Consider the following 115343-nt stretch of genomic DNA (forward strand, 5'->3'; position numbering starts at 1 on the left):
CAGAAAGCCATTCAGGCTTTGGTCGATATTTACGCAAATTGGGTTCCGAAAGACCGCATTCTGACTACCAACGTTTGGTCTTCCGAATTGTCGAAATTAACCGCCAATGCTTTTTTGGCACAACGTGTTTCATCCATCAATGCGATGAGCGAATTGTGTGAAAAAACGGGAGCCGACGTGAATGAAGTGGCCCGAGCGATTGGAATGGACAGCCGTATCGGCCCTAAGTTTTTAAAATCTTCGGTTGGTTTCGGAGGTTCTTGTTTCCAAAAAGACATACTGAATCTGGTTTACATTGCCAAATCATACGGTTTGAACGAAGTTGCCGATTATTGGGAACAGGTTATCATCATGAACGATCACCAGAAGCGTCGTTTTGCGAAAAACATCATCAGTACCTTATACAACACTGTGTCCGGAAAGAAAATCACCTTTTTGGGTTGGGCTTTCAAAAAAGACACCAACGATACCCGTGAATCGGCAGCGATTTATGTGGCAGACGATTTGTTGAGCGAACAGGCACATCTTTCTGTTTACGATCCAAAAGTGACTGAAGAGCAGATTCTTGCGGATTTGAATTACCTGGATACCCGTTCCGAAACGGAAAATACAAAAGGAATAATTGTTGAAAACAATCCATACGCCGCCTGTGAAGGAGCACATGCGATTGCGGTTTTAACCGAATGGGATGAATTTAAGGAATACGACTGGCAAAAGATTTACGACAGTATGCTGAAACCGGCGTTTGTTTTTGATGGCAGAAATTTATTGGATAAAAAAGCATTAGAGAAAATAGGATTTGTTTATCAATCCATCGGTTCTTAAGCATACAAACTAAAACTATGAGTATAAAAATAGCCGTTATCGGATTGGGTTATGTAGGTTTGCCTTTGGCACGACTGTTTGCCACAAAATATCCAGTAGTCGGGTTTGATATTAATACGAACCGAATTGCTGAATTGAATCATGGCATAGATGCCACTCTGGAAGTGGATAATGAAGTGTTGAAAGCGGTTTTGGTTGAAAAGACGTCTAACGCCAACGGACTTTACTGTTCTGCTGCTTTGGAAGATATCGCCGACTGCAATTATTACATCGTAACCGTTCCCACTCCGGTGGATAAAAACAACCGACCGGATCTGACACCGTTATACAAATCGAGTGAAACGGTTGGAAAAGTCTTGAAAAAAGGAGATACCGTTATTTACGAATCTACCGTTTATCCAGGGGTTACCGAAGAAGAATGTATTCCGGTTCTGGAAAAAATCTCCGGACTGAAATTCAATGTGGATTTCTTTGCCGGCTATTCCCCTGAGCGCATCAACCCGGGCGATAAAGAGCATACGGTGGAAAAAATATTAAAAGTAACTTCAGGCTCCACTCCGGAAATCGGACAAAAAGTGGATGCATTATATAAAAGCGTGATTACAGCAGGAACGCATCTGGCACCTAGCATAAAAGTGGCTGAAGCGGCCAAAGTAATCGAGAATTCCCAACGCGATATCAATATTGCCTTTGTGAACGAATTGGCTAAGATTTTCAATATTCTGGATATTGATACCCATGCTGTTTTGGAAGCCGCCGGTACCAAATGGAATTTCCTTCCGTTCAAACCGGGATTGGTTGGTGGACACTGCATCGGTGTGGATCCGTATTATCTGGCACAAAAAGCACAGGAACACGGTTATCATCCTGAAATCATATTGGCCGGACGTCGTTTGAACGACAGCATGGGCGATTATGTGGCTTCCCAGGTGGTGAAACTGATGATTAAAAAAAGCATCAAAGTGAACGGTTCCAAAATCTTAATGTTAGGTTTTACGTTTAAGGAAAATTGCCCGGATGTGCGCAATACCAAAATCATTGATGTGGTTACCGCGCTTAAAGATTACGAAACGGATGTTACGGTTTATGATCCTTGGGCCAATCCTGATGAGGTGATGCACGAATACGGACTAACCACAACCAATGTATTGCCAACAGATAAGTTTGACGCGATTATTTTAGGCGTAGCTCATAAAGAGTTCCTGAACATGGATTTCGGTTCACTGCAAAAAGAGAACAGTTTACTGTATGACGTGAAAGGCATTTTAGGAGCTACCGCAGACGGGAAGTTATAATTTTCGTAGTATCAGAGAATAAAAACTGAATTTATGGGTAAAAAGATTTTGGTTTTAGGCGTCGCGCAAAACAATTTTTTGTCTTTTTTATACGGAGCCTTAAAAACGGTTTATCCTGATTTCACGATAACAGTTCCGTCTTACAGGGAAGTTAAAGAGCATGTGGCGGTATCCGACTGGATGTATGACAATACCGGACTGAAAAAAAAAACAACACCATTTTACTATTGTAAAGCTGCAATCGTACTGATGTTCTCCAAACACCATTACGGGGCATTTTTTTTCATGCTTTTTTTTGAAAAAAAGGTGTCCAAAGCACTGCATTTTTTGATTGAGAGTGTAAAAGAAAAAGCCTTCTTTTTGCAGAATGATAATTTTGCGAACATCGATACGTTTCATTTTCATTACATGCAGTACAGTTATCTTAGGGAATTGTTTTTGGTCCCCGAAGGAAAAAAAATTGTCTGCTCGTTTTGGGGCTCTGATTTGATGCGAACTTCCGATACGTTTAACCATTATTTCGTTAAGAAGGCACTCCACCGAGCGGATGTTATTACCTGCCAGTCCACAGAAATGCGTGAGATCATTTTATCCAAATTCGGCAGAACGCTTTACGATAAAATTCAAATAAACAATTTCCCCATTGACGAATCGGTTTTTAACGGGATTGATACTTTTTTAATATCCGATGAGTCCGTTGTAAATTTCAAAAAGGACTATGGTTTCTCATCCACTAAACTTAATGTGGCCATAGGACATAACGGCAACCCGCAAAACAATCATCTGAAATGCATTGCGGCCCTTCGTTCTTTTCCTCATAAAGAAAAACTTCATCTGATTGTTAACCTTTGTTATGCTTTACCTCAAGACCAATACGACTCGTATAAAGAGCAACTGCATACCGCTTTTAAGGAAACGGGGATTGACTATGTCATAATCGAGAAATTTTTTACCGGCGATGAGTTGGTTTTCTCAAGACTTGCCACCGACGTTTTCATTCACGTACCGGTTTCCGACGCGTTAAGCGCAACACTTACCGAAATGATGTATGCCGGTAGTATTGCCATCACCGGAGGCTGGTTGCCTTACAATACCCTGCGACAGTTGGGTCTTTATTATCATGACATCAATGAGTTTGATCAGCTTTCCGGAAAACTGGAAGGGATTGTTGCCCATTTTGAGGATGAGAAGGCGCAGTGTAAAATCAACGCTTCTTTAATCCGGGATTATTTTTTCAGAAAACAGATTGTTGAAAAGTGGGCTAAAATCTTAAGTTAATGTCGCAAGTTTTAAAAAGTAAAGTAAAAAGCAGTTTAATTTGGTCTTTCGCGGATCAGTTTGTAACGCAATTTATCTTTATTATTTTTAGTATTTATCTGGCGCGTATTTTAGCTCCTACTGCTTTCGGAATCATCGGATTGGTTACAGTTTTTACCAATTTTGCGGTGCTTTTTATTGACATGGGATTTGGTGCTGCCCTTGTTCAGAAAAAAGAGGCCGGTAACGATTACTTTTCCACCGTTTTTTGGTTTAACATGATTGTTGGAGCGCTTCTTTATCTGCTGTTTTTTTTATTTGCGCCTTTGATCAGTACTTTTTATAATGAACCCGAACTGGTTTTGATTATCAGGGTGTTGTGTCTAACTTTTATAATAACTTCATTTACTGCCGTACAATCGAACCTCTTAGTTAAAGACCTGAATTTTAAACGGAAAGTCGTTTTTAATTGGATTGCCACACTTTTCGGATACGGTGTTGCGTTCTATCTTACCTATTTTGGCTATGGTGTTTGGGCTATAGTTTGGATGACACTGAGCACTGCTTTTGTCAATTCCATTCTCTACTGGTTTGGCGCATCGTGGAAACCGGATTTCATTTTTCATTGGAGCAAAATCAAAGAACTTTCTTCTTTCGGGTTTAATGTTTTGGGAGATACTACCATTAATTACTGGTCACGAAACTATGATAATTTTATAATCGGAAAAGTATTGGGCAGTTCCGATCTTGGAATTTACGCCCGAGCCTATTCCCTGATGATGCTTCCTTTAAGAAATATTACCTCTGTTTTTTCAAAAGTTTTGTTTCCCGCTTTTTCAAAAATTCAAAATGACATTCCGTTAATCCGAATGCAATATTTAAGAATCATTCAATACATCGCCTTAATCACGTTTCCGATGATGATTGGCATGTCTGTGGTTTCCAGAGAATTTGTGTTGTTGTTTTTTGGTGAAAAATGGTCTGAAATGATCCCGATATTGTCAATGTTAAGTGTATTGGGGGCGTTTCAGTCGCTCATATCGCTTAATGGATTGCTTTATAAATCGTTAGGGAAGGCCAATTTAGCTTTTAAAGTTTCGATCTGGGTAAACCTTATCTTAATCATTACATTTACTGTAGGTGTTCAATATGGGATTTTCGGACTCACACTGGGTTATTTAATCGTGGGTTCCCTTATTGCCATTCCGGTTTATTCCATTGCTATCAGTCTGATTGGTTTGAGTTTATTGGATGTCGTGAAAAAGCTTAAAAGCGTTATTTTCGCAGTGATTGTTATGGCAGCCGCTATTTATTGCCTTCATTTCATTACAATCGAGTCTTTATTACTTTTGTTTATCGTGAAAGTAAGTATCGGAGTGATTGTATATTTTTCAGCACTTTTCGCGGTCGATAAAAAACTTATTTATGAAACAGGCGCCATGATAACACCACTTTTCAAAAAGAAAAATAGACTGTAATAGCATTGCTGAAATTGAAACCGGTTTTGTGCTACTATCTGAGTATAAAATATTTTCAATGTTTAATCGCGGTTTTTTTACAGTGATTTGAATCAGAAGAATGCAAGCCGTCATTTCTAAAAATTAAGACCTGTCAAGTTTTTACAGATGAACTTAGTACGGAAAGTATAAAAAATCAGTTTTTTTGCCGGAATTACGAATGGATTGCTGATTTTTGTTCTCATATAATTTTTGTGAATCGAAATGTAGCTGCGACAGTTTCATATGGGAAGGGATTTTAATCCCACCGATATAAAATATGCGCTGAATGTTTGCAATTGCTGAATGCTATTTGATGCATGATTCTTCCATTTACAGACACAATAGAAACGAATTAACTAAATTTAGAATACGAGATGATTATAACTATACGCAAACTGTATGCTGCCAACATTCATCTTCTGAAACCCAAAACCCTTTTCATAAATCTCTTTACAAAGGGGAAGAGGAGCAATATGAGCCGAATATTATTATTTGGAAAATGTTCTTATTCCATTGACAAATCGGCTTCCATAGATCTTGAGAACGGACATTTGGCACTAAATCGGTTCATAACAAAACCTGATCCGTTTATTGGAAACCTGGAGCTTTATGAAAATGCGGCAATTGCGGTGAAGAATACGTTTTTTATTCACAGTGGTTGTGATGTGATGGTTTTTAAAAACGCCAAACTGAATTTAGGGAGTGGTTACATTAACCGTTATGCTAAAATTCGTTGCTATAAGGAAATCACCATTGGACATGACGTTGCCATTTCCGATAATTTCACCGCCTGGGACAGTGATGCCCACACCATTATCGGTAAGGAAGAAAGTGCCGTACTGCCCATTCGCATCGGGAATAAGGTGTGGATTGGCGCCAATGTTACGGTTTTAAAAGGAGTTACTATTGGTGACGGTGCCATTATTGCTGCAGGATCTCTGGTGAACAGGGATGTTCCTCCTTATTGCTTGGCTGCCGGGGTTCCGGCAAAAGTGATTAAAGAACAGGTGGCATGGAAATAAAAAGATCCGATACAATTCAGTTATGTTTTCAATAGTTATCCCTCTTTACAACAAAGCCGCTTTCATACGGCGTTGTCTCGATGCTGTTTTTCAGCAAACCTATCGTGATTTTGAAGTGATTGTAGTGGATGATGGTTCCACCGACGATGGTGTGGCTGTTGTTTTGCAGCAGTTTCAGGATAAAGTAAGGCTTGTTTCCCAAAAAAATCAGGGTGTTTCTGCGGCAAGAAATAGCGGAATAGCGCTTGCCACTTTTCCTTTTATTGCCTTTTTAGATGCCGATGATTGCTGGAATGCCCGCTATTTAGAAAAAATGGCTGAAGTTATTTCCAAGGAAGGAACAGAAAATGTTACGATAATCGGATGTCATTATACCCGAGACAGTGAAAAATTGGCTAAAGATGCTTTCCAATTCCATTATTATAAAATAGAGAATTATTTTAAAATAGCCATCCGAAACACGTTATTCACCTCGTCTTCTTCTGTCGTAAAAACTGATTTTTTTAAAAAGAATCCCGGTTTTAATACCAACTTAAAAAGAGGGGAAGATATTGATGTCTGGTTAAGAGCGGTTGCCAGTGGCGGTAGTGCTTACTATATTAAGAATACGCTTGTGTATTATTCTGAGGAAGATACAAATCAGGCCACAGCTACGAAACCGGATGTTGCCTTAACGCTTGTTGGGACTATCAATACATTGTATGCCCCTTTGATGGCAACCGTGAAAGATCCCGAATTTTCAAAATTCATCAGTAAATACGTGTATTTCAATTTATATCCTTATTATTTTGATGAAAATTGGCATACCAAAGCGAAAGAAAGCCTAAAGGGCAATAAGCATCGCTATTTTCTTTTGGATTTGCTCTACGGAATTCCACTTAAAATAGGAGCCCGAATGATTGCATCGAAGAAGTATAACCGATACCTTCGCCTGTACCTTAAATTTATCCTTCGTAAAATTTTAAAATAAAGAAAATGAAAATAGTCCGCATAACAACTTTGCTTGATTTTGGAGGGCAGGAGCGAAAATACCTTTCGTTTACTGAAGACAAAACCCTTCTCAAGCACGAGTATGTATTTGCGGCAATCGGTCATGGTGGGAATGCCGAAAAAATACTGCAGGAACGCGGTTTTGACGTTACGGTGTTCAATAACAATCCCGCCATTACCAATTTAAAAAACATATGGGTGCTTTACAAATGGTTTCGCAAAGTTAAACCGGATGTGGTGCATACCGCCGCCGCCGAAGCCAATTTTCACGGCGTGATTGCCGCGCGACTTGCCGGGGTAAAAATTGTAGTGGCTGAGGAAATCGGATTGCCTAATCACTCTCCTGTTGCACGGTTTGTGTTTCGGTTCGTTTATAAATTCGTTAAGAAAGTAATTTGTGTATCCAAAGCGGTTAACGATTTTCTGATTGCTATTAAAGAGCTTCCTTCCGAAAAAGGAATCGTAATTTATAATCCTGTCAGCAAACCGATGTTTTTTAAAAAACACCTGACGGATGCTTTCACCATTGTTTGTGTAGGTCGTTTGGAAACAGTGAAGAACCAACAATTGCTTATTAAAGCGTTTGCACAGCTTGAAAATAAAGAATCACGATTATTGTTGGTTGGTGACGGAAGAACCCGAACCGCACTGGAACAAATGATTAAGGAATTCAATTTGGAGCATAGGGTTGTTATTACCGGTTTTTCGGAAACACCCGAATTTTTCCTGTCCCAAGCACATTTGTTTGTGCTGCCTTCGTTGTCTGAAGGATTCGGAATCGCCGTGGTAGAAGCGATGCAACAGGGATTACCTTGTTTGTGTTCGAATGTGGGCGGTATTCCGGAATTCATAGAGGAAGGTCTTACCGGATGGCTTTTTGATCCCAATCAGGAAGGTGAATTGACAAAGAAACTTAATGTCATATCGAAGCTTTCTTTGTCGGAATTGGAAGCAGTTGGAGCGGCCGCTAAAGCATATGCGAACAATCGGTTTACCTCTGAAAAATATGTCACCCATTTGGAAAATTTTTATGAAGCATTACTATGATTAGAGTTTTGAACATATTGGATACCGTAGGGTCCGGAGGTGTGGAACGCAGAAGATTATCGATGGCCAAATTGTTGGATAAATCGCGGTTCGAACTGAAAATCATATGCACCAACACTAAAGGCGGTATCGCTGATGAAATCAGGGCACTCGGTGTTGAGGTTATTGTCATTGGTGATTTGAATTCACCATTTGATTACAAACAATTCCAGAAAGTCAACCGTATCATCACCGAATTCAAACCTCATATTATTCATGGGGCTGTTTTTGAAGGGGTTACGATGGCTGCGATTTGTGGTTTTGTAATGCGAGTGCCGGTTGTTATTATAGAGGAAACCTCAGATCCCCAAAACAGAAGTTGGAAAGGCAATATGCTCATGAAGTTTTTCGGGATGTTATCTGATAAGGCCATAGGAGTTTCACCGGCTGCAACGGAGTATCTTATCCATACCTTAAAAATTAAGGCGGAAAAAGTACAACTGATACTAAACGGGATTGCCGCTCCCAGAAAGGTAAGCACGGAAGAAATCACTTTTTTAAAAGAATCGTTAGGAATTGGAGTTTCCAATATCGTTATCGGATCTATAGGACGAATGCGAGATGATAATCATAAACGGTTTTCCGATCTTATTGCCGCTTTTGCACTACTGGTTCAGAAAAAGTTACCGGTTAAGCTAGTGCTGGTTGGCGATGGACAAGAACGTGAACGGTATGAAAAGCAAGTAGCTGATTTGCAATTGAATGACTATGTTATCTTTGCGGGGTATCAAAGTGATGTTGCACTTTATTACAGTATTTTCAATATCTTTTCCCTGGTTTCTGCCTATGAGGCTTTTGGATTGGTTTTAGCGGAAGCCATGTTAAGTAAATTACCGGTAGTTGCCACTAAAGTAGGCGGAATGCAATACATTGTTGACGATAACGTAACCGGCTATTTGGTTGAAAAATTTGATATTGATGCCATTGCAATGAAACTTGAGGTTTTATATGAAAATGAGCAGTTGCGAAATGAAATGGGTATCGCCGGATACGAGAAAGCTATTCGCAATTACACAGAAGAACGGTATGTGCAAAAAGTGGAAGAAATTTATTTCGAACTTATAAAAAAGAATAAGATAAACAATGTCTGAAAAAATATTTTTACCCGGACTGAACGGAATACGTGCCATAGCCGCCATGGCAGTTGTGTTTTCACATATCAATAACCGCTTGGATTATTATGGTCTGCCAAAAGGAGAATTGTTGGATCTGGCCTCTTTTGGCGTAACGATGTTTTTCACATTGAGTGGTTTTCTAATCACTTATCTTCTTTTAAAGGAATTCGAAAAAACCGGTGACATAGACGTTAAGAAATTTTATATGCGTCGGGTTTTACGCATTTGGCCCCTGTATTATTTTTACATTATTATTATCGTTTTAGTGAATGGCGTTTCTGAAATTCATTGGCCTATTTTGTTCTATTTATTGATGATTCCGAATTTTAAAAACTCTTTTACAGGGATAGTGAACACGGTTCTGGGAAATCAAAAAGTTACCTATATGATGGGACATTACTGGTCGTTAGGGGTAGAGGAACAATTTTATGCTTTTTGGCCATGGATTGTGAAGAAAAGCAAACACCTTTTGTTGATTTTGATTTTGATTCCTGTAGGTTATGTGCTTTTAAAACTGGGATTAAGAATTTTTAAAGCGCCATACAATATTTTGGTTTTTGTAAACTATACCCGTTTTGGCTGCTTAGCCCTTGGCGGTCTTGGCGCGTACTTGTTTTATTATCATAAAGAGAAACTTCAGGTTTTAAATCAAAAATGGGTTGAAATTGCAGCCTGGTTGTTTTTTGTGGTGGTAGCATTCAATAGATTTCATATCACTTCCATAATTGATCACGAGATTGTATCCTTTTTCACACTTGTAATAATTTTCAATCAGGTAAATAATTCGAATAAATTTGTCTCTTTAGAGAATCCGGTTTTTGATTATTTAGGAAAAATTTCATTCGGACTTTATGTATACAATCCACTGGTAATATATGCCGTATCGTTATTGTTCAGTAAAATTGTCATTGGTGATGGATTAAAGATGATTGCAATATATGCATTAGTGCCAATAGCGATAATAGGTATAGCACATCTGTCTTATTATTACTTTGAAAAGCGTTTCCTCAAAATGAAAACAAAATACACCACAGTACAAAGTGCTGCAAGTAAAGCCGAATTAAATGAGTAGCAAGTTTCCAAAGATTCTTTTCATCACTTGGGATGGCCCGCAAACCAGTTATATGGAAGGTTTGTTCCTGCCTATTTTTAACGCGGTTCAACAGCAATCCGATTATCAGTTTCATGTGATCCAATTTACATGGGGAACACCGGAGCGCCTTGCGGTTACTCAAAGAAAGGCACATGAATTGGGAATTACCTATACAGCAAAAACAATTTTACGTAAGCCCAATGCTACTTTTGGAAGTGTTTTTTCCCTGTTTAAAGGGATTCGGTTTTTAAATCGGTACGTAAAAGAGCATGAAATCGATATTGTTATGCCACGAAGTACCCTGCCGGCTTTTATGGTAAACAGAATGGGTAAAGGTAATTTTAAGATTCTCTTTGATGCTGACGGATTAGCGCTTGATGAGCGGGTGGATTTTTCCGGTTTATCCCGTGACAGCAGACAGTATCGGTTTTTGAAAAGCGAAGAGAAGAAAATGCTTCGAAAGGCCGACAGCGTAATTACCCGCTCCCAAAAGGCCATCGAAATTCATTTAAAGACCATCGGTAATGAAAATTTAGAGAAATTTTCAGTGGTTTCCAATGGAAGAAATACGGATTTTTTTAAACCAGATCTCGAGCAACGAACCATAGTAAGGTCTGGGTTTGCTTGTTCTGACACAGACAGGCTTTTTGTTTACTGTGGCTCGTTAGGGGCACAGTACGGCTGGCGCGAAATGCTGGAGATTTTTTCGCGGTATCATAACCGAAACCAAAAGGCCAAGTTTTTGATTCTCACCGGGAATCCCGAGTTTACCTACGGAAAAATACCAGAATTGTTAAACAAAAATATTTTTGTAAAGAAGGTTCCCTTTGAACAGGTTCCTAATTGTCTTTCTGCGGCGGACGTGGCTTTTGCGATTCGCGAACCCAAATACAGCATGCAAGGGGTGGCGCCCATTAAGTTAGGAGAATATCTTTTGATGGGGTTACCCACTATAGCTTCGGCAGGTATTGGTGACAGTGAAGACATCTTAACACGGGTTCCCGATTGTTTTTTATTCCGTCACGATCAGAAAAGTGCCATTGCGAATGCCGTAACATTTGTGGAACAGTTAGGCGAGGTAAAGCATCAGGTCATTAGAGAATATGGTATTCGCTATTTTTCAATGGAAAAAAGCGCCGTGAGTTATATTCAATCTTTAAATAAATTAACGGATATTTGCAGTAAATCTCCCCAAAAATGAAAGAACGTGTTTTAATTACCGGTGGAGCCGGTTTTATTGGTTCCAATCTGGCTTTGCAGCTGGTCGCTTTAGGCTATGAGGTAACGGTTTTGGATAATCTGTCGCCGCAAATTCACGGTGATGCTTCGTCTTCAAGCCTTTATCGGTCCATTCAGGGTAAAGTTGATTTTATTCAAGGCGATGTAAGAAACAAATCGGATTGGTATAAAGCATTGGAAAAAGCTACTGTTGTGGTGCATTTGGCAGCGGAAACCGGAACTGGTCAGTCGATGTATGAAGTGCAGAAATATGTGGATGTTAATGTGAACGGCACTGCTATTTTTCTGGATTATCTGGTCAATGAAAAACATACGGTCAAAAAAGTCATCATAGCTTCTTCACGAGCCATTTATGGGGAGGGAAAATACATTTGTGCCACTCACGGCGCTGTTTATCCGGAAGAGCGTGTTGAAGGTGATTTGTTACGGGGTGATTTTGAACCGAAATGCCCTTACTGTAATACAACCGTTGTTTTGGCAGCGACGGATGAGGATTCCAAAATCCATCCTTCGTCTGTTTACGGGATTACGAAACAAAATCAGGAACAAATGGTTTTGAATGTTTGTAAATCCATAGGAGTTCCTGCCGTGGCCTACCGTTATCAAAACGTGTACGGTCCAGGACAGTCACTCAAAAATCCGTATACCGGAATCCTTTCCATTTTTTCCACGCAAATCCGAAACGGAAACGATCTTACCATTTTCGAAGACGGAATGGAGAGCCGCGATTTTGTATTTGTTGCTGATGTGGTTAATGCCACTATTGCCGGTATCGAAAAATCCGAAGCCAATTATCAGGTTTTTAACGTAGGTTCCGGAGTGCCCACTACGGTACTTGAAGTTGCACAATGTTTGAAAGCATTTTATAATTCTGATATTGCCATCAATGTGTCCGGAAATTTCCGTCTTGGGGACATCCGACATAATTTTGCCGATTTGCATAAAATTGAAACCCGACTTGGGTTTTCCCCAAAATATGATTTTGCAACCGGTGTGAAGAAATTTACCGAATGGGTTATTTCTCAGGAAGTAGTTGCCGACAACTATTCGAAATCCATCGAAGAAATGCGCGCTAAAGGATTATTCAAATAAGATGCGGTTCGTGTTTTTTTCCCTGAACGACTTCACTCACGAAGGCGGCGGGACGATAAGGATGCAGGGAATTATGAATGAGCTTTCCAAAAAAGGACATGAAGTTATATTTATATCCAATACCCGTAAACAATCTCTTTTTCATGAAAAAATTAGGCATGTGGCGATTGAATTTCCGTTTTCCAGAAAAGACAAAAGAATTTTTCAGGGATTGTTAGGGATTTTACCATTGTTTGTGATTCGGATTGTCTATTCGAAATTTTTCAACCGACTGAAAGACGTTCTTGCGGGGCAATTTGATAAGGAACCGATTTATTTTTTTGAATATCTGGATAATTCTGTGGGGTACTGTCTGAAAAAATCCGGAATGATTCAGGATTATATTAACGATTTGCACGGAGTGGCCACATTGGAGTTCAAATTCCAATCCGATCACGCAAAATCGGTATCGGAGAAAATAAAGTTTTATTTGAAATACCTGATATCGGACCTTCTTGACCGCAAAGTTTTCAATGGTGCAAAAGGTTTGATTTTCGCAAGTCAGGCCATGAAAGACTATTTCTGCGGCTATTATCCGGAAATTACTGCCAAAAAAAACTACATTCTGCCTTATGTTTTAAGCTCTGATGCGGTATCGGATGTTGTGGATTATGAATTAAAAAAACAATTGGAATCCAAGTTTTCGATTTTACCCAACGAGAAAATTATTTTTTTTGCCGGCGCTTTTAAGAAAACCGGTGGGATTACCGATTTGATTGCTGCCTTTGCTAGTATTGTTTCCAAACACCATTGCCGTTTGTTTTTATTAGGTGATGGTCCTACAATGATTGAATGTAGGGCATTGACCGAAGAACTGGGGTTAACGGACAAAGTGGTTTTTATCGGAAGAACACCTTACCACCATCTTCGTACTTATCAGGATTTGGCTTCGGTTATTGTATGTCCGGACAAACAGAATGTCTATTCCGAATTGATTATACATGTGAAATACCTGGATGCTCTGCTCTCGGGGAAAATCGTTATTAACGGTAGTTTTAAAAGTGTACAAGAAGTCAATGTAAACGAATTCCTGTCGGTTAATTTCACCCCGTCGAGTGTTGAAAGTTTGAGCAGTGCCTTATCGTATTCGTTGCAAAACCATGATCTTCTGGAAGAAAAGTATAAAAACAGCAGGGTGTATGCCGCGAAAGCGTTAACTTACGCTTCACATGTGGCAGTTTTAGAGGAATAAAGATGGATTTTATAGTTGTACTCTTAATTTTAGCGGGAGGAATGGGTTTTATAAACTCGTTTGGAAAAACATTGTCCCATCAGGATATTTTGACCCTAAAAAAACTATTCTTTTATCATCTATTGTTTGGTGCCTATTATTGTTTTTTTATTAAAGGTGATGCCATTGGGTATTGGATGACGGCAAAAATGCTGTCTCCGGATGAGTTTGCCCTTTATTTTGCCGAACAAAAAGGGACTTATTTCCTGTTTGCGCTGAACTATTATCCGGCAAATATTTTAGGTTTATCCTATTTTACAGGAACAATGTTGTACTCTTTAATCGGTTTTATTGGGATGGCATTGTTTTATGTGGTAGCTGTTGAGATGGTTCCTTACAATTCCAAGTTTGGAAATTACACCCTTTTTCCCTTGGTGTTTTTTATGCCCAACCTTCATTTTTGGAGTTGCGGAGTCGGGAAAGATACCTTGCTGTTTTTTTGCATCAGTATCTTTGCTTATGGCTTATTGAAAATTCAAAGACGTTTACCGTTAGTTCTTCTGGCTCTGTTACTCTCTTACTTTGTGAGACCTCATATTACTATGTTTCTAGTGGTGGCATTTGGGCTCTCCTATGTAATGAGTTCTAAGGTTTCCACTGCACAAAGAATAATTTTTTCGGTAGTTTTAATTGGGGTTGGAATAGCCATTCTTCCTTCTGTAATGGAGTTTGCCCGAATCGAGGAAGCATCCGTCGACAGTTTTGAACAATTTTCAGATACCAAAGCAGGTTTGTTAAGCCGCGCCAGCGCCGGTTCCCGAATCGACATATCTTCCTATCCTTTCCCCCTGAAGGTGTTCACTTTTTTATATCGTCCCCTGTTCTTCGATATTAACGGAATTCCTGCCGCTATTGCTTCCATTGAAAATTTATTACTTTTAATAATTTCTTTTTCCATTTTCAGAAACCAGCCGGTTCAAACCTTTAAAGCGGCACCGTTTGTAATAAAAGGGCTCGTTATTTTTCTGATTATCGGAACATTGGCCTTTTCACAATCTCTTGGTAATTTAGGTATTATGATTCGTATGCGTAACATGTTCCTTCCCGGATTTCTTATCTTTATCCTTTGGTCGTATTCTTATAGGAAACAACTTTTACAAAAACGAAAGTGATGTTAAACAGTCTTAAAAGCCATTGGAGTTTTGGAGTCATTTTATTTGGCTATCACCTGATGTTTACTTTTATAGGCTATCATTATTTTAAAGAAAACGGAGGTGATGCCGCTTTTTACTGGCTACAACTCAAAGCTTCCGATTCCAAAGACTGGCTGGATTTTTTCAATTACGGTTCCAATTTTATGCTGTTTCTCAATTACCCTTTTGTGAAGCTGCTCCATATGGATATTGCTTTCGGTTTTTTTCTTTATAGCTGCATCGGTTTTTTAGGAATATTTCAGCTGTATCGTTTGTTGCGGTTTCACATCGGAGACCGTTTGCTGTTTTTCGGAATCAATTGGCTGCCATTACTCTTGTTTTTGCCGAACCTGCATTTCTGGACCGCCATGTTGGGGAAAGAAGCGCTTTGTTTCCTGTTTATTGCCACCGTTTTGCTGGAACTGTCCAAGGGTAAATACACTTCAATTGCCCTATTGTCATCCTTTCTTTTACTGACGGTCATCCGACCTCATGTTTCTCTCATGTTGTTCTTCAGTGTTTTTACCGGCTTTTTTTTCTTCGGAAAATGGACGCTTAAAACCAAACTTATAGCTTTCGCAATCGCTGCAGTTGTCTGTTCGGGATTGTTTTACATGTTTCTGCAATTGTCGGAAATCAAAAGCTTGGATTTCGAAAGGATTCGGCGATTCAATGTCTTTTCTCTTATGTCGTTTAAGGATTCCGGTACGTATATTCCCATTATTGAGTATTCGTATCCGTACAAGCTATTTACGTTTTATTTCCGTCCGCTCTTTACTGAAATCCCATCTCTTTACGGTATTGTTCTCGGATTGGAGAATGTTTTGGTGTTAACGGCACATCTTTTGGCCTTTGTTTTATTTCTTTTACATTACAAAAAGTTGGTTTTTCCGCTGGTTTTTAAAGTAATTCTGATTTTTGCGTTAATTTCAGGCGTGCTTATAGTACAGCGTTACTCCGGGTTTGGTATTTTTGCGCGAACCAAAGTAATGCTGCAGCCTTTTGTTATGGTTGTGGTATTGTGGATATTCGCACAGTTGAAAAATAAACCCATTGCCTCAAGCCAATGAAAAAACTCATACGTATAACAACCATACCGCTTTCTCTGGAAAAACTTCTGGAAAACCAACTGCGTTTTATGAATGCGTATTATGATGTGATTGCGGTTTCTGCTGAAGGGGAACGATTGAAAGCTTTCGGGAAAGAGCAGGGTGTGAGAACGCACGAAATCGGTTTGACGCGTCAGATTACCCCGTTACAGGATTTAAAAGCCTTGTGGCAACTTTTTTGGTTGCTGAAAAAAGAGCAGCCTTTCATCGTTCATTCGCATACGCCAAAAGCCGGAACCATCGGAATGCTGGCCGCAAAATTGGCCGGTGTGCCCCATCGGTTGCATACGGTAGCCGGATTACCGCTTTTGGAAACAACGGGAATTAAAAGAAAGGTGTTGGATTTTGTGGAGAAAATTACCTATGCCTGTGCCACAAAAGTATATCCGAATTCCAACGGTTTGAAATCCATTATCCTACAGCATAACTTCTGTTCTTCTGAAAAACTGAAAGTGATCGGTAACGGAAGCTCCAATGGCATTAATGCCGATTTTTTCAGTCCGCAATCGGTTTCTGAAACTGAAAAAGTCCGTCTGAAAAAACAATTGGGTATTGCCGATAGTGATTTTGTGTTTGTTTTCGTGGGACGACTTGTTTCCGACAAAGGTATCAATGAGTTGGTTGCCGCTTTCGTGCGCTTGTCGGCAGAAAATAAAAACTGTAAATTGTTGCTTGTCGGACCACCTGAAAAAGAACTGGATCCGTTGTTGCCGGAAACGGAGAAAACGATTTTGACTACGGAAAGCATTCTTTCGGTGGGGTATCAAAACGATGTACGTCCTTATTTTGCCTTAAGTGATTGTTTGGTGTTCCCGAGTTACCGCGAAGGATTTCCCAATGTGGTGATGCAGGCCGGCGCTATGGGATTGCCGTCAATTGTGAGTGATATTAACGGATGTAATGAAATCGTAGTTTCCGAAAAAAACGGAATTATTATTCAACCCAAGTCAACGGAAGCCCTTTACAATGCCCTGAAAAGAGTGCTTGAAGATATGGATTTGTATAGCCGATTAAAAACTGATGCCCGCGAAATGATTGTGTCCCGTTATCAGCAACAATTGGTTTGGGAGGCGATTTTGAATGAATATAGGAGTTGTGAATTATGAGTTGAAAGGGGTAAGTTGAAAGGGATAAGGGATAAGTTGAAAGGATAAAGATTGTTCAGGAGACAGTATGATGGGATTCTTCGAAAGGCTCAGAATGACAGGAGATTCCTCCTTCGTCGGAATGGCAGTGGAGATCCTTCCTTCGTCAGGATGACAGAAGGTTTAATTGTGAAATTATTTGGGGTTTGTATTATGTATAAAAGGATTTTCAAGCGTTTTTTGGATATGGTATTCTCTTTTTTGGGATTACTGTTGTTAAGTCCTGTTTTTTTACTGGTAACCATCGGATTGTTTTTTGCCAATAACGGAAAGCCTTTTTTTGTGCAACAACGTCCCGGAAAGGATGAAAGGCTTTTTAATATCATCAAGTTTAAGACGATGAACGATAAGAAAGGAGCCGACGGAAAATTACTTTCGGATGCCGAGCGGCTGACTGCCATTGGGAAGTTGGTGCGCAAAACCTCTTTGGATGAGGTTCCTCAGTTAATCAATGTGCTGAAAGGCGATATGAGTCTGATTGGCCCAAGACCTTTGTTAGTGCACTATCTTTCTTTGTATGATGTAGATCAGAAAAAACGGCATCAGGTTCGGCCGGGCATAACCGGATGGGCACAGGTGAACGGACGGAATGCTATCAGTTGGCAGCAGAAATTCGAATATGATGTTTGGTATGTAACCAATATTTCACTAAAATTGGATATTGTAATTTTTTTCAAAACCATTCAGAAAGTTTTGAAAGGGGAAGGGATATCGGGAGAAGCTGTGGCAACAGCAGAACCATTTAAAGGAAATTAATATGTATTTATACGGCGCAAGCGGTCACAGTAAAGTGATTATTGATATTTTAAAGGAACATCACATTGTGGTTACAGCCGTTTTGGACGATGCTCCGAAGGGCGATTTTATTTATGATGTTCCGGTGGTGCAGGCTTCCCAAAAGCTTTTCGATACTTCGGATGTGCTGATTGTCTCCATAGGGAATAATGCGATTCGTAAGAACATAGCCCAGAGGCTTCCGGTACAATTTTATACCGCTATTCACCCTTCGGCGGTAGTTTCTTCAAAAGCGACCATTGGAGTGGGTACCGTCGTAATGCCTAACGCGGTGATTAATGCTTTTTCCAAAATAGGAGATCACTGTATTGTAAATTCAGGTGCCGTTGTGGAGCACGATTGTGTTTTGGAAAATTACGCGCATGTTTCACCGGGAGCGGCTTTGGCCGGTGCGGTTCAGGTAGGAGAAGGCAGTCAGATAGGTATTGGTGCCTGCGTTATTCAGGGGGTTACGATAGGAAAATGGGCAACCATTGGCGCCGGTGCTGTTATCATTGACAATGTGCCTGATTATGCCGTTGTGGTAGGAAATCCGGGTAAGATCATCAAATACAACGAACCTTCCTAACTATGGCAAAACGCCTTTTTGATATCGTATTTTCACTGTCAGCACTGGTGTTTTTTGGCTGGATTATACTGTTGAGTTGGTTACTCGCCGCCTTTGATACCAAAACCAGCGGATTGTTTCTTCAGAAAAGGGTGGGGCAGTCGGGAAAACTGTTTACCATTTTCAAATTAAGAACCATTCGGAAGAATAAAGAGGGAGTTGCTTCCATTTCTAAAATCGGGGCTTTTTTGCGTAATTCCAAATTAGATGAGTTGCCCCAACTTTTAAACGTCTTATTGGGCGACATGAGTATTGTTGGTCCGCGTCCTGATATTGAAGGGTATTACGATTGTCTTGAAGGGGAAGAGCGGAAAATACTGGAACTGAAACCGGGACTTACCAGTGAGGCCTCCCTGAAGTATTTTAACGAAGAGCAACTTTTGGCAGTCCAGGATAATCCACTAGAGTACAATGACCTTGTTCTGTTCCCTGATAAAGTAAGGCTAAACCTGCAGTATTACTATGAACGCACTTTTTTCGGAGATCTGAAAATCATCGCAAAAACACTATTTCACAAAATGTTTTAATTTTAAAATTTAGTATCGAATACTTTTAAAAGTTTCTGTACATTTGTGCGTTAGTTCTCCCCAAAACTACACTTAACTGTTTGATAATGAATAAAGAAAAAATATGGCTTTCTTCGCCACATATGGGCGGAAGGGAGCAAACTTATATACAAGTCGCTTTTGATACCAACTGGATAGCTCCTTTGGGTCCTAATGTTTTGGGTATGGAGTCTGATTTGGAGCGTTATTTGGGCGAGGATGTCTTTGTTGGCGCCCTGAGTTCCGGTACCGCTGCCATTCACCTGGGCCTTATTCTTCTGGATGTTAAAGCCGGAGATGAGGTTATTTGTCAGAGCATGACTTTTTCCGCCTCCGCCAATCCGATTCTTTATCAGGGGGGTACTCCTGTTTTTATTGACAGTGAACCCGACACCTGGAACATGTGTCCGGCTGCTTTGGAAGAAGCAATCCTCGACCGTATTGCCAAAGGGAAAAAACCAAAAGCAATCATTGCCGTGCATTTGTACGGAATGCCGTTTAAAGTGGATGAAATTGTTGCCATAGCTGAAAAGTATCAGATTCCGTTGTTGGAAGACAGTGCCGAAGCGTTAGGAAGTTCCTATAAAGGCAGAAAATGCGGAACTTTCGGAGCGGTAGGTGTTTTGTCGTTTAACGGAAATAAAATCATTACGACTTCCGGTGGCGGGGCCATTGTGGTTCCCTCAAAAGCATTAAAAGACCGAGCTGTGTTTTTTGCCACGCAATCCAGAGACCTTGCACCGCATTATCAACACAGTGAAATAGGGTACAATTATAGGATGAGTAACATCTGTGCGGGTATTGGAAGAGGACAGATGGAAGTTTTGGATGCGCATGTGGCACTCCGACGTAAGGCCCATGCTTTCTATTCGGATTATTTTGCCGCCATTGAAGGAGTGACCGTTTTGAAAGAACCCACTGCGGATTGGTTTTCCAATCATTGGCTGACCGCCATTGTAATGGATGAGGCGAAAGTAGGGAAGTCCCGTGAGGATTTACGATTGGCCTTTGAGGCAGAAAATATCGAGAGCCGACCGCTTTGGAAACCCATGCATCTGCAGCCGGTTTTTGAGAAGTATCCGTATTACGGAAACGAAGTGTCTTCCCGTCTTTTTGAACAGGGATTGTGTCTTCCGTCGGGTTCCAATTTAACCGATAATGATTATTTACGACTTGAAAAGGTTTTGGATCATTTCTTTAAAAGTCAAAAATTATAGCAGTGAACACTACTTCGATGTTTAAAATAAAAACTGTTTTTGAGCAGGCAATTAAAAAGGCCAGTTTCAGTTTCAATGTCAAAAATTTAAGCTATCTGCCACGATGGATTATTTTGACCATAGATATTCTGATGGTTTTTTTATCGGGATTTTTAAGTCATTTGCTGTTAAAAGGCATCGGACTTGATTTTCTGCTGAGCGCAAAAGTATTTCCGATCACATCGGTGTATATTTTCATTACGGTATTTTTTTTCTGGCTTTTCCGGACCTATTCCGGTATTATTCGTCATTCCACTTTTATCGATGCGGTAAAATTGTTTATGGCACAGTCGTCGACTTTTCTGTTTTTACTTTTACTGAATACGTTCTGGGATATTTTCACAGGCGGAAAGTTATTTCTGAACACCCGTCTTTTTATCACGGTATTGCTTTCCTTTTGTTTTCTGTTGTTGTATCGGATTATTGTAAAAACGGTTTTTGAGAATTACATCAACGAGAGCAAGAACAATCAAATCACCAAAGTACTCATATACGGTACGGGGCCTAATGCTATCGCTGTTGCCAATGCCGTCCAGATGGAACGTCCGGCGCGATTTAAAGTGGTGGGCTTCATCGATCGGGTAAGTAAAAACACTTCGAAACGTATTTTGGATTTGCCTATTGTAGAGCAAAACAAGCCTGTTCCCGTATTGCTTCGGTACAAAGGTGCCGAATCGCTTATCATAGCGGATGATTCGTTAACCAATGAAGAGAAATTCGATATTGTAGACGATTGTCTGGAGTTTAATTTCAAAGTTTTTTCCATTCCGAAAATTACCGACTTCGAAGACAGGGAGAGTATTTCCAGAAAAATCAAAAACGTTCAGATTTCCGATTTGCTGGAACGACAGCCTATTGAACTGGACAACAAAACCATTTCCGGGCAGATAAAAGACAAAACCATTTTGATTACCGGTGCTGCCGGTTCGATTGGAAGTGAACTTGTCTGGCAGATTCATGCCTTTGGTCCCACAAAAATTATTTTGGTGGATCAGGCCGAAACCCCGCTTCATCATTTGAGTATGGAGTTGGATAAGTCCTTTTCGAGTGTCTTGGTCCGTTCGATTATTGCGGACATTCGGGATTATGCGGTCATGGAATCGATTTTCAAAACGTACCGTCCTAATTTCGTATATCATGCGGCGGCCTACAAACATGTGCCTTTAATGGAGGTTAATCCGGCACAGGCAGTTTTTACCAATGTACAAGGGACTAAAAATCTGGCCGATTTGGCCGTAGCCTACAATGTGGAACGCTTTGTAATGGTTTCTACCGATAAAGCCGTGAATCCGAGCAATGTTATGGGGGCCAGCAAGCGCATTGCCGAAAAATACGTTCAGTCTTTGTTCCTGTATCTTAACCGTTCGGAGGTGATTACCACCAAATTCATCACCACCCGCTTCGGAAACGTTTTGGGGTCCAATGGTTCCGTAGTTCCTTTGTTTACCCAACAAATTGCCAACGGCGGTCCGATAACCATCACACACCCTGAAATTATCCGTTATTTTATGACGATACCCGAAGCCTGTCAATTGGTTTTGGAAGCCGGTGCCATGGGGAACGGTGGGGAAATTTTCATTTTTGACATGGGAAAACCCGTAAAGATTATTGATCTGGCCACCAAAATGATCCGTTTGGCAGGGCTGCGTCCGGATAAGGATATCAAGATTCAGATTATCGGTTTGCGTCCGGGCGAAAAATTATATGAAGAGTTACTGAACGATTCGGCACTAACCCTGCCTACGCACCATGAGAAAATAATGATTGCACAGGATGTTTTCGATGAGTATGAGATTATTGAAGAAAAAGTGAATCAACTGGTTCAGATTGCAAAAGGATTCCTGGTAGAAGACATCGTACTTAAAATGAAAGAAATCGTTCCCGAATTCCGCAGTATGAATTCCACTTACGAAACGTTGGATTCCTAAGCGGGATTCGGCAGCCCCTCTTTTTTAAAAGGTATTCCGAAGAAATAAATTATCTTTGAAAAAAAATGTATTTATGAGCAGTAAGCAAGCAGTAAGAAGTTTAATGATGGTAATGCTATTGGGAGTTTTGTCGTGTGGCTCTCCTAAAAAAATCGTTTATCTTCAAAACGCATCCGCCAATGCGGGTAAAAATGCTACGTCTTATGAATTGCTGATACAACCGGATGATATGTTGCAGATTATCGTTTCGGCCGAAAATCCGGAAGTTGCCGTTCCTTATAATCTGAAATCGACTTCGGTGGATGAAGCCATGGGAGGCCAAAGTTTGGGCGATGTGTATCTTGTGGATAAAAACGGGGAAATCGAATTTCCGCAACTCGGAAAAATAAAACTATCGGAACTTTCCTGCGCTGAAGCAAAAGAAAAAATCAAAACAATACTTAAAGACCACATTCATAATCCATCCATTCAGCTAAAGATAACCAATTTTAAAATTTCAGTGCTGGGAGAAGTATCAACTCCCGGAGTTTATAAGGTTTCCGGAGAACGTATAACGCTTTTGGAAGCATTGAGTTTGTCTGGGGATTTGACCATTTACGGCAAAAGAAAAAATATCATGGTGGTACGTGAAAAAGAAGGTGTGAAATCCATCGAAAAAGTTGATATCACCAATACGGATTTCATTAATTCCCCTTATTATTATCTGACTCAAAATGATGTTGTTTATGTGGAACCTAACAAAACCCAAATCAACAATTCGGTAATCGGTTCCGACATTCGAACATTACTCACGGTTTTGTCTTTTGCCATGGGTGTTATTTTAATTTTTACAAGGTAAACGGATGGAAAACGAGTTTAGCCCTCAAGACAGTAACGGATTCAATTCGGGGTTCAGCATAAAGGAACAGCTTGATTATTATCTCAACAACTGGAAGTGGTTTGTGTTGGGTGTTGTAGTTTTTTTTACCGGTGCTTATATTTACCTGAGATACACCACCCCACAATATAGCGCAGTTACCACGCTGATGCTTCGAGATGAGAAAAAAGGCGGTGCTGATACCCAAATGAATGCTTTTTCCGATTTGGCTATTTTGTCTAATATAAAGAGCAATCTCGATAATGAAATTGAGGTCCTCAAATCCAGAACCCTGATCAAAACAGCCGTAAAATCCTTGGGGTTAAATGTCTCTTATGTTAATGAAGGCCGTGTCAAATCAGAAGAATTATATAAAAAATCACCGATTCAGTTCCGTTTTTTACGACTTAATGATGGATTTGAACAAAGAAATATTATTTACAAAGTAATCAGTTCCGGATCTAACCGCTACACACTATACGACAGGAGTGAAAACAGATTGGGCGTGTATCAGTACGGGCAATCCGTGCCACTGAGAGAAGGTGAAGCCATAGTTTTTGAGACCGATAAAAGAAAGTCTTTTAAAGAGAATCCTTTCAAGGTTATGGTTCAAATCCGTCCGGTTTCTGCTGTAGCAGGGAGTTATAAAGGGCGTCTTTCGGTTAGGAAATCAGGTGACCGCACCACAATTGTGGAACTTTCCGTTACCGATCCGGTAGGCGAACGCGCCGAAGATTTTTTGAACGGACTTATCGCGGTATACAATCAGGATGTTGTTTCTGATAAGAATCTTGTTTTTGAAAACACCTCAAAATTTATAGATGACCGTCTTAAAATCATTGCTGACGAACTGGATGGGGTTGAGAAAAGCACCGAGGCCTTTAAAATCAGGAATCATGTGACGGATATCACTTCGGAAACGAGTTTGTTTCTTAACAGTGCCAGTGATTTTGAAAAAAAGGAAATCGACACGGAGACCAAACTAAAGATAGTGGGAGTTATGGAAAACTATCTTAAGAATGCAGGCGAAAACGACTTGATTCCGGCTAATATATTGACCAGTGATGCCAATGCTGTCGGATTAATTGACCAATACAATCAGTTAGTGCTGGAACGTAACAGGATGTTGAAAAACGGAGGCCCGAAAAACGCGGTTATTTTAACCTTGAACAAAAAAATTGAAGCTTTGCGCATGGATATTGGTGAAGTACTTGCCCGATTGCGCGGGCAACTTGAGATTTTAAAAAAGGATTTGGCCTATCAAAGTACTGTTTTTAGCGGAAAAATTTCAAAGATTCCGACGCTTGAGCGAGAAGCGCGGGCGCTAGGCCGTCAGCAGCAAATTAAAGAAGCGTTGTATCTGTACCTTTTGCAGAAAAGGGAAGAAACAGCTATTTCACTGGCCGTTACATCGCCTAATGCGAAGGTTGTTGATGCAGCCATTGCTTCGAAATCACCGGTATCACCACAAAAAAGATCTATTTATATGATGGCTTTGGCCTTAGGGGCATTACTTCCCTTTGGGGTACTTTATTTGCTGAACATGTTGGATAATAAAGTAAAAGGCCGATCGGATGTTGAAAAGAAATTATCCATTCCGATTTTAGGAGATGTTCCCACCTCTTTTTCGAACGAGGAAATTATAGCCGCCAACAGCAATACCAGTGCCGCCGAAGCCATTCGAATCGCAAGAACCAATTTGGAGTTTATGCTCAATCAGGTTCCGGATGGAAAAGCCAAGACCATTTTTGTAACGTCGACACTGCCTAAGGAAGGAAAAACCTTTATTGCCGTAAATATGGCGGGAGCCATTGCCTTGTCCGGAAAAAAAGTGTTATTAATCGGTATGGATATCCGGAATCCAAAACTGGAAGACTACCTTCATTTACCTAAAGAAGGGGTCACCAATTATCTTTCCACCAAAGATCTTGATATTCACTCGCTAATCCATCAAATTCCTAATTATGAGGCTTTTTATGTTTTGCCTTCCGGAGTGATTCCTCCCAATCCGGCCGAATTGCTCATGAGTAATAAAGTAGATGTCTTGTTCGATCAATTAAAATCCGATTACGATTACATTGTAGTGGATACCTCCCCCGTCCATCTTGTAACGGATACGCTGCTGATTGCCCGACATGCCGATTCCTTTGTGTATGTAATTCGTGCCAATTATCTGGATAAGGGATTGCTTTATGTGCCTTATAAGTTTTACCAGGAAAAGAAACTTCCTAATATGGCGCTGCTTATTAATGATACTACTGTCCGAAAAGGGTACGGTTACGGTTATGGCGCATACGGTTACGGTTATGGTGTGGAAGTGGAGAAAAAAAGCAGGTTCCGTCAGTTTTTGGATAAATTTAAAAAAGAGGTGTAAAAGCCTCTTTTTATTTGGTCTCAAAATACGTGAAACTATCTGTTTTATTACATTTCGCTTTTAGCTTCAAAAAAATTTACCGCAGATTCGCAGATTGAAATATATTGTATCCGTGTTAAAAAATCTGCGAATCGGTGTTCTTTAACCTTACAGGCTTTTAGTCTGCTAAATAGATACCGTGAACTTCCCGCGGCTTTATGTTGTGGCGGTTTATATATTCTCTAACCATTGAATAACCACAGAAATATATGAAATAATCTTTAAATTTAGCCTTAAAGCCCCAATTTCATGAGACCTCTGTTAGCAGCAGCCAATTTATTTTTTGAATATTTTTTTCATGTCACTTTTTAAAATAATTTGAGAAATTAGTACAGGAATGTTCAATCTGAAATTGTCTTTAATAATTGTAAAATAGACATCATTGTTATCTAGTAAAAAAATTCTACTTGTATGATAACTATTACTTAGAGTATATGGATTTTCTTCGATATAAATTAGTATGTTGTTTGAGTTTCTTTGTTTTTGATAACCTTTTTGTTTACAATAATTATTTATAATCTCTCTATTAATTTCAAGACTATTAAAAGTTTCTATTTTGTTAAGATTCTTTTCAGTTGCTTTTCTATAAACCACATAAAGACAGAATAAAGACAGTAAAGAAGAAATGAAATAATAAATATTTTGATTATCCTTTGAAAAATCAGCGTATAGATAAGGCATAATTCCAAAATATGTAAAAAAAAGATAAATCGTAATTCGGTCAAGTTTGTCGCCAAAGTTTTCCTCAAAAATTAAACTCTTTGTATTTATACTTTTATGGACATTTAGATTTTTAAGTTGTCTCATGTATGGTTGCTGCTAACTTTCAATTATCAGTGGTTTATCTGAAAATGCCATTGTTTTTCATGGCTTCCGTAACGGGAAGGAAATCTTTAATCCTTATTTTTTTGGAAAAAGCTTCAATGTGTGTTTTGTGGTGCGCATCCGATCCTGTAAAATCAATCATTCCTTTTTTTAATAATTTTTCGGCTGCTTCCGTTACATCAGGCCCATAATACCCCATCGTGGATAAAAGGTTCAGCTGAAAAAGACAGCCTGCTTTTTTTAGTTTTTTATACTCGGGAAAATTGTGATGAAAAAAAGCATAGCGCTCCGGATGTGCCAGTACAGGAGTATAACCCGCCAGCTGTAATTTGAAAAGGATATCGTATAGTTGTATCGGGGGATTGAGATAGGACATCTCCACCAAAACATAGTTGCCTTTTAATGTTAACAGTGGTTCGGATTGGAAAAGTGTCACAAAACTTTCATTCATCATGTATTCCGAAGCCACTTGTAAACCGATCTTTTCACTCAAATCAGGGGAAATTGCGCTTACTTCCCGGTGTTTTTCCAAAATGCTTGCCCTTGAGTTGTCCCAAACATGTTCAATGGTGTGTGGGGTGGTAATGCATTTGGAAAAACGCATGTCCAGCATGGATTGCATGAGAAAATTGGAGTCTTCGATTGTTTTTGCCCCGTCATCGATTCCGAATAAAACATGGGAGTGAATGTCGACATACTCGTCGGGAATCAGGTCTTTTAAGACGGGTTTGGCTTTTAAAAATGATAACATGGTGCAAAGGTACGCTTTTTTGGAACTTCATAAAGGCACGAATTGCGTAATCCTTCGAGGAAAATACGAATCGTCAGACCAATAATGTACAAAAGGTTCGTTAAAAAAGAGGTAAAGAAATCGGTGATGCGCAACGGTGCATTAAAGCGAGGTGTCTAACATTAATTTTCGGTCAGGCTTTGCAGAAATTCCACCGTTATCGGTTTGCTTGTAAATAATCGAATGCTTTCGTCAATTTTGGCTTTGTGGATGTAATAATCATCCACAGTGGTTGAAACGATGCACAATTCGCAATGATTAACCACCGCTTCAGGTAAAAGTCTGAACATGTTTATGAAATCGAAACCATCCATCAGCGGCATGTAAATATCCAGAAAAATAAGTTCCGGTAACATGTGTAAATCGTTTTGGTTTTCCACTAAATATTGTAAGGCTAATTCGGCTGAATTAAATTCGAGTACTTCGGTTGCCAAGTTAGTATTGCCGATTAGTTTGGCTGTAATGTAACAGTCAAATTCATTGTCGTCAATAACCATCACTTTTTTAAATCGTGGTGCCATAAATTTGTTTTATTTAATGTTGTAAAAGTATGGTAATCTTGCGAAAATCATTAAAAAACTTTACAATTTAATAAATTTGATGAACTCTTCCTGTCTTCTTTTCGCGATAGGAAGTGTCATACCATTGGTAAACTCACAATAAAAGCCTTCTTTCTTAGAAATTTTCACAACATGCTTGATGTTTATGATATAAGAATGATGGATTCTAAAGAAAAAATTCTCACTTAGGATGCCGTTATATTCCCCTAGATTACGACTAGACAGTACTTTCGTACCGCTGGTTAACATGAATTCGGTATATTTTCCTTCCGCTTTGCAGAAAATAATATCTTCGATTTTTAACAATTCTATCTTATCAATAGAGGCTACCGCAATATATTCGTTGTTTTTGTGCTGGGCATTTATGGAATCAATTTGTTGTAATTTCTGATTCTGAAAGCTGATTTCCATTTCTATAGTCTTAATCACTTTATAGATAGAAATGATAATTGTATTGAAATCTAAGGGTTTTAAAAGGAAATCAACCGCATTGCATTTAAAGGCATCATATGCTTTTTGAGGGTCTTCGGACATTAAAATGAATTTCGGAGTATTAAAATCCAAGTCGGTTATCCGTTTTAGGTTGCTTAGATTTTCGGAATTGGCATTTAAAAATAGCAATTCGGGTTTGTGAAGCTTTATTAGTTCCAAACCGGAGGCAATATCTTCTACCGTTTTAATAATGTTTAGGATTAAAGAATTGTCTTCACCAAATTTATTTAAAATTTGTGCAGTTTCTATATCGTTTTCAATTACGATGGCGTTTACTATTCTCATGTTCGTTTTTCCAAGCCGTTACGCTTTTGTGATGTTCTCAAATTTACAAAAAGAAATTTGTGTTTTGTGTAATTTTTTAAGGAACACATTTTTCTTTCCGTAAAGGAATGAGACATAATCGGGTAGGCTGAGGCTGAGAAAATCTTATTGTGGAACTGATTTCTTTTTTGTTCCTTATGACCGAGTGGATTAGCAGTTTCCGTTGCGGTTCATCAAGTGGCTTGTTTTTCCAAAAAGAGAATTGCTTACAGTTTAGGGAGAAGTTTCTCTATTTTTTCTTTTGTAAGCGGTTTTTCGATAAAATCATGAACGTACTTGGACTTCAAGGCCTTGTTTATATCGTAGGGATCGATGGAAGAGCTCAGCATGTAAATTGTGCTCAAAACCTTTACGGAAGGAGGGAATTTTTCAAAACGCTCTAAAAATTCAAAGCCGTCTACTTTAGGCATTTTTATATCGAGCAGAATGATGTCGGGGATTGCAGACGGATTATCCATTGAGCTAAAAATGTACTCCAAACCTTCCTCTGCAGATTCCAAAGCAATAATGGTATTTACAGGCATGTGGTTTTTAACTACCTCAGAGGCAATTAAACGGTCAAACATTGAGTCGTCTATAATTAATATTGTTTTCAGTACAGTGAATTTTTAGTTCGTTATGTTGAGTGCCTTCTTTTTTCATCGTTTCGGATTTTAAAGGCTTGAGTTCTTGGTTATTTTAATTACAATTTCGTCTAATTTTAATGCCAGTTCCTCAATTCCCTCCAAAAGTTTATTTTTTGAAAGATCTTCCGCAGGTCTTTCTTTTAAAAGCGCTGTTAGTCCCAATATACTTGCAATTGGTCCACGAATATCGTGCGATTGTATTTGCTTTATTTCAGACAAAATTTGGTTGTGTTTTTTCTGTTTTTGGAGAAAACTCCGAATAACAAATGCAAAAGTAATCACTAAAATGGAAATAATCAACGAATAGAACAACGTTTTCTTCTCCGACTTCAGGCGTATGATTTCGAGCTCTTTGTTTTTAATGACCAGATCTTTTTCCTTAAGGGATTTTGCCCGTTCCGTTTCCAGTATGGAGAGTTTCTGGTTGGCTTCCACCGTTTTTAAGGAATCGGAAAGATCGGTTTTTTCCTGTAAGGCTTCAAAAGCTTTTTTGTAATCTCTCTGAAGGGAATAGGCTTCGGTAAGGATTTGCGAAAATTCCATTTTTGGCGCAATAAAGCCAATACTGTCACAAATACGTATGGCTTCTTCGGTGTTTTTTATCGCGTTTTGTAATAAAGTCAGATCTGATTGATCGGATTCTTTGTATAATTCCAAATAAATACTGCCAATATTTCCCCTGTTTACCGCAATAGAATTTTTCATGTTGAGTTTTTCACTCATTTCGAGCGATCTCTTCATGTAAGTCAGGGCCTTTTTGTTTTGTTTTTGTTTCGAATATACGTTTCCGATATTGGTAAGGTTGATGAGTTCGGAATTCTTATTGCCCAATTCCTGATTGATTTCAAGAGCTTTTTTGAGGTATTCCAAAGCTTTCGGATAATTTTCTATATCCATTTCCACGCGAGACATATTACCCATGCAGCGTGCCAAATCGGTTTTTAAACCGTATGATTTAAAAATTTCCAAGACCTGCATATAATACGTTTTGGCTTTTTTTAAATTCTTGAGTTCATAGTGAATGTTTGCTATATTTTCCAGTACGATACCTTTGTTTCGGTATTCTTTACTTTGGTCGTATACCGTTAGGGCACTGAAGCTGTACTCTAATGCCGCATCATAGTTTCCTTGTCGCAGATAAATTTGCGAAAGATTGGAATATACGGCCGCCAGTGATTTTTTGTTATTTAACGTTTTGTATATTTCGATTGCTTTTTTATTGTATTCGATTCCTTTTTCGGCATTCGACGCGGCTAAATGGTTTACCGCCATCATGGCCATAGCGGCCGCCTGCCGATTTTTTAAATTCAAATCGGTCGCTAATTTGTATGCTTTGTCGGCGTATTCAAGTCCTTTGGCAGGGTCGTGGTTTGCATACGCAAGGCTGATTTTTTCCAGTAAGATTACGCGGCTGCTGTCTTTAGGGGATTTTTTAAACAAGTTATTTAAAGAATCGATGTATTTTGTTTGGGGATTGGTCTGTGAAAAAACCATCATCTGAAACAATGTCAGCATTAACGTTGCCGTTATCTTTAATTTGCATAGATTCATAGTTTTTCATTTTAGGTGGAATGTTACTAACGGCAAAATACCAAATTATTGCTAATTATTAACCTTGGTTATTAAAAATTAACATTAATTTTATTTTATTAACACAATAGATGATTGAATATCAGTAACAAAGCTATTTTGGTATCGTGAAGGTAAAGACACTGCCTTTGTTTTTTTCTGATGTAACCCGGATGGTTCCTTTCAGTGTTTCAATTATTTTTTTACAAGCCGCCAGACCTAAACCACTGCCGCTGAATTCGGATTGATTGTGAAGGCGTTTAAAAGGTTCAAAAATGATAGCAAGGTTTTCTTGTTCAATTCCAATTCCGTTGTCTTTTATTTCAAATATCCACTCAGTATCATTCCCTTTACAGCTGAGTTCTATTTTTGGAGTTTTCTCTCCTGATTGGTATTTTAAAGCATTGGCAATCAGATTTTGGAAAATTATGGTTAATGCTATTGCTGATGATGTGACTGTTGGCAATTCCGAAAGCAGTAATTCGGGTCGATTGGAGGTGTATCCTTTGGTTAACCCATAAAAAATATCACTTACCAGTTCTTCCGTGTTAACCGTTTCGTTGTGGGCATGCGTCATATAACTTTTGGCATAATCGAGTAAATCGAGAACGAGTTTATCCATGCGTTGCACGTTCTCGAAAATGAAATCAAAATATTGCCTGTCTTTTTCATCCCATAATGTATCATTTTTACTTTCCAGGAGTTTTAAAAAGGAGTTAACGCCTCTTAACGGAGAACGTAAATCATGCGCCGCTATAAAGGCGAATTCTTCCATAACTTTGGAATGGCCTTCCAGTTTTCTTCGGTAGGCTTCCAGTAAAAAATTCTTTTTCCGTAATTCAAGCAAATAAACGACTTGCTTGGCTAAGCTTTTCATAGCTGCTCTTTGCATGTCGGTTAACTCCTGAATTTCGGTATTGATAATACTTAAGGAGCCAAATGGAATGCCGTCTTCGGATATCAGCGGAACACCAAAATAGAATACTATTTTCCGACCTTCCATTACCATTGGATGATCTTTAAAACGAGCATCGGCACGAAGGTCTTTGATTTCAAAAAATGCTTCACCCGAGTTAATGGTATGTTTACAGATGGATTGCTCAATCGGTGTCTGATCGACGTCGATTCCGTAATGCGATTTGAAAAATTGACGGTGCTTATCGACCAGTGTTATCAATGCTATTGGGGCGTTGCAAATGGATGCGGCCATAGCAGTTATGTCGTCATACATTTGTTCCGGTAAAGTGTCGAAAATTTTATATTCCTCCAGAAGTTTTAAACGTAAAATTTCATTTTCTTTCCACATGGTTTGTCTAAATGTAAGGGATAGTTTTTATGCAGAAACATTTTTAAGCTATCCGTTTTTCTGCAAGATAGTAAAAAAATAGGCCTTCTCAAAAGCAAAAAAGTATGCTAATAATCTTATTGTTTGAAAAAATGATGGTTTTGATTATTGTTTTTTTGTTTGATTTGTTCAAATTCGTTTTGAGTTATCGCACGTGTTTCTTTTTGTTTCACCTTGTTAAAGAGCCTGATTTATCCCTGCTTTTTGAAACGTTTCCCTGTATGGCCACCGTATTGAAAATCGAACACGTTTAGTCGCTGCATTTACTGTATATCCGGTGCTTAAAAGGTTTTCATAAGTATGAGACTGATATTTTCTAGTTAGACAGTATGATGAATTCACTTCTACGGTTAACCCGGTGTTCTTCTTCACTGCATACTGTTCCGTCTTTACATTGGTTTAGGGGTTGTGTTTCGCCTAGTCCTTTGTAACGGAGTCTTTTTTCGGGGATTCCTTTGTTTATCAGCCATTCCATTGTTGCTTTGGCTCTTTTTTCGGATAAAGTCAGATTGTAATTTTTTGAAGCGCGACTGTCTGTGTGGGATCGGATTTCAAGACTTAAGGAAGGAAACTCCTGAAGGATAACGAACAATAGCGCTAATTTTTCTTCGGCCTTGCGGGTTATTTCCCATTTGTCCAAATCGAAATGGATGTCTTCGATTTCGAATGCTTTTGCGAGATCTTTTCCGGTTTTAATACTGTGCTGTTGTTTGGTTAAAGAAGAATTGTGAACAAAAGATGCCGAAACCTTGTCGATGTTTATGTGCTGTTCCTGCGTTTGGTATTTTTGAGCTTCTGCGCGTATGAAAATGTCTTTATGTTGGGATGTGGCCTGCCATTTATAGTTTCCAAGAGTATCCGTTATGATGGATTTTATTTTTATGTATTCATCGTTGAATACGGATACGATAGCCTGAGAAATACCAACGCCTGTTTCTCTGTCGGTTATCTGCCCGGAGAGCTGCACCAAGGTATCGTTAGTGCTATTGTCTTTTTTTGTGAATTTGTAAATGTCGTCGTGTCCTTTGCCACCCGGTCGGTTTGACGAAATGAAACCGTAGTTTCCGCCCGGCGCTTCCGTATAGGCAAAGTCATCGTCATTGCTGTTAAAAGGTGTGCCTAAATTTTCAACATTGGCGAAGAAGCCGTCCAAAGAGTTTTGTGTGGCTTTGAACAGGTCCAGTCCCCCTATGCCCGGATGTCCGTCTGAAGCGAAAAAGAGTTGGCCTTTTTGAGTGATGTATGGAAAGGATTCACGTCCTTCGGTATTTACTGATTTTCCTAAATTAACGGGTGTGCCATAGCTTCCGTCTTCTTTTATGGCTACCATAAAAATATCCGATTGGCCTAAGGTACCCGGTCTGTCTGATACAAAGTACAGTGTTTTTTCATCGTTGCTTAAAGCCGGATGCGCGCAATTGAATTCGGAACTGTTAAAGGGCAACTCGGTTATGTTGTCCCAACGGCCCTTGTTAAGGGTGGCTTTGTAAATTTTCAGCAAAATGCCATTCGTTTTGTTTCCGCCTTTTCTTTTGTCGTCCGAATTGTTACGCGTAAAATAGATTGTTGTGCCGTCTTTCGTGAAAACCGCTGTTGACTCATTGTGTTTTGAGTTTATCAACGCATCAAAATTCCGGATATTTTCCCCTAATTGATTTTCTGAAACCATAGTTGCGCTGTATAAGTCGGAGAATGGCTGTTTTGTCCATTGGTGTATTTGAGTTGTCTGATTTTGATTTTTCCGACTACTTGTAAAAATCAACTCTCCGTTAAAGAACGTGGTGCCATATTCGCTGTATTCGGTGTTAATACCCGCATCTGTCATTACATATTCGTTATGGTTTTTAACGGACGCATCTGTGGAAGCCTGTTCTCGGAATCGGATGGCTCTGGAGTCGTTGTTTTTTATTTCCGAAAACTTCGAAAGATATTCATTTGCTTTTTGTTGTTCGCCAACGGATTTCAGGGATTGTGCATATCTGAAATAGTATTCAGGATCAATAGGAGTTGTTGCTTCCAAAGCTTTTGCATACCATTTATTAGCCATCGGATACACCGCATTAAAATAGTAGGCATCTCCCAATTTTTGATAAATTTCATTGGAGCCATATCCTTTCAGAACCGCTTTTTCGTATATTTTCACTACATCCATGTAAGCAAGGTTCTCAAAAGCACCATCGGTTTTTTTTAATAGTGTTTGTTGTGAGATTGCTACTGCTGATGTCAGTAAAAGAATAAAGAGATAGTTTTTTTTCATGTGTAAAGGATTAGAAGAATCGTGGGGCATAAATTTTTTCCTGCTTTGGAAGCAATTCAAACCTCAGGAAAATTTCGTGCGAACCGGAATTGTAATTTGACAAGCGGGTTGATTCCGCATCGTAGCTATATCCTATAAAGAATTTTTCGGTCAGCTGAAATCCCGTCAGTATGCTAACTGCGGCATCCCATCGGTAGGCTCCTCCAATTGTGAATTTGTCATACATCATGAAGTTTGCTGTGGCATCTAACTGTAACGGGGCACCTTGAACTAATTTGGTTAAGAGTGCAGGTTTGAATTTCAGGTTGTCATTCAGATTAAAAACATAGCCTCCCATAAGATAATAGTGCATCCGTTCTTTTGCTAAAGAAGCAGCATTGTCGTCATAATGTTTGGTTTCCAGAAACGACGGAACCGATAACCCCACGTAATGATTGTCTGAGTACCAATACAGTCCGGCTCCGATATTTGGTGAAAATTGGTTGTCGACATTGTTTTGGAATTTCGGATCGGAGATATCATGAATGTCCAGTTTGCGATAATCGACATTCAACAAATTAGCACTGCCTTTAATTCCGAAGGACAAGGTGTTTAAGCCCATTGGAATCCTGTAAGCAAAATCTACCGCAATATTATTTTCTACAGACGGACCGATTTGATCGTTAACAAAGGAAATTCCCAACCCTGTGCTAAGACCTATGGGAGTGTGTGCTGTAAAGGCGCTTGTTACAGGGGCTCCGTCGAGTCCAACCCATTGGGCTCTGTGTAATCCAAACAAACTTAAGGCTTCCCGAGTTCCGGCATATGCAGGATTAATCGTTGACGTATTGTACATGTAATTCGTGTATTGTGCGTCTTGTTGCGAAAAGCAAGGAAGCGAATACCCTATGAATAAACCAAGGGTTGCGATGCCGAATATTTTTTTTAAAATCATTTTCATTGTTCTATTTGTTTACAACGTATAAATACCCTGTTTTTTCAATTTTTTCAGTTTGATTTCCGTCTGAACTAAAGTCATAATGTAAAACATAAAAGTAAGTGCCTGTTGGTAACTCTTCGTTTTTTGAGATGGTGTTACGTCCTTCGGATCTGCCTCTGAAAACATTTGAAGTGTTATCATATCCCTGAGTTTCGAATACTTTTGCACCCCATCGGTTGAATATTTCAACAGAATTGTTGGGGAAGCATTCAATTCCTTCGAGATAGAAAATATCATTGCTACCGTCCCCATCAGGTGACACGGCGTTGAATACCTTAACATGGCAATTCAGGTTTAAGGTTTGAGTATGTGTTGTCGTATTTCCGCAGGAATCCGTAGCGGTCCATGTTCTTATAAGTTCGTATTTGCTCTTACAGTCTCCTTCCACTTCGTTTTCTTCAAAAGTGATGGTTACCTCCCCACAGCTGTCTGTAGCGGTAAGGGTTTGGGCTACAGGGATACTGCCGCATTCCACGGAGAGGTTTTGAGGGAGTATGCCTTCAAATACCGGAGGTGTTGTGTCGATAACCGTAATGGTTTGGATATGAACATTTTCATTTCCACAGGCATCCATAGTTCTCCATGTTCTTATGATTTCAGCATTTCCGGGGCAACTTCCGTTTATTGTTTCTTCGTCAAACTGTACCGAGGCAGCACCACAATTGTCTGTCGCTGTCAGTGTAGTTGGAGCCGGAATAATCGAATTGCATTCCACGGTAATATCCGCAGGAAGCACTTCGTTGAATACGGGTGCCGTAGTATCTTCCACAGTGATGGTTTGTGTGTGGGCAACAGTGTTTCCGCAACTGTCGGAAGATGTCCAGGTTCTTGTAATGCTATAGTTGTTTGGACAACCTCCATCAACACGGGTTTCGTTGAAGGTAACCGTTGCCGTACCACAGTTGTCTGTGGCTGTCAGCATTATTGCCGGTCGAATCGCATTACAGTTCACGGTACTGTCTAAAGGAAGCGTTTCATTGAATACTGGTGCTGTAGTATCTTGTACATTAATGGTTTGTGTATGGATGACAGCGTTTCCGCAACTATCAGAAGCTGTCCAGGTTCGTGTAATGACATAATTGTTGGGACAGTCTCCGTCAACACGAGTTTCGTTGAAGGTAACTGTTGCCGTTCCACAGTTATCTGTAGCCGTTAGGACAGCTGCTGTTGAAAGATCGCTACATTCTACAGTACTATCTGAAGGAAGTATTCCGTTGAAAACAGGTGCTGTAGTATCTTCCACATTGATGGTTTGCGTGTGGGTAACTGTGTTTCCGCAACTATCGGAAGCTACCCATGTTCGGGTAATAACGTAGTTGTTGGGACAGCCACCGTCAACACGAGTTTCGTTGAAGGTAACTGTTGCCGTTCCGCAGTTGTCTGTTGCGGTAAGTGTGATTGCCGGTCGAATCGCATTACAGTTCACGGTGCTGTCTAAAGGAAGCGTTTCGTTGAATACTGGCGCCGTAGTGTCTTGCACATTAATGGTTTGCGTGTGGGTAACAGTATTTCCGCAACTATCGGAAGCGGTCCAGGTTCGTGTAATAACGTAGTTGTTGGGACAGCCACCGTCAACACGAGTTTCGTTGAAGGTAACTGTTGCCGTTCCGCAGTTGTCTGTTGCGGTAAGCGTTATTGCCGGTCGAATCGCATTACAGGTCACAGTGCTGTCTAAAGGAAGCGTTTCGTTGAATACCGGCGCCGTAGTGTCTTGCACATTAATGGTTTGCGTGTGAGTAACAGTGTTTCCACAGCTATCGGAAGCTGTCCAGGTTCGTGTAATGACATAATTGTTGGGACAGCCATCGTCAACACGAGTTTCGTTGAGGGTAACCGTTGCCGTTCCACAGTTATCTGTTGCTGTTAGGATGGCTGCTGCCGGTACCGTGTTGCATTGTACGGTGATGTTGGCAGGAAGCATTTCATTAAATGCAGGGGGGATTACGTCGTTTACAGTAATGATTTGACTGCAAATGGCAGAATTAAGAATTGTATTTTCCCCTATATCTCTCATGCCATTTGCATTTGTGTCCTGAAATTCGGTAATCCAATAGGTTCTTTTAACATCACTATTACAGCTTGTAAAAGGCGAGTTTGAAGCCGTAATTTTAATGATGCCACAAGGCGAATTTCCGATACTTCCGTTTGCGTTGCCCAGCATTTCAAATTCCGTTTCGGTAAGTTCTGTAGCAGTGGGGATGTCATCATAACAAGCCACTACAGTGTTTGGGAAAGTAGGACAGGTAACCTGGAATGAGCAGTTTCGCATTAGGCGGATAAAAGCGATATTGGAAAGATTCCCATCAAAGTCTCTCACACGGTATTGTTGCGTTGTAGGTACTCCGGTAAATCCCGGTAGCGGGGTAAATGTTGCGGTACCCAAAGTGTTATCAATGGACCATGTCCCTTCATTGATAATTGAAAGATGGGTCAATTGAGCAGCAGTGTCCGGAGTACTTTGGCTTGGATTTTCAGAAAGTAACAGGCTGATTGTAGCCGGATTAACACGGTCTCCCAAATTGTCATTTATTACAATGTTTATTGTTATGGGAGTTCCCTGTGTGTAATAGGACACATCATCTACGGCTATAGGCATGAAATCTACGGTTACGGATGCATTATTACTTGTATTGCCATAGAAATCCTGTACGTTGTATTCTATGACGGAAGGCGTTCCGGTAAATGAAGGAAGCGGATGAAACGAAAGTTGTCCTGTTACAGGATCTACTGTCCAAGACCCCTCATTAGGAATATCCATGCCTATAATGAAACCATTACTGTTTTGGATGTTTGCGCTGTTGTTTTGAGCCACCAAACTCACGGTAGCTGGATTTACTACTGCGCCAGTGGTATCATTTAGTATGACGTTTACAGTAAAAGTAGTTCCTGAGGTATAAATACCGAAATCGTTTGATGCCACAGGACAAATCGGCACCGAATTGATTGTCACATTTAAGGATTGGTTTTCTGTGCACGTAGTGATATTATCCCGTACAGAAAAAGTGTAATTGCCCGGTGTTAAATTGTTAATAGTAAACGATGCCGTAGTATTATGAAAGACCACATTTCCGGGATTCATCGTGATGGTCCAATCGGAAGGAAGGTTGTTTATTGTAACGCTTCCCCAAGTGGATTGGCAGCCCGGATGAATAATCTCATCTAAAGTTGCAATCGGAAGCGGAAAAACTTCAAATTGTTGCGTAAATTCTCTACCGCAAGCATCGATGGCTTTTGCGGTGTAAATTCTACCGGTAATCAAGCCGGAAAATGATGCGGAACTCTGGTTTGGAAACAATTGGGTATTACCCGATTGATCCAGTACAGCGAATGTGTATGGAGCAGTTCCTCCGGATGCCGTCATGCTAACCGAAGTGCCGCAGGCTTCAATCGCCTGAAATCGGAATGGTGTTAATTCCGTTTTAAAATAGTATTCGTATAAATAACCTCCCTGTATCCTTTGGAGCGCACCATTACCTCCAAGTTGTGTTGGCTCCATCAGATTTCCAGTTTCGGTCACTCCCCCGTATCTGAAAAAGTACTCCGTATTGTTCGGTAAATTAAGTGTTAATGTACCCAATGACGAAGAGGCAACATAATAGAAAGGGCTACCGGAGTTTATAATACCCGTAACAGCGATACTCCCATCAGCTTTGTAAATTGTAGCCTTTGTTCCTGCAAGCCCTTTTGGGATGTATAGTTTGACCCCAATGCTTCCTTCGGTCACCATTTCGCAAGTTTGTAAGGAATGTGTTATGTCGGAATTTCTGCTGCAACTTACGTTTTGGTTGAATGTACTGCTTTTTCCGCAAGCATCTGTAATTGTTATGTTGTAAGTGCCAGGAGGAAAGTATCGAGTGCCGCTTTTTGAGATGAAATCGACTAAAAAAGGAGAACTAATTGTTGTGGAATAAGGGTATTGAAGAGTTCCTGATGTTACTGTGTTTCCGCTTCCTGAAGAAGTCGTGAAATTGGAAGGACCCGAGTTTACAGTAAGAGTTAATGGTCCAACAGCATTGCTGGAAATGGCAACACCGTTAAACTTTAGAAGTGCTACATCATCGAAATATCCTGTGGTGTCTGCGATTGAAGAATCTGTTATACAACTAATGGTAGGATTGTAAGGGGTAACCGTTTGTCCCATTGTTTTGGTAACCGTTAAGCCACAAGCATCGGTAAAAGTAATGTTATAATGGGTGTTGTATTTTAATCCCAATGGAATAACGGTAGCCATACCCATAGGAACCGAATTAAGGTGCAATAGGTTTATCACCTGCGGAACCATCGGTTCGCCTATGAAATTTAATGGTGTAACTCCGGGATTTCCCGCTTCTTCCACAGTTATGGTTATTGGATTTGTCATAAAATTTCTAAAAACTTTTATGTCATATCCAATGAGGCATCTGTTTTGGGGATCTGAAGTGTCCATAATACTTGGTATACCATACACTATATCGTTTGTTACCGGCAAAACCAAAGTACCGCCTGATAATGGGCCACACTGGTTGGACACGGAGTATGTGATATTTTGACCGTTGAAGAAAGCTATTGGGATTACTATATCCAGGAATTCTATTTTGCTCACCGGTTGTGATGTACGGTTGACGGCCTTTGTAAATGAAAGTGTGTTCCCTTCGTTATTTGTAAAAATGCAAGTAACATCACCGGCTGTCCCAGTTGTGGTAATGGTCATTCGATACTTGAGCATGTTACCACATACACTGTACTCGGGATTGTTGGTTTTGTCTTTAAGAATGTAGGTTGTTGGTGCTAAAGTTGTGTTAAGCGGAGGGTTTACAAGTGTTATCGTTTTGTCTGCACTGTTACCGCCACATTGGTCTATAATGTCCAGGACATAAGTTCCTGAAGCCAGGCCTGATAAGGTAAAAGTAGCCGAATTAGCAGTAATCGGATAGGTTGTGGAGGCGTTCGGTCCTGACAATATCCGAATCGCATAGTTTTGATTGGTGAAATCACCCTGACCCACCGTACTTGCAATATGTGTTATCTTAATTTCTCCATCCGTTCCATTGTGACATCTTGGTGACCATCCTTGCAGTTGAAAACTGTCTGAAGGTCGGGTAAAGTAGTCTGAACATTGAGCTTCCAAATTCTGACACATCAGTAAAACCATAGTCAGAAGAAGAGATTGCCATAGCATAAAGTGTAATTTTGATTTCATAGGCGGCGCATTTGTTCTTGTTTTTAATGATTTGTTTTTCAAAACTTTAAACAAATGTCGCGAACCCTTTACAAGGGGGAGGTTACAGCTTAATAACTGGTGCGAAAGACTTAATAAGTGTATTGTTTTAAGGAATAACCATAAAATGCGATGCTTTGTGAATTTTAATGTTAAAAAAATATGTAATTGTTATTTTTATGTTTAATTTATTGTGTTTTATCATTGATTTGTATGTTGTTGGTCTTTTTTGATGTGAATTGTTTAATTTTTTATCAATTTTTAAAATTTACATAATGAGTAAATCGGTTGTTATTTCTTGTTAAATAATACCCTTTAGTGCAGGGAATAAAGCGGTTGGGTTTTTAACTCTGAAAAAAAATTGATATATTTACACTATAGCTTTTACGGGTCGAATGCTTTTTTATGAAATGGTTTTCCTGTTAATGTCATTTAATCAGAGGATGTTTGTTGATGATGGAAATGATACCCTTCGGGTAGCTAAAAAAATCATGGGTGTGGTTTTAATAAAAATGATTTTCTGAAAAATTCTTCATGCAGAAAAAAAATAAAATAGCCAATAATCACGAAAAGGACACCAGTAGAACGGCATTTTTGCTGCGTCAAACAGAAGCCATTGCCAAAACCGGCAGTTGGGAACTTGATTTGCAAACCCAAGAGCTTTACTGGTCTGATGGGGTTTATATGATTTTAGAATTTGAACCCCAGTCGTTTACGGTGGATTATGATAAAGGGATTGAGGTTATTCATCCTGATGACAGGGATATGGCTATTCGGGAAATGAATGAGGCTATCAGTAGAGGCAAAGAATACAGTATCCAAAAGCGATTTGTAACGTCAACCGGAACCATTAAATTCATTCGTTCTTCCGGAAAAGTTTTGTTCGATGCAACGGGTCAACCCCATAAATTGATAGGGGTTTTTCAGGATATAACCGATTTTGTAAAAGCCCATCAGGAGTTGCAATCCGTTAAATCACTGGTGGAAGTCGTTGCTACCAGTGTTGAGGGAATTATTTGGGAAGCCAACGCGACTACATTTGAGTTTACCTATATCAGTAAGCAAGTAGAGCGCATTTTGGGTTATTCCCCTTCGGATTGGCTTACGAAACCCTATTTTTGGAAAGACCACATCCATCCGGAGGATCGGGAGGCGGCGATTCATTTTTGCCATGAGCAGACACTTATGGGCAAGGACCATACTTTTGAATATCGTATGTTAACCAAAGCGGGGGATTATGTTTGGTTACAGGATCGGGTAACCGTAATTTCCGAAAACGGTAAACCTGTTATTTTACGTGGGCTTCTTATCGATGTGTCTGCAAGTAAAGAAATTCGTAAAAGACTCGAGGATGAACGTAATTTGAACCAACAGCTCATACAGTACCTTCCCAACGTAATCTTTTTGTTTAATGAGGAAGGGGAATTTCTTTTGTGGAATGATAAATTACTGGAGATGAGTGGTTATGTGGATGCGGATATGGAGCATCTCACTCCTTGGAATTTCTTTGATTCTTCACAAACGGAGACTTTAATAGAACATCTTCAAACGGTAATTCATAAAGGATACACAGAGATTGAAACCGAGTTTGTTTCCAAATCAGGAGAGCGAAAGCCAATGCTTTTCATCGCTTCAAAGTTTACCTATAAAGGGCAAAAATGCATTTATGGTGTGGGTGTTGACGTGTCCCAGCGTAACCAACTGATAAAGGAACAGAAAAGACTGTTAAAAACCATTGAGAGTATTCTTCAATTTGCGCCTGACAGTATGTTGGTGCTTACCAGTAAATTGAATTTGTTTAAAGAGAATTCATCTTTTGAGAAGTTGGTGGAGGAGTATGCGGCTAAACTTCATTATGAGGAAGATGAACTGAAAAAACTTATAGTCAATCAAGTGATTGCTTCGATGTCGAATGAAGGAAAGACAGAAATCACGATTCCCAAAAAGAATAAGTAGCATAAATTTTAGTGTTGTGAAGGATTTGCAGCGACAGTAAATAACGTTAGTAAAAAAATAACAAGTCATAATTTAATATGCCAAAAAGGAACGATAATACGGAGATTGAAAAACTCATCCTTGAATGTGAAACAGCGAAAATGTTTTTTGCTGGGGAAAAGGCTTCCAGTTATGTGGTCTCATTAAAGGATGTTACGGAACAGGTAGACATACAACAACGATTGGCATTCAGTGAAAAGCGATTTAAGGCTTTGGTGCAAGAAGGAGCCGATATGACGGCCGTTGTGGATCAGGAAGGGGTGTACCACTATATCAGTCCCAATTACCCGGATATTGTTGGTTATTCGGAGGAAGATCTGTTGGGGAAAAACGCTTTCGATTTCATTCACCCGGACGATGTGGTACAGATTAAAGAGGAATTCGTTAGGTTGTTTACCGAAAGAAGAGTAAAATCATCCATCTACCGCTTCCAGCATAAAAACGGGAGCTGGTCTTTTTTTCAAAGTACAGGCTCTAATCTTCTTAACGAGGAAACGATTCAGGGGATTGTAATCAACACGGTGGATATCACCACTTTAGTTCATACCCGTGATGCACTTAACCGCAGTAACGAACGGTTTGAAATATTGATGAAAGCCGGTTCCGAAAGTATTTGGGATTATGATCTGGTTCGCAATGAGTTTTTTTTGAGCAACGGTTTCAAAGAAAATTTCGGAATTGAAAGTAAAGCACTCGGCGAGAATCATGAACTTATTATTAACCATATTCATCCGTCGGATTCCGAGAGGGTTCTTGCCTGTTTTCGTGATGTGCTCGAAGAAACCGATCAGGAAAAGTGGTTTTGTGAGTACCGTTTGATAAAAGCGAATGGTGAAGTCGCTTACGTAAAAGATCAAGCGGTTATTATGAGAGGTGAAAACGGTGTTGCTTATCGGGTTGTGGGGGCCCTTAAAGACACTACATCAGAGTATTTTTATCATCAGTTCGATTTGTTGGAGAAGGAGATTATGGAGAACAGTATGTCTACTGATACCGACCTCAGAAGCATATTAACAACGTATATTCAAAAATTGGAAGACTTCTTCCCGGATATTAAAGCTTCCGTAATGCGTATAAAAGACGATACGCTTCAAAATCTGGCATCCCCTTCCTTACCGTCGGAATATATTCAAAACATTGAGGGTGCTATGATTGGGGATAATGTAGGATCCTGCGGCACTTCGGCTTATTTAAAAGAACAAATTGTTGTGACTGACGTTTTTAACGATGTGCGGTGGGATAAATTTAAAAGTATAGCGAAAAAATACGGTATTAAAGCCTGTTGGTCCTATCCGATACTTAATGCCAACGGAGCCGTAATCGCAACATTTGCCAATTATCCTTCAACAAACAGAATGCCCAATGCCCTCGAGGAGCACGTTATAGAGCGCTCCCGACGATTAATATCGATTTTTATAGAGAAATTCGAATACCTCAAAAACATTCAAAAGAGTAATGAGCGGTATGAACTTATCAATAAGGCTTCCAGAGATGCTATTTACGAATGGGATATTCTTTCCGATATTTTTTATTGGAATGAAAGCTTTTACACTGTTTTTGGATATTCGAAAGATACGGGTGTTTTCCGTATAGCCGATTGGGCCAATTTAATGCATCCTTCCGACGATCAGAAACTTAAGGAAAAATGGATCGCTTTTTTAAATGACTCCGGTCAAAACCGATGGACAAAAGAATTCCGATTCCGAAAAGCTGATGGTACTTATGCTTATGTGGAAGAAATTGGGCATCTGATTCGCGACAAATACGGAAAGCCATTGCGAATGATCGGTGTGTTGCGGGATGTTTCTTCCGTTAAACTTATTGAAAAGCAGAAGCAGTTGCAGTATCAAGTGTCCCAGTTTTTCAAAACCGAGAACAATTTGAGTGAAACGTTATCAGAAGTTTTAAAGTTCCTCACGATTCAAGGCGAATTGCAAACCGCCGAAATCTGGCTTACGAGTATCGATGAAAAACACTTAAATGTAATGTCGGCCTCACGATATGCACAAACGCCTGATGCTGCTCTTTTTTTTAACGAAAGTGAAGATGTAATCAGGTTCCAGAGCGGAGAAGGGTTGCCAGGACATGTCTGGAAAAAAGGGCAGGTTGTGATTTGGGACAATATCGATGAAAACGATTTGTTTGCCCGCCGCACATCCGCTAAAAAAGCAGGATTGAAAAGTGCCATGGGATTACCGCTTTTTCATAAAGATAAAGTGGCAGGTGTTTTACTTGTATGTGCCGGTTCGAAAAACTTTTTCACCTCCTCTTTGGTAGAACAATATGAACCCTTACAGTACAATCTGGGTGATGAAATAAAACGAAAACAGCAAGAAGAGGAAATGTTTCTCTTATTCCACAGTGCGCCGGAAATCATGGCAATAGTTTCACCCGACCGGTATTTTGTTAAGGTAAACCCGGCATTTTGTAATTTGTTGGGCTATACCGAAAAAGAATTATTGGAACAGCCTTTCGACAGTTTTGTGCATCCCAATGATTTGCAGAAAACCAATTCAGATTACTCGGATGCCATTGCTGCCCAAAAAAGAATTTACGGTTCCCTGAACCGATATCGAACCAAATCCGGCAATTACCGATGGATTTCCTGGACTTCCTCGGATACTTTTGGTGATGAAAAATTCATTTTTGCTTACGGTAGGGACATGACGGAAATTGTAGAGTTGCAAGGGTTACTCGAAAATGCCTCGAAATTGTCGCGTGTAGGCGGTTGGGAAATGGATGTGGTAAATGATGTTCAGTATTGGTCTCCGATGACCAGGGTTATTCATGAGGTGCCGGATGATTTTCAACCAAATTTGTCCACTTCGATTAATTTTTATCGCGAGGATGTAAGGGATAAAGTAATGGCTTATGTAGCCAACACCATTGCAACCGGAGAGCCGTTTGATTTTGAGGTTCCGATAATTACGGCAAAGGGTAAGGAGCGTTGGGTTCGCGCAATAGGGAATGCTGAATTTTTCGAAGGCAAGTGTATTCGTCTTTACGGCAGTTTTCAGGACATTCATGAGCGCAAGGTTACCGAATTGCGTTTTAAAAACATTTCCGATAATGTGCCCGGAATTCTGTTTCAATATCATTTGTATCCCGACGGAACCGACAATCTTTTTTATGTGAGCGGAGGAGCCGAAGAAGTTTGGGGTTGTACTGCTGAAGAAAGTATGAAGGATGTCGCAAAAATATGGGAAGGAATTATACAAGGAGGCGATTTTGAGTCCGTTCGCCAGTCCATAACGGAGTCCGGGGAACAACTTACCCGTTGGCATTCCCGCTGGAAATATGTAAAACCAGACGGTAGTGTTCGATTTCATGAAGGGTATGGAAACCCTCAAAAAATGACAGACGGCTCTATTGTTTGGGATTCTATCGTGATGGATATTACCGAAAAGCACGACCTGGAAGAATTGGCCGAGCGTATTTCAGTAATGGCACGAATAGGAAGCTGGGAGTTGGATATGGTCGATGGGGATACGAATGAGATGTATTGGTCGTTCATGACGCGTGAAATTCTGGAAGTTGCCCCTTCTTTTGAAACAACTCTTATACACGGATTTGATTTTTTTAAGGGAGATTACCGCGCTCAAATCGAAACTGCTGTCGCAAGACTGATAGCGACCGGAGAGCCGTTTGATTTACAGTTGTTATTAACTACGGCAAAAGGGAATCCGCGATGGGTTCGCTGCATTGGCAAATCGGATCGCGTTGGGGATCGATGCCTTAAAATTTTCGGAAGTTTGCAGGATATTCACAGTCAGAAAATTACCGAACTCGAATTGCAAAAATCGTTTGAAGAGCGCAATAACATTCTTGAAAGTATCGGTGATGCTTTTTTTGCGGTTGACAAGAACTGGACAGTTACCTATTGGAATAAAGAGGCGGAAAATGTTTTGAGCAGAAGACGAAAAGACGTATTGGGCAAATCGCTCTGGGATAGTTTTCCGGACGCAGTAGGACTTAAATTTTATACCGAGTATCATACCGCAATGCAAACCGGAGAAGTTTTGCATTTCGAGGAGCACTATCCTACCAGTAATCAATGGTTTGAAGTAAGTGTTTATCCTTCAGACGAAGGATTGTCGGTTTATTTCAAAGACGTAAGTATCCGAAAAACAGCAGAAGAGGAGATTCGTCAAACGAATGAACGTTTTGAAAAAGTAACCGAGGCTACAAATGATGCCATTTGGGACTGGGACATCCAAAATAATACCTATTACCGCAGTGAAGGTTTCGACAGGCTGTTTGGTTACAAGATAGAAAAAGACATCTCTTCCGATGAATTTTGGGAGCGTCATTTTTTGACTGATGACATGAGCAGAATCGCAGGCAGCATCGATGAGGCCATAAATGACCCTAAAACCAGTCGTTGGGAAGCGGAATACAAGATTATAAAAAAGGATAAAAGTTCGGCTTATGTGATAGACAGAGGGGTTATTATCCGGAACAATAAGGGGAAAGCCCTACGAATGATAGGCGCTATGACGGACATAACGTATCGGAAAGAATATGAAGAATCCTTAAAAAGATTGAATACCCAGTTGGAGAAACAAACGAAAGAACTGATGATTTCCAATAAAGAATTAGAGCAGTTTGCTTATATCGCCTCACATGATTTACAGGAACCGCTTCGCATGGTAACCAGTTTTTTAAATCAGTTGAAAAGGAAATACAATAATCAGCTGGATGAAAAAGCACATCAGTACATCCATTTTGCAGTTGACGGTTCTTTACGAATGCGACAGATTATTCTGGACATTTTAGAGTTTTCAAGAGTTGGGAAACACGAAGAAAATAAAGAAGTGATTGATTTGAATCAAATTGTTGACGAAGTTTGCCAATTGCAGCATAGGCTAATCGAGGAAAAAGTAGCCCTGGTGCATTATGAGCATCTTCCAAGAATCACCTCTTACCGTTCTCCAATTTTGCAGGTATTCCAAAACCTGATTGGCAACGCGTTGAAATATTCCAAACCCAATGTGTCGGTAACCATTGAAGTGACCGCGAAAGAAACTAAAGATGAATGGGAGATTGCCATAATGGATAACGGTATCGGAATCAGTAAAGAGTATCACGAGAAAATTTTTATACTCTTTCAACGGCTTCATGTTGATGAGGAATACCGTGGAACAGGTATCGGTTTGGCTATTGTGAAGAAAATTTTAGATAATTTGGGAGGACGCATCTGGGTAGAATCAGAAGAAGGAGCAGGCAGTACTTTTTATTTTACGATTCCTAAATAATTGTGCCTATGAAATCATTTGTAATCTTAAGTGACCTTGTCCGGACGCGACCCAACCGAAATGCGTGGTTGGTTTTTATAGTGTCTTTACTAATTACACAAGGGATTGCCTATCGTATTTATACGGTTGAAAAAGAAAATGAATTCCTTCAGGTAAAACAGGAAGCCGGTCATATTAAGAATAAATTTGAGAGTGCCCTTTATCAGAGTACCAATGCTTCCAGGATTATTGCGTTTCTCATTGAACGCAATCTCATCGATACTTATTTTGAAACCGTGTCGGAGGAACTGATCAGTCAGAACAATCTTGTTGATGCGCTTCAGTTAGTTAAAGACAATAAAATCATCAAAACATACCCGTTAAAGGGAAATGAGGTAACCATAGGGTATTCGGTTCTCCGGGATTCTTTTCATCGTAAAGAGGCGCTTAAGGCCTTAAAGCGAAGGGAACTTTATTTTGAAGGTCCGATTAAACTAAAGCAAGGTGGTGTGGGCATCGTAGGAAGATTGCCGGTTTACCGGAATAAGGTGTTTTGGGGCTTTTCGGCTGTGATTATCCGAAAGGAAACTTTGCTTCACGCTATTGGGATCGACAGTACGGGAAAGAACGATACTTACAGCTATCAGCTTGTGAAATCGGAAAGAGAAAGTAGCAACTCGGATTTCATGTTTAACGATCTGTATGATTACAAAAGCGGAATTTTTTACAAAGAACATGTGAAAATTGGCGACTGGGAGGTTTATGCCAAATTAAACAACCCGCATTACCTGGATCGGGCCTTACAGTTTTCCTTCCTGGGCCTATTATTTTCATTTCTGTTTACTCTTTTTATGTGGCATCTTTCTGTGCAGCCTCAAAAGCTGAAACTGCTTGTAGAGAAAAAAACCAAAGCCCTCGATCGGCTTAACCGTGAATTAGAAGACAGGGCCCATGAACTTACCGCGTCCAATAAGGAATTGGAGCAATTTGCCTACATTGCTTCACACGATCTTCAGGAGCCCCTTCGTATGGTGTCGGCGTATTTAACACAAATCGAACGAAAATACTTTCATGTTTTGGATGAAAATGGAAAAAAATACATTTATTTTGCTGTAGAAGGCGCAAAGCGTATGCGTTCCATAATATTGGATGTGTTGGAATTTTCAAGGGTTGGTAAATATGTTGAAAAGCAGGAGAAAATCGATTTGAATCAATTGCTGGATGAGGTTTGTATGGGACTTCAAAAAACAATTGAAGAAAAACGAGCGGTTATTTCCTATGGCGTATTACCGGAGATTGTTTCCCATCGTTACCCTATGTTGCAGGTATTTCAGAATTTGATTGGCAATTCGCTTAAATATTGTGAAGGAGGCAGATCTCCTGTAATTCGGGTTTCAGTGGTTCGACATCATGATGAATGGCTTTTTTCCGTAAAAGATAACGGCATCGGTATCGATAAGGAATATGCCGAAAAAATATTTGTGATTTTTCAACGCCTGCATTCCAAAGATCAGTATTCGGGTTCGGGATTGGGCTTAGCAATCGTTAAGAAAATAATAAACAACCTTGGTGGAGCTGTGTGGCTGGAGTCTGAAGTTGGTTTTGGAAGTACTTTTTACTTTACGTTGCCTTATAAAAATGATATACAGAACAAATCCGTTATAGCATGAGAATAAAACCTGAAATGAAAATAACACTGATTTATTTAGTATCGGGTGTTTTGTGGATTTTGATCAGCGATCGGTTTCTGCTTCTTTTTTTTAGCAATTATGAGCTCAAAAAGCTCACCTATCTCCAAACCATTAAAGGATTTTTTTATGTCACTTCAACAGCCTTACTCCTTTACATGCTGTTAAAGCGGCAATACAAAATCATTAATGCAAAGGTAGCGCAGCTGGAACAATATACACAAGAACTGGAATTTTCCAATAAGGAACTCGAACAGTTTGCGTATGTTGCTTCCCACGATCTCCAGGAACCATTACGGATGGTTATCAGCTTTATTTCTAAACTGGAAGCCGAGTACAAGGAAAAATTTGATGAAAAAGGGAAGCAGTATATTGGTTTTGCCGTGTCGGGCGCCAAACGAATGCGAACCTTGATTCTTGATTTGCTCGAGTATTCCAAAATCGGGAAAGAGAACCAAAAAAACGAAACCATAGATGTGAGTCAAATTGCGAAAGAGGTTTTTTTGCTTCATCACGAATCGATTACCCGTAAAAATGCCCAAATGCGTTTGCAGGAACTCCCAATAATTTATTCTGATTCTTCAGCGGTGTTTCAAATATTCTATCAGCTTATAGGGAATGCGCTTAAATATACCAAGGATACCGTTTTGCCATCCATAACCATTGCAGCGGAAGAGACAAATCAGGAATGGGTTTTTTCTGTTGCTGATAATGGGATTGGAATAGAGAAGCAGTATTTTAAGAAAATTTTCCTTCTTTTTCAACGGCTGCACAGTAGTGAAGAATTCAATGGAAACGGAATAGGATTGGCTATCGTTAAAAAAAATGTAGACAAACTTAAGGGGCGAATATGGTTGGTTTCTGAAAAAGACAAAGGGACTACTTTTTATTTTTCATTAAAAAAGAAGCTTTTGCCATAATTGGATTTATGAAAAAAGAGAAGTGAAACCTTTCGGAGATTTAATTTCAGCAGAATTAAATTTGTGCTAAATTTGTTACTTGCAGTATTGTTTTGCGTAAAAAAAAGGTTTATTAACCGAATTCGTCAAAATTAAAAAATAGAGGAATGAAATCAGTAAATATTTTATTAGTGGAAGACAATGAAGGGGATATCGTTCTAACCATAGAAGCTTTAGAGGAAAGTAAAATCATAAACAACATTAATGTAGTACGCAACGGAAAAGAGGCTATCGATTATGTCTTTAACGAAGGAAAGTATAAGGAAGTCTCTCCGCCGGATCTTATATTGTTAGATGTGAATTTGCCTCTCAAAAGCGGTCACGAAGTACTCACGGTAATTAAAGGGGATGAGAGAACCAAACACATTCCGGTTATCATGCTTACCACTTCGTCTTCTGAACGAGATATTAATCTTTCATATAAGCATTATGTGAATTGTTATATTACCAAACCCGTAGATTTAACAGATTTTTTCGAAGCTGTTACCAGTATTGAGCAATTTTGGTTTAATATTGTAAAATTACCTGTCAGAAAATAGGACTAATGCATAAGGATAGAAAAAAGTATACCATAATTGTAGTTGAAGATAATGCCGGTGATTTCTTTCTCCTGCAGGACTATTTGGATGAAATGATACTTACTCCGGAAATCATTCATGTGGCATCCTTTAAGGAATTGGATTCCTATCTAGCTTCGAATTCTAAAGAAATTGATATTGTACTTCTGGATTTAAGTCTTCCGGATAAAAGAGGCGAAGAGCTTATCAAAGAGACCCTGAAAATCGTGGGTACCACACCTACGGTTGTGCTTACCGGCTATCCTGATTTTTCTTTCGCGGTAAAGTCCCTTGGTTTGGGTATTTCTGATTATCTCCTCAAAGATGATTTAAGCGCCGCCACATTGTATAAAAGCATTCTTTACAATATTGAGCGGAATAAAAATCTGGTCAAATTGAAAGAATCGGAGCACCGTTATTCGGATTTGTTCCACCTGAGTCCGCAACCCATGTGGGTATGTGATGCTGAAAATTTCCAATTCCTTGATGTGAATCTGTCGGCAGTAAATCATTATGGTTATACTACAGAGGAGTTTCAGAACATGGTCGTAGGGGATATTGAATTTGATGACACCGAAACGGATTTGTCTTCCGATCCGATTCCCGGAAATTTCGAAGATGTTTACAAGCATAAGAAAAAGAACGGTGAAGTCGTATATGTGGCTATCCGGAGTAATACCATTCCTTATAAAGGGCGTGAGGCTAAGGTGGTTTTGGTGAACGACATAACTGAAAGTTTAAGGCATCTGAAAGCTATCGAACAACAAAACGAACGGCTTATGGAAATTGCATGGACCCAATCCCATGAGGTTCGCGCCCCATTAGCGCGAATAATGGGACTTATTCAGTTGATTTCCGATGCGCAAACCCCTGTTGAGGAAAAATTGGAAATGCTTTCACATGTTATGGATTCGGCTAACGAATTAGATGGAATCATCCGAAAAATTGTTAAACAGTCTAAGTCAATCTTTCCATAATATACATTGCCTATGTCAAAACAACATGTCTTTTTCGTTGATGATGACCTTATCGCTATTATGATTTTAAAAAAGGTATTGGAAAAGTGTGATCTGCATGCTTCATCTTTATCTTTTAAAAATGGTAAAGAAGCGTTGGATTATTTTCAAAGCAACTATTCTTCAACCGATCATTATGTGATTTTCTTGGATATCAACATGCCGGTAATGAATGGATGGGAATTTTTAGACGCTCTTAGTGCGTTTACTGTTCCCGAAAAGACAACCGTTTTTTTGGTAACTTCTTCCGTTGATGAAGCGGATATAATACGCGCAAAGCAATATCCTTTTGTGTCGCGTTTTTTGTCGAAACCGGTTTCGGTTGCTACTGTAAATGAGTTGAAAGTGATGTTTAACGATTAAAGGAAAATACAAACACTTGTTGTTGCCCCTTTGCTTTTTTTTTATGCTTTGAAGCAGGTAATAATGGTAATTGTGTTGTTTTTTCGGTGCAATGGCTTTAGTTTTCTTCGTTCCTGAATTGCAAACCCAATAAATAAGAAGCTGATTTTCCAGTTGTTTCCGTTAGGGATTTCCGTTTGGAGTGTTACGGTGCCGTTATGACACTTTTTAAATGTTACCTCTTCGCTATAGTTTGTAGTGAAACCTTCGTTTACCGGGTCCCAATCGGCCGTAGCCATTTGCAACTGAACATGGGTGGCTTCATCTGAGGGCCATTTTATATGGTTTTCGGGCTTGAAATCCTTAATCCGAATGGTGTTCTTATCCGGCAAGTATTCAAAAACCGTTTTCAGTGTTTGGTGTAAGGGGCAGTTTTTGTTCCCTTCGAATCCGATGAGAATTTCGGGAATGTGTTCCGATTTGAGTCCTTCTTCGAGAGTTCTGGCACCTTTTGGGTTTACGGTATCTTCTTCAAGTATTTCCGAAAGCAATTTAATGCTTCTTCCGGCAAAACTTCCGTCTTTGGCTTTTCTAAAAAGTTGTGCTGCCACTTGCCGGAAACTTTGGGATTTTTTGGAGCAATAACCCCATTCCTTCCCGTGGTTGCGGATTCGGTCGAATATGGGGTTGTTTTTGAATTCTTCTTTGGTAACTCCGGTTTTACCTTTTAAGCGAGCGTAGTTGTTGCCGTCTTCGGTTACTACGAAATTGATGTCGTCCAAGGTTCCTGATATTTTAAAAGGCGCGAGTACTTTTGCCATTTTTCTTTTTTGTAGTAAAAGTAGTAAAAATATGATTGTTTTTGAAGTGGGTGGGATTTGTGGATTCGGTTATTTGGAATTGCAGTTCCAAGTGAATTTGTTGCCGGTTTTACATCGAAATCGGTATTATCGTTTACGGAAATGAATTAAAGGTTATTTTACAAGGCTTAAATTTGGTCTGTTCCTAAAATAGTTTAATTTTGAAAGCTTATTAGATACGGATTGATATTGATGGAAAAGAAAAGCTTTGCTGAAGGAGAATGGCTTTATGAGATAGGCCCAAAAAACAATTTTTTTTCCCTGAACCTGAGTGAGGTTTGGCGTTATCGGGATTTACTTATGCTTTTTGTAAAGCGTGATGTGGTGACTGTTTATAAGCAAACCATATTAGGTCCGCTTTGGTATTTGATACAGCCGTTGTTTACTTCGATTATCTTTACAATCATCTTCAATAACGTGGCCGGTATTGATACCGGTAACGTCCCTTCCTTTCTGTTTAATCTTTCTGGGATTATTGTTTGGAATTATTTTACTTCCTGTTTAAATGAAACTTCAGACACCTTTAAAAAGAATGCTGCAATTTTTGGAAAAGTTTATTTTCCCAGAATAATATTGCCGATGTCAATTGTCATTACCAATTTGGTTAAATTAGGAATACAGTTATTCATATTTGTTTGTTTTTATATTTTTTATTTATTTAAAGGTATGAATAGCGAACTGAACTGGACACTTTTGTTTTTTCCTTTTTTAGTTTTGGTTATGGGGCTTTTGGGATTAGGATTGGGTATGATTATTTCTTCCATGGTAACAAAGTACAGAGATTTGACTTTTCTGGTTTCGTTTGGAGTACAGCTGTTAATGTATGTTTCTGCAGTAATGTATCCAATGTCATTACTTAAGGAAAAACTTCCCGAATTAGGTTGGTTAATAGAATATAATCCTTTGGCCTATGTGGTAGAGACTTCCCGTTATTTACTTTTGGGTGAAGGTTCAATTTCAACAGGAGGATTGCTTTATACAATCATAGTTTCAATACTTCTGTTTTTCTTAGGATTGGTTGTTTTTAATAAAACAGAGAAGAATTTTATTGATACGGTTTAAGAGGCGCAAGAATTCGGATTGTTGAGGATGTAAAAGATTAAGAAGTAAGAATGGTACTTACGCAATACTACTAAAAATGCACGATAAGGATATCATATTAAAAGTTGAAAATATTTCCAAGCAGTACCGGTTGGGAACTATAGGCACCGGAACATTGAGTCACGATTTAAATCGTTGGTGGCATGCGGTTCGCGGTAAAGAGAATCCTTATTTAAAAGTTGGTGAAGCTAATGATCGTTCCTCTAAAGGTAACAGTGACTATGTTTGGGCCTTACAGGATATTAATTTTGAAGTGCAGCGTGGAGAGGTTTTAGGAATTATTGGAAAGAATGGTGCCGGAAAGTCAACCCTTCTGAAAATATTATCCAAAGTTACCGCTCCCACAACCGGAGTGATAAAATCCCGAGGACGAATTGCGTCCTTATTGGAAGTTGGAACCGGGTTTAATCCTGAACTGACCGGTAGGGAAAATATTTATCTTAACGGAGCCATTCTTGGCATGACCAAAAAAGAGATTGCTTCCAAATTAGACGATATCATAGAATTCAGTGGATGTGAACGCTATATTGACACGCCTACTAAACGTTACAGCAGTGGGATGACCGTGCGTCTGGCGTTTGCGGTTGCCGCTTTTTTAGAGCCTGAGATTTTAGTGGTTGATGAGGTATTGGCTGTTGGTGATGCCGAATTTCAAAAGAAAGCCATCGGAAAGATGCAGGATATTTCACGAAGCGAAGGCCGTACCGTTTTGTTTGTGAGTCATAATATGGCAGCAGTTAAGAGTTTGTGTACGAAAGGAATCGTATTGGAACACGGGAAGGTAATTTTTAACGGGGATTCGGAAGAAGCGGTGAATTTTTACCTAACCAATGAAAGTCGTAAAATAAAAGAGGATTTACTGGAAAGAGAAGACCGAAGAGGAAGTGGGGAATTACGGTTTTCGAGTGTAGAGCTTTTAAACTATGAAGGACAAAACGTTAAAGAACTGCTTTCTGGGCACTATGCGAAATTTAGATTCTATTTTGAAACCATAAAAGAAATATCTGCTGAAAATCTCGTTTTTGGAGTAGTTTTCAGGGATACCAATGAAACGAAGATTGCCGATTTCTATTCGGATGAAATGGGGGTTCAATTCCATAATGTTATCCATAACGGATTTGTGGATCTGGAAATTCCAAGACTTATGTTGAGAGGTGGGGAATACACTTTGGATATTGTGGTTCAAAACGGAAAAATTGCGGTAAACCAAATTGATTTGCTTCACAATGTTTTTGTATTCAATGTTTTTGCAGGCAATTTATGGAATTCGAGTAAGATTAACAGAGCCACCAATGTAGCACTTATTGAAGGAATGTTTACGGAATAATTTATAATGAAAGTACTGCTGACTAAAATAAAAAACAGGCTGAAAAGCTATTTTTCATCGCCTAATGTACATAAGGAAAATGAAGAATTCAAAACGAAATTCGGCAATTATAAACAGGCTGTAATTTTAGGTTCAGGGCCTTCCATTAACAGTTTGGATGTTACGGTTTTTAAGAATGATTTTGTGATTACCATGGGCAATTTCTTCGAACATCCCGATATAGAAAAAATCAATCCTAAGATGCACATTTTTGCGGCTACGCATCTCCCCATTACTAAAAAAGTACTAACAGATTGGTGGTGCCGATGCCAGGAGGTGTTGCCGAAACAAACGCCGATTTTAGTAGAAGAAAAAGACAAAATAAAGGCTCTTGAGATTTTCAAAGGGCGAAAAATTTATACGTACTCTTATGGCGGAACATTGCCCGTGGATTTTACCAAGAAAATCCTATCGCCTTGGAGTGTGACCATTGTAGGATTACAATTGGCGGTGTATTGCAAAATTCCAAAAATCATTTTGTTAGGGATTAATCACGACTGGCAGTGTATTCAGCCCTATACCCATTTTTACGATCATGATAAGCCATCCTTGGAATATTACCTTAAAAAGGAAGGGATAAAAATCAGTTATGAGGAACAAAAACAGCCGTTCCCTAAAGAACGGTTGTACCGCGAATATGAATTGTACCAGCAGTATGAAAGTTTAAAGAAAGAAGCGGCTGCCTTAGGATTGCAAATTGTAAACAGTGATCCTTTTTCCCATTTCGATGTGTTCCCTTTTGAAAAGCGTACCGATTTAATCCTCAACCAAAATTAATAAACCCATTGGAAAATATACTCTTATCGGTAATTACCATTAATTATAACGATGCCAAAGGGCTGAAAAAAACCATGGACAGTGTGGTGAACCAAACCTGGAAAGGATTTGAATACCTTGTTATTGATGGTGGTTCTGCCGACGAAAGTCCGGCACTTATGGAAGCTTATAAACAGAATATTACTTATTCGGTAAGTGAAAAAGACAGCGGTATTTATAATGCCATGAATAAAGGGATTAAAGCCGCCAAAGGAAAATACCTGTTGTTTCTGAATTCGGGTGATTATCTGGTCAATCCTACAGTTTTTGAAAACGTGTTCAGCAATTTTACGTCTGATGCCGATTTTATCTGCGGTCATCTGTATTATGAGCAGTCCGGAAAAGCCGTTGTGAAAGAACATCCCGAACAAATGACTTTCAGTTATCTGGTTTCGAAGACCGTTTACCATCCCAGCACTTTTATAAAAAGAACGCTGTTTGAGCGCTACGGCTTGTACAATGAAAACAATAAAATCGTTTCGGATTGGGAGTTTTTTTTCAAAGCTTTGGGTTTGAACGGCGCGAGTTATCAAAAGTTGCAACACACCATTACCCATTTTGATATGAATGGCATATCTTCTGTTCATGGGGATAAGGTAAACGAAGAAAAGCTTCAGGTTTTTAAAAACTATTTGCCCTATGTTTTCAATAATGAAAACGATCGCTATATTTTTGATAAGTTCAGGGAAACGAACAAACGGTTTCGATTGCTCCGTGAGATAGACGAGCATCCGTTTTTCAGAAAAATCACTACCTTTCAACTTTCAGCAACTGCAATGCTGATGAAACTATTTGAAAAGAGAAAATAATACAAGCTATGAAAGTTGCATTTATAACAGGAGTAACAGGACAGGACGGTGCCTATTTAAGCGAGTTTTTATTAAGAAAAGGATATATTGTTCACGGTTTAAAAAGACGTTCGTCGCAATTCAATACCGACCGAATAGACCATTTGTACCAGGATCCTCATATAGAAAACCGTAATTTCTTTTTGCATTACGGAGACATGACCGACAGTACCAACCTGATTCGTCTGATTAAAGAAATTCAGCCTGATGAGATTTACAATCTGGCCGCTATGAGCCATGTACATGTGTCTTTTGAAGTGCCTGAGTATACCGCTAATGCGGACGCTTTGGGGACACTTCGTGTTTTGGAAGCGGTTCGCTTTTTGGGTTTGGAAAATAAAACCCGTGTTTATCAGGCTTCCACTTCCGAATTATACGGAAAGGTTCAGGAAGTGCCACAAACTGAAACGACTCCGTTTTATCCGCGTTCTCCTTATGCCGTTGCTAAGATGTATGCCTATTGGATAACCGTGAACTACAGGGAAGCTTACGGCGTGTATGCCTGTAACGGTATCTTGTTCAATCACGAATCGCCCATTAGAGGGGAAACATTTGTAACCCGAAAAATAACCCGTGCCGCATCCCGTATCGCTTTAGGCTTACAGGATAAAGTGTATTTAGGCAATCTGGACGCGCAACGCGATTGGGGCCATGCAAAAGACTACGTACGGATGATGTGGATGATTTTACAGGCCGAACAACCGGAAGACTGGGTAATTGCCACCGGAAAAACAACACCTGTTCGTGAATTTGTGAAGATGGCGTTTGCCGAAGTTGGTATAACATTGGAGTTTAAAGGTTCCGGTGCGGACGAGAAAGGTTATGTTGTTACCTGTACCGACGACCGTTTTCAACTGGCTTCGGGAACCGAAGTGGTAGCTGTTGATCCGAAGTATTTCCGCCCTACCGAAGTGGATTTGTTAATAGGCGATGCAAGCAAAGCCAAAAACAAGCTGGGTTGGGTTCCGGAATATGATTTACAGGATTTGGTTACTGACATGATGCAAAGCGACATTAGACTGATGCAAAAAGAAGTGTATCTGAAAGAAGGCGGTTTTGAAACCAAGAATTATTTTGAATAATGGATAAGCATTCCAAAATATATGTAGCAGGACATCGCGGACTGGTAGGCAGTGCCATAAAGAAAAATCTGGAAGGCAGAGGATTTACCAATATTGTGGTGCGCACGCATGCCGAACTCGATTTGACCGATGCCAAAGCAACCGCCGCTTTTTTCGCTGAAGAGCAGCCGGAGTATGTATTTTTGGCTGCGGCCAAAGTAGGCGGTATCGTGGCGAATAACACCTACCGTGCCGATTTCATTTATGAAAACCTGATGATTCAAAACAATGTGATTCATCAGAGTTATGTGCATGGGGTGAAAAAACTGCTGTTTTTGGGCAGTACCTGTATTTACCCGAAAAACGCCCCACAACCTTTAAAAGAAGACTACCTGCTAACAGGAACATTGGAATATACCAATGAGCCTTATGCCATTGCCAAAATAGCGGGAATCAAAACCTGCGAGAGTTATAACCTGCAATATGGGACTAATTTCATGTCGGTGATGCCCACTAATTTATACGGTCCCAATGATAATTTTGATTTGGAAAAATCCCATGTGCTTCCGGCATTAATCCGAAAAATCCATTTGGGAAAAGCGTTGGAAAATAACGATTGGCAAACGATTCAGTCGGATTTGAATCATCTGCCGATAAAAGGGATTGACGGGCAGGCTTCGCAAGAGGCTGTTTTAGAGGTGTTGCGTTCTTTTGGTGTTTCCAAAAGCAATGGTGCTGTTGCCGTGGAAATCTGGGGTTCCGGTAAACCCATGCGGGAATTTTTATGGTCGGAAGATATGGCCGATGCCTGTGTATTTCTGATGGAAAACCGTGATTTTTCCGATTGTATTACTTCGCAAGAAGAAATCCGGAATACGCACATTAACATTGGTACCGGAAGTGATATTTCCATTGCGGATTTAACGCAACTTATCAAGGCAACTGTTGGATTTAAAGGGGATTTTGTTTTTAACTCGGCAAAACCCGACGGTACATTACGTAAACTTACCGATGTAAGTAAACTAAATGCTTTGGGATGGAAACATAAAGTTGCTATTGAAGAAGGAGTTAAAAATATATATGATTGGTATTTAACAAAACGGAATGCATGAAAAAAATAATAAAAAAAGTTGTCAATCAATTGCCGTATGTAAGAGGGTTATATATTCAAAACGAGAGATATAAAAACAATGCTTGTTTTCCTCCGGGTCATTTTTATTCAACAATTGTTGATGTTAAAGAAATAAAACGTAATGAAGATAAGATTTGGGAAGAACTTTCCAATGATGGGTTGAATGATATTGAATTAAACACTCAAAATCAAATTAAATTATTGGAGGACATTTCAAAATATTATTCTGAAATTCCTTTTGAAGAGGAAAATAAGGAAAATATACGATACAAATTCAAAAACGGGATGTATTCCTATACTGATGGTATTGTACTTTATTCGATGATTAGACATGTGAAACCCAAAAGAATTATTGAAATCGGATCGGGGCATTCCTCTGCGCTTATGTTGGATGTTAATAATTTGTTTTTTGATAATTCAATTGAGTTAACTTTTATTGAACCTTTTCCCAGACGTTTACATTCGTTAATTACCGATACAGACAGAAAGACTGCTAAAGTCATTGAAAGAATAGTACAAGATGTTGATTTGTCTATATTTAGTACGCTTGAAAAAGGAGACATATTGTTTATAGACAGTACACATGTTTCTAAGTGTGGCAGCGATTTGAATTTTATTATGTTTAAAATCCTACCCTTGTTGAAGGAAGGTGTTTTTATTCATTTTCACGATATATTTTATCCTTTTGAATATCCTAAAGAATGGGTATATAAAGGATATAACTGGAATGAAAATTATATTTTAAGAGCTTTTCTAATGAATAACGACAGGTATCAGATACAATTGTTTTCACATTATATGCATTTACATCATAAAGAGGCTTTCAGTGCTATGCCTCTTGCCTACCTAAATTTTGGAGGAAATTTATGGCTTAAAAAAGAGTAAGTTTATGCTAAAAAAAACAGTCTCTAAAATTTTACTACGGCTTGTACCTCAATTAGCCCCCATAATAAAGGGGAAAGTGGCTTTGCATTGGATTGAGAATATCGAACAGGATGTGGAAAGAGGCAATTTAACAAAATTGCATCCGCCTTACACAATACTGCATTCTAAAATTGGGAAGGGAACCTATATTTCGGCAAATTCAAAAATGGCAAATACCACCATCGGTAAATTTTGCTCAATTGGTCCCAATTTAGTTTGCGGTTGGGGCATTCATCCTACAAACGGCATTTCCACCAGTCCTTATTTTTACAGTATAGCAAAACAAAACGGGAGCACTATCGCCACAAAAAATTTAACTGAAGAACGAAAACCTATCGTTATTGGCAATGATGTGTTTATTGGAGCCAATGTAACTATATTAGATGGAGTTACTATAGGAGATGGCGCTGTTATAGGTGCCGGAGCAGTGGTTTCCAAAAATATTCCGGATTATGCTATCGCAGTTGGTTGTCCGATTCAGGTTAAGAAGTATCGTTTTACCAAAGAACAGATTGTAAAATTAAAAGATATGGCCTGGTGGGATTTTGACGATGAAAAGTTAAAAGAAATCAATACTTTGTTTTTTGATGTTGACACTTTTATTAGTCGAAACCAATAAATCATGATGAAAAAGAAAATACTCATTGTAGGCCCTATTGGTGATTTTGGAGGTCGTGACGTCGAGGTAAATATCATTGCCCGTGCCCTGGAAACAGCGTACGACACCACGATATTATCAACGATACCTATGACTGCGGCTTCTTTTTCCCTGCAAGAGTTAACAAACACCAAATGGAAATCGGTTCCCGAATCACTGTTTAAGAATAACAGGTTAATCCGATTTCTAAGCCGTATTTCCAAAAAAAGGAATAAGGGGAATAAGGGGAATAAGGAGGTTTATGACTATGTGAGTAATTCGTTAAGTAAAAAACTAATGAATCTGGATGCTCTTTCTTGGGAGATTATCCGAAACGAGCTTGCACAAACCCATTTGGTTGTATTGCCAGTACAGCTTACAACGAAGTTTTTGCCAGAAATTGTCAATTATTGTCATGAAGCTAAAATTCCATGTTTGTTGCGAACTACGGGCACCATTCGTGAAGTGTCTTCAAAAGATTTTGATTTTCTTAAAAAAGTTACGCTGTTTTTGCATCATTCGGAAGCCAATGCGGCCAATTTGAACCGACAATTGGCATTGCCCTACACTATTATTGATCAATGCGCCCTAACTGAAACCGGTTTGTTGGCGTTGGATACGGTTAAAAAGAAACCGCTTCGTTTTGGGTATCTCGGAAGGTTAAGTGAAGAAAAAGGCATACTGCCAGTAGCGCGGTTTTTTGCCCAAACGGAGTATCCTTTTTTTATGGCAGGAGATGGTTCTCAAAAAGAAGCCTTATTGCAGATTATAAAAAATAAAACCAACTGTATTTATGCGGGATTGTTGAGTAATGCAGCCATCACCGACTTTTTCCGTCAGATAGATGTTTTGGTTATTCCTTCATTTGAAGAGTCCGGTCCTTTGGTTGGATTGGAAGCCATGGCCGCCGGAAAAATCATTATTTCCACAAAAGTGGGTGCTATGCCGGAACGGTTGGAGGGAATAAAATCTTTTTGGTTTGAAATTGAAAACGTATCTTCGCTGCAAACTGTGTTAGCCGAAATTGAAAATAGCACGGACTCCGAGCTTAGTAATTATGCAGAGGAAGTAAGGAAAAAATACATCGAAAAATACAGTTTTGATGCAGTTGCCCTGCAGTACAAAGAAACAGTCCAACAATTTTTGCCCTGAAATGAGAATAGGATTTAATCCGCAAAAAGACAAACAACTTGCACCCAGTGAATTTTTTCACCAGGTTGTGATTCCTGTTTATATACCTCATCAGGAGGGATACTTTAAAGACAGTTTTACAATTTTAAAGTATTGTTTGGAATCCCTGTTTAAAACCTGTCACGATAAAACGTATGTAACGGTTGTCAATAACGGAAGTTGTAAAGAAGTTGTGGATTATCTGAATGCACTTTATTATCAGAAAAAAATTCACGAATTGGTCCATACCACTAATATCGGTAAACTTAATGCTGTTTTAAAAGGATTATCGGGGCAAAATTTCCCGTTGCTTACCATCACCGATGCCGATGTGTTGTTTCTGAATGGTTGGCAAGAGGCTACCTATAACGTTTACACTGCTTTTCCAAAAGCAGGAGTTGTTGGTCCGGTACCCAATTCCAAAATGTTACGGTATTTCTCCGGAAATATTTATTTTGATCAGCTATTTTCAAAATCACTTCAATTTTCCAAGGTTATTAATCCCAAAGCTATGAAAGAATTTGCCATAAGTGTCGGGACACCTGAATTGTTTAATTCCTCACATTTAGATAAATATCTAACACTTAGTTCAAATACTGTAAAAGTGGTAGTAGGGTCTGGTCATTTTGTTGCAACCTATAACAGGAGAATTTTTGACAGGAATATTGAAAATCATTCAATTTTTAAAATGGGAAGTGAATTGTCAAAATTTTTAGACATTAAAGCTTTAAAACTGGATTTATGGCGATTGTCAACAGAGGAAAACTTTGCCTTTCATATGGGCAACGTTAAGGAAGAATGGATGACTGCAACATTACAGGGATTGCATGATAACAAAGAAAGTGTTTCCGCTCCGCAATTAAAACCGATTACGAATTCTAAATTAGGCACTTGGTTCAAAACCGAAGTTTTCTCAAGAATTATTTTCAGAGCACCGATTTGGCGCTTATTTTTACGTTATAAAGGATTGTCAAAAGAAGAAGCAAATACGTATTAATTATGAAAACCATTGCCATCATTCCGGCCCGTGGCGGATCGAAACGACTTCCGGGTAAAAACATCCGGCTTTTGGGAGGGATTCCATTAATAGCGCACAGTATCCGTTATGCACAGCAGTGTCCTTTTATTGATGTGGTTTATGTTTCTACGGATGATGCTGAAATAAAAGCGGTGGCTTTAGCTTACGGTGCCAAAGTTGTGGATCGTCCCGAAACGATTTCAGGCGATTTGGAGCCTACAGTTTCGGCTTTAAAACATGTTTTGGAAAATATGGAAGGGGTAACCGATGTTGTATTGCTTCAGGCTACCAATCCGCTTCGACCGGGTGAATTACTTAATGAAGCCTTCCGGAAATATGAAGAAGGCAATTACGACAGCTTATTTACCGTGACTCGTAACCATCAGAAGTTGGGTAAAATAATCGAGGATAAATTCGTGCCTTTTAACTATGAAATAGGGCAGCGCAGTCAGGATTTAGAACCGTTGTATTTTGAAAACGGTTTGTTGTATATCAGTAAAGCCGAATTAATTTTAAAAGATGTGATAATAAGTGAAAATGCTTGCCCAATGATTGTTAACCACCCTTTTGCGAATGTGGATATCGATACGCAGGAAGATTTTGACTATGCGGAGTACTTGTTTAAGAAAGATATAGAGAATTGAATATAGAGAATAACTGAGGTCCTTCGACAGGCTCAGGATGACAGTTAGTCCTTCGATAGGCTCAGGATGACAATCGACAGGCATGGGATGACAAAAAAATGACAGCTAATTAATATTATTATATTTATTATGAATCCATATATAGAAATTGCCGGAAGAAAAATCGGTCCGGATTATCCGCCTTTAGTGATTGCCGAAATCGGAATTAACCACGAAGGGTCGTTGCAGGTGGCCAAGGAAATGGTAGATGCAGCCAAACGTGCCGGTGTTGAGGTGGTAAAACATCAAACCCATATTGTGGAAGACGAAATGAGCGGGGCGGCCAAAAAAGTGATTCCGGGCAATGCCGATGTGTCCATTTATGAAATCATGGAGCGTTGCGCACTGAATGAAACAGAGGAACTTGAATTGAAAAACTATGTGGAAAGCAAAGGAATGATTTTCATTTCCACCCCTTTTTCCCGTGCGGCTGCCGAACGTTTGAAAAAATTTGACATTCCGGCCTATAAAATCGGTTCGGGAGAATGTAATAATTATCCGTTATTGGAACATATTGCCTCTTTCGGAAAGCCGGTTATTTTAAGCACCGGGATGAATACGATAGAAAGCATTCAAAAAGCGGTGGCTATTTTCGATAAACACAATGTTCCTGTGGCTTTACTGCATACCACAAATTTATACCCAACACCCATTCACCTGGTACGTTTCGGAGCAATGATGGAAATGCACCACGCGTTTCCGGATAAGGTTTTCGGATTGTCCGATCATACGTTAAATAACAATGCCTGTTTGGGAGCTGTGGCTTTGGGCGCTTCCATATTGGAACGTCATTTTACAGACCACATGAACCGCACCGGACCGGACATCGTTTGCAGTATGGATGAACAGGCTACTAGAGAGTTGATTGTAAACAGTGCCGAAATGGCCTTAATGCGCGGCGGAACTAAAAAGCCGGCCGATGAAGAACAAGTGACCATTGATTTTGCTTTTGCTACGGTTTGTACCATTGCCCCAATTAAAAAAGGGGATATTTTTACCAAAGAAAATATTTGGGTAAAACGTCCGGGAACCGGAAAAATTTTAGCAGAACATTTCGATAGTTTGTTGGGAAAAACGGCTACCAGAGATATTGAAAACGATGAACAATTGGTTTGGGAAGACATAAAGTAATGAAAGATTTCACAGCATTTTTATTAACAAAAGTATATCTGTCCAAGCCGATTGATGAGAAGTATATAGACAATGCATTTGAGTTGACTTTTAAGGATGTGGTTTATCATTTTCCCGATCTGACACCGGAAGAGATTAAGAACAGGATAATTTCAAATTCCAACGAATTGGCCGTTTTTTTATTTCGTCTGGGAAGCGAATTGCATCAGAATAATCAGGAAGATTTAAAACCCCAAATACATTGGTTGTTAAGAGAACTGTGTTCTTGTGAGATCTATTTCAACAATAAAATTGATGAAGGTTTTTATGTTGTTCACGGACAGGGAACCGTTATCGGAAGCAGAAATGTAATCGGCAAAGGTTTTAAAATTCACCAGGGTTGTACCATCGGACATAAAAAAACGGAGGTGGGGAAGGAAATGTAATCGGGGATAACGTAACAATGTACTGTAATTCATCGATTATCGGGGAATTGAATATTGGTGATGATGTAATAATTGGAGCCCATGTGATGGTTACGAAAGATTGCGATGCCAAGAAAATAATCATATCCACAAATATGCTTAATGAAAAGGAGTTAAGATAAATGAAAAAAATAGTATTTCTAACCGGTACCCGAGCCGATTTCGGTAAAATAAAATCGCTGATACAGATTCTTGAAAGCCATTGCGGTTTTGAGGTATTTGTGTTTGTAACCGGCATGCATCTGCAAAAGGAGTACGGTTATACTTTGTTGGAGATCGAACGTTGCGGTTTTTCCAATGTGCATACTTTTGAAAATCATACGCACGAAACCACAATGGATTTAACGCTGGCGAAAACCATCGAAGGCTTATCAGCTTATGTGAAAGAGTGTCAGCCGGACATGATCGTAATTCACGGAGACAGGGTAGAAGCATTGGCTGGTGCTATAGTAGGTTCGTTGAATAATATTTTAGTGTCCCATATCGAAGGAGGGGAGATTTCCGGGACGATTGATGAATTGATTCGTCACTCCACCAGTAAAATGAGCCATGTGCATTTCGTTTCCAACCAGCAGGCCAAAAAGCGACTCATCCAGATGGGTGAGTTGTCGGAATCGGTATTTACCATTGGTTCCCCTGATGTGGATATCATGTTTTCGGATTCGCTCCCCGATTTGGAAACGGCCAAAAAATACTATGAAATTGCTTTTGAGAACTATGCCGTGGTGATGTTTCATCCGGTAACCACCGAAGCAAAATACATGCAACAGTATGCCGATGCTTTTGTCGAAGCGCTTTTAGAAGATACTCATAATTATGTGGTGATTTTTCCCAATAACGATTTGGGAAGCAATACTATTTTAAAAGCTTATGAAAAACTGAGCGGTAATCCCCGTTTTCGTATTTTCCCTTCGTTGCGGTTTGAATATTTTTTAACCTTGCTTAAAAAAGCACAGTTTATTATAGGGAACAGCAGTGCCGGAATTCGTGAAGCACCCTATTACGGTTTACCGATTATTAATATCGGAACCCGTCAGCAAAACCGTGCGCTTCATGCCGACATTATCAATGTGAATTACGACAAAGAGAGCATCAGAAAAGCACTTGGAATTATCGATACCCATAAAGTACAGAAAACCGATGGTGATTTTGGTAAAGGAAACAGTGCGCAATTGTTTTTGCAATCGTTGGAAAAAAACGATATTTGGCAATTGAACCACCAAAAACAGTTTAGGGATTACTAATTTCATAACTTGTAAGCATGTTTTTTTACTTAAAGAAGGATTTTTTATACTTTTAAGAACTGTCATTGCACTATAATAGTAATATAAATGGATAAAAATCCGGTTATATCCTTTGTAAGTCCGGTTTACAAAGCCGAAAAGATTCTCGACAAATTGGTTGCTGAGATTGCTGCAACAATGTTGGAAATCGGTGTCTCTTTTGAGATTATTCTGGTGGATGACCGGAGTCCGGATACCAGCTGGGCGGTGATGCAACAGATTTCCGAAAGATATCCACAGGTGAAAAGTATTCGTCTGAGCCGTAATTTGGTCAGCACCCGGCTATTATGGCGGGACTGGCGCAAGCCAAAGGCGAGTGGGTGGTGGTTATGGATTGCGACTTGAAGGACCAGCCCAAAGAAGTTGTTAAGTTATATGAAAAAGCGATGGAAGGCTATGATGTGGTTTTAGCCAACCGAATGAACAGACAGGATGGCTTTTTTAAGAAACTTTCTTCCAGGATGTTCTCCGCTCTTTACAGCTATTTGACCGATACCCAATTCGATTCCTCAGCTGCCAATTTTGGCATTTATAACCGAAAGGTAATTAGGGAAGTGCTTCAGATGAATGATTATATCAAATCGTTTCCTTTATTTATCCATTGGGTGGGTTTCAACAGTACGATCGTGGCCGTGGAACATTCTCAACGCTATTCGGGTGATTCGACCTATACTTTTTCCAAATTAATAAGCCTGGCTTTTAATACCATACTTTCCTTTTCCAACAAACCACTGAAGCTTTTCGTAAAATTCGGATTGTTGATATCCCTTATTGCTGTACTGTCAGGATTTTACACTTTATACCGGTACAGTGTCGGCGAAATCAAAGTGATGGGCTATAGTTCTCTTATTGTGTCGATTTGGTTTTTATCCGGAACGATAATTACAGTTATAGGTGTGGTTGGCATCTATGTAGGGAAGCTATTCGATCAGTCCAAGAACAGACCTTCTTATATTATTGATACCATTTATGACAAAAAAAAAGCTTGTACAGACGAGTGAAGTTTATGTCTATAATGTAATCTGGAATTTATGAACGATTATTTCTGACAAATTGATACAATTTGGAAAAATCATATTGGTAAATTAAGAAATAAAAGTTCTGAAAAATAGAAATGATTTCAAATTACGGTGAATAATCTTTATTAAATAATTTCAATTAGAATTGAATAAATGTACTTTCAAACTATTTCAATTAATTCTAACAATTACCAAATATAAATTTTATATCAAATATGATTTTCAAACTATTTAGTATTGCTTAAAAAAAGCGATATTTGGCAATTCAAACATCAAAAACAGTTTAGCGATTTATAATGCTTTTTAATTCCCTACAGTATCTGATTTTTTTACCGTTGGTTTTTGCCCTTTATTGGGGAATGAACCACAGATCCCTGAAGCTCCAAAACCTATTGCTTTTGGCGGCCAGTTATTACTTTTATGCCTGTTGGGACTGGCGCTTTCTGTTTTTACTGGTGTTTTCCACAGGATTGGATTATTATACCGGATTGAAAATGAAGGATGCCCATTCTGTACGAATGAAAAAATTCTGGTTTTGGCTGAGTATCGGTATCAATGTCGGATTTCTTGGCATATTTAAATATTACAATTTCTTTGCCGAATCGTTTGCCGAGTTACTCTCCGGTTTTGGATTTCAGGCTAATTTATGGACCCTGCAGGTAATCCTTCCGGTAGGAATTTCCTTTTACACGTTTCACGGTTTGTCTTATGTGATTGACATCTATAAAAACCGCATCGAACCCGAACGCAATATTGTGGATTATTCCCTTTTTGTGAGTTATTTCCCTTTGTTGGTTGCCGGACCTATCGAAAGAGCCACGCATTTGTTGCCACAGATAAAAAAGCGCCGGAATTTTGATTATACTAAGGCAGTTGACGGATTGCGACAAATTTTATGGGGTTTGTTCAAAAAAGTGGTTATTGCTGATAATTGTGCTAATTACGCCAATGTGATTTTTGAGAACCCTGAAGCACACTCCGGAAGTACTTTGGCGTTAGGAGCCGTATTTTTTGCATTCCAGATTTACGGTGATTTTAGCGGGTATTCAGATATTGCTTTGGGTACCTCACGACTGTTTGGGATAGAATTATTGAAAAACTTTAATTATCCTTATTTTTCAAGAGATATTGCCGAGTTTTGGCGTCGTTGGCACATTTCGTTATCCACTTGGTTTAGAGATTATCTTTATATTCCATTAGGAGGAAGTCAAGGGGGAACGTTAATGAAAGTGAGAAATACATTCATCATTTTTTTAGTTAGCGGTTTTTGGCATGGCGCGAATTGGACTTTTATTGTGTGGGGACTGTTGAATGCATTGTTTATCATGCCTTCCATCATTTTAAATACTAACAGAAATAATTTAGATATTGTTGCAAAGGGAAAAAATTTTCCAACAATTAAGGAATTGATTCAAATAATCCTAACATTTGGAATTACATGTTTTGCCTGGATATTTTTCAGAGCCAAGGATTTGGATGCTGCTTTTAATTATGTCAAAGGGATTTTTTCAGATACATTTTTCAATTTACCTCATTTTGCAGGTAAGTATTATTCATTCGGTACAATGTTTTTTATTTTTTTATTAATTGTAATAGAGTGGCTTGATAGAGAAAATAATTATGGTTTGCAGAAATTTTTATCAAAAAAAACTAAAATGGCTAGATGGTTTTTTTATTTATTTTTAATTGTGTTTATATTTATATATTCTGGTCAAGAACAATCATTTATTTACTTTCAATTTTAGTTTATGAGAAAGTTTGTAATTAAGGTGCTTTTCATTTTAATATTGTCGATTATAGCAATACTATTAACTATTTTCTTATTAAATAAAATTACTTCTGAAAGAGCAAAATTTAAAATTAAAAGTAGTGTTACTGAAAATTTGATTTTAGGTCATTCACAACCAGAATGTGCATATAATGATTCACTTATATCTGGTTTTTTAAATCTTTCGAAATCAGCAGAATCTTACTTTTATAATTATATAAAGCTAAGGAAAATATTAGAGCAAAATAAAGGAGTAAAAAGGGTCTTTATCGAGTTTTCAAACAATCAGATAGAAAAAGGGATGAATAATTGGATATGGGGCGATGAACTCCTTTCAGAGCGTTATTCACGTTACGCACCCTTTATGTCGTTTAATGAGCATTTGCTAATTTGTAGTAATAATAGAATCGGATTTTTAAAAAATCAACCCATTATTTCAAAACGAAATTTTGAGTATATTATTAAAAATGATTATGATTTTACAACCAAAATTGGAGGGTATAATAGATTGTCAAGATGTAAAACAGACTCAATTTTAAAATTTTCAAACAAAGCAAACAAAGTAAAAGCTAAGTTTGAATTGTCCAGAACTAATATCGAATATTTGATTAAAATAATAGATTTGTGTGAAAAAAATAAAATAAAGGTATTTCTAATAAGAACTCCGATGCATCCAAAAAATGAAATACTTAACAACGAAATATCCTATCAAAAAATTTTAAAAGAAAAATTCAAAGATGTCGATTATCTTGACTTTATTGACTTTCCTCTTGATAATTCTGAATTTGGAGATTTAGCACATTTAAATTTTAGAGGAGCTGAAAAGTATTCACTTTTTTTTAATAATCTTATTAAGGACAGTCTGTTGTTTAAAAATGATAAACAAAAAATGATAAATTCAAAGATTGCTGAGTTTAGACAGAATTTAATAAAGTAAATTATTGTTTCTGTAAAATTTTGAAAAATAACATTTGATAACAAAACCAATAAAACAGTTTAGCGATTTATAATGCTTTTTAATTCCCTGCAATATCTGATTTTTTTACCGTTGGTATTTGCCATTTATTGGGGAATGAACCACAGATCCCTGAAGCTCCAAAACCTATTGCTTTTGGCGGCCAGTTATTACTTTTATGCCTGTTGGGACTGGCGCTTTCTGTTTTTATTGGTGTTTTCCACAGGATTGGATTATTATACCGGATTGAAAATGAAGGATGCCCCTTCTGTACGAATGAAGAAATTCTGGTTTTGGCTCAGTATCGGTATCAATGTCGGATTTCTCGGCATATTTAAATATTACAATTTCTTTGCCGAATCGTTTGCCGATTTACTATCCAATTTTGGTTTCCAGGCGAATTTCTGGACATTACAGGTTATTCTCCCCGTAGGGATTTCTTTTTATACCTTTCACGGTTTATCCTATGTAATTGATATTTATAAAAACCGTATCGAACCGGAACGCAATATTGTGGATTACTCCCTTTTTGTGAGTTACTTTCCTTTGTTGGTTGCCGGACCTATCGAAAGAGCCACGCATTTGTTGCCGCAAATTAAGAAGAAAAGAATTTTTAACAGTGATAAGGCTATTGACGGTCTGCATCAGATTATCTGGGGATTATTCAAGAAAATTGTAATTGCGGATAGTTGTGCGACTTATGCAAATCAGATTTTTGATAATTACGAGAATGCCAATTCATTAACCTTGTTGCTTGGTGCACTGTATTTTACATTCCAGATTTACGGAGATTTTAGTGGCTATTCCGATATTGCTTTGGGGACTTCCAAATTATTCGGAATCGATTTGCTTCGGAATTTTAATTATCCTTATTTTTCAAGGGATATTGCCGAATTTTGGCGAAGGTGGCATATATCACTATCCTCGTGGTTTAAGGATTATCTTTATATCCCGCTCGGAGGCAGTCAGGGAGGGACGTTGATGAAAGTACGAAATACTTTTATCATTTTTTTGGTGAGCGGTTTTTGGCATGGCGCCAATTGGACTTTTATTGTTTGGGGATTGCTTAATGCCGTTTATTTCATGCCGTTATTGTTATCGAACACAAACCGATACCATATTGATATCGTTGCAAAAGGGAAAAAATGGCCTACTGTTAAAGAATTTTTTAGTATGTCGCTGACATTTTGCCTAGCCATGTTTGCCTGGATTTTTTTCAGAGCCGAAACCGTTGCGATGGCGATTCAATATATAAAAAATATTTTTCTGTTTAACTTCAAAGGAGGGGTAGCTTATTTATCGATTGATCGTTATTCCATTGAATTGGTAGGACTGTTGGGTATATTTATTGTTTTCGAATGGGTATCCCGTGAAAAAGAGCATCCTTTTTTCGGTAGGTTTCTTTATATTCGATTAGTATTGGTACTTTTGGGATTATTATTGTTTGGTGCATTTACAAATGCTGCGGATTTTATCTATTTTCAGTTTTAATGAAAAAGTTTTTGTATTCTTTAACGATGGTTTTAGGTAGTGTTATTGTGTTATTATATGCAATGGACTACTTGTTCACTTGTGTGTATGAAACCTCTCAGCCCAGAAATAAGTTCCAATATATCCTTAAACTTAAGCCTCAAACCATTGACTATGTTTTTTTAGGGTCTTCCCGGGTTGCTAACCATATTGCTACAAAAGAAGTGGAGCAATTAACCGGGAGGAAAGCCATTAATTTGGGTATGGAAGGGGCACATTTGGAAGACAATCTGTTGCAGTTGAAGTTGTTATTGCATCAAGGGGTTAAGATAAAAAAACTTTTTTTGCAGGTAGATTATCAGTTTGAAGATGAAGGAAGGTCGCCTATTGCCCTTTCAGATGCCATGCCTTTTATCAAACATCCTGTTGTTAAAGAGCATATGCAATCCATCAATACTCCTGATTTTGAAGCCAATTATTATGTTCCTTTCTACAGGTACATGATGGCAGCTCCTAAAATAGGGTTTCGCGAATTTTTCTTTGCATCGATAAATAAGCAACCTAAAATAGATCCCGGCGAGGGGTTTACGCCGAAAACAGGGAACCATTCTTTCGGGAAATATGCGCTGCCCTCATCCATTTCCGAAACCAATGCCGCATTGGAAGGCATTAAAAAAATCTGTAAAGACCATCAAATCGAGGTAGTTTTCTTTTGTGCTCCTTTCTGTTCGGTAACTGAAAATAAAGAGTATATTCGGGAATTAAAAACAAAATTGCCGGAATTAAAAGATTATTCGGCGGGCTATGAAGATGAATTATTTTACGATTGTGCACATTTAAACGAAAAAGGAGCGCTTTTCTTTACAAGACAATTGGTTACAAATGAATTACTAAATGAGGAACAATAAAATTTTACTTTTATTCCCAGACGGTGTAGGAATCCGGAATTATCTCTATTCGGATGTTTTTAAAAATACCGAAGCGGAATTGATGCTGTTTCACAATTTTGATGATGAAACAGCAGCCGATGTAAAAAACCTAACCGGGCTTTCTCAGGCATTTAAAATTCCGAAATATAAAGAAACGCTTAAAGAAAAATTTTTAAGGGAGTTGATTTGTTTGTCGCGTTTGTACAGCAATTCCAAAAAAACAGGAAATCCATCCATCCTCGCCAATTGGAACAGGAAGCATAAAAGTTTTTCTAAAAAAGTTGTTTACAAGGCGATTGAAATTATCGCTCCTTTTATAAAAAAATACACTACTATTCTGTCTTTAGAGTCGGTTTATCAAAAAGCCATACGCGCAACCCACTTTTATAATGAGGTAAGAAGCATACTCGAAAACGTACAGCCGGACATGTTGTTCTGCTCCCATCAAAGAGGGTTGCAATGTGCTACGATTTTTGCTGCAGCATCTGATTTGGGTATTGCAACTTCCACGGTGATTTATTCCTGGGACAATCTTCCGAAAGCCCGAATGGCATTGCGCGCCGATAGCTATCTGGTTTGGTCTGATTATATGAAACAGGAAATGGCATTGTATTATCCTGAAATCAATCAAGCGCAGGTTTATGTTACCGGAACCCCCCAATTTGAATGTTATGAATCAAATCATTTGATTATTCCAAAAGACATTTTTTATGATAAATACGGATTGGATCCTAATAAAAAAATAATTTGCTACTCCGGTGATGATATTAAGACATCTCCCGATGATCCGCAATACCTTGATGATATCGCCGAAGCATTGATTAAAGCAGGATTGGAAAACGAGTATCAGATTCTTTTACGACGTTGTCCGGTTGATTTGTCGGGTCGATTTGGCGCTGTCGTAAAAAAACACCATGGGTTAATAAAAGAAGCCCCACCGCTCTGGCTTTTTAAGAATTCGACAGAATGGAGTATGGTGTATCCGTCACGTGACGACGTTTCACTTTTGGTAAGTACCGCCTACTATTCTGAAGTTGTTGTTAATGTGGGTTCCACTATGGCTTTTGATTTTGCCATGTTCAATAAACCGTGTGTTTTTATCAATTATGATCAGGAACACAAAAAAACAAGGAATTGGTCTGTAAAAACAATTTATCAGTACCAGCATTTCAGAAGTATGCCTGATAAAGAAGCAGTGATTTGGCTCAATCATCCTAATGAGATTGTTGCTAAACTCGTTCAGCCGTTCAACCGTAACGCGATGAAGCAGTGGGAAGCGGTTATTCTTGCCGACTATCAAAACGCATCGGCTGCCATCCGAAAACAATTGAAATTAAACTAACCGTTATGCACATCTGCTTTATTACTCACGAATATCCCAAATCCGGCTTTCCGCATGGCGGATTGGGCAGTTTTGTCAAGACTATCGGGGAAGCTTTGGTAACAAAAGGTATTCGGGTTAGTGTTGTAGGGATGAATTACACTTCCTGTTATGAGGAAACAACAGCATCAGGTGTTAGCGTTTACCGATTAAAACGAAGTACAGTCAAAGGCTTGTCGTGGTGGTTGAATTTCAAAGCGGTAACTGCTAAAATCAATGAAATTCATAAACTGCATCCTATTGATATTGTGGAAACCGCCGAATTGGGTTTGGCATTTCTCCCTAAAATAAAAGAGATTAAATACGTTATCCGTCTGCACGGAGGGCATCATTTTTTTGCCGAAGCCGAAAACAGGGGGGTCAACTGGTGGAAAGGATTTCAGGAGCGACGTTCTTTTGCCAAAGCTGATGCTTTTATAGCCGTTTCAAAGTATGTGAAAACCCATACCGAAAAGTACCTTTCCTACCGAAATAAACCTTTAGGGTATATTTTCAATCCCATAAATACCGATTTGTTTCATCCTATTGCGGTACCAACTGTTCCTTTTCAAATTGTATTTGCAGGTACTGTTTGCGAAAAAAAAGGAGTACGTCAATTATTACAGGCTTTTCCTTTGGTAAAAGAACAATTTCCCGCTGCAACTTTAGACATTTATGGCAGGGATTGGTTGTTCCCGGATGGGAGTTCTTACCGGCAAATGTTAATGGAAAAAGAGTTGCCTAAACTTGGAGACTTTGCGACTTCGGTTCATTTTCATGGTGCGATAGCCTTTGAATCTCTCCCTTCTAAATATGCACAAGCGAATGTGTGTGTGTTTCCTTCTCATATGGAAACTCTTGGTTTGGTGGCTCCGGAAGCTATGGCAATGGGGAAACCCGTGATTTTTACTGATAGAGGTCCCGGTCCTGAAATCATTACGGATACCGTTACCGGGTTGTTGTGCAATCCCTTGGATTCTCAGGATATCGCTGAAAAAATCCTTTGGGTGTTTGAACATGAAGCCTTGGCTTCGGAAATGGGTGAAAAAGCCTCTCGTGAGATAAGTTCCCGTTTTGCGGTGGATGCCGTATTAAATAAGAATATTGATTTTTTTAAATCATTGATAGGTAAAAAAATATAACTTTAGCGACAAATAACAGAATTTATGAAGACGGAAGCGGAAATTATTGAAATCAACAAAAAACAAAAAGAGTTTTACAACCATAAAAAGAAGAACTTACCCACCCGTATGTGGTCGTTTGTTAGAGAGAAAACCTTAAAGCAAATCCGCAGGGATATTGGGGTTTTGAATCAATCCTATGATTTACACAAGGAATGGTTTGGGGATCTGACTCATAAAAAAGTATTGGATCTTGGTTGTTTTTCAGGAAATAATCTGAGTCTTTATCTGGCTGAAAACAGTAAGGAGTATATTGGATTGGATTTGAGTGATCTGGCTATTGCCAAACTGAACGAGCGTTTAAAGAACATCCCGACAGCGAAAGCCATCGCTGCCGATTTCCTGTCCGAAACGGATTTTCCAGATAAGGATTTTGACGTGATTTATGCTTATGGGGTATTGCATCATTTCCAAAACCCCGATGTGTTAATCAATAAATTAAACGAAAAACTGGCTTCCGGAGGCATCATCGTTAGTTACGATCCTTTGGAAACCAGCCTGCCTATCAAAATCTTAAGAATGCTTTACCGTCCTTTCCAATCTGATAAGGATTGGGAATGGCCTTTTACCAAAAAAACCTATTACAAGTTTCACAACACGTTTAAGGTTATCGAGCGTCATGGAGTTTTAGGTCAGGCAAAATGGTATTTTTTAATCAATCTGCTGCCGCTGTCTGACGCCAAAAAACAGGAAATCGGAAAGAAATGGCATAAAAAAGACTGGGAGTTATCTGTGAATTCTGACAGTCATCTGTTTAGTTGCATGCAGTTAACCATGGTCATGCAGAAAAAATAACAATAATCGGAATGACTTTTTTAGCATTAATAGCGTCTGATTATAAAAAATATAAAAAATACGGGGGTAATTTTATTACAATCGTATTTTTTACACAGGGTTTTTGGGCATTGTTTCAATACCGTATAGCCCACGGTATTTTTTCAAGCATAACTATTCCTTTACTTAGGCAGTTATTGCTTTTCGTTTGCTTGTTATGGCAAAAAGGAATTGAAGTGACCACCGGTATTTCGATTCCTGCTTCAGCCAAAATCGGACATTCTTTTTATATAGGGCACTTTGGCGGTATTATTTTGAATTCGAATGCGGTTATAGGCAACAATTGTAATATTTCACAAGGGGTAACTATTGGGGTTTCCGGAATTGGCGAGAGGAGAGGCGTTCCGCTTATCGGTAACAATGTTTATGTTGGCGCCAACAGTGTTGTGGCCGGTAAAATAATCATAGAAGATAATGTACTCGTGGGAGCCTGTTCCTTGGTTACATCCGACATTAAGACTAACAGTGTGGTGTTGGGTGTTCCGGCAATAGTGGTTTCCGATAAAAGTTCGGAGGGTTATATATAATGAAATTATTGATTGTTTCAGGCGCACCATTAATTCCTTCTTCCGCCGGATGGAAAGCTTATGGCCCTTACGTAAAGGAAATGGAGCTTTGGGCTAAATATGCGGATGAGATGCAATTCTGTTGTCCTGTTTGGGAAACCGATAGGGGATTGCTCATTTCTGAAATTCCATTTGACACACTAAAGCCGATTCCGTTACGGGAATTTGATATTAAATCGGTTAAACAGGGAATAAAGGCTGTTTATGCGGCGCTATTGAATTTTTGGATTATCATAAAAGCAATGCGTAATGCCAATCATATTCATCTTCGCTGCCCGGGCAATATCGGATTGTTGGGCTGTCTGGTTCAGATTTTATTTCCCAATACACCCAAAACCGCTAAATATGCCGGAAACTGGGATCCCAATGCCAAACAACCGTTGAGTTATCGCATTCAGAAGTGGATTTTAAGCAACACGTTTCTGACCCGCAACATGCAGGTTTTGGTCTATGGGGAATGGGAGGGAAGTTCGAAAAATATTAAGCCTTTTTTTACGGCTTCGTATAAGGAAAGCGATAAGCACGGTGTTGTGATAAGAAAAATGCAGGAGACCATTCGTTTTCTGTTTGTAGGAACATTAACGGAAGGGAAACGTCCTTTGTATGCGGTCCAGCTCGTTGAACAATTATTACATTTAGGATATTTGGTGCATTTGGATTTGTATGGTGAAGGAAAAGAAAGGTCTGTCTTAGTCGATTATATACAAAATAACGAATTACGGGACTTTATACTTTTACACGGCAATCAACCCGCGGAAACTGTTCAGAAAGCTTATCAGGAAAGTCATTTTTTATTATTGCCCTCTAAAAGCGAAGGTTGGCCGAAAGTGGTGGCGGAAGCTATGTTTTGGGGCTGTGTACCTGTTGCCAGTTCCGTTTCCTGTGTGCCTACCATGTTGGATAAAGGGAATCGGGGTGTCGTGTTGGCGATGGTTATTAATGAAGATTGTGCTAAGCTAAAAGATTTCATAGACGATAATGAAAAGTATCAAATTGTTGCTGAAAAAGGTATGCAATGGTCACGTAAATATACTTTGGACTATTTTGAAACTGAAATAAAAGCGTTGTTGAAACGTTGATGTTTTTAATAAGCCATCGAAATAATTTAATAATAAAGTAAGACAGTGCGAATTCTTCAATTAATAGACAGTCTGGAAGCGGGCGGAGCGGAACGTATGGCCGTAAACTATGCTAATGCACTAGTTTCACGTACAGAAATTTCCGCATTGGTTGTATCGCGAAAAGAAGGGGCTTTACGGGAAAGTCTTTTCGAAGCGGTTCCGTATCTTTTTTTGAACCGTACAAAGGTAATCGATCTTAAAGCCTTGTGGAAGCTCCGGAAATTTGTTGTGCAAAATAACATCGAATGGCTTCATGCGCACGGGACCTCTTTTTTTATGGCGGTGTTACTCAAATTGGTTTATCCGAAACTCAAAATCGTATGGCACGATCATAATGGAAACAGGGTCAAAATGAAAGGGCATGACAACAGGATGCTTATTGTGTGTTCTTACTTTTTTAATCGTGTCCTTGTAGTTAATGAAGAATTGAAAGTTTGGGCAACCCGGCATTTGAAATGCAATCAAGTGCTCTATCTTCCCAATTTTACGGTGGTAAACAATAAAGAGCGCGGACAAACCTTATTGAAAGGGATCTCGGGAAAAAGAATCGTCTGCCTTGCAAACCTTCGTCATCCAAAGAATCACATCACGCTGTTAGAGGCATTTCATACTTCCGGTCTTGCGGCAAGCGGATGGACTCTCCACCTGATTGGCAAAGATAGTCTGGATGCTTATTCTGAGGAACTGAAAGTTTATATCAAGGAGAATTCGCTTCCGGAAAGTGTGTTTGTATATGGAGGACGCAACGATATTTTTCCCATACTTCAACAGGCCACCATAGGCGTATTGGTCTCCACTTATGAGGGGTTCCCGGTAACGTTACTGGAATACGGCCTTTCCGGACTGGCTGTTATTGCTTCGGATGTTGGGTATTGTTCCGAAATAATCAACGGTACTGAAAACGGATTGCTTTTCGATCCTAAAGAAACGGCACAGTTACGCGAAAAATTAGTAGTTTTGGCGGAGAATGAAGGTTTGCGAAAGGAATTTGGAGCGGCATTGGCTGCTACGATAGCAAAACGGTTTTCGGAACAGACTGTGATCGCAGATTTTCTGCATTTTATACATTGATTTTGGGAAAAGGGAAATTAACATATACCGCACTGATACTCATCCACATCGGCATTGGACTGGTTGTCTATTTGCTTCCTTTTTTATCCAAAATATACAGTCTCCTGATGTTGGCCGTAGGGTTGGTCTATGTCGTAAAAACCAGAAATAAAAATAATGAGGTTTTGTTTGTGTCGGCTTACCTGGTTGGCAGTGAGGTTTTTTTAAGGATGACTGAAGGAAATCCCTTTCACGAGCTAACTAAATATTCCGTGATAATTTTTATGATACTCGGAATGTTTTACAGCGGTATTTCTAAAGGCGGTTTGCCCTTTTGGGTGTATTTGATTTTTTTGATTCCCGGAGTTTTTGTAGCCACCGAAACACTTAATTTTCATACCGATATCCGTAAGGCTATTATGTTTAATCTTTCGGGACCGCTTTGTTTGGGATTTGCCGCCATTTATTGTCACCGGCGCCGATTTACTTTAGAAGCGTTGAATAATCTGCTGTTAGTCATTGCACTTCCAATTGTGTCCACGCTAACCTATATTTTTCTATATACGCCTAGTATCAAAGAGGTGGTTACTGATACCCAGTCGAATCATGAAACCTCGGGCGGATTTGGTCCCAATCAGGTAGCTACCATATTGGGGTTAGGTGTTTTTATATTTTTTACCCGAATTGTACTTAAATCAAAGAGTAAATGGCTGCTTTTCTTTAATGTAGTGCTTTGTGTTTTAATGACTTTCAGGGGAATCGTAACCTTTTCGAGAGGAGGGATGATGACAGCAGGACTTATGGTAGTCCTCTTTCTTGGGGTGCTCTATTTTTTTATGGGTAACCAAAGCAGGTTTAAAATACTGCAAACGGTTTCTTTCGGATTCCTGTTACTTATGGGTGTATGGCTGTACAGTTCGTCGCAGACCAGCGGGCTAATCGAACGACGTTATGCCAATGAAGGGGTGCACGGGAATAAAAAGGAAAGTCAGTTGTCCGGAAGGGAAGATTTGATTTCTTCGGAGTTAAAAATGTTTCTCGACAATCCGATTCTTGGTATCGGGGTGGGAAAGAACAAAGAATTTCGTGAGGAAACCACCGGTATTCAGGCGGCATCTCACAATGAAATTACCCGTATGCTTGCCGAACACGGTAGTTTCGGTTTGATAGGGTTTATTATTTTGCTCATCGTTCCCTTTGTCTTGTATCTGGACAATAAGATGCATATTTACATGCTTTCTTTTTATGTTTTCTGGTTACTGACGCTTAATCACGCGGCGATGCGAACGGCGGCTCCGGCTTTTATTTATGCCTTAACCCTTTTAAAAATTTATGCCCTTGAAAAACCTGTTGTACATAGGGAATAAGCTTTCCGGGAAAGACATAAACGTTACAACGATTGAAACTTTAGGAGCGTCGCTTACCCATGAAGGTTATAGTGTGTTTTATGCATCTGAAAAGCGAAATCCACTGCTTCGAATGACCGACATGCTTTGGATGACCTTTCGTTTGCGAAAGCAAACGGATTATGTACTGATTGACACCTACAGTACTTCCGGTTTCTGGTTTGCTTTTTTGGTGAGTCAATTGTGCCGGGTTTTAAATAAGCACTATATTCCTATTTTGCACGGCGGTAATCTTCCTAATCGATTGCAAAACAATCCAACACTTTGCAGGATGGTGTTTGGACATGCATACCGAAATGTGGCTCCGTCCCATTATCTGTTGGAAGCTTTCAGAAGATTTGGTTTCACCAATCTGGTTTTCATACCCAATACCATAGAAATAGACCGTTATCCTTATTTGGAACGCAAAGAATTCCGACCTAAACTTTTATGGGTGCGCGCCTTTGATCAGATTTATAATCCGAAAATGGCAGTTACGGTTTTAAACGAACTTCAAAAAAGGTATCCCGATGCCCAACTTTGTATGGTGGGGCCGGATAGGGATGGGAGTATGGAGCACTGTAAAGACTATGCTTTGGAAAATAAAGTGACTGTTCGTTTTACGGGCCGACTCCCCAAAGAAGCATGGATTGCCTTGGCAGCGGAATATGATATTTTTATCAATACCACCCATTTTGACAATACCCCGGTAAGTGTTATGGAAGCCATGGCTTTGGGTTTGCCGGTAGTTACAACTAATGTGGGCGGGATTCCTTTTTTACTTAAAGACAGGGAAGAAGCTCTGTTAGTGGATGACGGCGATGGGGAAGGGATGGTTAAAGCAATTTGTACATTGATGGAAAACCCAGTGTTGACTCAAAGGTTAGTTCAGAATGCCAGAAGGAAAGCCGAGTCTTGGGACTGGGAAGTTGTGAAAGGGTTGTGGGCTGATTTGTTTCGATAGCAGATAGCAGATAGCAGATGGCAGATGGCAGATGGCAGTGTTAAGTAGTCAGCGTTAAGTTCTGGATGAATGTTTTTTGGAGTGAATCGTTTGTTTTTTTTGTTTGAGATCCTTCCTTCGTCAGGATGACATTAGATTCTTCGACAGGCTCTGGATGACAGGTGTCCGATTGCAGGTCAGGTGTCCGATTGCATAAGTCGGTGTTAGACGCACATTTTCAGTATGTTGAGGATGTAGAATTCAACTTTTTTTATTATTTTGTTATTTCTTTTTTGCTAGTGTGTTTTTCTGTAATAATTTGTTATTTTGCACAATAATGATTTATTGATGACGAACAGGAAAAAAATACATTTTGAAATCTCGGAACGCAAGATTCTGCTTCGTGTTTTTGACGTGTTGTTGGTGCTGGCCGCGCTTTACTTTCTCAGTAATTGCTTTCAGTTCGATTATTTTCGTTTTTCCATTCACAATTATTACTGGACATTTGTTTTGGCTTTTTATCTGCTTTTGTTCGGTACTGTTTTTGAAATGTACAATCTGCAGGTAGCCGGAAATCAGTTTCAAATCATTAAAAGCATCATTCTTACGACCACCACTACGGTTTCAGTTTATCTTTTAACCCCTATACTTACCCCTTCGTTGCCTAAAAACCGTTTGCAGATCGTATTCTTTTATGTTACAATCCTTGGGATTCTTTTTTTATGGCGAATGGTTTATCAGAAGTTTCTGGCTTCGCACCGTTTTTATAAGAAAGTACTTTTTCTGGCCGATGATAAAACGGTGGACAGTTTGGTGGCCGAACTTGAAAAAGCAGATCCCAATTACAAAGTGATGGGGTATCTGAGTACGAAAGAGTCACTTAAGAAAAAAGTACAACTTACCAAAGTAACCCTCGATTCCCTTGAGGATTTTATAAGGAAGCATTCGGTTTCCGAAATCGTAATTGCCAACAAATCCACCGATGAGGTTCCTGTTGAGGTATACGATAAGCTTTTGTCTTTTCTGGAAAAAGGAATTATAATCCGTGAATATTCTCAGGTATACGAAACCAGTACGTATCGTCTTGCGGTACAATTTTCTGAAAAAGATTTCTACAAGTATTTTCCTTTCAGCCGAAGCAACCAGAATAAATTGTATCTGTATGCCATTCGTCTTTTCGACATTGTCGTTTCTGTAATCGGTTTGTTGGTAGGTGTTTTGTTTTTACCATTGCTTTTTATCGGAAACCTGTTGGGCAATAAGGGGCCGTTATTTTACACACAGGAACGTGTGGGGAAAAACGGTATTCCATTTAAAATCTATAAATTCCGCTCGATGGTAACCAACGCAGAAGCCAATGGCGCTGTTTTTGCCGCTGCCAATGACAGCAGGGTCACTCCTTTCGGTAAGTTCCTCAGGAAATCCAGAATCGATGAATTTCCACAGTTCATTAATATTCTGAAAGGGGATATGGCAGTAATCGGACCTCGACCGGAGCGTCCTGTTTTTGTGCAGCAAATTGCGGAAATCATGCCTTTTTACCAAACCCGCCATGTGATTAAACCCGGACTTACCGGTTGGGCACAGGTAAAGCACGCTTACGGCGAAACCATTGACGATAGTTTGATTAAACTGCAGTACGACTTGTACTATATCAAACACCGAAGCTTGTTTCTGGATGTGAATATCATCGTAAAGACACTTAGTACAGTGTTGTTTTTTAGGGGACAGTAGTGTTTAGGTAGCAGTCCCGATAGCTATCGGGAGCAGATAGCAGAAAGCTGTAATCGGGGTTAGTGTTCAGTAATCAGTTTCAGGGATTTTTTGGAGCGTCCCGGTAGGTTCGGCTATTTTTGATTGTGATTCTTCGATTGGTTCAAGATGACAGAGTAGGTCCTTCGACAGGCGCAGGATGACAGTGGCGGTTCGGAATTACCTTAATCAACTGTTGGTTAGTTCTTAAGCGCTTCTTTGCGTACTTTCCATAGTGCCGTAAGACAGGTTGCTACAAACGGTACCATCATTATCAAGTGGGCTTTGTTTAGCATGTACATCGTGTAAACGGCTATCAGTCCGAAACTCAACATCACTAAACGGTTTGTCCAAAGCGTATTTTTTCTTAAAGCCAAGAAAACCAAAGCAAGGTAAAGTGGACTCAAAACCAACACATTGTAGTTCCATAATACTTCCTGATGGAACGAATACAATCCGACCAATGTAAAGAAAAGCCCCAATAACCCTATGATTGTTAAGTAAGTCAAAGCTATGACACGTTTCTTAAAAGCAAGGAAAGCAATACTGAGCATGACAAGTGCAAAGGTGTAATAGTTGTTCCAAAGGGATTTCTCGGTTTTTACATTCTGACTTTTGAATACCGTAATGGTACTGTCAGATAATGGTTTTCCGTTTATTTTTGTTTTTTCAATTCCCTGCAACAGTTCTATGGGAAGGAATAATTGGTCGGATTGGCGGTCTGTCTTTGCGCCGAAAATTAAATTGATTCCGAGATTTTCATAAAATTTATCGGTTTGGTAATCGTATAAAATCTGACGGTAATTTTTCTGCGTATCAGGTACTTCTGTAGAAATAGGTTGGGTCAAAACGTTATTAATCACATCCCGAACCATAGTGGTACAATTCCGGTCGATGAATTTATAAGTGTAAAAACGTTTTTCTGAGGCAAGTACGCTGTTTAATTCGGTAAAAATCTTTTGTTTTTGTTCGTGGGTCAGGTTCAGTTTTTGTTCAAAAATATCCCGGTTGTCATACACGTAGCTGTAGTTGAATTCTTGAAAGCTGCTGGTGCTCACGAAGTATTCCAAATCGCCTTTGACAAATTTTCCGTAAAAATTGGGCGTACTGAAATCGAATGCGCCATAATTGTAAACCACATCGATTTGGTTGATTGGGTCGTTAATGCGTAAGGCCGTATGCCCGTATAAGGAGTACAGTTCTTCTCCTGTTCCGCAGGTGAGCAGACTGATTTGTGCTTTTTCGGACAGGCTTTGTGTTTGTGATTGCGCTGTATTTCCGATGCAAATCGCAATCAGCAGCAGTAATGATTGTAGGAAAGCAAAACGTGGTGTCATTATCTGAAAATGCCTAAATCGACTTTAAGAGAAAAAATATTTGAGTACAAAGCGGCACTCTGGTCACCAATATCGGTAAGTGCATAATCTACCTGAATGCCTTTGTATTTGAATCCGATACCGATGTTGGGCTGGAAACTTAAGCTTTTGGAGTTGTCGATTTCCGTGATGTTCTGAAAATTCCCCACTCCGGCACGCAGAAAAACCAGGTCGATGTACCCGGCTTCAAAACCGATGGCCGGATCGATACTCACCACGTCTGTGGAAATGATGTCGTTGGTTTTTGCGAACTGCATGTTTAAGTTGGCCGCTGTTACAAGGCTGTAATCGTGGCGAATAAGGAACTTTTTGGACATTCCGAATTGGGCTTTTGGCAACGTGATTTCCGAAGTTTCGGGTGCTTCCTGGTTTTCGCCCGGAACGGCATCTTTAATTTTTTGATATTCATCTTCATCAATGGCCCAAACGTTATAGGTTGTGGTGATGTCGCGAAGCATTACGCCGAATTTCCATTCGTCTTTGGTTTCGTACTGCAGACCCAAATCAAACCCAAAACCCCAGGAACTGGCAAATTTACCGATGACCCGACGGATGATTTTTGCATTTACCCCATAATTGAAGCCCTGGACCGGTAAGGCTCTGGCATACGAAACGGTCAGGCCGTAATCGGCAGCGGAAAACAAACTGATTCTGTTATAATCGACATTTCCCTGACTGTCTATAAGTTGGGTAGTGTTCAGGATGTCATCCACTCCAAAGCGAATTAAGGAAACTCCCATTGCGCTTCGGTCGTCTATCGGCATCGCAAAAGCGGCGTAATCGTATTGGGCAATATTGGCAAAATAGCTGGCATGCATCAGTGCGATTTGCTTGTCTTCCAGTTTTAAAAGACCTGCCGGATTCCAATACCCTGAATTTACATCAGCGGTATGCGACACCACAGCGTTAGACATCCCCAGTGCCGCTGCGTCCACACCAATACTCATAAACTCATTGGAGTATTTTCTAACGGCTTGAGCGTTAGCAAATAAAGTGGTGAATAAAAGTAGTACTAAGTAGGTCTTCTTCAAAGCCATTTTTTTTACGAATATGAAACGAGTATATGTAAAACTCACAGAAGACAGTCATTTGCATCCGGGTTCTGTTCTATACCTTTGACAAATATAGTACAATAAGATGAAATGCTCATTAAAAAACATTCTTCCCGACACTGTCAAAAAGCTTTGCTTTGCAGTGCCTGACGGTGAACTACTTTTCAGTAAGAAATAAAAACTCAATTAGTAAACTCCATTTTGTATTAACTTATTGTATAACTTTGTGTCAGTTTAAAAAGAAACCGTATGTCATTTAAAAAACAGATTCCTAATTTTATTACTTTCTTAAATCTTATTGCAGGACTTTTAGCGTTAATACATGCGTTTAACGGTAATTATAATGAAGCCTTTTCATTGGTGTGTCTTGGTATCTTTTTCGATTTTTGGGATGGTTTTTTTGCCCGGATATTCAATGCGCAGAGTCCTTTGGGTGTTCAGTTGGATTCCTTAGCCGATATGGTTACCAGTGGTGTGGTTCCGGGTGTGGTGATGTACAAGATGTTGTCTGATATTCAGGAAAATCAAGATATTTACACTTTAACACCGGATACGTATTACATGGCGGTGGTGCCTTATATTGGGTTTATCATAACGGTGGCTTCCTGCTATCGTTTGGCTAAATTTAATATTGATACCCGTCAGACGGATTCTTTCATCGGGTTACCAACACCGGCCAATGCCTTGTTAATCATGAGCATTCCTATGATTTTGTTCGCCAATCAGTACGAATGGCTTTCCAATATTTTAAGCAATCCGTATTTCCTTGTAGGATTGTCCTTTTTGAGCGCTTATTTGTTAAACGCTGAAATTCCTTTGTTCTCATTGAAAGTGAAGTATTTCAGTTGGGATAAGAACAAGCTTCAGGTTTTGTTTTTAGCGGTTTCGGCGGTTTTGGTGGTACTGTTACAGTATTTGGCGATTCCGATAATTATCCTGTTTTACGTGCTGCTTTCGGTGATAAACAATTCGTTTTTAAAAAATAAGACCGCTTAGTTTCATGAAGCGCGCTGCTGCGAAGAAAAACACGCCGTTAAAAAGAACCTCCCGCCCGAAATCCAAAAAGACAACCCAAACTCCTTTCGGGAAGCTGTTGTTGTATACTTTGGGTATTCTCTTTATTGTGATGCTAATCGGGGGGGTGTACAATTACCGCCACGGTTTGTTGTATTATCTCGGATTTAAAAGCTATAAAAACACTGCGGAACTTACCGAAGAGGAACGCAAAATTGAAGACATCCGTATTTTTGAAGTCCTGAGTCGCCATGATGCCCAATTGGTTGGTTTTGATGTTTCGGAATATCAGGAAAAAATAGAATGGGGCAATATCAATACCATTGAAGAGGAGTTTCCGCTGACTTTTGTTTTTATCCGTGCCACTGCCGGAAGTAATAAAACGGATTCCCGCTACAAAGAAAACTGGAAAGCGGCTAAAGAACATTATTTTGTTCGCGGGGCTTATCATTACTACCGTCCGAATGAAAATTCCATTGCTCAGGCAGAAAATTTCATCAGAAATGTAAAGCTGCGAAAAGGCGATTTGCCACCGGTGTTGGATATTGAAAAGTTACCTAAAAACCAATCGATTGACAGTTTGAAGATAGGTTTACGACGTTGGTTGAAACACGTGGAAAAACATTATAAGGTAAAACCCATCATTTATTCCGGGCAAAGTTACTATACCGATTTCCTGAAGGATGAATTCAAAGGCTATCCGTTATGGATTGCCAATTACAATTTTTTTGTGGAACGAATCCGTAAAGACTGGCTGTTTTGGCAGTTTACCGAGAAAGCACAAATCCATGGTATAAAGGGTATGGTGGATGTGAATGTGTTTAACGGGAATATGGAGGATTTGAAGGCATTGATGATTCAGTGATCAGGTTGCAGAAAGCAGATGAGATTCCTCCTTTGTCAGGATGATAGGAATTCTTGAAAATGGTTACTTTTTGGAAATAAGTGTTGTTACAAATACAAAGAAAAGAGCCATTCCAAAGAATAGTAAAACCGCTTTGGTATTGGCAAAATTGATGGTCCAGCCCATCCATTCTATTTTTTTGGGAACCATGCCGCGCGGATCTTCCGGGTTGTAATAGAAAATGCCCCATTTCCAGTTGTTGGGGTCTTTCTGCCATTTATCCAACGTTTCTTTATCAGGAGTTTCAGAATCTTTCATAGCTTTTCGCTTATTGCTTACAGCCTTTAGCTTCCGGCACTATTAAAACTCCAGTTTCTTTTTACGCAATTCGAAATTCTGACCCAAATACACACGACGTACCATTTCGTCCTGTACTAATTCTTCCGGTACTCCGGCTTTCAGGATACCTCCTTCAAACATTAGGTACGTTTTGTCGGTAATGGCTAGGGTTTCCTGCACGTTATGGTCGGTAATAAGGATTCCGATGTTTTTGTTTTTCAACTGTGCTACGATACGCTGAATGTCTTCCACGGCCACCGGATCCACTCCGGCAAACGGTTCGTCCAATAAAATGAATTTCGGATCGGTAGCCAAACAACGGGCGATCTCCGTACGACGACGTTCGCCTCCGGAAAGTAAATCCCCGCGATTCGTACGAATGTGTTGTAGGCTGAATTCGTCAATCAGCGATTCCATTTTAGCTTCCTGTTCGGCTTTGGATAGGCTGGTAAGTTGCAATACACTTAAAATGTTGTCCTCAATACTCAACTTTCTGAACACCGACGCTTCCTGAGCCAAATAACCAATTCCGTTTTGTGCGCGTTTGTACATCGGGAAGTCGGTTATGTTCATGTCGTCCAGGTAGATGTTTCCGGCATTGGGTTTTACCAGGCCTACAATCATGTAAAACGAGGTGGTTTTCCCGGCACCGTTTGGTCCCAGCAATCCCACAATTTCTCCCTGATTCACTTCTACCGAAACGCCTTTTACCACGCTTCTTCCTTTGTAGGTTTTAACTATATTTTCGGCTCTTAATTTCATTCTTTTTGAGGTGCTTAGTCGCTAAGTTTCTTAGTTACTGAGTATTTTAGTATTACAAATAAACGAATTACAGTTTATTGCATCAACAAATTAACAAATAATTATTCTTGGTTTTCGAGTGCTTCCCAAAACTCATATGCTCTTCTTAAATGCGGAATTACTATGGTTCCGCCCACTAATGTGGCAATTCCCATGGCTTCCATCATTTCTTCTTTGGTGATTCCGTTTTTGTAGGCCGTTTCCAGATGGTATTTGATACAGTCGTCGCAACGCAAAACGGCCGAAGCCACCAATCCTAACAATTCTTTGGTTTTTACATCCAAAGCGCCTTCCATGTAGGCATTCGTGTCCAGATTGAAAATGCGTTTTACGATTTTGTTGTTATCGTTTAGTAACTTTTCGTTCATTTTGGAACGGTAGTCGTTGAATTCTTTTACGATGTCTGACATAATTAGGTGGTTTTCAGTTCTTCTTTTTTGATTACGAAACGCGATATGAAAATACTGATTTCATATAAAATGACCAACGGAATGGTTACAATCGTCTGGCTGATAACATCCGGAGGGGTAACAATGGCCGCGATAATCAGAATGATTACATACGAATATTTTCGGTAATCGCTCAGGAATTTCGGGGTTACCAAGCCCAGTCGGGAAAGGAAATAAATCACAATCGGCAATTCAAACACGAGTCCGGTTGCCAGGGAAGTGGTTTTTACCAATCCGATATAGGAGTCAATGTCAATCGAATTTTTTACGTGATCACTGATGGTCAGATTCGCAAGGAAGTTGATGGAAAGCGGCGTCAATACAAAGTATCCGAACGCGACTCCGATGAAAAAAAGCAGGGAAGCGATGAAAATGAACAATTTGATGTTTTTTCGTTCCTTGTCGTATAGGGCAGGGCTTACGAATTTCCATAATTCCCATAAAATAAAAGGAAAGGCAACCACAAAGCCCACCGTGATGGATGTCCAGATTAACATGGAAAACTGTCCTTCCATGGTTCGGTTCTGTAATTCAAACGGCAATTCCTGAATGCAGAAACTTTTGTCCAAATCATACTGATTGGCTAAATCACAAAAGAAGCGATAGGTGATGAAACTTCCGTCTTTCGGACCAAATATTATCGTGTCGAAAATAAAATCACTGAAGTAATACGCCACACAGGCGCCTACTAAAATGGCTATGGTGCTTCTCACTAACAACCATCGGAATTCTTCCAAATGGTCTAAAAACGACATTTCTTTTCCGGCTTTATTCGTTGCCATTATATAATTCCTTCTTTTAAAATATCATGAATGTGGAGTACGCCTTTGTATTCTCCATTGTCTACAACAACCATTTGGGTGATGGAATGGTTTTCCATGGTGTTGAAAGCGTCCACCACCATGTCGGAAAGTTGTACGGTTTTCGGTTTTTGGGTCATAATGTCTTTAGCGGTAAGATCGCTGAACGTGTCTCTTTTTTCCAGCATTCTTCGGATATCCCCATCGGTTATGATGCCTACAAGATGCTTGTTTTCGATTACGGCGGTGACTCCCAAACGTTTTTCGGAAATCTCCATAATCACGGTTTTGATGCTCGCATCCGGACTGACTTGCGGACGATGGGTTTGGTCTAACATATCTACCACACGAAGCAATAATTTTTTACCCAAAGCGCCTCCCGGATGGTATTTGGCGAAATCCTCGCTTTTGAAATTGCGCATTTCCATCAAACAAACGGCTAACGCATCGCCTAAAACCAATTGCGCTGTGGTACTGTTGGTGGGTGCTAAATTGTTCGGACAGGCTTCCATATCCACATGGGCATTCAGTACGAAATCGGATTCTTTGCCTAAAAACGACGATTTGTTAGCCGTCATTCCGATTAACATATTGCCGAAACGTTTCAATAAAGGAACCAAAACTTTTATTTCCGGACTGTTGCCGCTTTTTGAAATGCAGATGAGCACATCGCCGGGTTGCACCATGCCTAAATCACCATGAATGGCCTCGGCGGCGTGTAAAAACATCGACGGCGTTCCGGTTGAATTAAAAGTGGCGACCATTTTCGTGGCAATAATGGCGCTTTTCCCTATTCCGGTTACAATCAAACGGCCTTTGCAATTGTAAATCAGTTCCACCGATTTTGCAAAATCATCATCAATGAGGTTTATAAGATTGGCAATGCTTTCGCTTTCCGATAGTATCGTTTTTTTTGCCGTAGCTAAAATGGTTTCCCTGACTGTCAAAATAGAAATTTTATTAGTTTGTGAATATTAAAGATTTTTGTATCTTTATTCTCTGCAAATTTATGTAAAAATACCTATTAATAAATAATGAAGCCAAGCGAAATTGACTTACATAAAGAGTTAAAAAAATATTTTGGTTTTAACCAATTCAAAGGTTTACAGGAAGGTGTTGTTAAAAGTATTATTACGGGTAACAACACTTTTGTGATTATGCCTACAGGTGGTGGTAAGTCATTGTGTTATCAATTGCCGGCTTTGGTGCTGGATGGTACCGCTATAGTGGTTTCCCCGTTGATTGCCTTGATGAAAAATCAGGTGGATGCCATTCGGAGTTTGTCTTCAGAATACGGTATTGCCCACGTTTTAAACTCCTCGCTTACCAAAACCGAAGTCAATCAGGTGAAGAAAGACATCACTTCCGGATTGACTAAGTTGTTATACGTCGCCCCCGAATCGTTAACAAAAGAAGAATATATCGACTTTTTAAAAAGCGTGCCCATTTCTTTCGTTGCCATTGATGAAGCGCACTGTATTTCCGAATGGGGACACGATTTCCGTCCGGAATACCGTAACCTGAGAAGTATCATTAAGCAATTGGGAGATATCCCGGTTATCGGATTAACGGCAACGGCGACACCCAAAGTGCAGGAAGACATTCTGAAAAATCTGGACATGACGGATGCTAACACGTTCAAAGCCTCGTTCAACCGTCCGAATCTGTACTATGAAGTACGTACCAAAACCAAAAACATTGAAGCGGATATCATTCGTTTTATCAAACAGCATAAAGGGAAATCGGGGGTAATTTACTGTCTGAGTCGTAAGAAAGTAGAGGAAATTGCCCAGGTGTTACAGGTGAACGGCATTAGTGCCGTACCTTATCATGCCGGATTGGATGCCAAAACACGCGCCAAACATCAGGACATGTTTCTGATGGAAGATGTGGATGTGGTGGTGGCCACTATCGCTTTCGGAATGGGAATTGACAAGCCGGACGTTCGTTTTGTGATTCACCATGATATTCCGAAATCACTTGAAAGTTACTATCAGGAAACGGGTAGAGCCGGTCGTGATGGCGGAGAAGGCCATTGTTTGGCCTATTACTCGTATAAAGATATAGAGAAGCTGGAGAAATTCATGGCCGGAAAACCGGTAGCCGAGCAGGAAATCGGATATGCGTTGTTGCAGGAAGTGGTGGCGTATGCGGAAACTTCCATGTCGCGTCGTAAATTTTTACTGCATTATTTCGGTGAGGAATTTGATGAAGTGAATGGCGAAGGTGCCGATATGGATGACAATGTTCGCAATCCGAAGAAAAAAGTGGAAGCCCAGAATCAGGTTGTCACCCTTTTGGAAACGGTTCGGGATACCAATGAAATGTACAAATCCAAAGAAGTGATTTATACGCTGATCGGAAAAATCAATGCAACCATTAAAGCGCACAGAACCGATGCCCAGAAGTTTTTCGGAAAAGGAAAAGAGCATGAGGAGAAATACTGGATGGCACTAACCCGTCAGGTGTTGGTGGATGGTTTGCTTTCGAAAGATATTGAAACCTACGGTATTCTGAAACTGACCAAAAAAGGATTGGAGTTCATTAAGAAGCCTCATTCTTTTATGATGTCGGAAGACCATGAATACAACGAAACCGAAGACGAAGCTATTGTAACGGCGGCAAAATCTTCCGGTACTGCTGATGAAGCCCTGATGACCATGTTGATTGACTTGCGTAAAAAAGTGGCCAAAAAACTGGGCGTACCGCCGTTTGTGGTTTTTCAGGAGCCTTCTTTGGAGGACATGGCGTTAAAATACCCGATTTCTATCGATGAATTAAGTAACGTTCATGGGGTAGGAGAAGGAAAAGCCAAAAAATACGGAAAGGAATTCGTAGAATTAATTGCCCGTTATGTAGAAGATAATGACATCATGCGTCCGGATGACTTGGTGGTGAAATCCACCGGAGCGAATTCGGCATTGAAATTGTACATTATTCAGAATATCGACCGAAAACTGCCGTTGGATGATATTGCCAAAGCGAAAGGATTGGATATGGATGCGCTGTTGAAAGAAATGGAGCAGATTGTGTATTCCGGTACCAAGCTGAACATCAAATACTGGGTCGATGACATTTTGGATGAAGACCAACAGGAAGAAATTCACGATTACTTCATGGAATCGCATTCGGATAAAATTCAGGATGCCTTAGACGAATTTGAAGGCGATTATGATACGGAAGAATTGCGACTGATGCGGATCAAGTTTATCAGCGAAGTGGCGAATTAGTGGTCAGGATACAGAAGGCAGAAGGCAGAAGGCAGAAGGCAGAAGGCAGAAGAGGAGCTAGACAGCTTAAAAACAGATAATAAAAACCCCGATTGATTTTCAGTCGGGTTTTTTTTATGGTATCTGTTGAAAATACAAGATTCATGATTGCATTAAACTATCTGAATACCGAACACTGCTTACTGATAAATCTCTCCACGATGTGGTTTCAGGGCATCTCTCATCGGAATCATGTATTCATCGGTGACTACAATATAAGCGATGGCATACATGTCGCTGATGATTTCAAATCCGGTAATGGTTATGGGCAGTTTCTCGATTTCAATATATTCTTTCAGATGAATTTCGTGATGTTCTGCGGTTTTGGCGGCTCCCGGTCCCCGGAAATCCCAAATGAGTTTGATTTGTCGTTGCATGATGTTAGTGCGATAATACAGAAACAAAGATAGTAAGGTTGGCTTTGAATTTGTATTTTTGCGTCTGAAATAGTTGTAAAATAAAAATTTACCTTCCATTCGTATGCCTAAAGAATTACTGATACAGGTCGCTCCCGAAGTGGCAGCCAATGCACAATTGTTAAACGAACATTTAGCCAAGTTACTACATGTAAATAGGTCTGAAATCCAACATGTTTCGATTCTCAAACGTTCCATTGATGCCCGTCAGAAAGCGATTAAGATTAATCTGAAAATCACCGTTTTTTTTCAGGACGAACCTTTTGTTGAAGATAAAATCGAATTACCGGACTATAAAAATGTGGCCAATGCGCAGGAAGTTATTGTGGTTGGGGCAGGTCCGGCAGGTTTATTCGCGGCCTTGCAATTGATAGAACTCGGTGTGAAACCCATTGTAATCGAAAGGGGAAAAGATGTTCGTGGTCGCCGTCGTGATTTGAAAGCGATTAATGTCGATCATGTGGTGAACGAAGACTCCAATTATTGCTTCGGGGAAGGAGGAGCCGGAACGTATTCCGACGGGAAATTGTACACCCGTTCCAAAAAACGCGGGGATGTCGACCGGATATTGACTTTGTTTGTTGCTTTTGGTGCCACGCCGGATATTATGGTAGATGCCCATCCGCACATCGGAACCAATAAACTACCTCAGATTATTCAGGATATCCGCGAAAAAATCATCGAATGCGGCGGAAAGGTTTTGTTCGAAACCCGTGTAACCGACATTCTCATAAAAAATAACGAAGTACAGGGTGTTGTTACCCAAAACGGCGATACTATTGAAGCAAAGAAAATCATTCTGGCTACCGGACATTCCGCCCGTGATATTTTCGAATTGTTAGACAGAAAAAAGGTGTTCATTGAAGCCAAGCCGTTTGCTCTAGGCGTTCGTGCCGAGCATCCGCAAAGTTTAATTGACAGTATTCAATATTCCTGCGATTTTAGAGGCGACTTTTTACCACCGGCGCCGTATTCCATCGTGAAACAGGTGAACGGACGGGGTATGTATTCATTCTGCATGTGTCCGGGTGGTGTGATTGCGCCTTGTGCTACGAGTCCGGGTGAAGTGGTAACCAACGGTTGGTCGCCCTCCAAAAGAGATCAGGCTACGGCCAATTCGGGTATCGTGGTCGAATTGAAGTTGGAAGATTTTAAGCCATTTGCCAAATTCGGCGCACTTGCCGGAATGGAATTTCAGAAAAGCATCGAACAAAAAGCATGGTATCTGGCGGGGCAAACCCAAAAAGTGCCGGCACAACGTATGATTGATTTTACGCAAGGCAAGGTTTCCAAGGATATTCCCAAAACATCGTATGTTCCGGGAACGACTTCGGTGGAACTCGGACAAGTGTTTCCCGGTTTTCTGACCCAAATCATGCGGGAAGGTTTCGTACAGTTCGGAAAATCCATGCGCGGGTATCTTACCAACGAAGCGATTTTGCACGCTCCGGAAAGCCGTACTTCCTCACCGGTTCGAATCCCGAGAGATAACGAAACCTTAGTACACCTGCAGATAAAAGGGTTGTATCCTTGCGGAGAAGGCGCGGGGTATGCGGGCGGGATTATTTCGGCCGCCATCGATGGTGAGAAGTGTGCTTTAAAAATAGCTGAAGCTTTGGGACTTGCTGTAAGTTAATAAAAACAGCGCTGCATGCTACTGTCTGCAATTCATTGTTAATATTAACATATATCGCGTTAACCGGGTGTTGAATAAGTAACACAGATTTTGCGGATTTCGCAGATTTACACGGAGTAATCGGTGTGAATTTGTGGAATCTGAGTTTTAAAATTTTATTTCGTATTCGTTTAACACCTTATTTTTGAAGCGTCCCGATAGCTATCGGGAGGTTCGGGTTTTGTCGGTTGTCCTTGTTCCCGCTTTCCGCTGCAATTACCTTTGTCAAAGTTCAAAACTTTTACAAAGGTAATTTACACTGCAATCGGGGCTAAGCGGGATTTCTTTTTTCCATTTGTTGTGTTTTGATTGCTGAATGCAGTAGTTCGGTTCCTGTTTTTCCGTTTCCGGCTGTAAAGGGATTATTTTTTCAGAATCAGTACAAAGCCTTTTAAACCATTTCTTTTTTCGTATTTTTGACATGTAATAACCAATTATGACAGAAGAAAACGTAATATTAGTCAACGAAAAAGACGAACAGATTGGTTTGATGCCAAAATTGGAAGCGCATGAGAAAGCGGTGTTACATCGTGCTTTTTCAGTGTTTGTTCTGAATGAGAAAAACGAAATCATGCTCCAGCAAAGAGCGCATCATAAGTACCATTCCCCGTTATTGTGGACCAATACCTGCTGCAGTCACCAACGCGAAGGTGAAAGTAATATTCAGGCCGGAACACGAAGATTGCGGGAAGAAATGGGTTTTACCACCGAGTTGAAAGAACTGTTTTCGTTTATCTACAAAGCACCTTTTGATAATGGTTTGACCGAACACGAACTCGATCACGTAATGATTGGTTATTATAATGAGGCGCCGAAAATTAATGACGATGAGGTGGAAAGCTGGAAATGGATGGCTGTGGACGCCGTAAAATTGGATATGGAACAGAATCCGGACATTTATACGGTATGGTTCAAAATCATATTTGATGAATTTTATCATTTCCTTGAAGATCATAAACTTTAAAATTCTGATTTCTGAATTCTAATTTCAAAATTAAATGAGAGTAACTGTCAGTAGAAAAGCCCATTTTAATGCGGCACATCGTTTGTATCGCAAGGATTGGTCTGTGGAGCAAAATGAGACTGTTTTCGGAAAATGCAACAATCCGAATTTTCACGGACACAATTATGAACTGATTGTGAGTGTTACCGGAAAAATCAATCCGGAAACAGGGTATGTAATGGATATCAAGGATTTGGCAGATATTATTTATGAAGAAGTCGAAACCCAGTTTGATCATAAAAATTTGAATCTGGACGTACCCGAATTTCAGGATTTGAATCCCACAGCTGAAAACATAGTGGTTGTTATCTGGAATAAAATCAGAAAAAGAATAGTGGCCGGAAATGATCTGGAAGTGGTGTTGTATGAGACGCCGCGTAATTTCGTAACCTATAAAGGCGAATAATGGGAGAGATTAAAGTAGGGGATAAGTTGCCCTTGTTTGGCGCTAAAGACCAAAACGGAGATGATTTTTACATTGCTTCGGTATTGCATAAAAAAGTGTTGGTGATTTATTTTTACCCCAAAGACGATACACCGGGCTGTACCAAGCAGGCCTGTTTTTTTCGGGACCAATTTGAGGAATTTAAGGATGTAGGAGCTGAAGTTATCGGAATCAGCGGTGACAGTGTGAAATCCCATAAAAAATTTGCGGAACAGTATAAGTTGCCGTTTACCTTACTTTCCGATCAAGATAAGAGCCTGAGAAAGCTATTTGGCGTACCAACGAATCTTTTAGGGTTGCTTCCCGGAAGAGTTACTTATGTTGTGGATAAACAAGGGATTGTTCGTTTGGTTTTTGACAGTATGAATGCAGAAAGCCATTTTCCAAAAGTGGTGGAAGCAGTGAAAAAGTTAGTGTAAATGAATTTCGAGAGCTATCCACTGGTTTTTAAGCCAATCGTAAAAGACCGAATTTGGGGGGGAGAAAAACTCCGGACACTTTTAAATAAAGATATTCTAACGCCAACAACGGGTGAAAGTTGGGAAATATCGACTGTTCCCGGAGATGTAAGCGTAGTGGCTAACGGAAATTTTGCCGGGATTTCCTTAAACGAATTGCTTCAGAACTATCCGAAAGAAATTCTCGGATCAACCGTTTATGAACGTTTTGGAAGCGAATTTCCCTTGTTGTTTAAGTTTCTGGATGCCCGAGAAGATTTGTCGATTCAGCTCCATCCGAATGATGCCTTGGCAAAAGAACGTCATAATTCTTTCGGAAAGACTGAAATGTGGTATGTGATGCAGGCCGATGAAGGTGCTGAAATTATAGTAGGTTTTAAGAAAAAGTCTTCCGCTTCCGAATATTTACAGCATTTGGAACAAAAATCACTGGTGTCGATTTTAAATAAAATACCCGTGCAGCAAGGAGATGTTTTCTTTTTGGAAACCGGAACCATTCACGCAATAGGGGCAGGAGTGATGTTAGCTGAAATTCAGCAGACTTCGGATATTACCTATCGCATTTACGACTGGGATCGGGTTGATGCTCAGGGGAATTCACGCGAGTTGCACATCGAACAGGCTTTGGATGCCATAACCTATGATGAGGTAGCCGCACAAAGAAAGTACGAATCCAAACCGAACACAAGAAACCAAGTCGTTCATTGTTCTTATTTTACCACGAATATCATTCCGTTGGACGGAAAAATGAATTTTAATAAAGACGGCGAATCGTTTACGGTTTTGGTATGTACGGAAGGGGAATTTTATGTGGTAACCGATTCATTCCTAAAGTATTCCTTTAAAAAAGGCGATACGGTTTTACTTCCGGCGGCTTTAACTGATTTTGAATTGGTTGGTAAAGGCACTTTGTTAGAAATATTTATTTCTTAACTTATTATCTAAAGATTAATTGTAATTTTGCAAACGAAATTTTAAACAAAATAAAATGGCAAGCGTAAAAAACTTAAAAAAAGACATCAACTTCGTATTGGGTGATATTATTGAAGCAGTTTATATCTATGAGATGACTACAACAGGGAAACCATCTGCTGAATCTGATGCATTGATTGATGAAGCTATCGCCTCTTTTGATGGTTTGATCACTAAAGTGAACCAAAAGAAAGTGGAGAATAAAAAAGCACATTACAAACAAATTAATAAAGATTTAGAAGTTGTTGCTACTCAGTTGGTTGAAAAAATCAACAAATTGTAGTCTGAAAAAAACTTAAAAAAGTGCAAATAAGAATTTGGAAGTTTGAAAAACTCCATTATATTTGCACCCGAAAAGTAATTCACGAGCCCCTATAAACAGAAGTGTTTGTGAATAATTGAGACGCCGGTGTAGCTCAGCTGGCTAGAGCAGCTGATTTGTAATCAGCAGGTCGTGGGTTCGAGTCCCTCTATCGGCTCAATTTTTTCTAACACGCGCAGCGTGGTTTCTTACTGAAACAAAAGCAACAGTACAAGTTGCCGGTGTAGCTCAGCTGGCTAGAGCAGCTGATTTGTAATCAGCAGGTCGTGGGTTCGAGTCCCTCTATCGGCTCAAAAGGTTTCCAATTTTGGAAACCTTTTTTGTTTTTGAACCTTTTTGTGAAAAGCATCAATAAAAAAAAGCGACCGTTAACGGTCGCTTTTTTTATTATTCCATCCCTTTACATTATTCGGATGTTTTTCGTCTTGCAATAAATTCGGTTAACTGTTTTCCGTATTTGGATTTGGCAACCTCAGGAGACATTGCTTTTTGGATGGTGTCTAAATATTTGATGTTCGCATCATAAATTTCTGTCAGGGCAATGTAAGGCGCCACTTCGTGATTTCCGTTGTTAACCGCAAAGTTAATGGCGTCCAGATACCTTCTCATGGTTAGTTTGTCAGCACGCTGGTTTAAACTGTCTAATTTTTGGACATTATTGATTTTTCGTGCCAATATTGTAAAGCTTAACGTTTTATTCTGCTCGTCATTGTAACGCATTTTAATTTTCTTAAAATCATTGTACAGATCGTTGTTTTTTGAACCGGTTACTTTTGCTTTGGCATAAAACTCTTTTAAAGAGGTTTCAATGGTCATATTGCCCGGTTCGGCAAAGAAAGGTAAGATGTTGTCTAAGGAGTTGGAATTTCCTCTGTCCAGGGATAAATACAACATTTCCGGTTCCGAAATTTGTAAATCGCTTTTGAAATTGGCATCGCCTTCCACCATAATACTGTCCAAGGTTACTAAACTTGTATCAACAATGTGCTGGATGTATAATTTGCCCTTTTTTAAACCTTCAATTTTTCCGGTTAAGTGCAGGTTTTTATCGCTTTCTTTTTTATCGCAGGCCACTAAAGCAGAAAAGGCTAAAGCGGCAATCAGTAATTTTTTCATTCTTTTTGGTTTAATGGTTGCAAAGTAAAGAAAATTAATTGAAATGCCTGTAAAGAAACTTTGCATGGCGCTTGTGAATCGAAAGGAAATAAAAATCCCCGACCTACATTGTAAATCGGGGATAGTTGTATTAAAAAGAAATACTAGCCTTTTAACCAGCCTTCTTTTAATTTCGCTTTGCTGCTGTCCGTGGCATGGAAACCTTCCACTTCCTCCATTGGTAAGGTGACTTTTCCTTTCAGAAGTTGCTCTTTTCCGTTGCGTTTGATTTTAACGGTAATCGGATCGCCTTCTTTCCATCCCATGCTTAACATAATTAAATCATAGATGTTGTCTAAATTGTAGTTGGTGTCGTTAACCGCTGCAATGACATCGTCATTTTTAATGCCAAGGGATTTCATGAACGTATTCAGTTCGATTTCCGGAAGAATTTTGATTTCTTTCGTGGCGGGATCTACCGTAATGTATGGGGTAGACTGGTCTTTTAAGAATGGATTGCCCGCTTTTTTGACTTTTGCCTGAGTCACGCCCATTTTTGCAAAGTACTGATCGTAAGGAATCGGCGTTTCTCCCGCAACATAGGTTTTTAGGAATTCCCCAACGGCCGGATAAGATAAGGATGTTATTTTCGCAAACAATTCGGCATCGTTAAACGCTTTTTTGGTTCCGTATTCTGCAGATAATGCGTGCATTAGATCTAAAATTCCTTTTTCGCCATTACTGCTCTCTCTCATTTGAATGTCGATACACATGGCAATCAAAGCTCCTTTTAAGTAAACATTATAATAGGAATCTTTGTATTGTTTGTCCAAAATGTTTTTACTCATCGTGGTGAACGGCATTTTTTCATCAAAACGTTTGGACTGGTCAATTTTATCCACCATTCTGTTGTAGAAGTCTTCTTCGGATATTAAACCTTGGTTTACCTGGAAAAGATTCGCGAAATATTCCGTTACCCCTTCATACATCCATAGGTGTTCCGACATTTTCGGATTGTTGAAATCGAAATATTGGATTTCCGTAGAGTGTACCGTTAAAGGTGTTACGATATGGAAGAATTCGTGGGAAACCACATCTTTCAATTGTTCCAATAAGGCTGCTTTCGGCATCATTTCCGGCATCACTACCGTAGTGGATGTGGTGTGTTCCAAAGCGCCGAAACCTTTAGCATCGGCTTTTTTCATATCGGATAAATACAATAAAACGCTGTATTTTTTGGTGGCATTTACCGGGCCTAAGAATTTTTTCTGAGCGCGCATCATCGTTTCCATCGCTGGCGTGATGTCTGCTGCTTTGTAGGTTCCGTTTGGCGAATACACGCTGATTAAAATATCCATATCGTCTACTTTAAACGCCGTATAATCCGGTTTGGAATACATGATCGGGTGGTCTACCAATTCGGCATAACGGGATGTCATGAATACATCTTTATCGGCGCTGGCATCTGTGTCTGTCAATGAAGTGGCGCCCCATAAAGCTGCCGGGTGCGCAATGGTTACTTTGTATGGAAGCTCCGATTTTCCTTCGAAATACCCCACAAAACCATGTGTATTTATCATGAAATTCTCGCCTGCTGCAATGTTTGTTCCGGCCGGAGAGAAAACATCTTTTCCGCCCATGCCTCCTGAAACTTCCACGTCAAATGAGTCGTTTACCAAATAGGTTACTTTGCTGATTTTTTTAGCATCGGCAATCGTCCATGAATTCTCGTCTTTTTTTGTGACAGCCAAAAGGTTTCCTTGGGCATCGTATGCTTTTACATCCTCGATGAATCTTCCGTAATTGTCTTCGGAATACGTTCCGGGAACGGTTTTCGGAATGTGGAATGTAATTGTTTCTGTGGTGAAAGTTGGTGGTGTGATGGTTACCATAACCTTATCGTCGGTTACGTTTACCAAATCAATAGCAACATTTACGTCGTTTATTGTCGGCGTGTTATTTTGTGCCGTTTTGCAGCTTACTAACACTGCGGCCAATGCCAATGTGCAAATTAGTTTTTTCATTATTTCGTTTTTGATATATCAATAAGTAGCACAGTTGTGTTTTTTGTTACAATCTGTTGTTTAAGAATTTTAGTATGGTTTCTGAAAGTTCCGGATTGTTCTTTACTTCTGGCTTTGAATAAGTTTCCATATTCTCCTTTTCGTCTCCCGTAACGGTTTTGAAAACGTGGTTCATGTCTTTGATGATGACCAGTGTGCTTTTTTGTTGCGCCTCGTTTAACAGTCGGGCATCTTTTGGGGTTACCTGTAGGTCTTTATCACCATTAATAATTAGCGTCGGACAGTTTACTTTCTTGATTTCCTGCTGCGGATTGTATTTTAACCACGAAATCATATAAGGCTGAACGCTTTCCCGGAACAGTGAATTTAAAACCGGAGTATCATTCTTAAATGTTTCTCCCTTTTTTAGCAGGTTCAGGTAGGCAATGGTTTTCTCTTTAAGCGAAGGTATTTGCTTTTCAAGTTGTTCCACCAGAACTTCATCAATGCTTCTTCCGGCTCCTGCAAGCGAAATATAGGCGTCTGCTTTGGTTTGTTGGGCGGCAATCATTCCTACTAATGATCCTTCGCTGTGTCCGGCAAAAATGAATTTGTTGTATTGGTTCGTTTTCTTAAAATAATCGGCTACGCTTGTCGCATCGGAAATCAAATCGTCAAATCTTGCTTCCGATTCATTTACGGTACCGGCTATAATCTGAGCGATGATTCTTTTATCGAAAGTAAACACGCTGTAGCCGCCGTTGGTCAATTCTTCCGCAAGGTATTTCAGGGAATTGTTCTGCATTCCGATTTGATTCCCGTTGCGGTTGGTTGGTCCCGATCCGGCCAAAAGAATAATCAGGCTTTTTTGTGATTTTCCGTTCTTGGGCGTGTACAGGTCGCCTTTAATTAAAGTCGAAACGGCGATTTCTTCTTTCGAAAAATTTTCGGTTTGAGAAAATGCCATTGTCGTGAAAAGCAACAATAGGAGGTTGAGGGTTTGCTTCATGTTTGTGTAAAAAAAATCTCCCAAATATAGGAGATTTCTGTTTTAATCCATTTTATTTTTAAAATAGTATTTGCTGTCTAACTCGTCATCCTCAATTTCATTGAATTTTAGAGGTTTTGGTTTCGGTTTGCTTGCTGTAACCTTCTTTTTCCAAAGTTCGAAATTGTCTTTAGACAATTTTTTCCGCATCAGTTCAGTAACATCGTTTTCTGAAATACCAAATTCTTCTTTTAATACTTCAAAAGGCTTTTTTTCCTCCTGAGCCATTGTGACAACACGTTCTAGCGTTTCGTTGTCCATTTCTGAAATTTTTCTTTTTTTCATTAGATGAAAAATTAATACAATAAACTGGTTTTAGTACTATTTATAAATCGTTACTCAATATTACTAAAAAAACGGATTTAGAAATACGTGAGTTTTATTTTTTATGAATTTACAAAAATCAGACCAAAAAGGAAATCACCTTTGCATTTTGTTTTATAAAATTGTACGAAACGTAAGATTTATTCGTTGATTTATTGGTTTTGTTGTTTTCGGAATCTGATGTTTCCAATAGTGTTGTGTGGTTCCCTTCATTAAAAGTAGGCTTCCGTTTTCCAGAACGATACTTTGTTTGGCCTCTTTTATGGTATTGTGTTTTAACTGAAAGGTTCTTTTTTCTCCGAAACTTACCGAAGCGATTATTGGATTTTGTCCCAGTTCTTTTTCGTTATCGGCGTGCCAGCCGTTACTGTCTTTTCCATCGCGGTATAAATTGAGTAATACCGAAGTGAACGTGTGTCCGGTTGTCTTTTCGACTTTCAGTTTAATTTTTGTCAGTAATTCGTTCCAGGGATGTGGATGCATACTTATGTTGGAATAGGAATACGGTTTTCCTTCCTTTCCGAATAGAGCAGTTAGTCTGGGTTGTTGATGTGTTTTTCCGAAAACGGTGATGTTGTCCTGCTGCCACGGAATTTCATCAAGGAGTTTGTGAAATAACGAAAGGGCTTCCGTTTCCGAAACGAAATCCGGATAGTATTCGATGTCAGCATCGGGTAAATCGAACGTGATTTTATCTTTCGGAAACAAATTCATAATTCAAAATTAAAAAAAAAGCGATGAATGCTTTCACCGCTTTTGATTTGTATGCAGCAATTTATTCCGAATCGTTTTTCTGGAGCAGGTTTTTATAAATAATTCCCGCAACGATCGCCCCTAAAATTGGAGCCAGCCAAAATAGCCATAACTGAAGTAAGGGTTCGCCCTGAGTAAATAATGCCTGTGACGTGGAACGGGCCGGATTTACAGAGGTATTGGTGATTGGGATGCTGATCAGATGAATTAAGGTGAGTGCTAAACCAATGGCTACTCCGGCAAATTTTCCGTTAGCCAATTTATCGGTAGCGCCAAGGATGATTAACAGGAAAAACATCGTGAGAACAAATTCGACCGTAAAAGCGGATGCCATGGAAAAACCGTCGGGTGAGAAACTGCCATAACCGTTGGAAGCAAAAGCACCTGCTTTCGTGTTGTCGATGGCAAATCCGGCTTTCCCCGATGCGATAAAAAACAGCGTGGCGGCAGCCGTAATGGCGCCTGAACATTGCGCAATGACATAAGGAATCAAATCTTTAATGTCAAAACGACCGCCGGCCCACAATCCGAAAGAAACTGCGGGATTAAAGTGTCCGCCCGATATGTGTCCAACCGCATACGCCATGGTTAAAACGGTTAACCCGAAAGCTAAAGAAACACCGGTAAAACCAATACCTAACTCAGGGATACCTGCCGCAAAAAGGGCGCTCCCACAACCTCCAAATACTAACCAATAGGTTCCGAAAAATTCTGCGAATAGTTTTTTCATACTGCTGATGTTTTTATTATGTGTGGATTAAAATTGATTCAGGTGTAGCAAAAGGCCCAATACAATAATACCAGTTGAAATGGTAAACGAATAAACCGTAACCAGGACGGAATGCCTAAGCCGGCATCATCGTGCAGATACATATAAATATTAGCCGGAAAAACAGCAATGAGTAAGGCAATAATGCCCCAGGCGGCGAATTTTGAAACCACGGGAATGCAAAGCGCAATCCCCAGAATCACTTCAGAAAAACCGCAAATCAGGTTGAGTGTCTTAGGATTGGGGAAATAAGGCGGAATGATTTTGAGATAGAGTCTTGGCGTTCTGAAATGATTTAACCCTGCAATAATGTAGAGCGAAGCCATCAGGTATAAGTGCCAAGGTAAACTCATAATAAGGTATATTTATTACGAATTTACTTAAAAAAATATAAAAATGTTAAAAAATTACGATTTATTTTTAAAATTTACATTCATAATAACAATAGCGAGAATTATTAATAAAATCCCTATCCATTGTGTGAAAACCACCGTTTCGTTCAGGATGAAGAAAGCCATTGTAACGGAAACCGGCAATTCCAGAGAGGAAACAATACTTCCCAATCCGATTCCGGTGTTTGGAAACCCGGCATTCATCAACATAGGAGGTATTATCGTTCCGAAAACCGCTAAAACGATGCCCCATTTCATGAAAATGTCAAAATTGAAAGGCGCGGTTTGGGTGTATAAACTAAATCCAAATACGATAACGGCACCACCTAAAAGCATGTACAAACTTCTTTGTGCCGAAGAAATGCCCACGGCTACTTTGTTAGCGGTGAACATGGTGGTTGTAAAGGAGGCCGCCGCTAAAATTCCCCAGAAAATTCCGGTTGTCCAATCTATTTCGGGGTCATTGAAGTCGATTTTAAAAATGTTTATGGCCAAAGCAGTTCCAATCAAAACAATAATAACCGAAATGATTTTTTGTATGGAAGGCGCTTTTTTATCCAGAAACCACTCCAGTAATACTCCCATCCAAACCGTTTGCATTAACAAAACGATTCCAATCGAAACCGGAATGTATTTTACGGCCAAATAATAGAAAATGCTGGTCATGCCTAGCGAGGTTCCGGCCAGCATCAAATGAAAAACATTTCTTCCGGTAGCCTTAATTACACCGTTTCCTTTTTTTATTTTCTGAAAAGCATTGATTAATAAAATTCCAATAATTCCCAATATGAATTGTGATGACGTTACTTCTGCCGTGGTGTATTTTTCCTCATACGCCAATTTTACAAAAGTGGCCAACATCCCATAACTGGTAGCACCTAAACCTACCAGGAAAACTCCCTTTAATACTCTGTTCCCAAACATATTTTCAATTTTAAAAAGCCGGCAAAGATAAGGGTTTTGTTTAAATTATGTTGTTTGCAGACAGAAAGTTGTGGTTTTTGGTTTGGGTATAGACGGGCGGATTAAAATTAGTTCAGGTAAATCATACTAAAATTAAAAGAGTGGTGTTTAAACAGTATCTCTGAAATTTTAATGCGCCATGAAAAGAAAGCTCCTTCTGATTATCGTTTCTTTTATCAGCTGTAATTCCTCAAACGGGGCCAAAGCAACCTATGCCGATTGCCATTTGGAAGCTAAAAAATTTTGCAAGGAAAACAACTTCAATGAGGAGTATTATTTTCTGATTGATTTGAGCGTGCATTCCGGAAAAAACCGGTTTTATGTCTATGATTTTACAAAATCAAAAATTACCGATAAAAATCTGGTAACACATGGTGCCTGTGATCATTTCGAAGTCAATACCGCCAAATACAGTAAGGTGAGATTCAGCACGGAAACCGACAGTCATTGTTCCATGAAAGGGAAATACAGGATTGGAAAGCGCGATTACAGTACGTGGGGCATTAAGGTGAAATACTGGCTGGAAGGTTTGGAAACCACGAATAAAACCGCTGTGGAACGCATTGTGGTGTTGCATTCCTGGGAAAAAGTCGCCAATAAGGAGATATTTCCTCTTTATTCTCCTCTAAGTTGGGGCTGTCCTGCGGTTTCGGATGCGTTTATGAGAAAATTGGATAAGAAACTGAAAACTACCAACAAACCCGTTTTGCTTTGGATTATCGAATAAAAAAACCTGCAAGTGATTTTCCTGCAGGTTTTGTTTAATGATAATGACTTTTAAGAAGCTTACTTAATCAATTCAAAACTACGTTTCACAAAAGCGGTCAATTCTTCGCCTTTCAATAAACCTTGTGACAGTTTGGCTAAATCCAGAGCTTGTTTTACCAGGTTTTCCTGAGCGGTTTTGTCTTTTTCGTTTACGATGGAAGTCGCCAAATCCGAATTGGTATTTACCACCAGATTGTACATTTCCGGGAAGTTGCCCATGCCGAACATTCCTCCGCCGCTTGTTTTGCTCATTTCTTTCATACGACGCATGAATTCCGGTTGTGTAATCATAAACGGCGCGGCTTTGCTGTCCATCGCTTCCAGTTGTACCGTGTATGTGGTTGTAGGAACAATGGATTCCAGAGTGGTTTTCAGCGTTTCTTTTTCTTCATCGGACAATTTCGAAATCTGATTGTCGTCTTTCTTGATCAAATTGTCAATATGATCCGAATCCACGCGAACAAACTGCAGGTTTTCGTTATCGGATTCCAGTTTCTGAATCAGATGCGATACGATTGGCGAATCCAATAACAAGACTTCGTATCCTTTGGCTTCGGCAGCTTCCACATAACTGTGTTGTGCATCGTTGTCGGAAGCATACAGAATCACTAATTTTCCGTCTTTATCGGTTTGCTTGTCTTTAATCGTTTCTTTCAATTCCTCCAGCGTGTAGTATTTTTTGTTTACTGTTGGATATAATGTAAAGGCGCCTGCTTTTTCATAGAATTTCGGTTCGGATAGCATTCCGTATTCCAAAACGATTTTTATGTCGTTCCATTTTTGTTCGAAATCTTCGCGGTTTTCGTTGAATAACGCTTTCAGTTTATCGGCAACTTTACGCGTAATGTAATTTGAAATTTTCTTCACCGCGCCATCCGCTTGTAAGTAGGAACGCGACACGTTTAACGGAATGTCCGGAGAATCGATTACCCCTTTCAGCATCGTAAGAAATTCAGGCACAATGCCTTCCACGTTATCAGTTACATACACCTGATTTTGGTACAATTGGATTTTATCTTTCTGAATCTGTAAATCGGCCGACATTTTCGGGAAATACAGGATTCCGGTTAGGTTGAACGGGTAATCCACGTTCAGGTGAATGTTGAATAACGGTTCTTCAAACTGCATCGGATACAATTCGCGATAGAAGTTTTTGTAGTCGTCCTCATCTAAATCCACCGGTTGTTTTGTCCATGCCGGCGTTGGATTGTTGATGATGTTGTCCACCTCAATTTCCTCCATTTTTTCTTCTTCGCCTATGCCAAACGCTTTTTTCTCCTTACGGGTTCCGAATTTAATCGGCACCGGCATGAATTTGTTGTATTTGGTTAACAATTCACGGATTTTGAAGTCTTCCAGAAACTCCAGGGAATCTTCGGCAATATGAAGGATGATTTCGGTTCCGCGTTCGGTTTTGTCTGATGGAGTTAATGTGAATTCCGGACTGCCGTCACACGTCCAATGTGCCGCCGGTTCGTCTTTATAGGATTTGGTGATGATTTCGACTTTTTCCGCTACCATGAAGGCAGAATAGAAGCCCAAACCGAAATGCCCGATGATGCCGCTGTCTTTAGCCGAATCTTTGTATTTCTCCAAAAATTCTTCCGCACCCGAAAAGGCGACCTGATTGATGTATTTTTCGACTTCTTCCGCCGTCATCCCCAAGCCCTGATCGATAATGTGAAGCTTTTTGCCTTCTTTGTCGATTTTCACTTCGATAACCGGATTGCCGTATTCCACTTTTGCTTCACCAATGCTGGTGAGGTGTTTTAACTTTAAAGTAGCGTCGGTGGCATTGGAAACCAACTCACGAAGGAAAATCTCGTGATCGCTGTATAAAAATTTCTTGATTAACGGAAAGATGTTCTCTACCGAAACATTAATTTTTCCTGTTGTCATATACTGTGAATTTTAATTAAAAGTTATGCTGGCTTTTCGTCAAATTAAATACCAAATGCGATGGAAGTGACAAATTGACATAAGTGTTAAAAAAAAAACAATTTGCCGTTTAATGGGTAATAATTCGTTAAATTAGTACGTTTTTAATTACTAAAATTATTTACGTAAAATCAAAATATATTTTTATGAGAAAGTTATTGCTTTTAAGTTTTTTTGCCTTGTTCCTGTTTTCGTGCAAACCTACTATCGATACCAAATCACAAATCGGATTAAAAGGAAAATGGACCATCACTAACGTAAGTTATGCCGGTTCGGAGTATTTTAAAGCCACTTCGTTTCAAATTGCCGATTCCAAGTGTTTTGTAGGCAGTAAGTGGCAGTTTGTGTCCAATAATAATACGGGAACGGTCGAATTAACCCAATGTACCGATTTCAATAGCGATATCGTGTGGTCCATTACCCCGGAAAAAGAGTTTACCCTGAAGTTTATCGGAGAAGATGCCAAAGCAAGAAAAGTCACTCAGGGTTACCGTTTACGAATTGCCAACCAATCGGAGAATTCTTTTCAATTGGTTGACAAAATCAATGTTGGCGGAAATAATGCGGATATTGTGTATCAATTTCAAAAAGTTAATTAAATAAACAAGAATAATATGAAAAAGGTAAGTATTTATATTTTGGCGTTGACCCTTACAATGGGAGCTGCTTTTACAAGTTGTAAATCAGTTAAAAATGCCAACAATACTCAAAAAGGAGCCGTAATAGGTGCTGTGGGAGGTGCTGTTATCGGTGGTGTTTTGGGAAATAATCTTGGTAAAGGAGGAAAAGGGGCTTTGGGTGCCGTTCTTGGAGGTGTAATCGGAGGAACTGCCGGCGCCATAATCGGAAGACAAATGGATAAACAGGCACGTGAAATCAAGGAAGCGTTGCCGGGCGTTGAAGTGGAAAGGGTAGGAGAAGGAATCCGTTTGATTTTGGGTGAAAACTCCGTGAATTTTGATTTTAACAAATCGACATTAACGGCTACAGCCAAACAAAATTTAGACAAATTGGTTCCGGTATTTAAAGAATATCCGGATACTAATATTCAGATTTACGGATATACCGACAGTAAAGGTTCGGATGAATACAATTTGAATTTATCAGAGCAACGTGCTGCGGCTGTTCGAAGTTATATGGCCGGAAAAGGTTTGGTTTCTGCTCGATTCACTACTGTTGGAATGGGAGAGGCCGATCCGATTGCAGATAACGACACTGATGCAGGAAGGGCTAAAAACCGCCGAGTTGAGTTTGCCATTACGGCTAACGAAAAAATGGTGGAGGAAGCGAAAAAAGAATCCGGAAATTAAGTTTTAAGGATTTTCCATAAAATAAAACCCCCCGATGTCTTCGGGGGTTTTTGTTTTATTATTTTCCGCCAAAAGTATAGGTTAGTCCCAGACTTAAGTTGTAAGTGTATGTTGTAGTAGCATTGTCGGCAGCTCTGGAAACACGCGTTCCGTCAAATTTAACGTGCTGCGCCAAATTCATAATCGCTGTGGCATCAATACCTACCGAAAAACCTTCGGCAAAAGTGTATTGCGGATTAAGTCCTATCATCATGTGCGGAATTTCATCAATTCCAGGCCCCCCCCATTCGGGGTAAGATACCGACTTCTGCCAGGCATAGCCACCACCTGCATGTGCTAAAATGCAAAAGTATTCGTTGTAAAAATAACTTCGGTCGTCCAGAATGTTATTCAGGTTTCCAACCGCCTGAACAGAAATCCGCTGATAATCCGTTCCCATTTCATTTGGCGATTTTTGGGTTCTGAATTTATCGGTTCCGTAATCCAATTTAATTCCCCATTTTTCACCAAACATGTAGCGAAATCCGAAATCGATATGCGATAACTCTGTTATGGAAGGAGCATATGCACCTGATAGACCGTAGTTTACATCAATGGAGTAGTTATCATACACACGTTGTCCAAACGAGAAATAGGATAAAAACAAAAAAAAGAATGTCAGTTTTTTGGCTGAAAAATTCATGCAACTAGTAGGTTATAATTTCTGCAATATTAGACATAAACTTTCAAATAGTAACGAATTTGGATTTAAAAAAATGTTATAAAGGATGCATATTAAGATTATTAGCGGTTAAATTTGCAGCTTCTATTTGATAACAATGCTACAGGTTAAAACGATTTCCTTCGGATATACGGATAAAAAGATCATTCATAACTGCAACTTTACGGTTGCTAAAGGGACGAATTTGGCTGTCTTGGGAGAAAGCGGTTGCGGTAAAAGCACACTCCTTAAACTCATTTACGGTTTGTATGATTTGGATCAGGGACAGATTTTTTGGGCAGACACGGAAGTAACCGGACCGAAATTCCATTTGGTTCCCGGAATGCCGTTTATGAAATATCTGGCGCAGGATTTTGATCTGATGCCCTATGTTACCGTAGCCGAAAACGTGGGAAAGTTTCTTTCTAATTTTTATCCCGAACAGAAAAAGCAACGGGTTGAAGAATTGTTGGAAATTGTGGAAATGACAGAATTTGCCAATGTGAAAGCACAGTTCTTGAGCGGAGGACAACAGCAGCGTGTGGCTTTGGCAAGGGTTTTAGCGCTTGAACCGGAAGTTTTGTTACTGGATGAACCTTTCAGTCATATTGATAATTTCAGGAAAAACGCACTGCGAAGAAATTTATTTGCCTATCTGAAATCCAAAGGGATTACGGTAATTATTGCCACCCATGACAGTGTGGATGCGCTTTCTTTTTCCGATGAGACCCTGGTTTTGCGAAAAGGGGAAATCGTGGAGAAAGGTGTTTCGGCAACGATTTATAATAATCCGAGTAACAAGTATGTGGCCTCTCTTTTTGGGGAAGTGAACGAATTATTGCTTTCGCAGCTTGTATTCACGGAAGGCGAAGACGAAACGCTTTTGTTGTATCCGCACCAATTGAAAGTGGTCGAAAACGGTCTTTTAAGAGTAACGGTAAAACAATCCTATTTTAAAGGAAGCCATTATCTGGTGAAAGCGGTGTTTGACCGAAAAGTGATTTTCTTCGAGCATGAAACCGAATTGACTTCCAATTCGGAAGTAACCTTAATGATCAGTTAGTTATGGCAAAAGAGGATTTCCTGTCCAAACAGATAGCGCAGTTGGGATTTGTATTGAAAAGAATGTTTGAAAAACTTATCGGAAGCACATCGGATGCTGATTTTAGTACTGCCGTTTCACAGATTAATGTCGCACTAAAGAAAGAATTGGGTTTTGATTTGGATACCATTGAGGGAATTCCAAAGGACGAACTAGTATCTTTTTTGATTCAAAATCAGTGTTTTACTCCTGAAAATATCGAAATTTTTGCAGATATTCTGGCGCATATCGGTAAATCAGATTTTAATGAAAAAGCCTTGCTGCTTTACGAGTACGTAAATGCAAAAACGGCCACTTTTTCCATGGAAAGGAATCTGAAAATTCAAAACATAAAAAAGAGGCTATTGTAAAAAGAAACCCCGAATACTAACATTCGGGGTTTGATTTATAAATTAGTTTTTCAGATATTTTTCCAGGAACTGATCTTGTTCCCAAAGCAGGTGGAAAATATTTTCCTTAGCGGCATATCCGTGTGATTCTTTCGGTAAAATAACCATTCTTGCCGGCGCTCCCAAACCTTTCAAAGCCTGGAAGTAACGCTCGGTTTGTAGGGTGAACGTCCCCGGATTGTTATCCGCTTCTCCATGAACCAATAGCAAAGGGGTTTTCATTTTTTCCGCATTCATGAACGGTGACATTCCGTTGTAAATGTTCGGAACTTCCCAGTAATTGCGTTGTTCGCTCTGGAAACCGAAAGGCGTTAGGGTTCTGTTGTACGCCCCGCTTCGGGCAATCCCACAGGCAAATAAGTTGGAGTGGCTTAATAAATTTGCCGTCATGAAAGCACCATACGAATGTCCGCCCACAGCTACTTTTTTACGATTAATGTAGCCTAAATTATCCACCGCGTCAATGGCCGCTTCTCCGTTAGCTACCAATTGCGTAATGAACGTGTCGTTGGGTTCTGTTTTTCCTTCTCCGATAATCGGGAACGAAGCGTCATCCAATACCGCATAGCCTTTGGTTACCCAATATACAAACGAACCGTAATTAGGGAAGGTGAATTCGTTCGGGTTCTGATTGGATTGTCCTGCCGAATTCTTGTCTTTAAATTCGGTTGGGTAGGCCCAAATTAGTAACGGAAGTTTTTCTTTTTTCGCTTTGCGGTCGTAATTTGCCGGAAGGTATAATGTTCCCGATAATTCCACGCCGTCCTTACGTTTGTATTTGATGACTTCTTTATACACGTTCTTAATGCTTTCAAATGGGTTTTTGAAGGCGGTTATCGGTGTGATTTTGTCTTTCGATTTGATGTTTCGGAAATAATAATTCGGGAATTCGGTTGGTGATTGGATTTGAACCAGAACCTCTCCTTTTTTATAATCTTCAATCGACAGGATGTCTTCTTTTTTGTTTTTGAAAGCCGATTGGTACAAACGTTTGGCTTTTAAGGTTTTGGTGTTGAACTCATCAATGAAAGGGAATTGCCCTTCTTTGGTGAATCCGTTTCCAATCAGATAGGCATTGTCGTTCTCCATTGCTAGCACCTGTCTGCCATATGCGTTTTTCTTCGTTTCAAAGTTTCCGGGATCGGAATAGATGTCCTGCGAATTTCGGTCAGAAATCACTTTGGGCGCTTCTGATGGATTGGATGGATTGATCAGGTAGGTTTTGGTGTTTCGGGTATCGTACCAGCTGTCATAAACCACAGCAATTTTATCATTACCCCAGGTGATGCCGGCATAGCGTTGCGGCGTTTTTACCAATGAAGTGGGTGCCGAAGCGAAAGGGGCATTCCATAGGAAAACTTCATCTCGGAATTCCACTTTGTTGGCAGGGTCGCCACCGTCTAAAGCCTCCACATAACACAACGTTGCCGGAGTGTCATTTCTCCAACTCATGTTTCTTTTTCCTTTACGGACGGCCATGAAACCTTTGGGCATAATTTCATTCAGCGGCACTTCATTCACCACTTTGATTTCGTTTCCGGATTTCTCATAAACGATTGTTTTTTGCGGGAAACGGCTTAACGGTACGATGTAGGAAAACGGCTTTTGTAATGTCGAAATCATAATGTAATTTCCGTCCGGAGAGAAGGATTCACCCGCATACATGTCGGCTTTTTTGAATAATTCGGCTTTTCCGTTCAAATCGATTTTGTACAATTCGGAGGTTACCAGATTTTCAAAATTGGTTTCATCGGTTTTGTTTTTCAGTAAATCCTGATACGTTCTGTTTTGGGATACTTTTCCTTCGCTGTTGGAAACGATAGGTCCGGCAGGCAAATCCTTTTTGGCATCAATCAAAGCGGAACGGTTTGTTAATAATGTCTTTACCAGAAGATGCTGTCCGTCTCTGAACCAACTGATTGGGTTGCCCATGTTGGCATTCAGATTGTCGGATGATAATTTGGAAGCTTTCGCCGATGCAATATCCAAAACCCAAAGTTCTACGCCCGAAGTGGTAGTGTGGGTGAATGCTATTTTCTTTTCATCGGGTGACCACGATAAGTTGGCAATTTTCGGATTGTTCGGTAAACCCTGAACCTGAAGTTCGTTTTTGTCTTTTATACGACGAACTTTCAGGTTATTGATGTAGGTAACCGTACTGGAAATATTGGTAATCGGATTGATTCGCAACCCGCCCAAACGCATTTCCTCCTGATTCAAATCGTCTAAGTTCTTGTAAGTGTTGCGGTAGCTCAACAGCATCCATTCTTTTTTGGTGTCCATTGTTACCGATGGTGCTCTTTCGTATTCTGCCAATGCCAAAATTTCTTTGGAAGGCTTTTGGTAGGTTAGGTTTTCCTGTGCAAAAAGCGAACTGCTTAAGAATAAGAAGAATACAGATTTATAAAGTAGTTTCATGTAGTAAATGGTTTTTTGAAAAATGAAAGCCTCTAAAATACTATTTTTAAGTAAGAAATGAAGTATGGAATTGTTAAAAATCACCAATTTATCGGATAAGAATTGCTGTAATCGAAAAAAAAAGTGCTAATATTAATTATAATTTCAATTATGCTTAAATTTGTAGCCCGATTTTTAACAAAAAAACAAAGATGATGTATCATTCAAAAATCTCTGGACTAGGCTTTTACGTTCCGGAAAATATTGTTACCAACGACGATTTGTCGAAAAAAATGGATACCAACGATGCATGGATTCAGGAACGGACCGGAATTCAGGAGCGTCGTCATATTATAAGAGGTGAAGACACGACAACTTCTATGGGCGTAAAAGCGGCTGAAATAGCTATCGAACGCTCCGGAGTGGCTAAAGAGGCTATTGATTTTGTGGTTTTTGCCACGCTGAGTCCGGATTACTATTTCCCGGGTCCTGGAGTTTTGGTACAACGCGATTTGGGTTTGAGAACCGTTGGTGCTTTGGACGTCCGTAACCAGTGTTCCGGATTTGTGTATGCGTTATCGGTTGCCGATCAGTTCATTAAAACCGGAATGTATAAAAACATTCTGGTAATCGGTTCGGAAGTACATTCCACCGGTTTGGACATGACCGATCGCGGCCGTGGTGTTTCCGTAATTTTCGGAGATGGTGCCGGTGCAGCCGTTTTAAGCCGAACGGAAGATACCACAAAAGGGATTTTATCCACGCATTTGCATTCGGAAGGCCAACACGCCGAAGAATTGGTGTTGATTGCGCCGGGTATGGGAAAACGCTGGGTAACCGATATTTTATCCGATAACGACCCGGACGATGAAAGTTACTATCCACACATGAACGGACAATTCGTATTCAAAAATGCGGTGGTTCGTTTCAGTGAGGTGATTAATGAAGGGTTAGAGGCGAACAACCTGCAGGTTTCAGATATTGATATGCTGATTCCGCATCAGG

102 protein-coding genes, 2 tRNA genes and 1 pseudogene (2 of these 105 only partly in view) are annotated in these 115343 nt (G+C 39.6%); 75 read left to right on the top strand and 30 right to left on the bottom strand.

The genetic code is table 11. The annotated features are described in order from the left end of the window. The 22 genes from BLQ05_RS06870 to BLQ05_RS06975 form a co-directional block, all read left to right on the top strand. On the top strand, positions 1–825 hold the 3' portion of the coding sequence (locus BLQ05_RS06870; RefSeq protein WP_023577275.1) for a UDP-glucose 6-dehydrogenase. The gene continues 567 nt to the left of window position 1, outside the view; only the last 825 of its 1392 coding nucleotides appear in the window; its start codon lies beyond the left edge, outside the window; the stop codon is at positions 823–825. Positions 826–842: 17 nt separating this feature from the next. Next, positions 843–2120, top strand: a complete 1278-nt coding sequence (locus tag BLQ05_RS06875; RefSeq protein ID WP_023577274.1) for a nucleotide sugar dehydrogenase — start codon at positions 843–845, stop codon at positions 2118–2120. Positions 2121–2153: 33 nt separating this feature from the next. Then, complete coding sequence (locus BLQ05_RS06880; protein ID WP_023577273.1) at positions 2154–3398, top strand: glycosyltransferase family protein; 1245 nt, start codon at positions 2154–2156, stop codon at positions 3396–3398. After that, positions 3398–4855, top strand: a complete 1458-nt coding sequence (locus tag BLQ05_RS06885; protein ID WP_035654841.1) for an MOP flippase family protein — start codon at positions 3398–3400, stop codon at positions 4853–4855. The genes BLQ05_RS06880 and BLQ05_RS06885 overlap by 1 nt, the downstream gene beginning before the upstream one ends. A 494-nt stretch (positions 4856–5349) precedes the next feature. Continuing rightward, a complete protein-coding gene (locus BLQ05_RS13905; RefSeq protein WP_023577271.1) occupies positions 5350–5898 on the top strand; it encodes an acyltransferase in 549 nt (182 codons plus the stop codon). 22 nt (positions 5899–5920) lie between these two features. Next, positions 5921–6868 (top strand): glycosyltransferase family 2 protein, encoded by a 948-nt coding sequence (locus BLQ05_RS06895; protein WP_023577270.1) that lies wholly within the window; start codon positions 5921–5923, stop codon positions 6866–6868. 5 nt (positions 6869–6873) lie between these two features. Continuing rightward, complete coding sequence (locus tag BLQ05_RS06900; protein WP_023577269.1) at positions 6874–7935, top strand: glycosyltransferase; 1062 nt, start codon at positions 6874–6876, stop codon at positions 7933–7935. Beyond that, entirely contained in the window at positions 7932–9065 is a 1134-nt protein-coding gene (locus BLQ05_RS06905; RefSeq protein ID WP_051365780.1) for a glycosyltransferase, read from the top strand. The genes BLQ05_RS06900 and BLQ05_RS06905 overlap by 4 nt, the downstream gene beginning before the upstream one ends. Further along, entirely contained in the window at positions 9058–10161 is a 1104-nt protein-coding gene (locus BLQ05_RS06910; protein WP_035654839.1) for an acyltransferase family protein, read from the top strand. The genes BLQ05_RS06905 and BLQ05_RS06910 overlap by 8 nt, the downstream gene beginning before the upstream one ends. After that, positions 10154–11383, top strand: a complete 1230-nt coding sequence (locus BLQ05_RS06915) for a glycosyltransferase (RefSeq protein WP_074460102.1) — start codon at positions 10154–10156, stop codon at positions 11381–11383. Before BLQ05_RS06910 ends, BLQ05_RS06915 begins: the two co-directional genes overlap by 8 nt. After that, on the top strand, positions 11380–12513 hold the full coding sequence (locus BLQ05_RS06920; RefSeq protein ID WP_035654837.1) for an NAD-dependent epimerase/dehydratase family protein: 1134 nt from the start codon (positions 11380–11382) through the stop codon (positions 12511–12513). Before BLQ05_RS06915 ends, BLQ05_RS06920 begins: the two co-directional genes overlap by 4 nt. Positions 12514–12523: 10 nt before the next feature. Then, positions 12524–13744: a glycosyltransferase family 4 protein gene (locus tag BLQ05_RS06925; RefSeq protein WP_162147786.1), complete on the top strand. Its 1221-nt coding sequence runs from the start codon at positions 12524–12526 to the stop codon at positions 13742–13744. A 2-nt stretch (positions 13745–13746) separates the two neighbouring features. Then, positions 13747–14895, top strand: a complete 1149-nt coding sequence (locus BLQ05_RS06930) for a hypothetical protein (protein WP_023577263.1) — start codon at positions 13747–13749, stop codon at positions 14893–14895. After that, positions 14895–15986, top strand: a complete 1092-nt coding sequence (locus BLQ05_RS06935) for a hypothetical protein (protein WP_035654832.1) — start codon at positions 14895–14897, stop codon at positions 15984–15986. The genes BLQ05_RS06930 and BLQ05_RS06935 overlap by 1 nt, the downstream gene beginning before the upstream one ends. Next, entirely contained in the window at positions 15983–17131 is a 1149-nt protein-coding gene (locus BLQ05_RS06940) for a glycosyltransferase family 4 protein (protein WP_023577262.1), read from the top strand. The genes BLQ05_RS06935 and BLQ05_RS06940 overlap by 4 nt, the downstream gene beginning before the upstream one ends. Before the next feature lie 192 nt (positions 17132–17323). Next, positions 17324–17926 carry a sugar transferase gene (locus BLQ05_RS06945; protein ID WP_035654830.1) on the top strand — a complete coding sequence of 201 codons (603 nt, stop codon included), beginning with the start codon at positions 17324–17326 and terminating at the stop codon, positions 17924–17926. Position 17927: 1 nt separating this feature from the next. After that, positions 17928–18533: an acetyltransferase gene (locus tag BLQ05_RS06950; protein WP_023577260.1), complete on the top strand. Its 606-nt coding sequence runs from the start codon at positions 17928–17930 to the stop codon at positions 18531–18533. A gap of 2 nt (positions 18534–18535) precedes the next feature. After that, complete coding sequence (locus BLQ05_RS06955; protein ID WP_023577259.1) at positions 18536–19099, top strand: sugar transferase; 564 nt, start codon at positions 18536–18538, stop codon at positions 19097–19099. Positions 19100–19185: 86 nt separating this feature from the next. Then, positions 19186–20334, top strand: a complete 1149-nt coding sequence (locus BLQ05_RS06960; protein WP_023577258.1) for a DegT/DnrJ/EryC1/StrS family aminotransferase — start codon at positions 19186–19188, stop codon at positions 20332–20334. 17 nt (positions 20335–20351) lie between these two features. Next, positions 20352–22301, top strand: coding sequence for a polysaccharide biosynthesis protein (locus BLQ05_RS06965; protein WP_035654883.1), 1950 nt, complete (start codon positions 20352–20354; stop codon positions 22299–22301). A 73-nt stretch (positions 22302–22374) separates the two neighbouring features. Then, complete coding sequence (locus BLQ05_RS06970; protein ID WP_023577256.1) at positions 22375–23139, top strand: polysaccharide biosynthesis/export family protein; 765 nt, start codon at positions 22375–22377, stop codon at positions 23137–23139. A gap of 4 nt (positions 23140–23143) precedes the next feature. Continuing rightward, complete coding sequence (locus tag BLQ05_RS06975) at positions 23144–25531, top strand: GumC family protein (protein WP_023577255.1); 2388 nt, start codon at positions 23144–23146, stop codon at positions 25529–25531. Positions 25532–25846: 315 nt separating this feature from the next. Here the strand turns inward: BLQ05_RS06975 and BLQ05_RS06980 are convergent, their stop codons facing one another. The 10 genes from BLQ05_RS06980 to BLQ05_RS07025 form a co-directional block, all read right to left on the bottom strand. After that, a complete protein-coding gene (locus BLQ05_RS06980; RefSeq protein WP_023577254.1) occupies positions 25847–26377 on the bottom strand; it encodes a hypothetical protein in 531 nt (176 codons plus the stop codon). Positions 26378–26411: 34 nt separating this feature from the next. Continuing rightward, positions 26412–27146, bottom strand: a complete 735-nt coding sequence (locus tag BLQ05_RS06985) for a tyrosine-protein phosphatase (protein ID WP_023577253.1) — start codon at positions 27144–27146, stop codon at positions 26412–26414. Positions 27147–27307: 161 nt separating this feature from the next. Beyond that, positions 27308–27706: a response regulator gene (locus BLQ05_RS06990; RefSeq protein ID WP_023577252.1), complete on the bottom strand. Its 399-nt coding sequence runs from the start codon at positions 27704–27706 to the stop codon at positions 27308–27310. Positions 27707–27766: 60 nt separating this feature from the next. Further along, on the bottom strand, positions 27767–28522 hold the full coding sequence (locus tag BLQ05_RS06995) for a LytR/AlgR family response regulator transcription factor (RefSeq protein WP_023577251.1): 756 nt from the start codon (positions 28520–28522) through the stop codon (positions 27767–27769). Positions 28523–28767: 245 nt separating this feature from the next. Further along, entirely contained in the window at positions 28768–29157 is a 390-nt protein-coding gene (locus BLQ05_RS07000) for a response regulator (RefSeq protein ID WP_035654828.1), read from the bottom strand. A gap of 57 nt (positions 29158–29214) precedes the next feature. Continuing rightward, the gene (locus BLQ05_RS07005) at positions 29215–30738 is read right to left on the bottom strand and encodes a tetratricopeptide repeat protein (protein ID WP_035654825.1); all 1524 of its coding nucleotides are present in this window, start codon (positions 30736–30738) and stop codon (positions 29215–29217) included. A 133-nt stretch (positions 30739–30871) separates the two neighbouring features. Beyond that, positions 30872–32062 (bottom strand): sensor histidine kinase, encoded by a 1191-nt coding sequence (locus BLQ05_RS07010; RefSeq protein WP_023577248.1) that lies wholly within the window; start codon positions 32060–32062, stop codon positions 30872–30874. Between the two features lie 355 nt (positions 32063–32417). Next, positions 32418–34358 carry an OmpA family protein gene (locus BLQ05_RS07015; protein WP_035654882.1) on the bottom strand — a complete coding sequence of 647 codons (1941 nt, stop codon included), beginning with the start codon at positions 34356–34358 and terminating at the stop codon, positions 32418–32420. A gap of 10 nt (positions 34359–34368) precedes the next feature. Next, positions 34369–35292, bottom strand: coding sequence for a PorP/SprF family type IX secretion system membrane protein (locus BLQ05_RS07020; protein ID WP_035654881.1), 924 nt, complete (start codon positions 35290–35292; stop codon positions 34369–34371). A 10-nt stretch (positions 35293–35302) separates the two neighbouring features. Next, positions 35303–40516, bottom strand: coding sequence for an HYR-like domain-containing protein (locus BLQ05_RS07025; RefSeq protein ID WP_143000920.1), 5214 nt, complete (start codon positions 40514–40516; stop codon positions 35303–35305). A 552-nt stretch (positions 40517–41068) separates the two neighbouring features. On the opposite strand from BLQ05_RS07025, the gene BLQ05_RS07030 reads away from it, so the two are divergent. The 7 genes from BLQ05_RS07030 (at position 41069) to BLQ05_RS07060 (ending at position 52346) form a co-directional block, all read left to right on the top strand. Then, positions 41069–42490, top strand: coding sequence for a PAS domain-containing protein (locus tag BLQ05_RS07030; RefSeq protein WP_023577243.1), 1422 nt, complete (start codon positions 41069–41071; stop codon positions 42488–42490). Positions 42491–42567: 77 nt separating this feature from the next. After that, positions 42568–47784 (top strand): PAS domain-containing protein, encoded by a 5217-nt coding sequence (locus tag BLQ05_RS07035; RefSeq protein ID WP_023577242.1) that lies wholly within the window; start codon positions 42568–42570, stop codon positions 47782–47784. A gap of 8 nt (positions 47785–47792) precedes the next feature. Then, positions 47793–49433, top strand: coding sequence for an ATP-binding protein (locus BLQ05_RS07040; protein ID WP_051365778.1), 1641 nt, complete (start codon positions 47793–47795; stop codon positions 49431–49433). Next, entirely contained in the window at positions 49430–50371 is a 942-nt protein-coding gene (locus BLQ05_RS07045; protein ID WP_051365777.1) for a sensor histidine kinase, read from the top strand. Before BLQ05_RS07040 ends, BLQ05_RS07045 begins: the two co-directional genes overlap by 4 nt. A gap of 146 nt (positions 50372–50517) precedes the next feature. Further along, on the top strand, positions 50518–50949 hold the full coding sequence (locus BLQ05_RS07050) for a response regulator (RefSeq protein WP_023577239.1): 432 nt from the start codon (positions 50518–50520) through the stop codon (positions 50947–50949). A gap of 5 nt (positions 50950–50954) precedes the next feature. Then, the gene (locus BLQ05_RS07055) at positions 50955–51944 is read left to right on the top strand and encodes a response regulator (protein ID WP_023577238.1); all 990 of its coding nucleotides are present in this window, start codon (positions 50955–50957) and stop codon (positions 51942–51944) included. A 12-nt stretch (positions 51945–51956) separates the two neighbouring features. Continuing rightward, on the top strand, positions 51957–52346 hold the full coding sequence (locus BLQ05_RS07060; RefSeq protein WP_035654781.1) for a response regulator: 390 nt from the start codon (positions 51957–51959) through the stop codon (positions 52344–52346). A gap of 41 nt (positions 52347–52387) precedes the next feature. On the opposite strand, the gene BLQ05_RS07065 is transcribed toward BLQ05_RS07060, so the two are convergent. After that, positions 52388–53146, bottom strand: a complete 759-nt coding sequence (locus BLQ05_RS07065) for a hypothetical protein (protein WP_023577236.1) — start codon at positions 53144–53146, stop codon at positions 52388–52390. Positions 53147–53377: 231 nt separating this feature from the next. Between BLQ05_RS07065 and BLQ05_RS07070 the strand changes: the two genes are divergently transcribed. From BLQ05_RS07070 to BLQ05_RS07205, 29 genes and pseudogenes are all read left to right on the top strand, one after another. After that, entirely contained in the window at positions 53378–54247 is an 870-nt protein-coding gene (locus tag BLQ05_RS07070) for an ABC transporter permease (protein ID WP_023577234.1), read from the top strand. Between the two features lie 76 nt (positions 54248–54323). Beyond that, on the top strand, positions 54324–55613 hold the full coding sequence (locus BLQ05_RS07075; RefSeq protein ID WP_023577233.1) for an ABC transporter ATP-binding protein: 1290 nt from the start codon (positions 54324–54326) through the stop codon (positions 55611–55613). A gap of 6 nt (positions 55614–55619) precedes the next feature. Next, positions 55620–56429, top strand: a complete 810-nt coding sequence (locus BLQ05_RS07080; protein WP_023577232.1) for a motility associated factor glycosyltransferase family protein — start codon at positions 55620–55622, stop codon at positions 56427–56429. Positions 56430–56437: 8 nt separating this feature from the next. Continuing rightward, positions 56438–57277, top strand: a complete 840-nt coding sequence (locus BLQ05_RS07085) for a glycosyltransferase family 2 protein (RefSeq protein WP_023577231.1) — start codon at positions 56438–56440, stop codon at positions 57275–57277. Between the two features lie 8 nt (positions 57278–57285). After that, a complete protein-coding gene (gene gmd, locus BLQ05_RS07090; RefSeq protein ID WP_023577230.1) occupies positions 57286–58398 on the top strand; it encodes a GDP-mannose 4,6-dehydratase in 1113 nt (370 codons plus the stop codon). Next, entirely contained in the window at positions 58398–59489 is a 1092-nt protein-coding gene (locus tag BLQ05_RS07095) for a GDP-L-fucose synthase family protein (protein ID WP_051365776.1), read from the top strand. Before gmd ends, BLQ05_RS07095 begins: the two co-directional genes overlap by 1 nt. Continuing rightward, positions 59486–60394 carry a class I SAM-dependent methyltransferase gene (locus tag BLQ05_RS07100; protein ID WP_035654778.1) on the top strand — a complete coding sequence of 303 codons (909 nt, stop codon included), beginning with the start codon at positions 59486–59488 and terminating at the stop codon, positions 60392–60394. Before BLQ05_RS07095 ends, BLQ05_RS07100 begins: the two co-directional genes overlap by 4 nt. Positions 60395–60398: 4 nt before the next feature. After that, entirely contained in the window at positions 60399–61052 is a 654-nt protein-coding gene (locus BLQ05_RS07105; RefSeq protein WP_035654776.1) for a CatB-related O-acetyltransferase, read from the top strand. 3 nt (positions 61053–61055) lie between these two features. Continuing rightward, positions 61056–62222 carry a glycosyltransferase family 4 protein gene (locus BLQ05_RS07110; RefSeq protein ID WP_035654774.1) on the top strand — a complete coding sequence of 389 codons (1167 nt, stop codon included), beginning with the start codon at positions 61056–61058 and terminating at the stop codon, positions 62220–62222. A gap of 1 nt (position 62223) precedes the next feature. Continuing rightward, a complete protein-coding gene (locus BLQ05_RS07115) occupies positions 62224–63237 on the top strand; it encodes a glycosyltransferase family A protein (RefSeq protein WP_023577225.1) in 1014 nt (337 codons plus the stop codon). Between the two features lie 2 nt (positions 63238–63239). After that, the gene (locus tag BLQ05_RS07120) at positions 63240–63902 is read left to right on the top strand and encodes an acylneuraminate cytidylyltransferase family protein (protein WP_023577224.1); all 663 of its coding nucleotides are present in this window, start codon (positions 63240–63242) and stop codon (positions 63900–63902) included. A gap of 129 nt (positions 63903–64031) precedes the next feature. After that, complete coding sequence (gene neuB / locus BLQ05_RS07125) at positions 64032–65072, top strand: N-acetylneuraminate synthase (RefSeq protein ID WP_023577223.1); 1041 nt, start codon at positions 64032–64034, stop codon at positions 65070–65072. Next, positions 65072–65497, top strand: a complete 426-nt coding sequence (locus BLQ05_RS07130; RefSeq protein WP_035654771.1) for an LbetaH domain-containing protein — start codon at positions 65072–65074, stop codon at positions 65495–65497. Before neuB ends, BLQ05_RS07130 begins: the two co-directional genes overlap by 1 nt. Before the next feature lie 17 nt (positions 65498–65514). Further along, complete coding sequence (locus BLQ05_RS13655) at positions 65515–65658, top strand: LbetaH domain-containing protein (RefSeq protein ID WP_081711863.1); 144 nt, start codon at positions 65515–65517, stop codon at positions 65656–65658. After that, positions 65659–66780, top strand: coding sequence for a UDP-N-acetylglucosamine 2-epimerase (neuC, locus tag BLQ05_RS07135; protein ID WP_023577221.1), 1122 nt, complete (start codon positions 65659–65661; stop codon positions 66778–66780). It abuts the gene before it with no gap. Positions 66781–66867: 87 nt separating this feature from the next. Next, positions 66868–67820 (top strand): annotated as a pseudogene (locus tag BLQ05_RS07140) (glycosyltransferase family 2 protein). A gap of 314 nt (positions 67821–68134) precedes the next feature. Further along, positions 68135–69583, top strand: a complete 1449-nt coding sequence (locus tag BLQ05_RS07145; RefSeq protein ID WP_023577219.1) for an MBOAT family O-acyltransferase — start codon at positions 68135–68137, stop codon at positions 69581–69583. 3 nt (positions 69584–69586) lie between these two features. Continuing rightward, a complete protein-coding gene (locus tag BLQ05_RS07150) occupies positions 69587–70543 on the top strand; it encodes a hypothetical protein (RefSeq protein ID WP_023577218.1) in 957 nt (318 codons plus the stop codon). Positions 70544–70615: 72 nt separating this feature from the next. Further along, positions 70616–72052 (top strand): MBOAT family O-acyltransferase, encoded by a 1437-nt coding sequence (locus BLQ05_RS07155; RefSeq protein WP_023577217.1) that lies wholly within the window; start codon positions 70616–70618, stop codon positions 72050–72052. Then, entirely contained in the window at positions 72052–72939 is an 888-nt protein-coding gene (locus BLQ05_RS07160) for a hypothetical protein (RefSeq protein WP_035654769.1), read from the top strand. Before BLQ05_RS07155 ends, BLQ05_RS07160 begins: the two co-directional genes overlap by 1 nt. Then, positions 72926–74302 carry a glycosyltransferase family protein gene (locus BLQ05_RS07165; protein WP_023577216.1) on the top strand — a complete coding sequence of 459 codons (1377 nt, stop codon included), beginning with the start codon at positions 72926–72928 and terminating at the stop codon, positions 74300–74302. The genes BLQ05_RS07160 and BLQ05_RS07165 overlap by 14 nt, the downstream gene beginning before the upstream one ends. A 5-nt stretch (positions 74303–74307) precedes the next feature. Continuing rightward, positions 74308–75462, top strand: coding sequence for a glycosyltransferase family 4 protein (locus BLQ05_RS07170; protein WP_023577215.1), 1155 nt, complete (start codon positions 74308–74310; stop codon positions 75460–75462). 24 nt (positions 75463–75486) lie between these two features. Then, positions 75487–76296: a class I SAM-dependent methyltransferase gene (locus BLQ05_RS07175; protein ID WP_023577214.1), complete on the top strand. Its 810-nt coding sequence runs from the start codon at positions 75487–75489 to the stop codon at positions 76294–76296. A gap of 11 nt (positions 76297–76307) precedes the next feature. Further along, positions 76308–76862 carry a serine O-acetyltransferase gene (locus tag BLQ05_RS07180; RefSeq protein WP_023577213.1) on the top strand — a complete coding sequence of 185 codons (555 nt, stop codon included), beginning with the start codon at positions 76308–76310 and terminating at the stop codon, positions 76860–76862. After that, positions 76862–77980: a glycosyltransferase family 4 protein gene (locus BLQ05_RS07185; protein WP_035654765.1), complete on the top strand. Its 1119-nt coding sequence runs from the start codon at positions 76862–76864 to the stop codon at positions 77978–77980. The genes BLQ05_RS07180 and BLQ05_RS07185 overlap by 1 nt, the downstream gene beginning before the upstream one ends. A 45-nt stretch (positions 77981–78025) precedes the next feature. Then, positions 78026–79093 (top strand): glycosyltransferase, encoded by a 1068-nt coding sequence (locus BLQ05_RS07190; protein ID WP_023577211.1) that lies wholly within the window; start codon positions 78026–78028, stop codon positions 79091–79093. 2 nt (positions 79094–79095) lie between these two features. Continuing rightward, positions 79096–80439, top strand: coding sequence for an O-antigen ligase family protein (locus BLQ05_RS07195; RefSeq protein WP_035654807.1), 1344 nt, complete (start codon positions 79096–79098; stop codon positions 80437–80439). Continuing rightward, entirely contained in the window at positions 80405–81421 is a 1017-nt protein-coding gene (locus tag BLQ05_RS07200) for a glycosyltransferase family 4 protein (RefSeq protein WP_023577210.1), read from the top strand. Before BLQ05_RS07195 ends, BLQ05_RS07200 begins: the two co-directional genes overlap by 35 nt. 327 nt (positions 81422–81748) lie before the next feature. Further along, positions 81749–83134, top strand: coding sequence for a sugar transferase (locus tag BLQ05_RS07205; protein WP_023577209.1), 1386 nt, complete (start codon positions 81749–81751; stop codon positions 83132–83134). Between the two features lie 218 nt (positions 83135–83352). On the opposite strand, the gene BLQ05_RS07210 is transcribed toward BLQ05_RS07205, so the two are convergent. Both BLQ05_RS07210 and BLQ05_RS07215 read right to left on the bottom strand, forming a co-directional pair. Next, positions 83353–84489 (bottom strand): lipoprotein N-acyltransferase Lnb domain-containing protein, encoded by a 1137-nt coding sequence (locus BLQ05_RS07210; protein ID WP_035654763.1) that lies wholly within the window; start codon positions 84487–84489, stop codon positions 83353–83355. After that, a complete protein-coding gene (locus tag BLQ05_RS07215; protein ID WP_455423154.1) occupies positions 84489–85559 on the bottom strand; it encodes a putative type IX sorting system protein PorV2 in 1071 nt (356 codons plus the stop codon). The genes BLQ05_RS07210 and BLQ05_RS07215 overlap by 1 nt, the downstream gene beginning before the upstream one ends. A gap of 270 nt (positions 85560–85829) precedes the next feature. On the opposite strand from BLQ05_RS07215, the gene BLQ05_RS07220 reads away from it, so the two are divergent. After that, the gene (locus BLQ05_RS07220) at positions 85830–86576 is read left to right on the top strand and encodes a CDP-alcohol phosphatidyltransferase family protein (protein ID WP_023577207.1); all 747 of its coding nucleotides are present in this window, start codon (positions 85830–85832) and stop codon (positions 86574–86576) included. Positions 86577–86580: 4 nt separating this feature from the next. Beyond that, positions 86581–87459, top strand: coding sequence for a glycoside hydrolase family 25 protein (locus BLQ05_RS07225; RefSeq protein ID WP_023577206.1), 879 nt, complete (start codon positions 86581–86583; stop codon positions 87457–87459). Between the two features lie 63 nt (positions 87460–87522). Here the strand turns inward: BLQ05_RS07225 and BLQ05_RS07230 are convergent, their stop codons facing one another. The 5 genes from BLQ05_RS07230 to BLQ05_RS07250 form a co-directional block, all read right to left on the bottom strand. Further along, positions 87523–87756 (bottom strand): DUF5808 domain-containing protein, encoded by a 234-nt coding sequence (locus tag BLQ05_RS07230; RefSeq protein WP_023577205.1) that lies wholly within the window; start codon positions 87754–87756, stop codon positions 87523–87525. A gap of 42 nt (positions 87757–87798) precedes the next feature. After that, a complete protein-coding gene (lptB, locus tag BLQ05_RS07235; protein WP_023577204.1) occupies positions 87799–88539 on the bottom strand; it encodes an LPS export ABC transporter ATP-binding protein in 741 nt (246 codons plus the stop codon). 101 nt (positions 88540–88640) lie between these two features. Continuing rightward, entirely contained in the window at positions 88641–88988 is a 348-nt protein-coding gene (locus BLQ05_RS07240) for a carboxymuconolactone decarboxylase family protein (RefSeq protein WP_023577203.1), read from the bottom strand. A gap of 2 nt (positions 88989–88990) precedes the next feature. Next, positions 88991–89809 (bottom strand): twin-arginine translocase subunit TatC, encoded by an 819-nt coding sequence (gene tatC / locus BLQ05_RS07245; protein WP_238321149.1) that lies wholly within the window; start codon positions 89807–89809, stop codon positions 88991–88993. Then, complete coding sequence (locus BLQ05_RS07250) at positions 89809–90774, bottom strand: KpsF/GutQ family sugar-phosphate isomerase (RefSeq protein ID WP_023577201.1); 966 nt, start codon at positions 90772–90774, stop codon at positions 89809–89811. The genes tatC and BLQ05_RS07250 overlap by 1 nt, the downstream gene beginning before the upstream one ends. A gap of 87 nt (positions 90775–90861) precedes the next feature. On the opposite strand from BLQ05_RS07250, the gene recQ reads away from it, so the two are divergent. Further along, positions 90862–93057, top strand: coding sequence for a DNA helicase RecQ (gene recQ, locus BLQ05_RS07255; RefSeq protein WP_023577200.1), 2196 nt, complete (start codon positions 90862–90864; stop codon positions 93055–93057). 179 nt (positions 93058–93236) lie between these two features. Here the strand turns inward: recQ and BLQ05_RS07260 are convergent, their stop codons facing one another. Continuing rightward, a complete protein-coding gene (locus BLQ05_RS07260; protein ID WP_023577199.1) occupies positions 93237–93473 on the bottom strand; it encodes a hypothetical protein in 237 nt (78 codons plus the stop codon). Between the two features lie 103 nt (positions 93474–93576). Between BLQ05_RS07260 and BLQ05_RS07265 the strand changes: the two genes are divergently transcribed. The 8 genes from BLQ05_RS07265 (at position 93577) to BLQ05_RS07305 (ending at position 98678) form a co-directional block, all read left to right on the top strand. Further along, positions 93577–95148, top strand: coding sequence for an NAD(P)/FAD-dependent oxidoreductase (locus tag BLQ05_RS07265; RefSeq protein ID WP_023577198.1), 1572 nt, complete (start codon positions 93577–93579; stop codon positions 95146–95148). Between the two features lie 475 nt (positions 95149–95623). After that, positions 95624–96151 (top strand): isopentenyl-diphosphate Delta-isomerase, encoded by a 528-nt coding sequence (gene idi / locus BLQ05_RS07275; protein ID WP_023577196.1) that lies wholly within the window; start codon positions 95624–95626, stop codon positions 96149–96151. Between the two features lie 34 nt (positions 96152–96185). Beyond that, entirely contained in the window at positions 96186–96596 is a 411-nt protein-coding gene (locus BLQ05_RS07280) for a 6-pyruvoyl trahydropterin synthase family protein (RefSeq protein ID WP_023577195.1), read from the top strand. Then, positions 96596–97054, top strand: coding sequence for a peroxiredoxin (locus tag BLQ05_RS07285; protein ID WP_035654760.1), 459 nt, complete (start codon positions 96596–96598; stop codon positions 97052–97054). The genes BLQ05_RS07280 and BLQ05_RS07285 overlap by 1 nt, the downstream gene beginning before the upstream one ends. Continuing rightward, the gene (locus tag BLQ05_RS07290; RefSeq protein ID WP_023577193.1) at positions 97055–98026 is read left to right on the top strand and encodes a type I phosphomannose isomerase catalytic subunit; all 972 of its coding nucleotides are present in this window, start codon (positions 97055–97057) and stop codon (positions 98024–98026) included. Between the two features lie 55 nt (positions 98027–98081). After that, positions 98082–98348 (top strand): hypothetical protein, encoded by a 267-nt coding sequence (locus BLQ05_RS07295; RefSeq protein WP_023577192.1) that lies wholly within the window; start codon positions 98082–98084, stop codon positions 98346–98348. 122 nt (positions 98349–98470) lie between these two features. After that, a tRNA-Thr gene (locus BLQ05_RS07300) sits at positions 98471–98544 on the top strand. 60 nt (positions 98545–98604) lie between these two features. Then, a tRNA-Thr gene (locus tag BLQ05_RS07305) sits at positions 98605–98678 on the top strand. Positions 98679–98792: 114 nt separating this feature from the next. Here BLQ05_RS07305 and BLQ05_RS07310 read toward each other — a convergent pair. The 8 genes from BLQ05_RS07310 to BLQ05_RS07345 all read right to left on the bottom strand — a co-directional run bounded on the left by BLQ05_RS07310 (position 98793) and on the right by BLQ05_RS07345 (position 105695). After that, positions 98793–99503, bottom strand: a complete 711-nt coding sequence (locus tag BLQ05_RS07310) for a DUF4369 domain-containing protein (protein WP_035654804.1) — start codon at positions 99501–99503, stop codon at positions 98793–98795. Between the two features lie 143 nt (positions 99504–99646). Continuing rightward, the gene (locus tag BLQ05_RS07315) at positions 99647–101506 is read right to left on the bottom strand and encodes a M61 family metallopeptidase (RefSeq protein ID WP_023577190.1); all 1860 of its coding nucleotides are present in this window, start codon (positions 101504–101506) and stop codon (positions 99647–99649) included. Between the two features lie 46 nt (positions 101507–101552). Further along, positions 101553–102494: an alpha/beta hydrolase family protein gene (locus BLQ05_RS07320; RefSeq protein WP_023577189.1), complete on the bottom strand. Its 942-nt coding sequence runs from the start codon at positions 102492–102494 to the stop codon at positions 101553–101555. Positions 102495–102536: 42 nt separating this feature from the next. Next, positions 102537–102818, bottom strand: a complete 282-nt coding sequence (locus tag BLQ05_RS07325; protein ID WP_023577188.1) for a TIGR03643 family protein — start codon at positions 102816–102818, stop codon at positions 102537–102539. 153 nt (positions 102819–102971) lie between these two features. Beyond that, entirely contained in the window at positions 102972–103571 is a 600-nt protein-coding gene (locus BLQ05_RS07330; RefSeq protein WP_023577187.1) for an alpha-ketoglutarate-dependent dioxygenase AlkB family protein, read from the bottom strand. A 61-nt stretch (positions 103572–103632) separates the two neighbouring features. Continuing rightward, positions 103633–104349, bottom strand: a complete 717-nt coding sequence (gene aqpZ, locus BLQ05_RS07335) for an aquaporin Z (protein ID WP_262486497.1) — start codon at positions 104347–104349, stop codon at positions 103633–103635. A 29-nt stretch (positions 104350–104378) separates the two neighbouring features. Next, complete coding sequence (locus tag BLQ05_RS07340; RefSeq protein ID WP_023577185.1) at positions 104379–104732, bottom strand: DoxX family protein; 354 nt, start codon at positions 104730–104732, stop codon at positions 104379–104381. A 54-nt stretch (positions 104733–104786) separates the two neighbouring features. Further along, positions 104787–105695, bottom strand: a complete 909-nt coding sequence (locus BLQ05_RS07345) for an EamA family transporter (RefSeq protein WP_023577184.1) — start codon at positions 105693–105695, stop codon at positions 104787–104789. A gap of 178 nt (positions 105696–105873) precedes the next feature. Here BLQ05_RS07345 and BLQ05_RS07350 point away from each other — a divergent pair, with 178 nt between their 5' ends. After that, positions 105874–106461: a murein L,D-transpeptidase catalytic domain-containing protein gene (locus BLQ05_RS07350; RefSeq protein WP_023577183.1), complete on the top strand. Its 588-nt coding sequence runs from the start codon at positions 105874–105876 to the stop codon at positions 106459–106461. 59 nt (positions 106462–106520) lie between these two features. Here the strand turns inward: BLQ05_RS07350 and htpG are convergent, their stop codons facing one another. Continuing rightward, positions 106521–108401, bottom strand: coding sequence for a molecular chaperone HtpG (gene htpG / locus BLQ05_RS07355; protein WP_023577182.1), 1881 nt, complete (start codon positions 108399–108401; stop codon positions 106521–106523). 185 nt (positions 108402–108586) lie between these two features. Between htpG and BLQ05_RS07360 the strand changes: the two genes are divergently transcribed. Both BLQ05_RS07360 and BLQ05_RS07365 read left to right on the top strand, forming a co-directional pair. Further along, entirely contained in the window at positions 108587–109039 is a 453-nt protein-coding gene (locus tag BLQ05_RS07360; protein WP_023577181.1) for a lipocalin family protein, read from the top strand. 15 nt (positions 109040–109054) lie between these two features. Further along, on the top strand, positions 109055–109750 hold the full coding sequence (locus BLQ05_RS07365; protein WP_023577180.1) for a YiaD family glycine zipper/OmpA-like lipoprotein: 696 nt from the start codon (positions 109055–109057) through the stop codon (positions 109748–109750). A 58-nt stretch (positions 109751–109808) separates the two neighbouring features. Here BLQ05_RS07365 and BLQ05_RS07370 read toward each other — a convergent pair whose 3' ends face one another. Further along, entirely contained in the window at positions 109809–110432 is a 624-nt protein-coding gene (locus BLQ05_RS07370; protein WP_023577179.1) for a hypothetical protein, read from the bottom strand. A gap of 136 nt (positions 110433–110568) precedes the next feature. On the opposite strand from BLQ05_RS07370, the gene BLQ05_RS07375 reads away from it, so the two are divergent. Next, a complete protein-coding gene (locus BLQ05_RS07375; protein WP_023577178.1) occupies positions 110569–111513 on the top strand; it encodes an ABC transporter ATP-binding protein in 945 nt (314 codons plus the stop codon). 2 nt (positions 111514–111515) lie between these two features. Then, the gene (locus BLQ05_RS07380) at positions 111516–111902 is read left to right on the top strand and encodes a hypothetical protein (protein WP_023577177.1); all 387 of its coding nucleotides are present in this window, start codon (positions 111516–111518) and stop codon (positions 111900–111902) included. Between the two features lie 42 nt (positions 111903–111944). On the opposite strand, the gene BLQ05_RS07385 is transcribed toward BLQ05_RS07380, so the two are convergent. Beyond that, a complete protein-coding gene (locus BLQ05_RS07385) occupies positions 111945–114359 on the bottom strand; it encodes a S9 family peptidase (protein WP_035654801.1) in 2415 nt (804 codons plus the stop codon). Positions 114360–114553: 194 nt separating this feature from the next. Here BLQ05_RS07385 and BLQ05_RS07390 point away from each other — a divergent pair, with 194 nt between their 5' ends. After that, positions 114554–115343: the 5' portion of a 3-oxoacyl-ACP synthase III family protein gene (locus BLQ05_RS07390; RefSeq protein ID WP_035654800.1), read on the top strand. It continues 218 nt past the right edge of the window; 790 of the gene's 1008 nt are visible here — the first part of the coding sequence; the start codon lies at positions 114554–114556; its stop codon lies beyond the right edge, outside the window.

Source organism: Flavobacterium saliperosum, assembly GCF_900100625.1.
Lineage (GTDB): Bacteria > Bacteroidota > Bacteroidia > Flavobacteriales > Flavobacteriaceae > Flavobacterium > Flavobacterium saliperosum.

Excerpts from the sequence above, each read along its gene's own strand:
- BLQ05_RS06875 (WP_023577274.1), top strand. The coding sequence starts at position 843 with ATGAGTATAAAAATAGCCGTTATCGGATTGGGTTATGTAGGTTTGCCT.
- BLQ05_RS06880 (WP_023577273.1), top strand. The coding sequence starts at position 2,154 with ATGGGTAAAAAGATTTTGGTTTTAGGCGTCGCGCAAAACAATTTTTTG.
- BLQ05_RS06885 (WP_035654841.1), top strand. The coding sequence starts at position 3,398 with ATGTCGCAAGTTTTAAAAAGTAAAGTAAAAAGCAGTTTAATTTGGTCT.
- BLQ05_RS13905 (WP_023577271.1), top strand. The coding sequence starts at position 5,350 with ATGAGCCGAATATTATTATTTGGAAAATGTTCTTATTCCATTGACAAA.
- BLQ05_RS06895 (WP_023577270.1), top strand. The coding sequence starts at position 5,921 with ATGTTTTCAATAGTTATCCCTCTTTACAACAAAGCCGCTTTCATACGG.
- BLQ05_RS06900 (WP_023577269.1), top strand. The coding sequence starts at position 6,874 with ATGAAAATAGTCCGCATAACAACTTTGCTTGATTTTGGAGGGCAGGAG.
- BLQ05_RS06905 (WP_051365780.1), top strand. The coding sequence starts at position 7,932 with ATGATTAGAGTTTTGAACATATTGGATACCGTAGGGTCCGGAGGTGTG.
- BLQ05_RS06910 (WP_035654839.1), top strand. The coding sequence starts at position 9,058 with ATGTCTGAAAAAATATTTTTACCCGGACTGAACGGAATACGTGCCATA.
- BLQ05_RS06915 (WP_074460102.1), top strand. The coding sequence starts at position 10,154 with ATGAGTAGCAAGTTTCCAAAGATTCTTTTCATCACTTGGGATGGCCCG.
- BLQ05_RS06920 (WP_035654837.1), top strand. The coding sequence starts at position 11,380 with ATGAAAGAACGTGTTTTAATTACCGGTGGAGCCGGTTTTATTGGTTCC.
- BLQ05_RS06930 (WP_023577263.1), top strand. The coding sequence starts at position 13,747 with ATGGATTTTATAGTTGTACTCTTAATTTTAGCGGGAGGAATGGGTTTT.
- BLQ05_RS06935 (WP_035654832.1), top strand. The coding sequence starts at position 14,895 with ATGTTAAACAGTCTTAAAAGCCATTGGAGTTTTGGAGTCATTTTATTT.
- BLQ05_RS06940 (WP_023577262.1), top strand. The coding sequence starts at position 15,983 with ATGAAAAAACTCATACGTATAACAACCATACCGCTTTCTCTGGAAAAA.
- BLQ05_RS06945 (WP_035654830.1), top strand. The coding sequence starts at position 17,324 with ATGTATAAAAGGATTTTCAAGCGTTTTTTGGATATGGTATTCTCTTTT.
- BLQ05_RS06950 (WP_023577260.1), top strand. The coding sequence starts at position 17,928 with ATGTATTTATACGGCGCAAGCGGTCACAGTAAAGTGATTATTGATATT.
- BLQ05_RS06955 (WP_023577259.1), top strand. The coding sequence starts at position 18,536 with ATGGCAAAACGCCTTTTTGATATCGTATTTTCACTGTCAGCACTGGTG.
- BLQ05_RS06960 (WP_023577258.1), top strand. The coding sequence starts at position 19,186 with ATGAATAAAGAAAAAATATGGCTTTCTTCGCCACATATGGGCGGAAGG.
- BLQ05_RS06965 (WP_035654883.1), top strand. The coding sequence starts at position 20,352 with ATGTTTAAAATAAAAACTGTTTTTGAGCAGGCAATTAAAAAGGCCAGT.
- BLQ05_RS06970 (WP_023577256.1), top strand. The coding sequence starts at position 22,375 with ATGAGCAGTAAGCAAGCAGTAAGAAGTTTAATGATGGTAATGCTATTG.
- BLQ05_RS06975 (WP_023577255.1), top strand. The coding sequence starts at position 23,144 with ATGGAAAACGAGTTTAGCCCTCAAGACAGTAACGGATTCAATTCGGGG.
- BLQ05_RS06980 (WP_023577254.1), bottom strand. The coding sequence starts at position 26,377 with ATGAGACAACTTAAAAATCTAAATGTCCATAAAAGTATAAATACAAAG.
- BLQ05_RS06985 (WP_023577253.1), bottom strand. The coding sequence starts at position 27,146 with ATGTTATCATTTTTAAAAGCCAAACCCGTCTTAAAAGACCTGATTCCC.
- BLQ05_RS06990 (WP_023577252.1), bottom strand. The coding sequence starts at position 27,706 with ATGGCACCACGATTTAAAAAAGTGATGGTTATTGACGACAATGAATTT.
- BLQ05_RS06995 (WP_023577251.1), bottom strand. The coding sequence starts at position 28,522 with ATGAGAATAGTAAACGCCATCGTAATTGAAAACGATATAGAAACTGCA.
- BLQ05_RS07005 (WP_035654825.1), bottom strand. The coding sequence starts at position 30,738 with ATGAATCTATGCAAATTAAAGATAACGGCAACGTTAATGCTGACATTG.
- BLQ05_RS07010 (WP_023577248.1), bottom strand. The coding sequence starts at position 32,062 with ATGTGGAAAGAAAATGAAATTTTACGTTTAAAACTTCTGGAGGAATAT.
- BLQ05_RS07015 (WP_035654882.1), bottom strand. The coding sequence starts at position 34,358 with ATGAAAAAAAACTATCTCTTTATTCTTTTACTGACATCAGCAGTAGCA.
- BLQ05_RS07020 (WP_035654881.1), bottom strand. The coding sequence starts at position 35,292 with ATGATTTTAAAAAAAATATTCGGCATCGCAACCCTTGGTTTATTCATA.
- BLQ05_RS07025 (WP_143000920.1), bottom strand. The coding sequence starts at position 40,516 with ATGAAATCAAAATTACACTTTATGCTATGGCAATCTCTTCTTCTGACT.
- BLQ05_RS07030 (WP_023577243.1), top strand. The coding sequence starts at position 41,069 with ATGCAGAAAAAAAATAAAATAGCCAATAATCACGAAAAGGACACCAGT.
- BLQ05_RS07035 (WP_023577242.1), top strand. The coding sequence starts at position 42,568 with ATGCCAAAAAGGAACGATAATACGGAGATTGAAAAACTCATCCTTGAA.
- BLQ05_RS07040 (WP_051365778.1), top strand. The coding sequence starts at position 47,793 with ATGAAATCATTTGTAATCTTAAGTGACCTTGTCCGGACGCGACCCAAC.
- BLQ05_RS07045 (WP_051365777.1), top strand. The coding sequence starts at position 49,430 with ATGAGAATAAAACCTGAAATGAAAATAACACTGATTTATTTAGTATCG.
- BLQ05_RS07050 (WP_023577239.1), top strand. The coding sequence starts at position 50,518 with ATGAAATCAGTAAATATTTTATTAGTGGAAGACAATGAAGGGGATATC.
- BLQ05_RS07055 (WP_023577238.1), top strand. The coding sequence starts at position 50,955 with ATGCATAAGGATAGAAAAAAGTATACCATAATTGTAGTTGAAGATAAT.
- BLQ05_RS07060 (WP_035654781.1), top strand. The coding sequence starts at position 51,957 with ATGTCAAAACAACATGTCTTTTTCGTTGATGATGACCTTATCGCTATT.
- BLQ05_RS07065 (WP_023577236.1), bottom strand. The coding sequence starts at position 53,146 with ATGGCAAAAGTACTCGCGCCTTTTAAAATATCAGGAACCTTGGACGAC.
- BLQ05_RS07070 (WP_023577234.1), top strand. The coding sequence starts at position 53,378 with ATGGAAAAGAAAAGCTTTGCTGAAGGAGAATGGCTTTATGAGATAGGC.
- BLQ05_RS07075 (WP_023577233.1), top strand. The coding sequence starts at position 54,324 with ATGCACGATAAGGATATCATATTAAAAGTTGAAAATATTTCCAAGCAG.
- BLQ05_RS07080 (WP_023577232.1), top strand. The coding sequence starts at position 55,620 with ATGAAAGTACTGCTGACTAAAATAAAAAACAGGCTGAAAAGCTATTTT.
- gmd (WP_023577230.1), top strand. The coding sequence starts at position 57,286 with ATGAAAGTTGCATTTATAACAGGAGTAACAGGACAGGACGGTGCCTAT.
- BLQ05_RS07095 (WP_051365776.1), top strand. The coding sequence starts at position 58,398 with ATGGATAAGCATTCCAAAATATATGTAGCAGGACATCGCGGACTGGTA.
- BLQ05_RS07100 (WP_035654778.1), top strand. The coding sequence starts at position 59,486 with ATGAAAAAAATAATAAAAAAAGTTGTCAATCAATTGCCGTATGTAAGA.
- BLQ05_RS07105 (WP_035654776.1), top strand. The coding sequence starts at position 60,399 with ATGCTAAAAAAAACAGTCTCTAAAATTTTACTACGGCTTGTACCTCAA.
- BLQ05_RS07110 (WP_035654774.1), top strand. The coding sequence starts at position 61,056 with ATGATGAAAAAGAAAATACTCATTGTAGGCCCTATTGGTGATTTTGGA.
- BLQ05_RS07115 (WP_023577225.1), top strand. The coding sequence starts at position 62,224 with ATGAGAATAGGATTTAATCCGCAAAAAGACAAACAACTTGCACCCAGT.
- BLQ05_RS07120 (WP_023577224.1), top strand. The coding sequence starts at position 63,240 with ATGAAAACCATTGCCATCATTCCGGCCCGTGGCGGATCGAAACGACTT.
- neuB (WP_023577223.1), top strand. The coding sequence starts at position 64,032 with ATGAATCCATATATAGAAATTGCCGGAAGAAAAATCGGTCCGGATTAT.
- BLQ05_RS07130 (WP_035654771.1), top strand. The coding sequence starts at position 65,072 with ATGAAAGATTTCACAGCATTTTTATTAACAAAAGTATATCTGTCCAAG.
- BLQ05_RS13655 (WP_081711863.1), top strand. The coding sequence starts at position 65,515 with ATGTACTGTAATTCATCGATTATCGGGGAATTGAATATTGGTGATGAT.
- neuC (WP_023577221.1), top strand. The coding sequence starts at position 65,659 with ATGAAAAAAATAGTATTTCTAACCGGTACCCGAGCCGATTTCGGTAAA.
- BLQ05_RS07145 (WP_023577219.1), top strand. The coding sequence starts at position 68,135 with ATGCTTTTTAATTCCCTACAGTATCTGATTTTTTTACCGTTGGTTTTT.
- BLQ05_RS07150 (WP_023577218.1), top strand. The coding sequence starts at position 69,587 with ATGAGAAAGTTTGTAATTAAGGTGCTTTTCATTTTAATATTGTCGATT.
- BLQ05_RS07155 (WP_023577217.1), top strand. The coding sequence starts at position 70,616 with ATGCTTTTTAATTCCCTGCAATATCTGATTTTTTTACCGTTGGTATTT.
- BLQ05_RS07160 (WP_035654769.1), top strand. The coding sequence starts at position 72,052 with ATGAAAAAGTTTTTGTATTCTTTAACGATGGTTTTAGGTAGTGTTATT.
- BLQ05_RS07165 (WP_023577216.1), top strand. The coding sequence starts at position 72,926 with ATGAGGAACAATAAAATTTTACTTTTATTCCCAGACGGTGTAGGAATC.
- BLQ05_RS07170 (WP_023577215.1), top strand. The coding sequence starts at position 74,308 with ATGCACATCTGCTTTATTACTCACGAATATCCCAAATCCGGCTTTCCG.
- BLQ05_RS07175 (WP_023577214.1), top strand. The coding sequence starts at position 75,487 with ATGAAGACGGAAGCGGAAATTATTGAAATCAACAAAAAACAAAAAGAG.
- BLQ05_RS07180 (WP_023577213.1), top strand. The coding sequence starts at position 76,308 with ATGACTTTTTTAGCATTAATAGCGTCTGATTATAAAAAATATAAAAAA.
- BLQ05_RS07185 (WP_035654765.1), top strand. The coding sequence starts at position 76,862 with ATGAAATTATTGATTGTTTCAGGCGCACCATTAATTCCTTCTTCCGCC.
- BLQ05_RS07200 (WP_023577210.1), top strand. The coding sequence starts at position 80,405 with ATGCCCTTGAAAAACCTGTTGTACATAGGGAATAAGCTTTCCGGGAAA.
- BLQ05_RS07205 (WP_023577209.1), top strand. The coding sequence starts at position 81,749 with ATGACGAACAGGAAAAAAATACATTTTGAAATCTCGGAACGCAAGATT.
- BLQ05_RS07210 (WP_035654763.1), bottom strand. The coding sequence starts at position 84,489 with ATGACACCACGTTTTGCTTTCCTACAATCATTACTGCTGCTGATTGCG.
- BLQ05_RS07220 (WP_023577207.1), top strand. The coding sequence starts at position 85,830 with ATGTCATTTAAAAAACAGATTCCTAATTTTATTACTTTCTTAAATCTT.
- BLQ05_RS07225 (WP_023577206.1), top strand. The coding sequence starts at position 86,581 with ATGAAGCGCGCTGCTGCGAAGAAAAACACGCCGTTAAAAAGAACCTCC.
- BLQ05_RS07230 (WP_023577205.1), bottom strand. The coding sequence starts at position 87,756 with ATGAAAGATTCTGAAACTCCTGATAAAGAAACGTTGGATAAATGGCAG.
- lptB (WP_023577204.1), bottom strand. The coding sequence starts at position 88,539 with ATGAAATTAAGAGCCGAAAATATAGTTAAAACCTACAAAGGAAGAAGC.
- BLQ05_RS07240 (WP_023577203.1), bottom strand. The coding sequence starts at position 88,988 with ATGTCAGACATCGTAAAAGAATTCAACGACTACCGTTCCAAAATGAAC.
- tatC (WP_238321149.1), bottom strand. The coding sequence starts at position 89,809 with ATGGCAACGAATAAAGCCGGAAAAGAAATGTCGTTTTTAGACCATTTG.
- recQ (WP_023577200.1), top strand. The coding sequence starts at position 90,862 with ATGAAGCCAAGCGAAATTGACTTACATAAAGAGTTAAAAAAATATTTT.
- BLQ05_RS07260 (WP_023577199.1), bottom strand. The coding sequence starts at position 93,473 with ATGCAACGACAAATCAAACTCATTTGGGATTTCCGGGGACCGGGAGCC.
- BLQ05_RS07265 (WP_023577198.1), top strand. The coding sequence starts at position 93,577 with ATGCCTAAAGAATTACTGATACAGGTCGCTCCCGAAGTGGCAGCCAAT.
- idi (WP_023577196.1), top strand. The coding sequence starts at position 95,624 with ATGACAGAAGAAAACGTAATATTAGTCAACGAAAAAGACGAACAGATT.
- BLQ05_RS07280 (WP_023577195.1), top strand. The coding sequence starts at position 96,186 with ATGAGAGTAACTGTCAGTAGAAAAGCCCATTTTAATGCGGCACATCGT.
- BLQ05_RS07285 (WP_035654760.1), top strand. The coding sequence starts at position 96,596 with ATGGGAGAGATTAAAGTAGGGGATAAGTTGCCCTTGTTTGGCGCTAAA.
- BLQ05_RS07290 (WP_023577193.1), top strand. The coding sequence starts at position 97,055 with ATGAATTTCGAGAGCTATCCACTGGTTTTTAAGCCAATCGTAAAAGAC.
- BLQ05_RS07295 (WP_023577192.1), top strand. The coding sequence starts at position 98,082 with ATGGCAAGCGTAAAAAACTTAAAAAAAGACATCAACTTCGTATTGGGT.
- BLQ05_RS07310 (WP_035654804.1), bottom strand. The coding sequence starts at position 99,503 with ATGAAAAAATTACTGATTGCCGCTTTAGCCTTTTCTGCTTTAGTGGCC.
- BLQ05_RS07315 (WP_023577190.1), bottom strand. The coding sequence starts at position 101,506 with ATGAAAAAACTAATTTGCACATTGGCATTGGCCGCAGTGTTAGTAAGC.
- BLQ05_RS07320 (WP_023577189.1), bottom strand. The coding sequence starts at position 102,494 with ATGAAGCAAACCCTCAACCTCCTATTGTTGCTTTTCACGACAATGGCA.
- BLQ05_RS07325 (WP_023577188.1), bottom strand. The coding sequence starts at position 102,818 with ATGAAAAAAAGAAAAATTTCAGAAATGGACAACGAAACGCTAGAACGT.
- BLQ05_RS07330 (WP_023577187.1), bottom strand. The coding sequence starts at position 103,571 with ATGAATTTGTTTCCGAAAGATAAAATCACGTTCGATTTACCCGATGCT.
- BLQ05_RS07340 (WP_023577185.1), bottom strand. The coding sequence starts at position 104,732 with ATGAGTTTACCTTGGCACTTATACCTGATGGCTTCGCTCTACATTATT.
- BLQ05_RS07345 (WP_023577184.1), bottom strand. The coding sequence starts at position 105,695 with ATGTTTGGGAACAGAGTATTAAAGGGAGTTTTCCTGGTAGGTTTAGGT.
- BLQ05_RS07350 (WP_023577183.1), top strand. The coding sequence starts at position 105,874 with ATGAAAAGAAAGCTCCTTCTGATTATCGTTTCTTTTATCAGCTGTAAT.
- htpG (WP_023577182.1), bottom strand. The coding sequence starts at position 108,401 with ATGACAACAGGAAAAATTAATGTTTCGGTAGAGAACATCTTTCCGTTA.
- BLQ05_RS07360 (WP_023577181.1), top strand. The coding sequence starts at position 108,587 with ATGAGAAAGTTATTGCTTTTAAGTTTTTTTGCCTTGTTCCTGTTTTCG.
- BLQ05_RS07365 (WP_023577180.1), top strand. The coding sequence starts at position 109,055 with ATGAAAAAGGTAAGTATTTATATTTTGGCGTTGACCCTTACAATGGGA.
- BLQ05_RS07370 (WP_023577179.1), bottom strand. The coding sequence starts at position 110,432 with ATGAATTTTTCAGCCAAAAAACTGACATTCTTTTTTTTGTTTTTATCC.
- BLQ05_RS07375 (WP_023577178.1), top strand. The coding sequence starts at position 110,569 with ATGCTACAGGTTAAAACGATTTCCTTCGGATATACGGATAAAAAGATC.
- BLQ05_RS07380 (WP_023577177.1), top strand. The coding sequence starts at position 111,516 with ATGGCAAAAGAGGATTTCCTGTCCAAACAGATAGCGCAGTTGGGATTT.
- BLQ05_RS07385 (WP_035654801.1), bottom strand. The coding sequence starts at position 114,359 with ATGAAACTACTTTATAAATCTGTATTCTTCTTATTCTTAAGCAGTTCG.